This is a genomic window from Granulicella aggregans, from assembly GCF_014203275.1.
Classification (GTDB): Bacteria; Acidobacteriota; Terriglobia; order Terriglobales; family Acidobacteriaceae; genus Edaphobacter.
In genome coordinates this window covers 918,852-1,034,194 of sequence record NZ_JACHIP010000002.1, presented here as the reverse complement: position 1 = coordinate 1,034,194, position 115,343 = coordinate 918,852, and the positions used below count along the sequence as shown (strand labels likewise).

At 60.5% G+C, this 115,343-nt stretch carries 88 protein-coding genes, 1 other RNA gene and 1 riboswitch (2 of these 90 cut by a window edge); of the genes, 45 read left to right on the top strand and 44 right to left on the bottom strand.

Annotation, left to right across the window (positions count from 1 at the left end):
• Positions 1-1,503: the 3' portion of an Ig-like domain repeat protein gene (locus HDF16_RS09600; RefSeq protein ID WP_184215874.1), read on the top strand. It extends 2,901 nt beyond the left edge of the window; 1,503 of the gene's 4,404 nt are visible here — the last part of the coding sequence; its start codon lies off the left edge, out of view; its stop codon occupies positions 1,501-1,503.
• Positions 1,504-1,563: 60 nt separating this feature from the next.
• Here the strand turns inward: HDF16_RS09600 and HDF16_RS09595 are convergent, their stop codons facing one another.
• The gene (locus tag HDF16_RS09595; protein ID WP_184215872.1) at positions 1,564-4,032 is read right to left on the bottom strand and encodes a beta-galactosidase; all 2,469 of its coding nucleotides are present in this window, start codon (positions 4,030-4,032) and stop codon (positions 1,564-1,566) included.
• Positions 4,033-4,151: 119 nt separating this feature from the next.
• Complete coding sequence (locus HDF16_RS09590; RefSeq protein WP_184215870.1) at positions 4,152-7,670, bottom strand: carboxypeptidase regulatory-like domain-containing protein; 3,519 nt, start codon at positions 7,668-7,670, stop codon at positions 4,152-4,154.
• 319 nt (positions 7,671-7,989) lie between these two features.
• On the opposite strand from HDF16_RS09590, the gene HDF16_RS09585 reads away from it, so the two are divergent.
• The 3 genes from HDF16_RS09585 to HDF16_RS09575 are packed head-to-tail and all read left to right on the top strand — an operon-like array spanning position 7,990 to position 12,762.
• Positions 7,990-11,022 carry a two-component regulator propeller domain-containing protein gene (locus tag HDF16_RS09585; RefSeq protein ID WP_184215868.1) on the top strand — a complete coding sequence of 1,011 codons (3,033 nt, stop codon included), beginning with the start codon at positions 7,990-7,992 and terminating at the stop codon, positions 11,020-11,022.
• Complete coding sequence (locus HDF16_RS09580) at positions 11,019-11,657, top strand: response regulator (protein WP_184215866.1); 639 nt, start codon at positions 11,019-11,021, stop codon at positions 11,655-11,657. The genes HDF16_RS09585 and HDF16_RS09580 overlap by 4 nt, the downstream gene beginning before the upstream one ends.
• A gap of 28 nt (positions 11,658-11,685) precedes the next feature.
• On the top strand, positions 11,686-12,762 hold the full coding sequence (locus tag HDF16_RS09575; protein ID WP_184215864.1) for a glycoside hydrolase family 53 protein: 1,077 nt from the start codon (positions 11,686-11,688) through the stop codon (positions 12,760-12,762).
• Positions 12,763-12,785: 23 nt separating this feature from the next.
• Here the strand turns inward: HDF16_RS09575 and HDF16_RS09570 are convergent, their stop codons facing one another.
• Complete coding sequence (locus tag HDF16_RS09570; RefSeq protein WP_184215862.1) at positions 12,786-13,181, bottom strand: hypothetical protein; 396 nt, start codon at positions 13,179-13,181, stop codon at positions 12,786-12,788.
• A gap of 119 nt (positions 13,182-13,300) precedes the next feature.
• Between HDF16_RS09570 and lpdA the strand changes: the two genes are divergently transcribed.
• The 3 genes from lpdA to HDF16_RS09555 all read left to right on the top strand — a co-directional run bounded on the left by lpdA (position 13,301) and on the right by HDF16_RS09555 (position 16,841).
• Positions 13,301-14,722: a dihydrolipoyl dehydrogenase gene (gene lpdA / locus HDF16_RS09565; protein WP_184215860.1), complete on the top strand. Its 1,422-nt coding sequence runs from the start codon at positions 13,301-13,303 to the stop codon at positions 14,720-14,722.
• A 66-nt stretch (positions 14,723-14,788) separates the two neighbouring features.
• Positions 14,789-15,511: a lipoyl(octanoyl) transferase LipB gene (gene lipB / locus HDF16_RS09560; protein WP_184215858.1), complete on the top strand. Its 723-nt coding sequence runs from the start codon at positions 14,789-14,791 to the stop codon at positions 15,509-15,511.
• A 658-nt stretch (positions 15,512-16,169) separates the two neighbouring features.
• A complete protein-coding gene (locus HDF16_RS09555; RefSeq protein ID WP_184215856.1) occupies positions 16,170-16,841 on the top strand; it encodes a hypothetical protein in 672 nt (223 codons plus the stop codon).
• A 270-nt stretch (positions 16,842-17,111) separates the two neighbouring features.
• On the opposite strand, the gene HDF16_RS09550 is transcribed toward HDF16_RS09555, so the two are convergent.
• Positions 17,112-17,624: a DUF1003 domain-containing protein gene (locus HDF16_RS09550; RefSeq protein WP_184215854.1), complete on the bottom strand. Its 513-nt coding sequence runs from the start codon at positions 17,622-17,624 to the stop codon at positions 17,112-17,114.
• Between the two features lie 161 nt (positions 17,625-17,785).
• Between HDF16_RS09550 and HDF16_RS09545 the strand changes: the two genes are divergently transcribed.
• The 3 genes from HDF16_RS09545 to HDF16_RS09535 all read left to right on the top strand — a co-directional run bounded on the left by HDF16_RS09545 (position 17,786) and on the right by HDF16_RS09535 (position 20,231).
• A complete protein-coding gene (locus HDF16_RS09545) occupies positions 17,786-18,358 on the top strand; it encodes a DNA-3-methyladenine glycosylase I (protein ID WP_184215852.1) in 573 nt (190 codons plus the stop codon).
• Positions 18,359-18,639: 281 nt separating this feature from the next.
• On the top strand, positions 18,640-19,092 hold the full coding sequence (locus tag HDF16_RS09540) for a hypothetical protein (protein ID WP_184215850.1): 453 nt from the start codon (positions 18,640-18,642) through the stop codon (positions 19,090-19,092).
• Positions 19,092-20,231 carry a methyl-accepting chemotaxis protein gene (locus HDF16_RS09535; protein WP_184215848.1) on the top strand — a complete coding sequence of 380 codons (1,140 nt, stop codon included), beginning with the start codon at positions 19,092-19,094 and terminating at the stop codon, positions 20,229-20,231. Before HDF16_RS09540 ends, HDF16_RS09535 begins: the two co-directional genes overlap by 1 nt.
• 103 nt (positions 20,232-20,334) lie before the next feature.
• On the opposite strand, the gene HDF16_RS09530 is transcribed toward HDF16_RS09535, so the two are convergent.
• Entirely contained in the window at positions 20,335-21,351 is a 1,017-nt protein-coding gene (locus HDF16_RS09530) for a YncE family protein (protein WP_184215846.1), read from the bottom strand.
• Between the two features lie 160 nt (positions 21,352-21,511).
• Between HDF16_RS09530 and HDF16_RS09525 the strand changes: the two genes are divergently transcribed.
• From HDF16_RS09525 to HDF16_RS09510, 4 genes are all read left to right on the top strand, one after another.
• The gene (locus tag HDF16_RS09525; protein WP_184215844.1) at positions 21,512-21,964 is read left to right on the top strand and encodes a hypothetical protein; all 453 of its coding nucleotides are present in this window, start codon (positions 21,512-21,514) and stop codon (positions 21,962-21,964) included.
• A gap of 60 nt (positions 21,965-22,024) precedes the next feature.
• Positions 22,025-22,372 (top strand): STAS domain-containing protein, encoded by a 348-nt coding sequence (locus HDF16_RS09520; protein WP_184215842.1) that lies wholly within the window; start codon positions 22,025-22,027, stop codon positions 22,370-22,372.
• 267 nt (positions 22,373-22,639) lie between these two features.
• Complete coding sequence (gene sucB / locus HDF16_RS09515) at positions 22,640-24,289, top strand: 2-oxoglutarate dehydrogenase, E2 component, dihydrolipoamide succinyltransferase (protein WP_184215840.1); 1,650 nt, start codon at positions 22,640-22,642, stop codon at positions 24,287-24,289.
• A 234-nt stretch (positions 24,290-24,523) separates the two neighbouring features.
• Positions 24,524-24,808, top strand: a complete 285-nt coding sequence (locus HDF16_RS09510; protein ID WP_184215838.1) for a KH domain-containing protein — start codon at positions 24,524-24,526, stop codon at positions 24,806-24,808.
• 178 nt (positions 24,809-24,986) lie between these two features.
• Here the strand turns inward: HDF16_RS09510 and purK are convergent, their stop codons facing one another.
• The 20 genes from purK to HDF16_RS09410 all read right to left on the bottom strand — a co-directional run bounded on the left by purK (position 24,987) and on the right by HDF16_RS09410 (position 47,664).
• On the bottom strand, positions 24,987-26,174 hold the full coding sequence (gene purK / locus HDF16_RS09505) for a 5-(carboxyamino)imidazole ribonucleotide synthase (protein WP_184215836.1): 1,188 nt from the start codon (positions 26,172-26,174) through the stop codon (positions 24,987-24,989).
• A 229-nt stretch (positions 26,175-26,403) separates the two neighbouring features.
• Positions 26,404-26,922: a 5-(carboxyamino)imidazole ribonucleotide mutase gene (purE, locus tag HDF16_RS09500; protein ID WP_184215834.1), complete on the bottom strand. Its 519-nt coding sequence runs from the start codon at positions 26,920-26,922 to the stop codon at positions 26,404-26,406.
• 151 nt (positions 26,923-27,073) lie between these two features.
• On the bottom strand, positions 27,074-27,295 hold the full coding sequence (locus tag HDF16_RS09495) for a hypothetical protein (RefSeq protein ID WP_184215832.1): 222 nt from the start codon (positions 27,293-27,295) through the stop codon (positions 27,074-27,076).
• Between the two features lie 339 nt (positions 27,296-27,634).
• Positions 27,635-30,022, bottom strand: a complete 2,388-nt coding sequence (locus HDF16_RS09490) for a hypothetical protein (protein WP_184215830.1) — start codon at positions 30,020-30,022, stop codon at positions 27,635-27,637.
• A gap of 224 nt (positions 30,023-30,246) precedes the next feature.
• Positions 30,247-31,467, bottom strand: coding sequence for a phage portal protein (locus HDF16_RS09485; protein WP_184215828.1), 1,221 nt, complete (start codon positions 31,465-31,467; stop codon positions 30,247-30,249).
• Positions 31,468-31,571: 104 nt separating this feature from the next.
• Positions 31,572-32,543 (bottom strand): DUF3037 domain-containing protein, encoded by a 972-nt coding sequence (locus HDF16_RS09480; RefSeq protein ID WP_184215826.1) that lies wholly within the window; start codon positions 32,541-32,543, stop codon positions 31,572-31,574.
• Between the two features lie 81 nt (positions 32,544-32,624).
• Positions 32,625-33,491, bottom strand: a complete 867-nt coding sequence (locus tag HDF16_RS09475) for a HipA family kinase (protein WP_184215824.1) — start codon at positions 33,489-33,491, stop codon at positions 32,625-32,627.
• Between the two features lie 218 nt (positions 33,492-33,709).
• Complete coding sequence (locus HDF16_RS09470; RefSeq protein ID WP_246408920.1) at positions 33,710-35,197, bottom strand: terminase; 1,488 nt, start codon at positions 35,195-35,197, stop codon at positions 33,710-33,712.
• A 284-nt stretch (positions 35,198-35,481) separates the two neighbouring features.
• Positions 35,482-39,030 carry an SGNH/GDSL hydrolase family protein gene (locus HDF16_RS09465; protein ID WP_184215820.1) on the bottom strand — a complete coding sequence of 1,183 codons (3,549 nt, stop codon included), beginning with the start codon at positions 39,028-39,030 and terminating at the stop codon, positions 35,482-35,484.
• Positions 39,027-40,472, bottom strand: a complete 1,446-nt coding sequence (locus tag HDF16_RS09460; RefSeq protein ID WP_184215819.1) for a hypothetical protein — start codon at positions 40,470-40,472, stop codon at positions 39,027-39,029. The genes HDF16_RS09465 and HDF16_RS09460 overlap by 4 nt, the downstream gene beginning before the upstream one ends.
• 293 nt (positions 40,473-40,765) lie before the next feature.
• Positions 40,766-41,758, bottom strand: coding sequence for a hypothetical protein (locus HDF16_RS09455; protein WP_221312622.1), 993 nt, complete (start codon positions 41,756-41,758; stop codon positions 40,766-40,768).
• Complete coding sequence (locus HDF16_RS09450; protein WP_184215817.1) at positions 41,755-42,264, bottom strand: hypothetical protein; 510 nt, start codon at positions 42,262-42,264, stop codon at positions 41,755-41,757. The genes HDF16_RS09455 and HDF16_RS09450 overlap by 4 nt, the downstream gene beginning before the upstream one ends.
• A gap of 171 nt (positions 42,265-42,435) precedes the next feature.
• Positions 42,436-42,876, bottom strand: coding sequence for a hypothetical protein (locus tag HDF16_RS09445; protein ID WP_184215815.1), 441 nt, complete (start codon positions 42,874-42,876; stop codon positions 42,436-42,438).
• Between the two features lie 4 nt (positions 42,877-42,880).
• Entirely contained in the window at positions 42,881-43,504 is a 624-nt protein-coding gene (locus tag HDF16_RS09440; protein ID WP_184215813.1) for a hypothetical protein, read from the bottom strand.
• Positions 43,505-43,728: 224 nt separating this feature from the next.
• A complete protein-coding gene (locus tag HDF16_RS09435) occupies positions 43,729-44,700 on the bottom strand; it encodes a hypothetical protein (RefSeq protein WP_184215811.1) in 972 nt (323 codons plus the stop codon).
• A gap of 170 nt (positions 44,701-44,870) precedes the next feature.
• Positions 44,871-45,242, bottom strand: a complete 372-nt coding sequence (locus HDF16_RS09430) for a hypothetical protein (RefSeq protein WP_184215809.1) — start codon at positions 45,240-45,242, stop codon at positions 44,871-44,873.
• Positions 45,243-45,283: 41 nt separating this feature from the next.
• A complete protein-coding gene (locus HDF16_RS09425) occupies positions 45,284-45,661 on the bottom strand; it encodes a hypothetical protein (RefSeq protein ID WP_184215807.1) in 378 nt (125 codons plus the stop codon).
• Between the two features lie 143 nt (positions 45,662-45,804).
• Positions 45,805-46,494 carry a hypothetical protein gene (locus HDF16_RS09420; RefSeq protein ID WP_246408918.1) on the bottom strand — a complete coding sequence of 230 codons (690 nt, stop codon included), beginning with the start codon at positions 46,492-46,494 and terminating at the stop codon, positions 45,805-45,807.
• A gap of 44 nt (positions 46,495-46,538) precedes the next feature.
• Entirely contained in the window at positions 46,539-46,919 is a 381-nt protein-coding gene (locus HDF16_RS09415; protein WP_184215805.1) for a hypothetical protein, read from the bottom strand.
• 238 nt (positions 46,920-47,157) lie between these two features.
• On the bottom strand, positions 47,158-47,664 hold the full coding sequence (locus tag HDF16_RS09410) for a hypothetical protein (protein WP_184215803.1): 507 nt from the start codon (positions 47,662-47,664) through the stop codon (positions 47,158-47,160).
• Positions 47,665-48,017: 353 nt separating this feature from the next.
• Between HDF16_RS09410 and HDF16_RS09405 the strand changes: the two genes are divergently transcribed.
• The 3 genes from HDF16_RS09405 to HDF16_RS09395 all read left to right on the top strand — a co-directional run bounded on the left by HDF16_RS09405 (position 48,018) and on the right by HDF16_RS09395 (position 50,312).
• A complete protein-coding gene (locus tag HDF16_RS09405) occupies positions 48,018-48,218 on the top strand; it encodes a hypothetical protein (RefSeq protein ID WP_184215801.1) in 201 nt (66 codons plus the stop codon).
• A gap of 155 nt (positions 48,219-48,373) precedes the next feature.
• Entirely contained in the window at positions 48,374-49,114 is a 741-nt protein-coding gene (locus HDF16_RS09400) for a hypothetical protein (protein ID WP_184215799.1), read from the top strand.
• 28 nt (positions 49,115-49,142) lie between these two features.
• Positions 49,143-50,312 carry an alpha/beta hydrolase family protein gene (locus HDF16_RS09395; protein ID WP_184215797.1) on the top strand — a complete coding sequence of 390 codons (1,170 nt, stop codon included), beginning with the start codon at positions 49,143-49,145 and terminating at the stop codon, positions 50,310-50,312.
• Here HDF16_RS09395 and HDF16_RS09390 read toward each other — a convergent pair.
• A complete protein-coding gene (locus tag HDF16_RS09390; RefSeq protein ID WP_184215795.1) occupies positions 50,297-50,440 on the bottom strand; it encodes a hypothetical protein in 144 nt (47 codons plus the stop codon). The genes HDF16_RS09395 and HDF16_RS09390 overlap by 16 nt on opposite strands.
• Positions 50,441-50,597: 157 nt before the next feature.
• Here HDF16_RS09390 and glyA point away from each other — a divergent pair, with 157 nt between their 5' ends.
• From glyA to HDF16_RS09345, 9 genes are all read left to right on the top strand, one after another.
• Positions 50,598-51,860, top strand: a complete 1,263-nt coding sequence (gene glyA, locus HDF16_RS09385) for a serine hydroxymethyltransferase (RefSeq protein WP_184215793.1) — start codon at positions 50,598-50,600, stop codon at positions 51,858-51,860.
• A gap of 248 nt (positions 51,861-52,108) precedes the next feature.
• Positions 52,109-53,866 (top strand): M20/M25/M40 family metallo-hydrolase, encoded by a 1,758-nt coding sequence (locus tag HDF16_RS09380; protein ID WP_246408917.1) that lies wholly within the window; start codon positions 52,109-52,111, stop codon positions 53,864-53,866.
• A 19-nt stretch (positions 53,867-53,885) separates the two neighbouring features.
• Positions 53,886-54,398: a DUF4126 family protein gene (locus HDF16_RS09375; RefSeq protein ID WP_184215792.1), complete on the top strand. Its 513-nt coding sequence runs from the start codon at positions 53,886-53,888 to the stop codon at positions 54,396-54,398.
• 168 nt (positions 54,399-54,566) lie between these two features.
• A complete protein-coding gene (locus HDF16_RS09370) occupies positions 54,567-54,752 on the top strand; it encodes a hypothetical protein (RefSeq protein ID WP_221312621.1) in 186 nt (61 codons plus the stop codon).
• Entirely contained in the window at positions 54,749-55,735 is a 987-nt protein-coding gene (locus HDF16_RS09365; RefSeq protein WP_184215788.1) for an SPFH domain-containing protein, read from the top strand. Before HDF16_RS09370 ends, HDF16_RS09365 begins: the two co-directional genes overlap by 4 nt.
• Before the next feature lie 339 nt (positions 55,736-56,074).
• A complete protein-coding gene (locus tag HDF16_RS09360; RefSeq protein WP_348641283.1) occupies positions 56,075-58,570 on the top strand; it encodes a TonB-dependent receptor in 2,496 nt (831 codons plus the stop codon).
• Between the two features lie 126 nt (positions 58,571-58,696).
• Complete coding sequence (locus tag HDF16_RS09355; protein WP_184215786.1) at positions 58,697-59,692, top strand: aldo/keto reductase; 996 nt, start codon at positions 58,697-58,699, stop codon at positions 59,690-59,692.
• 64 nt (positions 59,693-59,756) lie between these two features.
• Entirely contained in the window at positions 59,757-60,971 is a 1,215-nt protein-coding gene (locus HDF16_RS09350; RefSeq protein WP_221312620.1) for a glycosyltransferase family 2 protein, read from the top strand.
• Positions 60,972-61,000: 29 nt separating this feature from the next.
• Entirely contained in the window at positions 61,001-62,467 is a 1,467-nt protein-coding gene (locus tag HDF16_RS09345) for a hypothetical protein (RefSeq protein WP_184215784.1), read from the top strand.
• A gap of 14 nt (positions 62,468-62,481) precedes the next feature.
• Here the strand turns inward: HDF16_RS09345 and HDF16_RS09340 are convergent, their stop codons facing one another.
• From HDF16_RS09340 to rnpB, 3 genes are all read right to left on the bottom strand, one after another.
• Positions 62,482-62,805, bottom strand: a complete 324-nt coding sequence (locus HDF16_RS09340) for a hypothetical protein (protein ID WP_184215782.1) — start codon at positions 62,803-62,805, stop codon at positions 62,482-62,484.
• A gap of 122 nt (positions 62,806-62,927) precedes the next feature.
• Positions 62,928-63,872 carry a TlpA disulfide reductase family protein gene (locus tag HDF16_RS09335; protein WP_184215780.1) on the bottom strand — a complete coding sequence of 315 codons (945 nt, stop codon included), beginning with the start codon at positions 63,870-63,872 and terminating at the stop codon, positions 62,928-62,930.
• Positions 63,873-63,941: 69 nt separating this feature from the next.
• Positions 63,942-64,414: RNase P RNA component class A (gene rnpB / locus HDF16_RS09330), an RNA gene on the bottom strand.
• 90 nt (positions 64,415-64,504) lie between these two features.
• Here rnpB and HDF16_RS09325 point away from each other — a divergent pair.
• The 5 genes from HDF16_RS09325 (at position 64,505) to HDF16_RS09305 (ending at position 70,050) form a co-directional block, all read left to right on the top strand.
• Positions 64,505-65,728: an ABC transporter permease gene (locus tag HDF16_RS09325; RefSeq protein WP_184215778.1), complete on the top strand. Its 1,224-nt coding sequence runs from the start codon at positions 64,505-64,507 to the stop codon at positions 65,726-65,728.
• 84 nt (positions 65,729-65,812) lie between these two features.
• Positions 65,813-67,066, top strand: coding sequence for an ABC transporter permease (locus tag HDF16_RS09320; RefSeq protein ID WP_184215776.1), 1,254 nt, complete (start codon positions 65,813-65,815; stop codon positions 67,064-67,066).
• 23 nt (positions 67,067-67,089) lie between these two features.
• Positions 67,090-68,277 (top strand): bacteriohopanetetrol glucosamine biosynthesis glycosyltransferase HpnI, encoded by a 1,188-nt coding sequence (hpnI, locus tag HDF16_RS09315; protein WP_184215774.1) that lies wholly within the window; start codon positions 67,090-67,092, stop codon positions 68,275-68,277.
• A 128-nt stretch (positions 68,278-68,405) separates the two neighbouring features.
• Positions 68,406-69,482 (top strand): Rieske 2Fe-2S domain-containing protein, encoded by a 1,077-nt coding sequence (locus tag HDF16_RS09310; protein WP_184215771.1) that lies wholly within the window; start codon positions 68,406-68,408, stop codon positions 69,480-69,482.
• Between the two features lie 67 nt (positions 69,483-69,549).
• Positions 69,550-70,050, top strand: a complete 501-nt coding sequence (locus HDF16_RS09305; protein ID WP_184216276.1) for a L,D-transpeptidase family protein — start codon at positions 69,550-69,552, stop codon at positions 70,048-70,050.
• 19 nt (positions 70,051-70,069) lie between these two features.
• On the opposite strand, the gene HDF16_RS09300 is transcribed toward HDF16_RS09305, so the two are convergent.
• On the bottom strand, positions 70,070-70,981 hold the full coding sequence (locus tag HDF16_RS09300; RefSeq protein ID WP_184215769.1) for an EamA family transporter: 912 nt from the start codon (positions 70,979-70,981) through the stop codon (positions 70,070-70,072).
• A gap of 202 nt (positions 70,982-71,183) precedes the next feature.
• Here HDF16_RS09300 and HDF16_RS09295 point away from each other — a divergent pair, with 202 nt between their 5' ends.
• Complete coding sequence (locus tag HDF16_RS09295; RefSeq protein WP_184215767.1) at positions 71,184-73,844, top strand: M1 family metallopeptidase; 2,661 nt, start codon at positions 71,184-71,186, stop codon at positions 73,842-73,844.
• Between the two features lie 98 nt (positions 73,845-73,942).
• On the opposite strand, the gene HDF16_RS09290 is transcribed toward HDF16_RS09295, so the two are convergent.
• Positions 73,943-75,301, bottom strand: a complete 1,359-nt coding sequence (locus HDF16_RS09290; RefSeq protein WP_184215765.1) for a voltage-gated chloride channel family protein — start codon at positions 75,299-75,301, stop codon at positions 73,943-73,945.
• 21 nt (positions 75,302-75,322) lie between these two features.
• A riboswitch (Fluoride riboswitch) is annotated at positions 75,323-75,393 on the bottom strand.
• A gap of 338 nt (positions 75,394-75,731) precedes the next feature.
• On the opposite strand from HDF16_RS09290, the gene HDF16_RS09285 reads away from it, so the two are divergent.
• On the top strand, positions 75,732-79,619 hold the full coding sequence (locus HDF16_RS09285) for a carboxypeptidase-like regulatory domain-containing protein (RefSeq protein WP_184215763.1): 3,888 nt from the start codon (positions 75,732-75,734) through the stop codon (positions 79,617-79,619).
• A 103-nt stretch (positions 79,620-79,722) separates the two neighbouring features.
• On the top strand, positions 79,723-80,319 hold the full coding sequence (gene ruvA / locus HDF16_RS09280) for a Holliday junction branch migration protein RuvA (RefSeq protein ID WP_184215761.1): 597 nt from the start codon (positions 79,723-79,725) through the stop codon (positions 80,317-80,319).
• A 4-nt stretch (positions 80,320-80,323) separates the two neighbouring features.
• On the opposite strand, the gene HDF16_RS09275 is transcribed toward ruvA, so the two are convergent.
• Positions 80,324-81,160: a hypothetical protein gene (locus tag HDF16_RS09275; protein WP_184215759.1), complete on the bottom strand. Its 837-nt coding sequence runs from the start codon at positions 81,158-81,160 to the stop codon at positions 80,324-80,326.
• Positions 81,161-81,180: 20 nt separating this feature from the next.
• Between HDF16_RS09275 and HDF16_RS09270 the strand changes: the two genes are divergently transcribed.
• The 3 genes from HDF16_RS09270 to HDF16_RS09260 all read left to right on the top strand — a co-directional run bounded on the left by HDF16_RS09270 (position 81,181) and on the right by HDF16_RS09260 (position 83,877).
• A complete protein-coding gene (locus tag HDF16_RS09270; RefSeq protein ID WP_246408915.1) occupies positions 81,181-81,510 on the top strand; it encodes a hypothetical protein in 330 nt (109 codons plus the stop codon).
• A gap of 34 nt (positions 81,511-81,544) precedes the next feature.
• Positions 81,545-82,036, top strand: coding sequence for a DUF427 domain-containing protein (locus tag HDF16_RS09265; protein WP_184215757.1), 492 nt, complete (start codon positions 81,545-81,547; stop codon positions 82,034-82,036).
• An 89-nt stretch (positions 82,037-82,125) separates the two neighbouring features.
• Positions 82,126-83,877, top strand: coding sequence for a M20/M25/M40 family metallo-hydrolase (locus HDF16_RS09260; RefSeq protein WP_348641282.1), 1,752 nt, complete (start codon positions 82,126-82,128; stop codon positions 83,875-83,877).
• 53 nt (positions 83,878-83,930) lie between these two features.
• Here the strand turns inward: HDF16_RS09260 and HDF16_RS09255 are convergent, their stop codons facing one another.
• From HDF16_RS09255 to accD, 3 genes are all read right to left on the bottom strand, one after another.
• On the bottom strand, positions 83,931-84,785 hold the full coding sequence (locus HDF16_RS09255; protein ID WP_184215755.1) for a class I SAM-dependent methyltransferase: 855 nt from the start codon (positions 84,783-84,785) through the stop codon (positions 83,931-83,933).
• Positions 84,786-84,830: 45 nt separating this feature from the next.
• The gene (locus tag HDF16_RS09250) at positions 84,831-87,668 is read right to left on the bottom strand and encodes a putative bifunctional diguanylate cyclase/phosphodiesterase (RefSeq protein ID WP_184215753.1); all 2,838 of its coding nucleotides are present in this window, start codon (positions 87,666-87,668) and stop codon (positions 84,831-84,833) included.
• 345 nt (positions 87,669-88,013) lie between these two features.
• Entirely contained in the window at positions 88,014-88,898 is an 885-nt protein-coding gene (gene accD, locus HDF16_RS09245) for an acetyl-CoA carboxylase, carboxyltransferase subunit beta (protein WP_184215751.1), read from the bottom strand.
• Positions 88,899-89,156: 258 nt separating this feature from the next.
• On the opposite strand from accD, the gene HDF16_RS09240 reads away from it, so the two are divergent.
• Positions 89,157-90,776 carry a tetratricopeptide repeat protein gene (locus tag HDF16_RS09240; protein ID WP_184215749.1) on the top strand — a complete coding sequence of 540 codons (1,620 nt, stop codon included), beginning with the start codon at positions 89,157-89,159 and terminating at the stop codon, positions 90,774-90,776.
• Between the two features lie 28 nt (positions 90,777-90,804).
• Here the strand turns inward: HDF16_RS09240 and HDF16_RS09235 are convergent, their stop codons facing one another.
• Positions 90,805-92,166, bottom strand: coding sequence for a DUF3863 domain-containing protein (locus HDF16_RS09235; RefSeq protein WP_184215747.1), 1,362 nt, complete (start codon positions 92,164-92,166; stop codon positions 90,805-90,807).
• Positions 92,167-92,380: 214 nt separating this feature from the next.
• Between HDF16_RS09235 and HDF16_RS09230 the strand changes: the two genes are divergently transcribed.
• Positions 92,381-93,073 carry a dienelactone hydrolase family protein gene (locus HDF16_RS09230; RefSeq protein ID WP_184215746.1) on the top strand — a complete coding sequence of 231 codons (693 nt, stop codon included), beginning with the start codon at positions 92,381-92,383 and terminating at the stop codon, positions 93,071-93,073.
• Between the two features lie 60 nt (positions 93,074-93,133).
• Here HDF16_RS09230 and HDF16_RS09225 read toward each other — a convergent pair whose 3' ends face one another.
• The 3 genes from HDF16_RS09225 to rsfS form a co-directional block, all read right to left on the bottom strand.
• Complete coding sequence (locus HDF16_RS09225) at positions 93,134-94,810, bottom strand: alpha-L-arabinofuranosidase C-terminal domain-containing protein (protein ID WP_184215744.1); 1,677 nt, start codon at positions 94,808-94,810, stop codon at positions 93,134-93,136.
• A gap of 99 nt (positions 94,811-94,909) precedes the next feature.
• On the bottom strand, positions 94,910-95,365 hold the full coding sequence (locus tag HDF16_RS09220; protein ID WP_184215742.1) for a 23S rRNA (pseudouridine(1915)-N(3))-methyltransferase RlmH: 456 nt from the start codon (positions 95,363-95,365) through the stop codon (positions 94,910-94,912).
• 23 nt (positions 95,366-95,388) lie between these two features.
• The gene (rsfS, locus tag HDF16_RS09215) at positions 95,389-96,018 is read right to left on the bottom strand and encodes a ribosome silencing factor (RefSeq protein WP_184215740.1); all 630 of its coding nucleotides are present in this window, start codon (positions 96,016-96,018) and stop codon (positions 95,389-95,391) included.
• Between the two features lie 359 nt (positions 96,019-96,377).
• Between rsfS and HDF16_RS09210 the strand changes: the two genes are divergently transcribed.
• Complete coding sequence (locus HDF16_RS09210; protein WP_184215738.1) at positions 96,378-99,725, top strand: TonB-dependent receptor; 3,348 nt, start codon at positions 96,378-96,380, stop codon at positions 99,723-99,725.
• 63 nt (positions 99,726-99,788) lie between these two features.
• Here the strand turns inward: HDF16_RS09210 and nadD are convergent, their stop codons facing one another.
• Positions 99,789-100,406, bottom strand: coding sequence for a nicotinate-nucleotide adenylyltransferase (gene nadD, locus HDF16_RS09205; RefSeq protein ID WP_184215736.1), 618 nt, complete (start codon positions 100,404-100,406; stop codon positions 99,789-99,791).
• 45 nt (positions 100,407-100,451) lie between these two features.
• A complete protein-coding gene (gene obgE / locus HDF16_RS09200) occupies positions 100,452-101,549 on the bottom strand; it encodes a GTPase ObgE (protein WP_184215733.1) in 1,098 nt (365 codons plus the stop codon).
• A gap of 216 nt (positions 101,550-101,765) precedes the next feature.
• Between obgE and HDF16_RS09195 the strand changes: the two genes are divergently transcribed.
• The 3 genes from HDF16_RS09195 to HDF16_RS09185 all read left to right on the top strand — a co-directional run bounded on the left by HDF16_RS09195 (position 101,766) and on the right by HDF16_RS09185 (position 109,784).
• Positions 101,766-104,984 (top strand): TonB-dependent receptor, encoded by a 3,219-nt coding sequence (locus tag HDF16_RS09195; RefSeq protein ID WP_184215731.1) that lies wholly within the window; start codon positions 101,766-101,768, stop codon positions 104,982-104,984.
• 212 nt (positions 104,985-105,196) lie between these two features.
• Positions 105,197-108,637, top strand: coding sequence for a carboxypeptidase-like regulatory domain-containing protein (locus tag HDF16_RS09190; protein ID WP_184215730.1), 3,441 nt, complete (start codon positions 105,197-105,199; stop codon positions 108,635-108,637).
• 163 nt (positions 108,638-108,800) lie between these two features.
• Positions 108,801-109,784 (top strand): VTT domain-containing protein, encoded by a 984-nt coding sequence (locus HDF16_RS09185; RefSeq protein WP_184215728.1) that lies wholly within the window; start codon positions 108,801-108,803, stop codon positions 109,782-109,784.
• A 24-nt stretch (positions 109,785-109,808) separates the two neighbouring features.
• Here the strand turns inward: HDF16_RS09185 and HDF16_RS09180 are convergent, their stop codons facing one another.
• Positions 109,809-110,195, bottom strand: coding sequence for a VOC family protein (locus tag HDF16_RS09180; RefSeq protein WP_184215726.1), 387 nt, complete (start codon positions 110,193-110,195; stop codon positions 109,809-109,811).
• Between the two features lie 106 nt (positions 110,196-110,301).
• On the opposite strand from HDF16_RS09180, the gene HDF16_RS09175 reads away from it, so the two are divergent.
• Positions 110,302-111,657, top strand: a complete 1,356-nt coding sequence (locus HDF16_RS09175) for an MFS transporter (RefSeq protein WP_184215724.1) — start codon at positions 110,302-110,304, stop codon at positions 111,655-111,657.
• Positions 111,658-111,661: 4 nt separating this feature from the next.
• Here the strand turns inward: HDF16_RS09175 and HDF16_RS09170 are convergent, their stop codons facing one another.
• Together HDF16_RS09170 and HDF16_RS09165 are read right to left on the bottom strand one after the other, a co-directional pair.
• Positions 111,662-112,801: a mechanosensitive ion channel family protein gene (locus tag HDF16_RS09170; RefSeq protein ID WP_348641281.1), complete on the bottom strand. Its 1,140-nt coding sequence runs from the start codon at positions 112,799-112,801 to the stop codon at positions 111,662-111,664.
• A gap of 47 nt (positions 112,802-112,848) precedes the next feature.
• Positions 112,849-113,754: an alpha/beta hydrolase family protein gene (locus HDF16_RS09165; RefSeq protein WP_184215722.1), complete on the bottom strand. Its 906-nt coding sequence runs from the start codon at positions 113,752-113,754 to the stop codon at positions 112,849-112,851.
• Positions 113,755-113,824: 70 nt separating this feature from the next.
• Between HDF16_RS09165 and mnmG the strand changes: the two genes are divergently transcribed.
• A protein-coding gene (gene mnmG, locus HDF16_RS09160; protein WP_184215720.1) for a tRNA uridine-5-carboxymethylaminomethyl(34) synthesis enzyme MnmG crosses the window boundary here: on the top strand, positions 113,825-115,343 show its 5' portion. The gene runs 494 nt beyond the window's last position; 1,519 of the gene's 2,013 nt are visible here — the first part of the coding sequence; its start codon is at positions 113,825-113,827; the stop codon falls past the right edge of the window.

Below are 115,343 nucleotides of genomic sequence, written 5' to 3'. Positions count from 1 at the left end.
TATACACCTGGCCAGCATACGATTCAGGCGACCTATAGCGGCGACAGCAACTATGATCCGGTCGCGTTCGGCTCTGATTTTGCATATCAGCGGACGCTCAACTTCGGGCCTTCGAACGGCACAGCGGCGACCATCGTCAGCTTTACGATGACCAATCCGCCGACGCTATCGCAGGGCAGTATCGCTACCTTCAATGTCTCTGTCGTAGCGAAGACACCGAACGGAACTATGCCCACCGGCCAGATCAGCGTCTATGACGGCAACAATGAGATCGCCAGTGTCTTCGTCGTGAACGGCAAGGGATCGGCGATTTCGTACATGGACGGAGCAGGGGACTTCAACCTTCGCGCGGAGTATGAAGGAGACACCAACTTCGCGTCGAGCCTGAGCGCGAACACGATCAAGCTGAGTGTTCCCAAGCTCACGCCTGCGATCACGTTTACTACCAGCGATAGCGTTGCGCTTCCGAACAGCCAGGTGAGCCTGAACTTCACCGCCAGCGGGCAGAAGATCAACCCCTTTGTAGAGCAGGATCCGACCGGGACCATTACTTATTCCGACTCGGTGAATGGAGGGGCTGCGCAGGTGCTTGGAAGCTTCCAGGTAGGCTTCGTCAACGGGCTTGTAGGTGGCTACAGCGGACGCTTTACGCTGCCTGCCGGGACCAACGTCATTACCGCAGCCTATGGCGGAAATGCCAACTTCTTCCCCGCGTCTGCCACGAGCACGGTTGTCGTCGGCGACCCCGGCTTCACCATCAGCTCCACACAGAGTTCGCTGGTGGTGAATGCCGGTGCACCTTCTACTGTTGATCTGGCGCTGTCTCCGACGCTGGGCTTTACCGGGACGGCGGCATTGACTTGTGCCGGTGGTGTGCCTGCTGGGTCAACCTGCGCGTTCTCTTCATCGTCGTTGACATTCGGCGGGGCGCAGACGTCAACGCTCACTGTGACTGTACCCGCAGCTTCGCCTACTACTGTCGGCCGCGTTGCCGAACCTAAGAGCTTGACCGCTATGGCAGGTGCGGCCTTCGCCGGGGTTCTTCTGCTGTGTGTTCCGCGCCGCCGCAAGATGGCATCGCTGCTCGCGCTGTTGCTGGCAGTGGCTGTTCCCTTTATTGGTTGCGGAGGTTCGGATCAGCCGAAGGCGACTCTGTTGTCGGTGAGTTCGAGCAGCATCAAGGCGGGATCGGGATCGGCGGTTACGTTGACTGCAAATCTCAATGCTCTCGAAGGCAGTCCGACGGGAACGATCACCTTCTACGACGGCAAGACTGCGATTGGATCGGCGGTTACGTTGAGTGGAAATACGGCTACGATGCAGACCACGACGCTGGCAATTGGGGCACACGCTATCACTGCGGTTTACAGCGGAGATAACAAGGACCAGACGAGCACTTCGACCGCGATTACCGAGGTGGTTACCGGGACGACGACGCTGCAGGTCAGTGCAACGGCTGGGTCGATTGTGCAGACGCTTTCCATCCCGCTGACGCTGCAGTAGGGCAAACGGGCTTTCCTGACGGCGCAGCCACTTCGGCTGCGCCGCTTTTTTTGCACGTCGTTACGGCAGGAGGATAGAGGATTCGTACTCGGGGATGAGCGAGGCGCGGATCAGCTTTGGGATGGCGCGGCTGGTGTTGAGCTTCTTCCAGGCGCTGTCGTCGAGGTAGATGGGAGCGGTGGCGGCCATGGGTAAAACTTCGAGCTTCAGCGTTGCGGGCTTGCCGGGAGGGATGAAGCGGTCGATGCCGATCTCGAACGGCTGGCCGTTGAAGAAGTTGTCGTCGAGAAGGGTAGAGGAGGAGTAGAGCCTTGCGATGTCGCCTGTGTAGTCGAGCTTCAGGAAGAGGTTGCTGAGGCCGCCTGCGGGTGGATTGGGGAAGGTCAGTTGCCAGGTGCTGGCGTTGGCGAAGGCGCTGTCCGGTGGGACGATGGGGACTTTGGTTTGGCGCCAGTCGAAGTAGGGACCCATTTGCATTGCGGCGACGGGCTCGGCGGTGTGGGTTGGAGTGATGGACAGGTTGAGGTGCTGTTCCGGCTGGTGGGTGGTGTAGATCGACCATGCGCCTTCGTGGGTCTTCGAATTGCTGAGGGATGGGAAGATGGCGATGCGTTGATCAGGCGAGAGGGTTGAACGGAGGCGGAGATTTTTGCCGTCAAAGAGGATATCGGAGTGGGTCATTGCGAGGTGATCGTGTTGGTCGATCTGCGGGAGGGCAGTTTGCTCGGCTTCATCCTGGGTGAGAAGGAGAAGGCGAGTTACCTTTCCTGTGTTGTCGGTGAGTTGGAGGAAGCTGTTGAGGCCGGGGGTGAGGTTGGAGATGCGAATGGTGCTGCTGGTGCGATCGACTTTGGCTCCGGGAGCGTGGAGGTCGCGGACGCTGGAGGCGTCGAAGTAGAGCTCTGGTGTGATGCCGGGCAGAGCGAATAAGACGATTGTCTTGCCGTTCGGTGTGTCGAGTTGGGTCAGAAGCTGGGCCGTGCTGTAGCGGAGGGTGGCGTTGCCGATGGGGAGATTGATCGGCCAGGCGAAGTAGGTGTTTGCGGGGATGTCGATGGGCTTGCTGGGGATGAGGATGTCTTCTTTGGCGAGCTTGATGTTTACCTGAAATGCTTTGCGCGCGGGCATATCGAGCTGGCGGACGTAGTTGTTGACGAAGAGGAAGCCTGCTGTGCCGTCGGAGCGCACGGCTACGCGGGGTGAGGATGAATCGGCGGGGTTACGGGTGTGATGCTCGGGGGCGATGGCGACCATGGGAGCGAGGGTTGAGCCGTAGGCGTTGAGGAAGAGATGGATCATGCGGGTCTTGCGGTAGGAGTTGCGGGTCTGGCCGAACTCGCCGATGGGAGCGCCGAAGTCGTAGGTAAGTTCGGGGAGGTCGTTGGGGAAGCCGGAGGCTACGGACTCCTGGAGCGTGGTGAGCTTGCCTTTGGGATTGGTGCCGCCGTGGAACATGTAGTAGCCGTAGAGGTTCACGCCGGAGCCGATGCCGGTGAGGGTGAGGGCGGCGATGTCGTCGGAGGAGAGGACAGGGCGGCGGTGATAGGCGGTCGCCATGCCTCCGCCTTGTTCGGCTGCGAAGTAGGGGTCGTGCTTGAGGTCGACTTTGCCGGTGGGATCTTCAGAGGGAACGGTGGCGCCCATGTCGCCGAGCTCGCGATTGAAGTTGAAGAGGTAGTTCATGCTGGGCGGCAGGTTGGTCTGCGAGCCGAACCAGAAGCCGTCGGGGTAGCCGCCGGAGACAGGGACGACTTCGCGTGGGGGGAAGTCGAGTGAGGGCCATCCGGTGACGGAGAAGAGTGGCGGGTCGATTCCGGCTGCGATGGCGAGTTGCTTCAACTTGAGGATGTGTTCTGCGCCGCGACGGGGGCCGTGGAGGCCGTACTCGTTTTCGAGTTGGGTGCCGATGATGGGGCCGCCCTGCTGGAACATGAGGCCGTGGACTTGAGTGCCGATCTGGTCGAAGAAGTTCTGGACGTGGTGGAGGTAGACGGGGTCGTTGGTGCGGTTGTCGGGGAGCTTGTTGAGCCAGTCGGGGAAGCCACCGTTGCGGGCTTCTCCGTGGGCCCATGGGCCGGGGCGGAGCCAGACGTACATGCCGTGTTTGGCGCATAGCTCGACGAAGTGGCGGAGGTCGCGCTGGCCGGTCCAATCGAATTGGCCTTCGATCTCTTCGTGATGGATCCAGAAGACGTAGGTCGAGATGACGTCGATGCCTGCTGACTTCATCTTGAGGATCTCGTCTTCCCATTCGCTCTCGGGGAGGCGGGAGTAGTGGAGTTCTCCCATGACCGGAAGCCAGGGCTTGCCATCGAGGACGAGGTAGCGGCTATTGACCTGGAGAGAGTGGCCGTTGGGTGAGGTGCCGCCCATGTGGAGGAAGCCGGTCTCGGGCGGGGGGATTGGAGTGGAGGCATCGACTGTGATCGTGACTGGTGATGCTGGTGCTTGCGCGCAGATGAAGGGAGAGGGGATGCAGGCGGTCCAGAGGGTCATGGCCGTCATAGTGGCGATTCCAAGTTTTTTCATAGGTGTCTCGTCGAAGCGCTTCGCGCGGTGTTGGGGGGCGAGGTGTCGTCGGCCTGATAAAGAAAAGAGCGGTGCCGGCAGGTTCGCCGGCACCGCTTTGGGAGACCCCGCGAGCAGGCCTAAAAGTAATATTTGGCGGCGAACTGGAAGGAGCGATGGCCGGTTCGGGTGCTGGTGACTCCGGCAGATGAGGCGTTGTCGGGAGCGATGCCGATGTTCGAGAAACCCATGTAGAGGTTGGTGTCGAAGGGCTGGTAGTTGTCGAAGCCGCGGTTGAGGAAGTTGAAGGACTGGGCGCGGATCTCGAGCCGGCTGGACTCGCGCATCTTGAACTCCTTGAAGATGCCTAGTTCGTCGTTGAAGTAGGCAGGGCCGTGGATGTAGGGGAGGCGGAAGGTGCCGTTGTGGCCTTCGTAGGGAGCGGTGAAGCAGCTCGGGTTGAAGTACTGGTGAGCCTTGAGTCCCTTGGCCGGATTGCAGGTGACGATGGGGACAGCGGCTTCGTCGGGCGTGCCGGCTACGGAGTCGCCGGAGATGGTAACGGTAGCGGTGGACCCGGCGGCGGCGGGGATGACGTTTGCGGGATAGGTGCCGTAGATTCCGATGACCTGGTTGCCGCCGTACTCGTTGTGGAGGACGCCGTTCTGGGCGATGTCGGTGAAGGGGCTGCCGGAGCCGTACTGTTCGATGCCTGAGATCTTCCAGCCATCGAGAGCGGCGTTGCCGAGCTTGCTGTTGCCGAGATACTTCTGGCTGACGTGTGGCAGCAGTAGGTAGTACGACACGTTGACAGCTTGCGAGCGATCGAAGGGCGCTGGGTTGTAGCAGTTGTGCTCGTCGAAGGTGTCTTCGCAGTTGTAGGCGAGAGCCTTGCCGTAGGTGTAGGTGAGCCAGGCGTTGAACCATCCCTTGGAACGAGATGCGGTGAACTGAAGCGAGTTGTAGTTGGAGCTGAGGTTGTGGAGATTGACGCCGATGTCTCCGAAGCTCTTGTAGGTGCGGTTCAACTGCTGGTAGTAGTTGCCACCGAAGTAGGGGCCGCCGTCGTTTACGGTCGTCTCGGAGCCTAGAGGCACTGTGTTGAGGGTGCTGTACCCGTTGAGGTGGCGGGTGGTGTTGCCGACGTAGCTGGCTTCGACGTGGATTGCCTGGGGCAGGTTGCGCGCGACGGCCAGGTTCCAGGAGTAGGTCACGGCGGGGTGGTGGTCGGTGGGCGAAGCGCTGCCGTAGACGACGCCGGGGTTGGATGCGGGGTCGATCGCGGATGCGGAGGCGAGAGTGAGGGGGGTGCCTGAGCCGGTGTAGTAGCTGAAGACTTTCAGGTTCGGAGGCGCTCCGACAGCGGAGAAGGCGTTGGTGCCGGGGTCTACGTAGTAATTGGTGCCGAAGCCGCCGCGGACGATGGTCTTGCCGGTGCCGTTGAGGTCATAGGCGAAGCCAGCGGATGGGGCGAACTGGAAGCTGAGAGGCTTCGCGCCGGAGATGGGAATTGCGGAGTTGGTCGCGTGGGTCTGCATGCCGGAGTATGCGGTGATGGGAGCGGTGGCATCGTAGGCAGCGGGATTGAAGACGGCGATCTTGCCGTCCTTGTCGAACCACCAGGCGATGTGGTCGAGGCGTGCTCCATAGTTGACGGTGAGGCGGCTGCCGATCTTCCAGGTGTCCTGGCCGTAGAAGTCGAAGCGCTTGTTGATCATGTGCGCCATGATGTTCTGGCTGCTCTGGGCGTAGCCTGCGATGCGGCCTACGTAGAGATCGGCGAACTCATTGCCGGTGCTCCCAGCAACGTAGGTTCCGGCGCTGACGGTTCCGTTATCGTTTCCGGTGGTCTGGTTGTTGTAGGCGGCGTAGACGTCGTAGAAGCCGAAGCGGAGGATGTGACGGCCGAGGACCTTGGTGACGCCATCGGTGATGGTGGTGGTGTTCTGCACGGTGTTGAAGGGCGGGGCTTCGCCGCCAGGAATGTAGAGACCGGGCGTTGAGCTGAAGCTTACATTCGGCAGGATGTCGGAGCCGGGGTAGAGGTTCGCGTAGGGATAGGCGAGGCCGGTGCGGGAGACGGCGGCGGGGTCGTCGATGTTGATGCGGAGGTTGAAGCGGGTGTAGGCGACGGAGAGCTCGTTGGTGAGCGACTGCGTGATGGTGTTGACGAGGTTGAAGTTGAGCGAGTTGGAGGCGTTGCGGCCGATCTGATCTGCCGGGTAGGGGATCTTGGCGAAGTTGACGGTGTTGTAGGGGCCGTAAGGGGCGGGTACGTTCTCGTTCTCGTGGTTGAAGCGGCCGGACAGGTGGATGCGCTCGGAGATGCTGTAGTCCAGCTTCAAGTTCTCCTGGTTGCGGGGATCGGAGGTGACGAGGTCGGTGATGAGGTTATTGCCAGCGGTGTTCTTCGAGGGGTCGGCGTTGGGCAGAGGGAAGGCGTTGAGGAGGATGAGGCCACCGGGATCGACTGCGGCAGCATTGAGGGTGCCGTTCTGACAGGAGGGGCTGTTGTAGTAGTTGCCGGTGCAGGGCTGGTTGGACTGATAGAAGTGGCGATAGGTGCTTCCGGCGATCGCGCCGAGCTCCGCGGGGGTGAAGAGGCCCTGGCGCATGGCGGCGGTGGGGACGAGAGCGGCCTGTGCGCCGAGGTCGACGTGCTGCTGGGTGAACTCGGCAGCGGCGAAGAAGAAGAGCTTGTCGCGATTCTTGTTGAAGCTCGAGTGCGGGAACATGACCGGGCCGCCGATGTTGACGCCGGGATAGTAGAAGCTGGAGTTGGCGCGAGGCAGGCCAAGCTGCTTGTTGTAGGCGTCGTTGGAGTTGAAGACGCTGTTGCGGGCGGTCATGTAGGCCTCGCCGTGGTACTGGCTGCCGCCGGACTTGGTCTGGGTCTCGAAGACGATGGGGCCGTTGGGTTGGACGGAGGAGAAAGCGCTGGTCTCGACCTTGGCTTCGGAGATCATGTCGACGTTGGGGGTGACGGCGGCTGCGCCGGCGGTGTTGAGGTCTGTCACGGGTGCGCCATCGGAGACGATCTGTACCTGGTCGAAGCGGTTGCCGTTCACGGTGTAGGTGCTGGAGTTCTGGCCGAAGCCGGCCTGTTCGCGGTTGTAGGAGCCGGTGAAGTTGCCGGTGTTCGAGGCTCCGGGGATGAGGTCGAGGAGCTCGATGGCGCTGCGGCTTTCAATGTTGAGGTTCTGGATCTGCTTGGCGGTGAGGGTGTAGGACTGCTCGCCGGAGGTGGTCGGGGTGACGTTGTCGGTGTCTGTGGTGACGGTGACGGTGATGTCGCTGCTGGCGATGGAGAGGGGAATCTTTGGGAGATCGAGCTGGTCGTTGATGTGGACGGCGATGCCGTTCTGGCGGGCGGGACGGAAGCCCGCTGCCGAGACCATGATGTCGTAGGTGTCAGGCGGGATGGCGACGAAGTTGAAGGCTCCGCTGTTGTTCGAGGTGGCGGTGCGCTGGACCTTGCTGGACTCTTGGATGAGGGTGATCTTTGCGCCGGGGACGATTGCGCCGGAGGGGTCGGTGATGGAGCCGGAGAGGGTTGCCTGGCCTGCCTGGGCATGGACGCGGGTTGCGGGTGCCCCGATGAGAGCGAGCGTGACGAGTGCGAATACTGCTGGCCTCAAAGTGAAGATGCTTCTGAACATCGTGGTGTGTCTCCGATTTCTAAGCCTGTTGCCCCTCCCGATGGCTTGGGAAAGATCCAGGACTGTTGTTTTGCGCGAAGACGACAGTACGCGTATGGCAACACGATCGGGAACATACGAAAGTATGCGTGGGATGATTTGGTTTGAGGTATTTTGTGGCGAAGTAGGCGACGGCTGGGGAAGGGTTTACGTTGCCACCCATCGCGTAAAACAAAGGCGCGATGGATGGGGCACCCAAACTCTAGGTTCCCGCCCATCGCGTGGCAGGTAACACCGTCGTGGCTTGTGTATTGCGTGGACGCGAGAGCAGAATCGGAGCGTGTTTACGAAAACAATGCGGGTTGCCGGGTCGATTGCGTTGCTGCTATGCCTATGCCGGGGTGTAAGCGCTGCCGCATCGGGCGCTGCGCCACATGCGGAGACTGCTTCGCAGTCGCTGGCGAACTATGCGGCGCGGGTGTGGCAGACCAAGGATGGGCTTCCGCAGCAGACGGTGCAGGCGGTGGCGCAGACGCCGGATGGCTTTCTGTGGATCGGAACTACCGGCGGCCTGCTGCGGTTTGATGGCTCGCGATTTGTGCTGTTTGATCGGAGCACGACGCCGGCGTTTCAGGAGAACAGCGTCTTCAGCCTGATGACGGCGCGTGATGGCACGCTGTGGATCGGTAGCGAAGGTGGAGGGCTGCTTCACCTTGAGAATGGCGAGTTTCATCGCTTTGGGGTGACTGAGGGATTGGCTGACGGATTTGTGAGGACGGTGCTCGAGGATCGGGAGGGAACGATCTGGATCGGGACGGATAACGGCTTGTTCAAGTTGCCGCGTAGAGCGGCGCGGGCTGTGCGCGTGGATGGTGTGGGGGCGATTCCGCTGCTGACTGTGCACTCGATTACGCAGGCGGCGGATGGGGCGATCTGGGTTGGGGGCTCGCAGTTGCTTGAGATTCGCGACGGGGTCGCGACGAACTGGCCGCTGGCGGGGGAGTACAGCGAGACCACGGTGAAGTCGATCCTGCAGACGCGGGACGGCACGATGTGGGTGGGGACTGTGTCTGGATTGCAGAGGCTGTCTAAAGGTACAACGCGGTTTGGACGATTCGCGGGCGTTCAGGGTACGGTGCGTGTGCTGCGCGAGACGAGCGATGGCACGCTGTGGATTGGGACGATTGGGCAGGGTGTGTTTACGTTGCGGGGCGGGCGTTTGGAGTCGATTGAAAGCAGCCAGCCTGGGGTTCTGAACCTGCCGAGTAAGACGGTGCTTAGCTTGTTTGAGGACTCGGAACATAACCTGTGGCTGGGGACGCAGGCGGGTGTGGCACGGTTCAGCCGGTCTTCGGTGAAGCTGGTGCCGCTGCCGAATGCGTCGGACTCGGACTTTGGGACGATCTCTCTGGATAGTGATGGAACGCTGTGGGCGGCGAGCACGGGGCTTTCGCATTTGGTCAATGGTGTGGCCACGCCTAAGGTGTTTCCAGAGTTGAACGGCGCGCGGGTGCGGAATGTATTTCGGGCGTTCGATGGAGCGCTGTGGATTGGGACGGATGGGCGTGGGTTGTTCCGGCTGGGCAACGGGTCGGCGGTGCATTACACGATGGCAGATGGACTGGTGAATGACTTCGTGCGCGGGATTCTGGAGACGCGGAGTGGCGATCTGTGGATTGCGACTGATGGTGGGGTGAGTCGGTTGTCGCATGGCGTCTTCAGCAGCTACAAGGTGAAAGAGGGGCTGGTGTATTCGAGTGTGCGGTCGATGCTCGAGGACCGGGCGGGCGATGTGTGGTTTGGGACGGACCGCGGGGTTAGCCACTTTGCGGATGGGCGGTTTGTGCAGGATGCGGTGACTGCGGCTCTTGCACAGGAGAAGGTGTGGGCTCTGCATCAGAGTGCGAGTGGGGCGCTTTGGTTTGGGACTCCTGACAATGGGCTTTATCGCTATGTCGCGGGCGAGGCCAAGCTGACTCACTACACGACCGAGCAGGGACTTGCCAGCGACAGCATCTACTCGATTCTTGAGGATGCGAGGCAGAGGTTCTGGATGAGCGGAGCGGGCGGGGTTGCGGTGGTCTCCGTCGCGGATTTAGAAGAGATGGCGAGACATGCGCGGACCAATTTGTCGCAGAGGTTTATTGCTGTGGCTGAAGGCGGGCGGCTGTCGCCGCTTTATGGTGGGACGCAGCCTTCAGGCGTGATTACTGCCGATGGCGATGCGTGGTTTCCGACCAGCCGAGGGCCGGTGCAGTTCTTTGGTGATGAGAGTGACGCTTCGCCGCCGCCGAAGGTCTTTCTCGACCAGGTGGTTGCGGATGGGCGTACGTTCTCCGCGCAGGGCGGACCGATCGAGTTGAGTGCGAACAATCGGAACCTTGAGATCTCTTATGGGTCGATTTTGTTGGCTCCGCAGGATGCTGTGCAGTTTCTGTATAAGCTCGATGGCTTTGAAGATGCCTGGCGGTATGGGACGAATCGCCGGGTCGCGGACTATACGAATCTCCCGGCGGGGCACTACACGTTTCGCGTGCGGGCGCTGGATGGATCGGGGCGTATGACGGAGCGGACGGTTGCGCTTTATAAGCAGCAATACTTCTTTCTGACGTGGTGGTTTCTGAGTTGTTGCGCGGCTGCGGTGGTGGTGCTGATCTGGTGGGTGCATCGGCAGAAGCTTCGGCGGGTGGAGGCGGCGTTTCAGGCGGTGCTGCAGGAGCGTGCGCGGCTGGCGCGGGAGATGCATGACACGTTGATCCAGGGATGCGCTGGGGTCTCGCTGCTGCTTGAGGCATGCAGCATTGAGACGGGTGGGAACTCCGCGCAGGCGGAGCTGCTGGACTATGCGAGGACGCAACTCGCGTCTTCGATGGATGAAGCGCGGCAGGCGGTTTGGAATCTGCGCGGGGAAGAGTCGCTGGACTTTGGTGAGACGCTGATGAAGCTTGCGGAGAGGGTGAATCGGTCTTCGAATATCGAGGTGGAGTGCGTGATTGAAGGCAGCGCTTATGACTTTCACGCGTCGGCGATCCATGAGGTGTCGATGGCTAGCCGCGAGGCGATCTACAACGCGCTGCTGCACGCGAACCCGACGCGGGTGGATGTTCGGGCGTGTTTCCGCGAGGAGGAGTTTACGTTGTCTGTGGTCGACGATGGATCGGGGTTCGAGTCTTCGGATCGGATTCCGCAGGGGCATTACGGATTGATGGGGATCAAGGAACGGATCAGCCGGTTGGGTGGGAACGTGAAGGTAGAGAGTGCGAGGTCGCGCGGGACAAGTGTGTCCATCCGGCTTCCGCGTGCGGCAGTGTGCTCGCTTGTGCCGCGGGAGGCTGCGCTGGAGAAGCATCCGATGGGTGAGGTGACGCGATGACGCATACGGTGCAGGCGCCGCCTATTCGGTTGATGTTTGTGGACGATCATCCGATCGTGCGGATTGGGCTTGCGGCTTTGATTGGAACGCTGCCCGGTATGGAGACGGTCGCGCAGGCGGGGAGCGGACGCGAGGCCATCGCGCTGCATCGCGAGCATACGCCGGATGTGACGTTGATGGACTTGCGGCTTCCGGACATCAGTGGCGTCGAGACGATTCGGACGATCCGTGCGACTTCGCCGGAGTCGCGGTTCATCGTGGTGACGACCTATGAAGGGGATGAGGACATTCACCAGGCGCTGCAGGCTGGTGCGAGTGGATACATCATCAAGGGGCTGCCGCATAACCTGCTGGCGGAGGCGATCAAGCGGGTCCATGCGGGCGGGCGTTATCTGCCGCCGGTGGTGAAACGGGCGCTGGCGAGCAGGACGCCGAACTCCGACCTGAGCGCGCGGGAGCGGGAGATACTGGCGAAGATTGCGCAGGGGAAGAGCAACCGCGAGATCGCGGCGGAGCTTGAGTTGGCGGAGATTACGGTGAAGTGCAGGGTCTCGGCGATCCTTGAGCGGCTTGATGTGAATGATCGCACTGAGGCGGTTGTTGCCGCCTTGCAGCGTGGATTGCTGCATTTGTAAGGGGAGGTTGGTTGAAGTGAGGGTGTTGATGCGTCTCAGTTCCGTGCTGTTGCTGTTTGGATTGCCGTTGACGCCTTTGGCTGCGCAGTCTGGTGGTGCTCCGGTGTCAGCTCCGAAGGACCACGCAGCAGCGCGAGCGCCTTATTTTATTGCTGGAGCTGACGTTTCCTTTCTGCGCGATCTGGAATCGAAGGGCGTTGTCTTCAAGGACGGAGGACAGGCGAAGCCGGGGCTCGAGATTCTGCGGAGTCATGGGTATAACTGGATTCGGCTGCGGATCATGAACGAGCCCTCGCCGCTGCCGAACACGCTTGCTTACACGCTTGCCGAGGCGAAGGCCGCGAAGGCGCTGGGGTTCCGGCTGCTGCTGGACTTTCACTACTCAGATGACTGGGCCGATCCTGAGCATGAGAGGACACCGAAGGCGTGGGCGAAGCTCTCGCATGACGAGTTGGTGAAGGCGGTTTTTAATTTCAGTCGCGATACTGTGACTGCGTTTCGGCTGCAGGGCACGATGCCGGATATGGTGCAGGTGGGCAACGAGGTGACCGCAGGGATGCTGTGGCCGGATGGGCGGCTGCCGGATCGGTGGGAGCAGTTTGCGGAGCTGGTGACTGCGGGGGTCCGCGGTGTGGAGGCGGGCAAAGGAGATCTGCCGCGGCCGGCGATCATGATCCACATCGACAGAGGCGGGGACATCGAGAGGACGCAGTGGTTCTATGACCACCTGATCGTGAACCATGTGCCGTTCGATGTGATTGGGCAGTCGTACTATCCATGGTGGCAGGGGAGCCTTGAGGACCTGCGGAAGAATCTTGCGTTCATGGCGACGCGGTATAAGAAGCCGATCGTTCTTGCTGAGACGGCCTATGACTGGCACTATGGCGAAGATTTTTCGGGGAAGAAGCGTGAGTTTCCGGAGACTCCCGAGGGGCAGCGCGAGTACCTGGCTGCGGTCGTAGAGGTGGTGAAGCAGACGCCGAATGGGTTAGGTAGAGGCGTGTTCTGGTGGGAGCCGATGGCGGATGGGGCTATCGCAAAGAGGGGGATCTTTGATGATGAGCACAATGCTCTCCCTGTGATTCAGGTGTTCGATCGACCGTAGTCCTTTGCGGAGAAGCGGAAGCGCTAATTCTCTTTTTCCAGTTCGACGACCATGACTTCGATGGGCTGGCCGGAGGCGTTGACGTCCTGATGGAGCGCGCCGGCGGGCATGGCGGGGAGCCAGTAGGCCTCGCCGACTTTGAGATTGATGGTCTTGGTATCGCCGGACTCTTCGACGATCTTCAGCGTGCCTGGGGCGAGGGCGATGAGGACGCGGGGATGGTCGTGGTGGTGTAGCGGTAGCGGGGTGCCGGGCTGGATGGTGGTGCGCCAGACTTTGACGGCGTCGTTCTCGAACTGGGTGATGCGATGGGTGCTTGCCGGTGGTGCCGGTGAAGAGGCTGCCTGTGCATGGGCGACGAAGGGTGTGGCGGAGAGTATCAAGCAAAGAGCGAAGGCGGCAGGCATTGAAGTGGGCAACGGTTTTCTCCTCGTGGCGGATAAGGAGGGATTATCGTCCTGGGGTGGGGGAGATGCCAATTAAATCGAAGGGCGTAAAATTGAAATTGTCGCGAATTCGGTAGGAATGGAGCAATTTCTTGGCAGATCAGATCTTCGATTTAGTGGTGGTTGGTGGTGGGCCTGCGGGGTATACGTGTGCGATCCGAGCGTCGCAGTTTGGTTTGAAGACGGCGCTGATCGATGCGAATGAGCGGCTGGGCGGGACATGCCTGCTGTGGGGTTGCATTCCGACGAAGGCGATGCTGTTCTCGGCGGAGCTTTGGGACCACCTGAAGCATGCGGAGAAGTACGGGATTGACGGCGTGAGTGATCCGAAGCTGAACTGGAAGAACCTGATTGCGCGCAAGGATGACGTGATCTCGCGGCATACCAAGGGTCTCGACTTTCTGATGAAGAAGAACAAGATCACAGCGATCAAGGGCTATGGTCGGCTAACGGGTGCGGCGAAGGATGGCGTGCACTCGGTTGAGGTGAAGTCGGCTGACGGCAAGACGCAGATCGTGCAGGGGAAGAAGGTGGTACTGGCGATGGGGTCGGATGCGCGGATGCTGCCGGGGTATACGGCGGACGAAACAATTCTGACGAACATCGAGATTCTGAAGGCGCCGGAGTTTCCGAAGTCGCTGGTGGTGATTGGCGCGGGCGCGGTGGGTGTTGAGTTCGCTTCGGTGTTCAAGAGCTTTGGGGCCGAGGTGACGATCATCGAGGCGCTGCCGCGGCTGGTGAATGTCGAAGATGAAGACATCAGCAAGGAGCTGCTGCGGCTGTATAAGAAGCGCGGGTTCGAGATGCATCTTTCGGCGAAGGTGGACAAGCTGGAGAAGAACGACGGCGGAGTGCTCGTTCACTTCACGACTTCGGATGGCAAGGGCGCGACGAAGCAGGCGGAGAAGGTGCTGGTGGCGATTGGACGTGCTCCGAGGACGTATGACGCGGGGCTGGACAAGACGAACATCAAGCTGGATCGCGGGTTTGTTCCGGTGACGGAGTGGATGGAGACGACGGAGCCGGGCGTTTATGCGATCGGCGACATCGTTGCCGGGCTGCCGCAGTTGGCGCATGTGGGCGGGATGGCTGGGCTGGTGGTTGCGGCGAAGCTGGCGGGCAAGTATGCGAAGCCGGTGCGGCGTGACCGGATTCCGGGATGCACATACTGCGATCCGCAGATTGCTTCGGTGGGGCTGACGGAGGCGCAGGCAAAGGAGAAGGGCTTCCAGGTGAAGGTCGGGAAGTTCCCGTTTGTGGGGAACTCGAAGGCGACGATTCTGGATGCGCATGATGGGTTTGTGAAGGTGGTGGCGGACGCGAAGTATGGAGAGATCCTGGGCGTACACATCATCGGGCCATATGCGACGGAGATCATCGCCGAGGCGGTGACAGCGATCGAGCTTGAGGCTACCGTCGAGGAGATGATGTTCACGGTTCATGCTCATCCGACTGTGGCTGAGGCGTTGCTGGATGGGTTCTCGAGTGTTGAGGGGCTGGCGGTGAACGTTTAGGTCTTCGTAAATGCAGTGCGTGGAAACAGCCGGAGATGATTCCGGCTGTTTCCATTTTTGAGGGTCATGTATATCCATTTAGTCCATCTCGGGAGGATCTCGTATGCAGAAGGGCTGCGTGCGCAGGAGCGTGTAGTGGCTGCGCGGAAGACCGGGGCGATTGGGGATGCGCTGCTGCTGATGGAGCATCCGCCGGTGCTGACGTTGGGGCGGAACTCGGGGAGGGGAAATGTGCTGGCTTCGGATGGGGAGTTGGCGCAGCGCGGCGTGGAGTTGTACGACACGAATCGCGGCGGGGATGTGACGTATCACGGACCGGGGCAACTGGTGGGGTACCCGATCTTCGATCTACGCGGCGATCTGCCGGGAAAGAAGGGGCCACACCTGGGACCTGTCGATTTTGTACGGTTGCTTGAGGAAGTGCTGATCCGGGCTTGCGGGGAGTTCGGGGTGATGGCGCAACGGGTGGCCAAGCGGACCGGGGTGTGGACTGTGGCTGGCGGCTCAGTTTTAGAGAAGAAGATCGCGGCGATTGGGGTCCATGTGTCGCAGGGGGTGACATCGCATGGTTTCGCGCTGAATGTGACGACGGACCTCCGGGACTTTCAGTGGATTGTGCCTTGCGGGATCAGCGACCGAGAGGTGACAAGCCTGGAGCTGGAGGCGGATCGGGTGCCTTCGATGGAAGAGGCGGGGAACGCGGTGGCGAAGAGTTTTGGAAGGGTGTTCGGGCGGCAGGTGGTGGCTTGCGCGTCGGTGGAGGAGTTGGTGGGCAGCGAAGCAGGTTGAGCTAGGGTTTCGGTTGGAGAGGCCGCCGGAATGGAGTAAGGGTAGAGAAGATCGCTGAAAATCCGGCTCTTCGGGAGCTGGATAGCGAGAACGCCATTGCAGACGAAGTCATTGATGATCTGCTTTGACGGAATCATTCGTTCATGCGTTCCCAGAAGTTGAGCGGCCTAACGAATATTGTCAGTTCGCCTGACTCTGGTTTGGCTACGGCTTTACCGCAGGTATTCGCGGTGACAATGCCGGTACGGGCCCAATCTCCGGTCGGATGAGGCGTGATCTGGAGCCAAGAGAACTTCTTTTGTGCGGCGTTGCAAAGGACGAAGCCAATTTGAACCCTTATCTCAGGACCGTAGAGAAACTTCGGGGGGCGCTCGGTCCGGCCTCGAGATTTACTTGTTTCGCATTGGTTGTGAGGCTCAGTTTGGCAAAGCCATTTCGATCTCCGGGAATTGGCATAGCTGCTTTTCAAAAGGCAGACACTTCCGGAGAACCGGGCGTTAAGGGAAACTCCTGACGGCCTCGGCACTCGCTTACGACGCTGTTTCCGATAAGACAGTCGATTGAAACCTCCACGGCTTAGGAACTGCAATAACTTTTGAGCCGAATCGCTGGTCATTTGGTGCTCAGAAGTCTTAGTGCTAATTTCACTGGAAGACTAATGACTCCTTCGACGATTGCGAACAGTAGCTACGCAGTGTCCCGGTCAACCCCGTGGTTGGCGATCACGAGCGGCATTCTTGGGATTTGCTCGTTTGTAAGCCTGGTCGCCTACATCACGACGCCGGCTCTTCAGATGCAGGAGTCGGGCACGGTAGTGCCCACGGGCAAACTGCTCTTGACAATCCAGTTTCTGGCATCCGCAGCTCAAGTTCTGATGATGATTCCTGTGGCGATTTGGATCTACCGCATGGGACGCCAGCGGTCGCCGGGAGTCGGGCGAGAGTCGATGATCTTAGGGATTGTGGCTTTGGGTGGCGTGGGACTTCTTCGATTGGTGCCTATGGTCGATACTGCCGTATCGGACATTCTCTTCATGCTTCCAATGGGGCTGGTTGGCGTGTGGCTCGTAGCTGTCAATTGGGAGAACGTCGTCGCGCTGCCTTCGTGGATGAGGATGCTGGGTGGAATCGCGGGAATCGGCATGGTTGGGGTTGGACTAAACTTCCTCTTCAATGGAGGGATGGCTGTGTTTTCCAAAGGCCCTATGGCCTACGGTAACGATGTGAATTTTCACATTGGATTAGGGTTGTTCGGATTTCCTGGATTCACTCTGTTTGCGATTTGGTCTGTCCTGCTTGGTCTTCGATTTCTAAGACGATCAATCGGTTGATGCATTTCAAGTTTCACCATGCTTCACCGTGATGAATGAAAAGGCGAGGCGGTTCACGCGACCGGCCATCGTTCCGCGACAGGTTTTTGTGGCTGAAAGCGTCGGGACGTCTGCGTGATCCGGGCAGCGTCGGGGTCCTTCGACTCCGTTCGTCGCAAGAGAGCGACGAACTCCGCTCAGGATGACAGGGTTGAGGGAAGTACAACGACATCTGCTGAAGATGACGAGAGTCAGGGGAGTGGAGCGTTGTTTGTGCGTCACGGCGGTGGGTTATTGATCAGTTTCGGGCAGGCTTTCGCGGAGGGTCTGGGCGACGTCTTCGATGGAGGTGTGCTGGCTGAGCTCTTTTAGTTCGGTGGCGTTGGCTACGGATTCCAGGCCCATCTTGCGGGCTATCTGACGGTCGACGCCGAGTACGGCGGTGATCTCCTTTTCGGTGAGCAGGAGGATCTGCAGCATAAGGTGGTCGCGCTCGTCGGCGCGTTTGCCCATGCGGGATTGGCGCATGAGGATGAAGCTGGCGAGGAGGATGGCCTCGACCGCGACAAGGGTGCCGAGGAGAGAGTAAGGCGGCGGATCGAATTGGCGGATGCCGAAGATGTGCCAAGTGTTGACGACGAACCAGAAGATGAAGGCAAGAAGGTGCAGGATGACGAAAGGGAAGCTGCCTGCGAAGGCGCCGATGTTGTCGCCGAGGCGCTCGGACCAGGTTCGGTTGGCGAGGAACTCCTGCTCGTGGCGGGCGATGACGTCGATGTGTTCCTGAATGTGCGTTTGCGGCATAGAGTTCTCATTCCTGGATTGTGTGGCGGTGTCAGCGGCGTTTCTTCGTAAAGAAGCTATGTACAAGGATGAGATAGAGAAAGCCTGGGCTGCCGGATGGGATGAAGAAACCGTTGCGCCGCGAAACTGTGAATTAGGCTAAGGTCTGCGAGAAAGAGGCTATGGTGACGGCAAAGGGTGGAAGCGAGATCAAGCGGTGTGCGTGGGCGCAGAACGATCCGTTGATGCGGGAGTATCACGATAAGGAATGGGGAGTGCCGGAGCATGACAGCCGGGCGCTGTGGGAACTTCTGATGCTGGAGGGGTTTCAGGCGGGGCTCTCATGGATTACGGTGCTGAGGAAACGGGAGGCGTTTCGGCGGGCGTTTGCCGAGTTCGATCCAGAGGTGGTGGCTCGGTTTAGAGAGAAGGACGTGGCGCGTCTGATGGGGGACGCGGGGATCATCCGGGCGAAGGCGAAGATCGATGCGACGATTCGCGGGGCGCAGATCTTTCTCGAGATGCGGGAGAGCGGTACGGAATTTGGGGCGTGGGCCTGGGGGCAGGTGGGTGGGAAGCCGGTCCGGAATAAGGGAGCGGTGCCGGCGCAGACGCCGCTGTCGGAGAAGGTATCGAAGGAGTTGAAGTTGAAGGGGTTCAAGTTTGTGGGGCCGGTGATTGTGTACTCGTGGATGCAGGCGTCGGGGATGGTGGACGACCATGCGGGGGATTGTTTTCGAAGAACCCGAGCTTGAGGGATGGTCTCGCGCTGGATGATGCTCAAATCTCAAGGTGGCTGATCTAAACGTGATAGGACCCACCCACGGCACTTGGATAGATGCTGACCTAGTTCACGTCGGCATCTATTCTGCGTTTGCTGGTCGGACTTTTTAGACAACGGGCCTGTGTGTATGTGATCTGCATCACAGCTTAAAACAACATAAGTTGCACGGAATAAATGGGCTTTTATCGTAATAAGATGCGGTTTTCGTCGATAGTTGTTGCGGCCCGGTTCTCTAGGCAGTGAAGGGACATTATGACTATCAGTAGAAAGCTTTACACATCGTTCTGCGCGGCACTCGCCTTCACCCTCATCCTGGGGATTACGGCTTGGAGCTCTCTCACTCACATCGGCAACGAGATATCTATCAGTTCCAAGAGCACGCGCAAGCTTGAGCTAGCCGGCGAGATGGGAAACTTGACGGGTAACATGCTGTCTCTCGAACGTGGCATGGTCGTGCGCTCGTTCCTGAAAGACGCTCTGGTGATTGAGGAATATAACTTGCAGTTCCACGATGACGCCGCCAAGCGGCAGGAGCTGCTCAAAGAGGACAAGGCACTCTCTACAAGCCCGAAGGCCCTACAGGTCCTGCAGGATATGTTAGACAGCAATGGCAAACGGGTGCAGACCCATGATGAGTTCTACCAGCTTGCTAGTCAGGAGACGGAGCCGGAGCCGCGGCGCTACAGAAGGGCACGCTTTCAGTGATGGCAAAAGAGTCTCAAGTGCAGATCGATTCGCTGAAGAAAATTGCCTCCGAACAAGTTGCTGAGATCGCTGCGAGCAATGAGTCCACAGTGGCTTCGAGTGTATGGCTTATTGGGATCATGGTTCTGTTCTCGCTCGGAATCGGAGCCACCGTCATTTACATCGTGCGAGGCATCAACTTGGCTCTGAGTCAGGCGGTCGTCGAACTCTCAGAAGGTGCGGAACAGATCGCAGCGGCGTCGTCCCAGGTGTCTTCTTCGAGCCAGTCGCTCGCCCAGGGAGCGTCGGAACAGGCAGCATCGCTCGAAGAGACCTCTGCCTCGTCGGAAGAGATCAATTCGATGGCGCACAAGAACACGGAAAACGCGACCTCGATGGCGAAGCTGGTCGGCGATTCGAAGGCGGAGTTCGTCAATACGAACCGCCAACTCGGCGAGATGATGGCGGCGATGGACGGCATCAATGATTCGAGCGGAAGGATTGCGAAGATTATCAAGATCATCGACGAGATCGCATTCCAGACAAACATTCTGGCGCTGAATGCTGCGGTGGAAGCGGCCCGCGCTGGTGAAGCGGGCATGGGCTTCGCCGTCGTGGCCGACGAAGTCCGTAGCCTGGCGCAAAGAAGCGCACAGGCGGCCAAGGACACTGCCAGCTTGATTGAGGACTCAGTGGCCAAATCCGAAGCGGGCAAGACGAAGCTTGTCGGCGTAGTCGACTCCATCCAGCGCATATCGGGCGAGTTCACGAGCATCGGCATTCTCGTTGACGAAGTGAGTCATGGAAGCACAGAGCAGTCGACTGGCATCGGCCAGATTGGCCGTGCTCTCTCTCAGATGGAACAGGTGACGCAGACGACGGCTGCCAGTGCGGAAGAGAGCGCGGCTGCGGCTGAGGAGCTGAGTGCCCAGTCAGAGTCGATGAAAGAACTCACCGAGCGACTGAACAGCATGGTGGGCGCCAGGATTGATTCCAACGTCTCTCTGAGGGGCCGAGGCACGGCAACGCGTCCCAAGCCGAGCGCACCCGCTCTACGGGTGCCTGCGGTCAAGGTGAAGGTCGCAAGCAAACTGTCTTTCAAGCCGCAGCCGCAGATGGAGAACAGCTTCCCGATGGACGATAGCTTTACCAGCTTCTAGTACGGTGGCGAACCCCGGTGCTGCGAGCGATCGGTGGGCACCAGAGACGGAACGCGCAAAAGGGCACCCGAGACGTCGGGTGCCCTCTTGGATTGGTGTGGTGTTAGCGAGAGACGACGAGGATTTTGAAGGAGTCGGGTTTGGCCTTGGGGCGGCCGGTGGTGCCGGGCTTGAGCTCTTCGAAGTCGGCGGTGGGAAGGTAGATCTTTCCGGTTAAGGTATCGACGCCGAGGGTCTTGGCTCCGCGTGCGGTCTGAACGGTCTGGACGACGGTGGAGTTGGCGCGATCGATGACGGTAAGAGTGCCGTCGCCGCTGCTGGCGAAGGCCTGTCCGCCGACGATGCCGGTCGCGTCAACGCCGGTGCCGATGGGCTGGTTGGCTACGACTTTGCCGGTCGCGGTGCTGATGACGATCATCTTCGCGGGTTTGCGGCAGCCGATGAAGAGGTTGTGATGCTCGGGGTCGATGGCCATGCCGACGGGAGCTCCGCCGGGAGTGACGGGCCAGCGGGCGACGACGCTGCGGGATTTCAGGTCGACGACGGCGACGGTGTCCTTGTCTTCGAGGTTGACGTAGACCTTTCCGGCTCCGTCGGCGGCGAGGAACTCAGGAGCTCCGCCGAGCTGAATGGGAGCGTCAATCTTGCCGGACTTCGGATCGATCTCGGGCTTGAAGGTGATGAGTGCGTTGCTGTCGCCGGCGCTGATGAGGATGTGGTCGGAGCCGGGATCGTAGAGGATGCCGTCGGTGTCGGGCGCTGAAGCGAGGACGCCGAGGACGGCGTTGGTCTTGAGGTCGAAGATGGTGACGGAGCCTTCGCCGTCCGAGATGAAGCCGCGGTTGAGCTTGGGAACAAGGGCGACGCCGTGGGCCTTCTTCTGGCCGGGGATGTCGCCGACGGTCTTGCCTGAGGCGGAGTCGATGACGAGGGTGTGGGTGGTGCGGGGGACGTAGAGGAAGTGGGTGGCGGGGTCGACGGTGAGGTAGTCCATGCCGCCAATGCCGCCGATCTGGAGGGTGCGTTCGACGTGCCAGCTTGATTGAGCGTGGGCGGAGGTGATTGCCAGGGTGGCAAAGAGCAAAACTTGGGGGATTGCGGCGAGTTTCGTGATTCGCATGGGCAGAGTGGCTCCGAGAAGTTAGTGACACTGTGACGGTAGAAGGTAAGCCTTAAGCCCAGCTTAAGCGGAGCCGTGCGGAAGCGAGAATTGACCGAGCATTTATGCGGGAGGAGTGATTGCCTTGCGGATGAGGATGGGCGGGTGTCATGCTCGATAGATGAGATTGTGGGTTGGGTTGGGTTTGGCGATGAGTCTGGCGGTCCCGCTGGTGGCGCAGGAGCGGGGTAGCTGGCGGCCGGCGAGCAAGACGGCGCAGTCGATTACCGGGGATGTGACGTTCAACGGCGAGCGGATGACGATCAACTTCTTCAGCCTGACCGTGGCTGAGATTCGTCCACTGAAGACGGATGAGGTTTTGGCGGCTTTCGATGGGGCTGATGTGACCGCCGGGGCTGGACATCTGTTCCGGTTGAGTATTCCCGGGGACAAGCGGTTTCTGCATAAGAACACGCTTTGCGGGTCGGATGAGACGCAGTGGATGGCGACGTTTGTCGCGGGCAAGGAGCTGAAGATCGCGTTCTTCTCGAACGCGATTCCTCCGGTGTTCACAATTGAGGCGCTGGGGAAGAGTGAGAATCTGTGCGGGGTTTATACGTACGCGCGATATTGATGGCGTTGCAATTCTCGTTCGGCGTGCTGAGAATGAGGTGACCCAGATGAGGAGATGTTGATGACGATACCTGCCGCTGCGCCACAACTTACCCTTGAGATTGAGCATCAAGGGACTACGACGATCGTCAAGTGTCACGGGAAGCTGGTCTCCGGTGTGACAGATGTTCTTTACCTGGGCGTCAAGGAGCATATTGCAGGCTCCAAGCGGATCATTCTCGATCTCACCGACCTTGCTTACATGGACAGCATGGGGCTGGGGACGCTCATGCGGCTGTATGTGTCGTGCCGGGCTTCGGGATGCACGCTGGAGCTGATCCATATCGGTAAACGGATTCGTGAACTGCTGGAGCTAACGAATATCTGGTCGGTGTTTGCGACGGTGGGGGAACACGGGATCAAGTTTTAGGGATGCGTCTGCGTGGCTGGCGGTGTACGTCCCACCCATGGCCAAGTGCGAGCCATGGGTGGGGCACCCGAACTGTTGGAGTTGGAAGGTTCGGGCGGATGGTGATGGTTCGGGCGGATGACGCGGTCAGCCTGGCTGAGTTGCGGCGTTTGTGCGCTAATAGAACGGTTTAGGCCGGGTATCGGGCTGCGGTTCTATAATTTGTGGGTTGCGCCTTGTGGACGCGGGCGGGCGAAAGATTAGTAAGGTTTTGTGGAAGGAACACCAATGTCGACTGAAGTAGTCATGCCGCAGATGGGCGAATCGATCACCGAGGGAACGCTTACCAAGTGGTTGAAGAAGCCGGGAGATACGGTCCAGAGGGACGAGCCGTTGTTTGAGATCTCGACGGACAAGGTGGACGCGGAGATTCCTTCGCCGGCGGCGGGTGTGCTGGAGTCGATCAAGATTGAAGAGGGAGCGACGGTACAGATCAACACCGTGGTGTGTTTGATCGCCGAAGCCGGGTCGACTTCGAATGGTGCGGGACCGAAGGCGGCTGCTCCTGCTCCTTCTTCTGTGGCAGAGACTGCTGCTGCTCCTGCAGCGGATACGGCTACGCCGGCTGCGGTCGATACTCCGGCGGTGGCTGAGGCGACTGCGCCCGCTGCTGCGGGCCCGGGCACTGAGGTGCCGATGCCGCAGATGGGCGAGTCGATCACCGAAGGAACGATTACGAAGTGGCTGAAGAAGGTTGGGGATTCGGTACAGCGGGATGAGCCGCTGTTTGAGATCTCGACCGATAAGGTGGATGCGGAGATTCCTTCGCCGGTGGCGGGTGTGCTGACGGAGATCAAGGTCGCCGAGGGCGCTACGGTCACGATCAATACGATTGTGGCTGTGATTGGCGGGGCCGCTGGTACTCCGGCTGCTTCTGCTCCTGCACCGGTTGCGGCCCCTGCTGTTGCTGCTTCGGCAGCGAGTGCGCCGGTGGCTGCGGTCTCGGCTAGCGAAGGTGATCGGTTGCGGTCGAGCCCGTTGGTACGGAAGATTGCGAAGGACAACAACGTCGACCTGGCGCAGGTTCCGGGGACCGGCGCTTCGGGGAGGATTACGAAGTCGGATATTGTTGGGCATCTTGAGGGTGGGGCGAAGGCTGCTCCTGTTGCAGCGCCTGCCCCTGCGGCTCCGGCTGCTGCGGCACCGGTCAAGCCGAGTGCGCCACCGCCGACTCCGGGCGAGCTGGTGCCGATGACCAAGATGCGCAGCATCATCGCAACGCGCATGGTCGAGTCGAAGCGGACGAGCCCGCATGTCCACACGGTCTTCAAGGTGGACATGACAAAGATCGTGAAGCTCCGTGAGAAAGAGAAGAACAAGTACGAGCAGCGGAATGGTGTGAAGCTGACGTATATGCCATTTATCACGCGGGCGGCGATCGTGGCCTTGAAGAAGCACCCGATCGTGAATGGAGCGATCGAGGGCGATGCGATCCGGTACAACAAGAACATCAATATCGGGATCGCGGTCGCGCTCGACTGGGGGCTGATTGTGCCGGTGTTGAAGCAGACGGAGGAGAAGTCGTTCCTCGGGATTGCGCGATCGATCGTCGACGTTGCGGAGCGGGCGCGGGGCAAGAAGCTGGCCCCGGATGAGATCTCGGGCGGCACGTTTACGCTGACTAACGCGGGCATCTTCGGTGAGCAGTTTGGGACACCGATCATCAACCAGCCGCAGGCGGCGATCCTGGGCATAGGAGGCCTGAACAAAGAGGCCGAGGTGATCACCGACAAGGATGGCAACGACTCAATCGCGATCCGCTGGATTCAGCGGTTCACGCTGGGCTTCGACCACCGGATTGTGGATGGCGCGGATGCGGGCAAGTTTATGTCCGACTTCAAGACTTATCTGCAGGAGTGGGCGGAAGACATCGGGTAGGTCTTTGCGAGTGGATTGTGGAGAGGCGGGCCTTCGGGTTCGCCTCTTCTGTTTTGGATTTGTGGTGGTGTGGCAAGGGCTGCGGCGAGGATACGGACCTCTTAGAATCACACGGCGCATCACAAGGCTGATGCATAAGAGCTTCTATGTCGGATACCAGACAGACTTTACCGCGTGTTCTCACGTCATCTTAAGGATCGATCAGTTAGGGTCGGGGTTGCGGCGGGCGATTCCATGACCGAAGCGCAGATCCAATCCGGAAGTAGGGGCGTCGACGGCACTCGTCAGTTGCTCGAACGGGTCCTGCTGACCCTCGTGAGCATTCCCGACGAGGTTAGAATTCAGGTTTTGACCGTGGACGATACGACGACCTTCGCAGTTCGCGTCGCGCCGCTGGATGTCAGCAGGGTTCTGGGCGACGATGGACGTACAGTGCGGGCGATGCGCATGATCCTGGGGGCGGTAGGTCTGCGGCAGAAACATCGGTTCATTCTTGAGGTTGAAGAGAATTCAGAATGATTTGCTAAAGGCGACGCGAGCCTTGGCGGGGATTTCGACGTTTCTTGAAAACTCCAATCGCGGCTGCGGACGAACAATCCCATGGCTAAAGCCCAGCACTCACCGTTGATTTCATCCGTGGGGCTGAATCCCACTCTACTCCCAGACGCCGAATGAAATAGGACTTTTCGTTGCTCCTCTACAGGAGTTGCAGGGCGCGTTGGACGCGAGCAACGGCTTCTCCGGCGGTTGATGCGACGGCGGAGAGGTGGCCCATCTTGCGGGCTTTTCTCGGTCGTAACTTTTCATAGAGATGAAGGCGGACTCCGGGGACGGAGAGGGCGGCGGCGAAGTTGGGCTCTTTGTCGAACTTGGCGGTTTCGGGGTTGTGCCAGAGGTCGCCGAGGAGGTTGGCGATGGCTCCGGGTTGAACGACTTCGGTGTCGCCGAGGGGGAGATCACAGACGGCGCGCACGTGCTGCTCGAACTGGCCAGTGACGCAGGCACGCTCGCTGGCGTGGTAGCTGTTGTGGGGGCGCGGGGCGAGTTCGTTGACGAGGAGCTTCTCGCCGTGGCCCTCATCCTTCGTTACGAAGAATTCTATGGCGAGGATGCCTTCTAGGGCGAAGGTGTCGGCGATGTCGGTAGCAATCTTGCGGGCCTGCGCTTCGAGAGCGGGAGCGATGGGGGCGGGGATGACGCTCCAGGCCAGGATCTGGTGCTCGTGGTGGTTCCAGGCGGCGGGGTAGACTTTGACCTCACCGGAGGGGGATCGGGCGACCAGGACGGAGATCTCTTTGTCGAGAGAGATGGCTTGTTCGACTACGCCTGCGGCTTGGCCGAGTGCCTCCCATGCGCCTAGGGCTTCTTCGTCGACGGAGGCATCGGGGTTGAAGCCTACTTTGCCCTGGCCACGGCCATCGTAGCCGCCGGTCGCGGACTTGCAGAAACAGCGGCCGCCGAGGGCGAGGATGGCGGCGCGGGTGTCGTCGAGGGAGTGGACGGCGCGGTAGGGGCCGATGGGGAAGCTGTTGCGGGCGAGCCAGGATTTCTGCTCGATGCGGTTCTGGATGATCTCGAGCATGGCGCGGCCGGGGCGGACGGGAGTGAGGGCGGCGGCGGCGTCCATGCTTCGGGGGGCGATCTGCTCGATTTCCAAAGTGACTACGTCGCAGCCGCGGGCTAGGTTGGCGGCGCCACGGGCGTCGTCCCAACCGGCTTCGATGCAGCCGTCGACGACGAAGCGGGCAGGGCAGCCGGGGTCGGGATCGAGGACGAGGATGCGGTAGCCCATGGCGCGCGCCGCCATGGCGGTCATGCGGCCAAGCTGACCGCCGCCGAAGATGCCGATGGTTGCGCCGGGGAGGATGGGGGTCGAGTGGCTCACTAGGGAAGGATACAGCGGATGGGGCGTCCGGATATGTGGTTGTGGGGCGGAAAGGTTAGAGCGTTCGTGGTGATGCGGGCGGTGTGGAGGGTCCTTCGCTGCGCTCAGGATGACGGCAGGCACAGACAACGGAGAGGGCAGAAGCAGATCCTCCGCTTCTCGGAGGATGACAAGGGTTGGGAGCGAAGGATGACAAGGGCGTAGGCGAGGGATGGCAGGAGTCTGTGCGTCAGGAGCCGTGTTCGTCGGGGGTGATCTCGAGGGATTGGGCTAGGACTTCGTCGCGGCGGGAGTTGCGCCAGGTTGTGAGGCGTTCGGACAGGGCGGGGTCCGTCGTGGCTAATGTGGCGATGGCGAACAGGGCTGCGTTGGCGGCTCCGGCTGCGCCAATGGCGAAGGTGGCGACGGGGACGCCTTTGGGCATCTGGACGATGGAGAGCAGGGCGTCCATGCCCTGGAGGGCGGTGGCGGGGATGGGTACGCCGAGGACGGGGACGATGGTCTTGGCGGCGATCATGCCGGGTAGATGGGCAGCTCCGCCGGCTCCGGCGATGATGAGGCGGAGGCCGCGGGACTGGGCCTCTTCGGCGTAGGTGTAGAGGAGGTCGGGAGTGCGGTGGGCGGAGACGACACGGGCCTCGTGGGGGATGTCGAAGGCGCGGAGGATCTCGACGGCGGAACGCATGACGGAGAAGTCGCTTTTGCTGCCCATGACTACGCCGATCTGGATTTTTGGGGTGGTGCTCATCGGGAGATTATACGGTTCCAGGGGTGAGTTGGAAGCTCGTTGCGACGGCCGGGGCTGAAGCCCGCTGCTACTCCGACAATGCCTTCAGGTCGATTTCGCTGCGGCTACGGGTTTAACGCAAAGGTTGTCGGCGTCCCGGGCTTGGGCCGGGTTAGTGTTTGGCGGCGACGAAGTCGATGGCGACGTGCAGGAGGGTGAGGAAGCCGCCGAAGGCCGCAGCCGATCCCTTCATGCGCTGGAGGGCCTGGTCGTGGCAGAGGACTCGGTCTTCGATCTGACCGATGCGGCCTGTGGTCCCGTCGCCTATGGCGAGCTTCATCTGGTTTTTTAGTACGGAAAGATCTGCTAAAACGGTTGCTTCGAATGAGGTCATGTTGTGTCCTTGGGAGGCTTGGATTTCGTGGTTGGAAGGGGTGGACGGTCGTGGTGATTCCAGCGGTGTGGCGGGTCCTTCGCTGCGCTCAGGATGACGGCAAGAACGAACGACAGCAAGAACGAACAACAGCACGGACAAATAACAGCGCGGACAAACAACAGCAAGAACAAAAGCAACGGCAGAAGCAGGTCCCTCGACTGCGTCCCCCGCAAGTGCGCGAGGGACTTCGCTCAGGATGACAATTTGTTATTTGCAGAATAGGAGTGCGGTTCGTGCTTCGCACGAAGGTCCCACCATGCGATACGACCGCATGGATGGGGCACCCGATCCTGGTGGCTAGCTAATTGGGAGGTTGATGAAGATGGCGCTGGAAAATCGGGAGTAGAGGGGTGGGGTGGAGGCGTCATACATTCTCACGTAGTACTTCTCGAGCTGGGCGGCGCGGGGGATGGAGAAGCTACGTACAGGGGAGCGGAGAACTAAATCCTGGGCGATGCTGGGGCCGAAGGCGTTGTCGCGGCGACGTACTTCGAAGCCGCCTCCGGAGGGTGGGGTGAGGCCGGCGTCGATCTGAAGGGCAGTAGAAGTTGCGCTGGTGAGTTGCAGCTGGGGGAGGTTGGGCAAGACGGTTCCGGCGGTTAGTTGGGCGATGGTGGTGGGAGCGGTGGAGAGGATGGCGTCGGCGGCGATGGACTCCGAGAGGGTGAGGCCGAGGGCTTCGGCCCAGTCGTTGGCGAAAGCGATTTTGTAGGTGAGAAGCTCGGGGAAGGCGGGGGAGCGGTCGATTTCGACCTTGCGGACGATGACGGAGGTGGTGGTGCCGTTCTGGGTGAGTGCGAGGACGTCACCGGGCCAGATGTCGCCATTCCCAGCGCCGGTTTGCTGGGGATTGATCGAGGTGTAGGTTCCGGCGAGGGCGGCGGAGTGGCTGGTGGCGAAGGCGAGCAGGGCCTGGGCGGCGGCTTCGAGGTCGGCTGTGCTGCGGGCGGCTGGCTTGAGGACCTTGCCGATCCAGCGGGCTATTCCGGAAACGGGACCGGAGGCTGTACCGCTGGTTGCAGCGGCTTCGGAGGCTACGCTGGTGGCGTTCTGGATGCGGGTGACGGAGCGCTGGCGGTTGCGGTAGGTGACCGTGAAGGTCTCTCCGGCTACGGGGATTTGTCCCGCGAAGAAGGTGATCTTGCCGGCGGCGTCGAGGGTGCAGTCGGTGCCTTCGCCGGCGACGCCGATGAGGCGCGACTGCTTCGTTCCCGAGGGGAGGGTGCTGACGATAAAGGCGGAGCTGGGGCGGGTGACGCGGATGTAGGCGATGGAGCCGAAGAGCTGGGCGCAGTCGACGGCGGCGAAGATGCAGGAGGCGGGGGTGCTGGTGATCGGCGCGGCGGTGCTGCCGTCGTAAAGGATGGTGGCCGGGGTGTTGGAGGCGGTGCCGGTATCAAGGATGTCGAAGACGAGGGAGGCAGGGGATGGTGTGGCCCCGGCGCCGAAGGATTCGACGATGCCGTCGACCATGCAGTAGTAGGTCTGGAGGAGGCGCTGCTGTTCCGGGCAGTTGAGCCGGACACGCAGTGTGTAAGTGTGCCCGGCGGCGATGGTGAAGGTGGTGCCCACCTCGACTCCGTTGATGAGCGGCGTGAGCAGGGTGGTGCCAGAGGAGTTGCGGATGTTGTATCCGGCGAAGCAGTTGACGACGGAGACGGGGCCGTTGAAGAGGCCGCACAGAACGCCCTGGTTCGCGCCGGAGAGGGTAAGGCCACCGGCCTCGAGCAGGAGCGAGCCGGCGATCTCGACGGGGTCGAGGGCGGAGAGGGTGGTCTGGCCGTCGATGCCGTTGCCGCCGTTTAGAGTGAGGCCGCCTGCGCCGAGAGTTAAGTGCGAACCCGGATCAGCTACCGACCAGATCTGCGGGTTGATGACGGACTCGTCGAAGGTGTCAGCGACGGGGGTACGGGCGGCGGCCGCAGTGGCGCGGAACGGGGCTTCGGAGAGCTGGAAGATGGTGGTGACGCCGTCTCCGGCGAAGGTTTCGGAGATGTAGGCGGCGGGTTCGATGTCACCGGAGAGAGTGACGTCATTGGCGAGCTCTTTGACTTGTCCGAGGTTCAGGGCGGCGAAGGAGGCGGTGCCTCCGCCGTCGAACGAGCTGTCGAAGTTCAGGGCGTGGGTGGAGTTGCCGGCTGGCTGGAAGGAGAGGGCTCCGGCGACGACGCGGTAGGCGGAGTAGGCGGCGTTCGCCAGGGTGCCGGCATTCTCGGACCAGGTGGCGGAACTGCTGGGCGAGAAGACTCCGATCGCGCGGCCAGCGGCGACGCCGGAGGTGGTGAAGAGGCCGGGTTCTACGCGGGCGGTAAGAGCGCGGAGGGCTGTGCCGGCGGGGGCTGCGAGGGTGGTGCCGAGATAGGGGAGCGGCTGCTTGTCGAGGAGCCACTCGTCGCTGACGGCGGAGATCTTGTAGCGGAAGACGGGGCCGGTGGTGGTGTCGCCCGCGTAGATGGCGGCGGGCTCAGTGGCGATGTAACCGGTGAAAAGAGTAGTGCCGTTGTCGGAGGTGAGGGTGAGGCGGGCGCGGCGGGATGGGGTGGGCATTGCGTTGAGGTGAAGGATGCCGGTCAGGATGGACGGTGCGTTGAGGGTTCGGGTGAGAGCGAAAGGGGTGTCGGCGGCGATGGCGGCGGTGTAGTCGAGCGGGCCGAGGCCGGTGAGGTTGTCGATTGTGAGGGTCATTTCGTTCCCCTGGTATGCGAGTTTCGTGGCTGAAAGGTTCGGGCGGTATGGGTGATGCGAGCGGTCTCGGGGGCTTTCGACTGCGTCCCTTGTGATGAAGCTGCAAGGGACTTCGCTCAGGATGACGGAGTTGCGGGGTGGTGATGAAAACGGTTCGTGCTTCGCACGAATGTCCCACCCATGGCCAGAAGCGAGCCATGGATGGGGCACCCAATTTGTGGTGATCAGGCCTGAAGTGGGGGGAGCCCGCGCATCTCGCGGACTTCCGCGATGGTGAGGACTTTGTTCTGGAGGAGCTGGATCTGGATATTGAGCTCCTCGGTCTCGTCGCGGCTTTCGAGGTCGTTGAAGACGAACTCGAACTCGCGCCAACCGAGGCGTTTGGCGAAGAGGTCGCGGGTGATGTGTTCGGCGAAGAGCTTGGCGACGGGGACGATGGCGCTGGCGAAGGCCTCGTCGGCCATCTCGCCGGCGGTGGAGCGGTTCACGTCGCCGGTGAGGCCGAGCAGCATGGGGGGCAGGTCAAAGGCGTTGGCGATGATGCGCAGGAGGAACTCCTGCCAGGCGATGTGAAGGTCGGCGTCGGTGCCTCCGGCGAAGCGTAGGACTTCGGGCTTGTTCTCGCTGCTGAGGATGGGGACGCGCCCGGTGCCTTCGATCTCATCCTGCCACCAGCGGATGAGGCGGTCATGCTGCTCGGGGGTGGCTTCGTTGAGCCAGAGGGCGTACTGGACGACGGTGTTCGAGGCGAGGCGGCCGGCGTAGCGGTTGGCACTCAGAAACTGATTTACCGTCTCGAAGGCCACCTCAAGGCGGCCAAGGCCGAAGGGGGTGTGGCTGCGGGGGTTGAGGCGGATGTACATCAGTTCGTCGTCCAGTAAAGGGATTAAAGCGTCCGTGCCGATCCGTCCGGTCTGCTGGGCGTAGCGCGGCTGGGTGGGGTCGCCCTTCCAGGCGGGGTCGACTTGGATTGTGGCTCCGTCTACGGGGTAAAGGTGGAAGGGTGCCTCGGGATCGCCGGTGGTCTCCATCTCGATGGCTCCGAAGCCGCCGACGAGCGTGTCCTCGATGACCTGTTCGAAGAGGGTGCGGAAGCTGTCGGAGGAGTTGGGCTCTTCGAGGGCGCGGCGGAGGGCTTTGAGCTTCGAGTCGGCGTCGGGGATCTCGGCGGTTGTATGGCCGCGACGGACGCGGATCTGCCAATCCATGCTGGCGATCTTGTCCTTGACGAGGTTGATGGCGCGGCGGGCTACCGGGGTCTCGGCGAAGCGGCGGAGGTTGGCGGGAGTGGGCTTGATGAGGGCGGGTTGGCCGTTTGCGCCGGGGCGGAGAGGGCTAAGAATCGAGGGTAGAAGGGCGGTCTTGCGTGCGCCTTCGGTCGTGGCTGCGGCATGGAGTCCGGTGAGACGGCACCAGGTGGATTTGAGTGCGGAACGGAGGTTCATAACAGGCTCCTGTGGAATGGAAGTCGGATTTGCAGCAAAGAAAGAGGCACAGCCTTGTGAGCTGTGCCGATAGAATCTCGAAGCGTTAGGTAGGGCCCTTGGCCCTATAAGCGAAGTTCGCTACGGGCTCGTTCGGCGGCTGCGACGAGGTTGTTCATCGTGAGGACTCGTATCCCTGCCGACTCCATCGTGAAGACACCGAAGAGGTAAAGTTCTGCTGCCTCGTCGCCGAAGTCGTCGGCGTTCGTCTTTTCCCCACTCTCCGCAGAAAGAGAGCGAAGAGGTTCAACGACGGCGGCAAGATCGAATTCCAGGCCGGTCGGATTACGACCCGTATCGACGCATCGCTTTTTATGCAATCGAACTGCGCCTTCGCGTAGTTGCGGCGCAGAAAACGCCAGGCCCTTGGCGCTCTCGACATCTCTTTCCAGAGACACGGCATGAAAGATGCGAATGGCATCTTCGCGGTCGGTTGCGGCTTGTCTTTCTCTATTGGGGACCTCGATACTATAACCGCAATCGAGCTTCATAGGGTCTCCGGGACGAGTGTACTGCGCAGCAGGGATGCGTTTCTGCATCTGATTCCATGCCCCGGTCTTCTCGAACGCAGTACGCATAGCCGCGACGATGGCGGATCGCCCGGTGCGTTCGCGGGTGACCTGGCGTTCCTTGAGGGACTCGACGTGGAGACGCATCAGCTGATCCAGTGTGACCTGAAGGTTTTCCACCAGACATGCCTGAGGCACTGAGATCTGAATCGAGTTTGAGCACGAGTCGAGGAGAGTAGCGAGTATCCGCCTCGGGTATAGGACTTCAACAGGTTGCAGTGCCTCGTCTTTCAAGCGGACAAGTATCTCGGCTTCAAGCGACTCGAGCATGGCAATATTCGCATCGGGATATAGACCTCGTACGCGGGACCAGTTCCGAGTGAAGAGGAGGCGCGATGCGGCGGCTCTGCCAGGCTCAGTCCCGACTTCACGGAGCAGGACGCCGATGTTGACGAACTCTCCCTTGACCACGTCGGGGACGTAGCGGATGAGGAAGAACTCGCAGGGGATGCGGGGGGTCGCAGGCAAAAATGCTCCTTTCTTCGAAGTTGCCAGATGTTCGTTGCCAGATCTTAGTGTTGAGCTTGCAGTTTTGGGTCCGAATGCGGTTTACATGATGTAGTCCTTACTGGCGGCGGCTTTCATGAAGTTTGGCGGTACGGCGATGCTGGCCGAGGGTGTCCAGAGCGGGAAAGGGACGCGCTCGGTGTCCCGGAATGAGGTGATGAGCTCGCGGATTCGGGAACGGCGGTTGAGGAGCTGCTCCATCAAACGTTCTATGGTGGATGTGTCGCCGCCGTACCACTCGGGCGGGACGGATTCGGAGATGGTCCAGAGGGTCTCGGGGGCCATCTGTTCGAAGCGCTCGAGCCAGGGGGAGAAGCTCTCCCATCCGGTGACCTTCTCGTAGACGGTGTTGCGGGCGTAGACACCACGCAGCGGAGAGTCGGGGAAGGTCCAGTCGCCGGCGTTGAAGCAGAAGCCCTGGTCGATGAAGGTGGCACTGTATTTCTTTCCGCGAGGCTTACGGCTGAAGACCGCCTGCCTTCCGTTGCAGTTGCCCGTCCACTTGTCGAGGGCGAGGATGCCGGCGAACTCTTTCAGGTTGAGGACCTCTTCGAGCTGCGGTTCGGGGAGGTAGTCGACGGTCTCTCCGGGAACGAGACCGCCGATGAATTGTGAGCCGAAGTGCAGCCCGGGAAGGCAGCGCTCGCGGCGGCCGCGGCCAAAGTCAACCTCGAGGTCGATGGAGTTGGCGGCGAGCCAGGGGGTGACCTCGATGACATCGGATTTTGGGACTGTGAGGCCCGCTGCTTCGGCAAGGCGGGAGACGATGATCTCATTGGCCAGGACGCGAAGGTGCTGCGGGTTGTTCTGGAACTTCACGACCCAAAGGTTGCCGTCTGCCCCGAGCATGAGCTGGCTCTGGGCACCGCCGCGCATTCTTCGGATTGCCTGGACGGCGAGGACGGCCAAGGGTTTTCCTTTCGATTGAAGTCCAAGGCTAATGCTCTTGGTTGTTTGGAGCAACGGCAAGAGCAAATGCGGGGATACTTCGCTTAGGATGACGGCGAAGGTCAGACAACGGCAAGATCAACAGTAGATCCTCCGCCTGTGGCGAAGGATGACAAGCTTTTTGTGGGGACTGACAGCTCATAACTGACAACGCCCTCAGCATACGGCATGGCATTCGTTTACTTTCCGGCAAGGAGCTCGCGGCGGACGGACTGGGCTACGGCCATGGCCATGAAGCAGTCGTCGTGGGAGCCACTAGCTGCTCCGGTGCGGCCGTTGGCGAAGGCGACGAAGGTGCGGCACTCGGCGAGCAGGCGGCTGCTGAGGAAGATGCCCGGCGACTCGGCGAGGATCGCGCCCATGCGGCTGACCATCAGCGGCTTCGTGGCGGTATTGGTCGGCCAGCCGGGTTCGCCTGCGTTTGCGTAGAGGTTCGTGTAGCTTTCCACCGATTGCAGGTGGGCTAGAACCCCGGAGCCGTGGTTGTTGCGTTCCACGGCGATGACGGCGTGGTTGTACTCGCGGGCGAGCTCGGCGGCTGCGCGGGCGAGGTCGATCGTCTTGAGGCGTTCCTGGAGCTCGGCGCACTGCAGGCCGGACTCGAGGTCGATCACCTGGACTGCGGCGAAGTCGCCGTCCGTGCCGCCACCGGCGGTGTCTACGCCGACGATGTACTTTCCGCCTGGGAGTGGCGGCAGCCAGAGGTGCAGCGCGCCTCCGCGTCGCGTATTGGGCGGCGGGCCAAGCTCGGCGAGGCGGGTGTCGATGGCGTCAATGTCGAAGCAGCAGTCTCCAGTGGCGCGGAAGCAGGTCTCCGGGTCTTCGGTATACTCCTGCGAGCGGAGCCGTTGGTAGCTGGCCTCGAGGCCGCGGCGAAAGCCGATCTGCTCCGGGGTGAGGCTGTGCCGGGCCATCAGCTCCGTCTCCTCCGGTGTGGGGTCGGCGACCGGAGAGCCGGTGTAGGCCTCCTCCAGCCACCAGGGGAAGAAGTGGCGGACGGATGCGCCAGAGAGCACTCGGCGCTGATCGCTGTCGAGGTTGCCGGGATCGATGGATTTGATCCATTCCTCGTAGAAGCATCCATAGGCGCCGTTGGGTGTTGATTCGAGGACGCACTCGCCGCCGGGGGCGAGCGCGGCGCGGAGGCCGGCGAGAGTGGCGGCGGCGTTGCCGGTCCAGCGTGCCACCTCGCTGCAGTGGAGGTTCTGCATACTGAGACCGCGTCCCGCGTTTGGATCAGAGGCGGACAAGACGCGGAACTCGCTGTCGAGCGCGGGGAAACGCATGCCGCCAACATTGGCGACGCTGCGCTTGAGAGCACCTTCGCGCAGCTCTTCGTCCAGGCCCTCCCAGAACTTCTGGACGATTTTGAAGATGGCTTCTGCGGCGTCACGGGTCTGGGCGACCAGCACGGTGAGGGTGCCGCGCGAAGTGATCGTCTTCAGGAAGAACCGGCCTGCGATCCAGGTGGTGATGCCCATCTGGCGGGCCTTGAGAACGATGTTGCCGGCGGCGCGGTTCTCTTCATAGGCTCGCTGCGCGGCGTTGGCGGTGAGAGGGCGCTTTGCGCCGAATCGGTCGCGGATGTGGAGCAGTTCGTGGGCGAGGAAGATGAATGGGGGCCTGTTGTCGCCCTGGATCGTCGGGTGGTTGAGAAGCTCGCCCATCTGCAGCAGGCAGCCGATGTCGGAGTACTCGACCGGTCTTTGAGTTCGAGTGGGCGGTGAGATGGGGGACCTCCTTTCTAAGTGGGCGGGAGTGGTTCGTGCTTCGCACGAATGTCCCACCCAGGACCAGAGGCATGTCATGGATGGGGCACCCGGCTCTGTTGCTGAAAGGCTCGGGCGGTTGTGGTACTGCGAGCGGTTAAGCAGGTCCTTCGACTGCGGCGTGTGCGATGAAGCTGCACTCGCCTTCGCTCAGGATGACGAGGGTAATTTCTCAGGTCGGTCTAGTTCAATTGCTGCCAGAATTCGCCGGCGGAGGTGTTGGAGGTCAGTGCGCCCTTGAAGTCTTTGCAGCTGTTGTTGGGGACGGTGAGTGTGGTGGTGCCGGTGGTGTTGTTGAAGGGTGAGTCGGAAGGTGCAGCGATGGTCAACGTGTTCGATCCCGAGGACGAGTTGTTGCAGCGGCGAATGACGCGGTTGGTGTATCCGATGGCAGATGGCAGGGTGTCGGTGATGGCGTTGCTTGCGGTGTTGAAGACCTTGCAGCCGTCTGCAGCCACCGATGTGTACGTTGCGGTGGTGACTACGTTGGGGTCGCAGTTCAGCAGGGTCGAGCCGGTGACCTGGTCGATGGCGTGGCTGGCCATGGGAGCGATGACGCTGGACTGACCCGTGGCGGTGAGGTGGGTGGTGTCGCCCTGGTAGTAGGTGGCGTTGCTGTACGCTCCATCCGCCCCGACGAGGGGGTTGCCGGCGAAGTCAGCGAGGGCGTCGCAGGAGTTGAGGGCCTGGGCGCGGAGGATCGGGTTTACGGCGTCCTTGTCGGCGGTGTCGTTCGAGGTGCCACCTGTGGCGCGGGAGATGACGGTTGCGGCGATGGTCTTGAAGCCGAAGGTGTGCATGATGGAGCACTCCTGCAGAATGGCATCGACCGTTTGCTGAGCGGTGCGGCCTTTGGTGACGACGTCGTTGGTGCCGTTCCAGATGAAGGAGACGTTGGACTTCGCGTTCGGAGCGTAGGCCAGCTTCTCGCGGGAGGGAAGAAGGCTCATGTTGACGTTCGAGCCGATGTTCCCGATACCGTAGTTGACGATGTTGTAGCCGATATTCGTGGAGAGGACGCCGGAGGTGCAGAAGGGGGTGACGCCGTTGCCGTTGGTGAGAGAGTCGCCGGTGCAGACGAGTTGCGGGGTGATGGTGGGGGTGTAGAAGGGTTGGAAGTTGACGCCCTTCGATTGGGCTAGGGTCTTGGTCAGGCCGGTTGCTGCTGCTGCGTCTTGCGCGGAGAGCTGCGTCGACCAGGCAGTCCAACGGTAAACATTTCCGGTCATATAGGTGTCGTAGCCGGTGGGCGCGCCGCAGACGTTGTAGACGCCGTTCGACTTGCCGAAGGTTGTGGCGCTGCCGGCGACGGTGGGCTGCTGGATGCCGTCGACGTAGTAGGTGTCCTGGGTGGGGTTGCCGCCAGCGACACCCAGGACGACGATCATGACGTGGGTGCCGACGAAGGAGCCGTCCATGGTGCTCTGTTGGCCACCGTTGACGCTGAGATAGGGCTGGTAGCCGTAGTTCTGCGAGCCGGAGTTGAAGCTTAGACCGGCGATGGAGGAGTTCGCCCAGAGCGTGTAGAAGGTCGGATTGGCGGGGCCGTTGTTTCCGCCCGGAGCGCTGAGGGTGTAGACCATCATGATGGTCTTGGCGTTCTGGGTGCCGGCGGTGGTGAAGTACTGGCCAGTGCTTCCGCCGCCTCCAGCGGTGCCGTTGCAGGCCAGACCCTGGCTGGTCCACGTGGGAGCTGCGGGAGCGCTGGGGAAGCTGCCGGTGTTGCCGTTGGGGCTGGAGTCGGCAGGTGCGGTACCTGAGCCGTCGTTGAGCTGGTAGTCGGCGAGGACGGCGGACTGTTGAGGCAGGGTGGCGAAGCTGAAGGCGTTGCAGCTTCCATCGAGGGCGCAGGCGGTGCCGTTGATGGAGATAGAGGCTCCATGGGTAGCGGCTGCGCCTAGGTTTGTGCCGTTGACCTTGAGGCAGGTGATGGCTCCGCTGGGGGCCATGGTGCAGTCGCCGGAGAGTGTCTGCGGGGCGAAGGCGGTGCCACCTGAGTTGCCAATGAGGAGCTGGCCTGCGGCCGGTGCGACGCTGGAGCCGGTCCCGCCACTGGCTGGGGCGATGGGAGTTGTGCTGGTGAGGGTGGTGAAGGCTCCGGTGGAGGGTGTGGTTGCGCCGATGGTTGCGCCGTCGATGGTGCCGGAGGTGATGGCGGCTACCGAGCTGCTGCCTCCGCCTCCTCCGCTGGTTCCCGCGGGTACGGACCAGCTACCGTCTTCGCGGAGATAGCGGGTAGTGCCGGCTGTTGCGCCCGGATCTGGCACAGCGCCGATAGCGTGTGATGCTCCGCTTGCTCCGAAGAGCGGCAGGCGGGCGGCGGCGAAGGTGCCAGCGGTGATGCTGGAGGCGGCCAGGCCGGAGATGTTGGTTGCGTTGAGATTGGTGGCGTTGATGTTGGTCGCGGTGAAGCCGCTGGGGGCGAAGCTGAAGCCGGTTCCGCGCACGCTCATGGTGAAGGTGCTGGACTGCGGGGCCCACTGCATGGTGTCGGTGCCGACGCTGCTCTGGAGCTCGAAGAGGTTGAACGGGCTGTTCCACTTGGTGCAGCCGTGAGAGTTGCAGTTGACGTCGAAGAGGCTGGTCTCGCCGCCCTGAAGGACCATGGTGCGCTTCCAGACGCCGGTGGCCTCGTAAGCGGCATCAGGCGCGTTGTGGGTGCCACCGTTGCCGATGTAGTTGGAGGCGGGTGTGGTGTTGTTGATCGTCCAGCCCTGCAGTCCGGGGCCGTTGTTGCCCTGGTAGGTGACGCCTGCGCGGGTCAGGGTGGTGGGGCGCGGTGTGGTTTGGGTGATGTAGGAGATGTCGGCGGCGAGCTGCTGCTGGAAGAAGTGGGGCTCTTCTACGGAGTCGCCGGTGGCCCAGGCGGCGTTGTTGGGGGCGAGGGTCATGGCTCCGTCTACCGCCTTGGTAGACGCGTTGTAGACGCTCAGGACCTCGGCCATGGGATAGAGGGCGAAGCCTCCGGTGACGACCACGATGGTGCCGCCGGTGCTGGTGCTGTTGGCTCCGGACTGGTTGTAGGTGAGCGAGTTGGCGGCGATGGAGGTGACGGAGAAGATGCCGTTGTAGCTGGAGTCGCCCACGCCGGAGATGGTGACTGGCAGACCGTTGAGGTCGAGCGGAAGATTGCTCGTCGTGGTGAGGGTGACGAGGTTGCCGAAACGGGTGAGGTTGGCGATGGAGAGGTTGACGTTGAGATAGGCGCTGGTGGTGTTCGATTGGCCGACGACGGCAGAGGTTGTTCCCGCGTAGTACAGTCCGTTCGCCGAGTAAGAACCTACGACGGGGAAGACCTGCCGGATGCCGTTCGCGGTGTCGACCGTCTGCTCGAGGCCATATCCGCAGAGGCCGCCGATGGCGATGGTCGAGAGCGCGGCGTGGGCCTTCTTGAAGGCGATGCGTATGTGGACGGCGTCGGTGACGGTGTAGGTGGCCATCTCGTAGTTCGAAGGGAGGACGCCGCTAACCTGGTCGGCGATGCAGGCGAGGCCGGAGGTCGCAGGAGCAGACGCGGTGTTGGTGGCGTAGCCGGAGGGCGTTCCCGAGGTGGCGATGATGAAAGTGACAGCGCCGGGGGCGATGTCGTTGGTCTGCGAGACGATAGCCTGGCCGGTGGAGAAGAAGGTGCTGAGCGGGAAGGTGGTCCCGCTGAAGGTGGCGGACGCATGGGGTGATCCGACGCTGCCTCCGGTGAGGGTGCCTGAGGAGATGACTTTGGCGGGGTTCATGTTGATGAGGAAGCGGCCGTCGCCCTGGGTGCCGGTGCCTGCGGTGGGCGTGATGTTGATCGCCGTGGACCCTGTGGAGCAGCCGGAGGCGCAGGTGCCATCGAAGACCTGTGGATCTTCGAGGACCTGGATGTCCTGGGGTGGGTGCCTTCGTCTGCTTCATCGCGGAAGCCGCCCGAGGAGACGAGGTACTGGGAGCCGATGAGGCAGTCGCCGACGCCGTAGCAGTCGATGAGGCGAGGCTCGAGGACGTGTTGGCCCTGGGTGTTGTAGTTGCCATTGACGACGAGGGCGCTGTAGCCGCTCTTGAAGTATGGGACGGTGGTGTCGATGGTTTTGGGATATAGGTTGGAGCCGCCGACAGGGGCTTTGTCGGAGACGAAGAGTCCGGCCGATGTGGGACTCTGGGTTCCGTTGAGCTGGAAGAGTGCTGCACCGCTGCGGGTGGAGACGACGTCAATCGACTGGCCGTACTCGAGGCCCGGGGACTGGTAGTTTTCGGGGTTGATGTAGCTGTCCCAGCGACCGCCTTTGCGGGTGTCTTCAACATGGGTCTGGCTGGGCCACTGGATGGGGCGAAGGACTTCGTTGGCGGCGTAGCTGGGGTCGGCTTTGACCTCGCAGCCGCTGGTGCAGTCGGAGCTGGCGGTGGCGTTGGTTACTCCATTGGCAAGACCGGAGGTGGCGTACTGCGAGGCGTATTCGGCCCCGTTGAGGCGATTGACGGAGAGGTTCGTAGCTGTGGGTTGGGTGATGACCTGGCTGGCGGCGGGATGCAGGGCGACGCCACCCGCGCCTCCGCTGACCGAGGCGACGCTGATGTCGACATAGTGTTTGTCGGCGGCCTGGAGGGTCGAGACCGGGTCGGCGGGGAGGAGGAGTGGGCCGGTCATGGTGCCGCCCGCGATGGGGACGTAGGCGGTAGTGCCGGTGGTGGTGCCTCCGGTGACGGCATTGGCGATTGCGGTGTCGACGTAGCTCTTGGTCACGGTCTGCAGGGCCACGCTGGAGGGGAGGACGGTGGACTTGATGGTGGCGATGGTGACCGGCGTGGTGGAGACGGGGACCACCCAGTACTCGCGGCTTACGGTGCCGTCGTCGAGGTGATAGACGGCGGTGTAGTAGCTGCCCATGGGGTTCGAGCCGGCGTTGGGAACGAGGGTGACGGTGAAGACTCCGCTTGTGCTGATGGTGACGGAGGTGTTGCCTGAGGGAACGCTCAAGCCTGTAGAGGTGGTGAAGGCTGGCCAGCTGATGAGGACGGTGCCGGTGGCGGTACTGCCGTCGGCGCGGTAGACGGTGTCGATGAGTTGGGTGGTGGGTAGGGTCGGGGAGCTCTGCGCGGCTGCTACGGTTGCGATCGGAGATGGGTTGCAGCCGGCGAAGAGCGTCGCGAGGAGAAGAAGCTTGATCAGCCAGTGATGTGTGGGCGTGCGTGGCATTTGGTGTCTCCTGAAAGAACTTGGGTGGGGCATGTGTCGATTTAGGCGAAGGCGTACCTCAGCGGCTAAAGCCGCGCCATCAACAAGGCCGGTGGAGTTTTACGTCCCACCCATGCGGTGAAGCTGCATGGATGGGGCACCCGGTCAGCAGTGGCGCGGATAGAGGCGGCTAAAAGGTGCGAGCTGTATGGGTGACGTGAGCGGCGTCGGGGTCCTTCGACTACGTTCGTCGCAAAGAGCGCGACGAACTCCGCTCAGGATGACGGACCTCTTGAGTGGCCCGTGTTCGGTGGCTAGAGGGTGCGCAGGGGGCCGGGTAGGTAGCTGCGGAAGCAAAGGACCGAGGCGCTGTCGTTGGCGTCCGTGACGGGCAGGGCGCGGAAGGCGGCGGCGAGGCGTGTTCGTTCGAGCTGAGTGGCTAGACCGGTTGATGTTGTTGGAAGCGCCGTGGCGATCTCGGAGGCTCCCTGCAGGGGCTGAAGGCGTGGGTAGTGGTAGAGGATGCGGTCGCCCTGCTGGCCGTCGAAGACGAAGAGAGCGGACCACTCCTGGAAGAAGCTGCCGCCCTCGCGGTCGCAGAAGCCGGCGACTCGGCTGATCTGCATACCTGCCGTGGGCGCGCCTGCGAGAAGCGGGCTGCCGAGGGTGAGGATGCCCGAGGCGATGGCCGTGACGCGGCCAACGTTGAGGGTGACGCGGCGGATGAAGCTGACGTCTCCTGCGACTGCGGCGGACGAGGTGACGTAGGCGGCCGCGACGCCACTGCCGACATATCCCGTCTGGCCGGTGTAGTCGAGGTCTACGGCGACGATATCTCCGATGTTGAAGGTCGATGCTGCTGAACCGACGTTGAGGGCGGTGGCGCTCGAGCCGGAGAGTGTGATCGGGACGGCGGTTATAGCGGTGCCTCCCGAGCCGTTTGGATTTGTGCCTATTGCGGTTACAAGTAGATTTAGCTGTTCGGAGGCTGAAGAGACAGCAAGTTGAAGTTTGCCCCAGCTTTCGAAGTCGAGAGACAGGGTGGCTTCGACTTCAGAGCGGACCTGGGTCTGGACGATGGCGGGAGCGCCGGTGCGGAGCTGAGCTATCTTGCTGGCAGACTTGCGAGTGAAGTTGGAGGTCCAGCCTAGATCGATCCATGGGGTTGGTGGAGTGTCGAGGGCGAAGGTGCCTTGCCGGGCGGGATCGAAGAACGTGGGCGTGCCGGTGGCTCGATTGACGGGAGCGAAGTAGGCGCGGAGGCGATTCGACACAGGCGCGGTGGCGGGGACGAGTTGCGAACTCATAGCTCACCCGCTTCCTGATACGCGAAGAGCTGGACGGTGGCGGTGCGTTCGAGGCGTTCGCCGGAGGTCTTAGCGGGCGCGAAGCGTGGGGTGCTCCAGAAGATGTTGGTGGCCATGGCGACGGCGGCCGCTCCGGTGCCCACGACGCCGGAGAAGTTCTTTTTGACGGCGGATTGGGTCTCGGTGAGCAGGGCGGCGGTGAGTTCGCCGTCCATGGCTCCGAGCAGACGGCCGCGGTCCATGCCTCCGCTGCCGGAGGTGCCATCGGTGGCGTAGTTGATCTGGCACTCCATGGCGACGAGCGGCAGGGGGCCGGCGGCGTCGACGGCCATGGCAGTCCAATGGAGGGTGAAGGCGTCGGCGGGCTGGAAGGCGGTGGGGAGTTCGTTCTCCTCGACCAGGATGCCGGGGCGGATCTGGCCGCGAAGGACGATGGTGCGGTCGGGATTGATTGCGGCCAGGCGAGTTCGTAAGGCGACGAAGAAGGAGTCGCGTGCGTCTTGCATGGTGACCTCTTTGGGGGTGGTGCTGAGGTGGATTGGGGCCGGAGATCGTTGGCCGAAAGGTTCGGACGGTATGGGTGATGTGATCTGCGTCGGGGTCCTTCGACTGCGTTTGGCGCAGGTGCGCGCCAAACTCCGCTCAGGATGACGGCTTGTTGAAAGTGCGAACGACGGCTAGGTTCGGAGTGCTTGCGGAGCACGTAACAGCAGGCGATACAAATAGGCCGCGCCGCCAAGTTCGGAATAGTTGGCGGACTCGATGTTGAGCAGGACGCCGTCGATCAGGATTCCGCAGGCTGTGTTGAAGAGCTTGGCTGCGGAGTTGTACTCCTGGCTGCCGATGAGGGCGTTTACCGCGGTTGCGGAGATGAGCAGTTCATACTGCGGGGCGGGGCTCTGGGTGGCGGCAACGGACGATGGGAGCCTGGGCCGGATGCGGCGGTAGATGACTGGGGTGATGGGAAAGTCCTGGAATTGTGGCGTGGAAAGCCCAAGTTGTTCGCCGTCGTCGTTGGGGATGGCGGGGGCGGGGGTGCGTAGGAGAACCTGCCGTCCGCCGACGCCTCGGAGCAGCGTGTCGGCTGCCCGGATTGCTGCTGCATTCACGCTGGCCATGGGGTCACCCGATCCTCTGCGCGAGATAGGGCCGCAGCAATGATTGGATTTGCGGGTCGATGATGCTGGAACTGAAGTACTGCATCTGCATGGTGTCGATTTTGTTGGCGCGGACGTTCATGGCAGGTGTGGCCTGGGCGTTGCGGACGACCTGGGCACAGGCGACCTTTACCGCATCGGGGATGGTGACGAGGCCTGCGGTGTAGGTGAACTCGACCTCGTTGTAGCCGAGGCCGAGGAAGTTGCGAGGGAAGGTGATCTCGCCGGTCTGAGGATTGATGTCGACGGTGGTGGGGTCGAGATCGCTCCAACTGCCAGGGATGCTGAAGGCCCATGCGACCTGCGCGAGGAACGGCTCCTGAAGCTCTCCCCGACGCGGCTGTCCGTAGCGGATGCGTGCGGCAACGAGAGCGGACGTGTTGGGCGCGACGATTGCGAGCGGGTTGTAGCTGGGCACGGCGGTCTGCGAGTTGGCCGTGAGCCGGACGCGTTCTACATATTGCGTCGCGAGCAAGCTGGGTCGGCGGCAGTAGCTCTCCATGAGGGCGGAGGCGGTGGTGATCCAGTCATCAGTGGTATCCGCGGGCAGGCCGAATTGTTCGTACTCTGCGGGCAATAAATAGCCCATGGTGTCCGCCTTTCTGTGCGGTCGAGATGATAGGGGCCGGTGAAGGTACGCCGGCCCCTTGGGGGAAGTCGAGAGCGTTGCTCGTTGTGAGTTGTACGTTGTACGAGGTCGGGGAAGGTATGGGATCCCACCCATGACCAAAAGCGAGTCATGGATGGGGCACCCGAATTGTTCTGGGATCGATGTTCTTCTGCTCCCTATACCCTGTTCCCTACACCCTGCCTTTAGCGGTCTACGAGTATCTGGGCGTGGGCGTAGCTTGCGCCCTTGACGACGAGGCCACCGAACTTCACTACGACGTGCTGCGAGGCCAGCGAGCCCGGCGTTCCGAGCTGGAAGACGCGCGGGTTTGGTTCGCTGAGCCAGTGGTACTCGATGAGGTCCTCGGTGACGATGTAGGCGGGGAGGACGGCAGTGCCGGAGCCGGGCGTGCCGGTGTAGGAGAGCGTCCACTCGGGGATGAGCGGGAGATCGCCTGCCTGGGTGGAGAGCGTCTTGACCGTGAAGCCTCCCTGGACAGTGGTGGTGTTGAGCACCACGTTGAACTCCGTCTTCATCTCGCGATCGATGAGGTCGAGCAGGACGGGGTTCGCATAAATTGCTGTAGGCCGGACGCCAAAGGAGCTGTTCGCCACCATTTGGGCGACCTGCGCCTTGATGCCGTCGACGATGCTGGCCGAGGTGCCGATGGTGGTGGTCTGTCCGCCGGCGACGATCTGGCCTACCGCTCCGTAGTACTGGGTGGTGGTCGGCGAGGTGAGGCTGGTGTCGTTGCCGTTCCAGAGTGCGAGGTCATGGGTGCGGAGGACGCCTTCGACGGTGTCGGTCAGGTCCTTGGCCTGGAGGTAGGCGAACTGGCTCTGCTGCTGGCCGAGTTCGATGTCGAAGAGGTTGTAGTTGATCTGTGCGACGAGGGCCTTCAGGGGGACGCTGCGCTCGACGCGGGTGGGGGTGACGAGCGGAGCGACGATGTTGCGCGGGTCGACAAAGCCGCCTGCGGCGGTAGGCGCTGGGATGGCCGTCTCTTCGAAGTAGCGCGACGGATGGCCGGTTGCGGGGACCTGCTTGATGCGCTGGCCGAAGACGCCGCGGCGGCGGACGATATCGGTGATCTCGGTCTGGTACATGGGGACTTCGATGGCTCCGGGTCCGATGTAGTCGGCGGCGGCGTAGAGGTCGGCAAACTTAGCGTTCATGCGTGGATCCTTTCGGGACAGGGTTGGAGAGGCAAAGGGAAAGGGCCCGGATGTCCGGGCCCTGCGCTTGTTACGGAGTCGAGTGGTAGAGCGGCTGGGTTGACGTTTTACGTTCCCACCCATGGCCAAGTGCGAGCCATGGATGGGGCACCCGATCCTTGGCGGACGATTTAGATGAGGCCGGCGCGGAGGAGCTGCGATTTGACGGCGATGCGCTGCTCGAGACTGAGGCTGGTGAGGGCGGCGTCAATTGCGCCGGGCTCGGCGGGTGCCCCGTCGTGGCGTGCGGCGAGGCTGACGGGCAGCGTGCGGCGGCCATTGCTCGTCGAGGCGGAGGCGCGGAGCTCTGCGATTGCCTTCTCGGCGTCGGCGAGGCGCTGCGCGAGTTCGGACTCGCGCGGGCTTTCGACGGTTGCGACGATGGGGCCGATGGCCTCACCGGCGGCAGCGGCGATGCGCGGTACGGCCTGCTCGATCGCCTCAACGGCGATGGCTAGGCGTGTGGTCAACTGGTCAATCGTAAGTTCTGCGTTTTCTTGCATCGATCCTCCTTGGGATTCGAACTCGGTGATATCGGGTGTTGCTAGGAGCCAGCTGGCAGGCCCTGCACGTTGAGGATTCCGACAACGGCGGAGATGACGCTCTTGATATAGTCGGTGTCGGCGTTGATGCCGGCCTTTTCCAGCAATGACGTGACGGCATCTCCGGCGAGCAGCAAGACCTCGGCGAGCTTCTGAGTCCCCGTTCCCTTGGAGACGCCCGCGGCGGCATACTTCTGCTCGACCATGAGGACCGCGTTCTGGATGAGGGTGGTGGCTGCGGCTGCGGCGGTCATCTCGGGGGCGATTGTCGGGAAGAGCAGAGCGGTTAGCTTCTCGGCGGGAAGGGCGTACTTCATGGCCCAGGAGAAGCCCTTGGTGAAGTCCTTTCCAATGGTTTCCAACACTCCAATGAAGCTCATTGGTTTTCCTTTCGGGTGGTGCGGTTCGTTGGTTGAAAGGGCCGAACGGTCGAGGTGGCGCAAGCCTCTTCGGGGTCCTTCGACCGCGTTTGGCGCAAGTGCGCGCCAAACTCCGCTCAGGATGACGGGTCTAGAGTGGGTGACTAGACGGCGCGGGCCATGCGTGGCGACCGGCAGAGCCGGAAGCTGGTGGCGCGGTAGGCCGCCTTGTCGCGGAGCAGGATAGCCGCGCCGGTGAAGGTCGCCCGGGTGAGCGTCCAGAGCTGGGCGCGCATGTCGGCGACATGGGCGTCGGCCAGCTCGTAGCTCATGCCCATGGACGGTTCGGCCCCTGCTGAGCCTTCGATCTTCCGCTCCATCTCGGGGAAGTCGCGGGCGAAGAGGTAGCCGGAGACGGTGAGGCGGGTGCCATCGACCTGGGCTGCGGTGATGATGCCGCACTTCTGGCGGGCGTCGTGGCCGTCCCATCCGGCCTTGTAGTCGACGGCCATGCCGAGCAGGCTGGGCAGAGCTGCCTCCGCTGCGGCGCGCGTCAGGATGACGCGATGTCCACGGGCTCCGCTGGGGGCGCGGTCGCTGGGGACGTCGACCAGAGTGAGGACGCCTTCGAAGGGCAGCCGGTTGGGATGTCCGTGGACGACGGGGAACTCCACTGCCATGGCGTGGAGTTGCATGGCCTGGCTGGGCAGCGGGCGGGTATCCGGAGATGTATGGCCGGTGCGGCTTCCACAGATTCTTCGATCGGTATTCCTCAGTGTGGTGTTCCTTAGTAAGGCGTTTACTGGTGCGGCGTTCGTTGGTGCGGCGACCCGTTCCGTTGCCATCTGGCTCATCACCCTCTCCTGTCTCGGTTCGGTTTCTATTGGCTTGTTCTTGCTCACTTGCAGGATTCGCGTTCGGCTGCGAGTTTGGCGTCGCGGGAGGCGATCATCTTCGCTTCGTGCTCCTTCATGTTGTTGAGCAGCCTTTGGGCGAAGCTCTTGCCCTTGCGCTTCACGGACGCCGGAATGGGGCGTAGATCGAAGCCGCCGAACTTCGCCAGATGATTGAAGTGCGAGACGCTGCCGCCCTTCGCCTGGGCGACGAAGGTGACGATGATATCCGGCAAGGATTTAGCCACTGCTTTACGCGTGTAGTTACGGCATTGACCCGGGCTCGGGGACTTTTTGTCTGTGGCCTTGCTCGTCTGAGTTGCAGATTCCGGGTCGACAGGTTGATCGTGACCGGCTGGTTTGCGATCACTCTTGCCGCTAGGCATCCTTGTTTCCTCCTTCCGTGGGGATTGAGGGTTGAAAGTGAGGCCGGCAAGCGTCAGCCTGCGGCGTTAAATGCAAACGGGAGAGTGGCCCGAAGGCACTCTCCCGTTCATTTCTCACTTACATCTTTAGAATACCAACTGCAGTGCATCCTTTGGGCAAAAATCTTTTTCTTTCAACTTGTTGAAATGAAGCTAGTTGCGGTCGAGAAAGAAGAGGCCCCCTCTTGACAAGATTTTGTCAGGAGCAGGAAAACGGCTCAAGCAGCCTTACTTCGAGCAGAATCCCGGTCAAACGGTTCATGGCGTCGTTGTACTTCCTCATAATGGTGCGGCGAGTGAACTGGAGCATCTGGGCTGCCTCCTCCTGGGTGAACTGCTGCAAGGCTATACGCCGGATCAGCCATTGCTGATCGGTGTCGAGCCGATTGATGCAGGACTCCATGTCGTGAATAAAGATGCAGTTGTCCTCAAAGCTACGCACCTGGTACGAGGTCACATTGCCCGGGAAGATCTCCTTTCCAAGCAGCGAGGGCACCCTGCCCGCCTCCATCGACATGGAGACGTACCTGCGCAGCATGCCTTCGGTGTATTTGCGATAGAAGGCAAGCTCGGCGGCCGGGCGGGAGTGCGGGCGAGGTGGACCGGCGGCGGCCTCCAGAGCCACCCGAGGAACGAGTATCGGGATGGGGTCGGGCTGATGCGCGCAGGCCTGCAACCTTGGCAAGAACAGCGGGGCGGCGCTCATGCGGCACCTCCCGCAGGACGCGAGGCTGAGGCGACAAAGGGTCGCTTCAGGCTATCGCGTTGAACGCGGCAGCGGATGCGCGTGGCCCTTTCGCTAGCCGTGCGGATGCGATGGTTTCTGCACTTCCCCGGGTTGGGTTTAGGGAACTCCGCCAGCGTTGTGGCGCAGCCGCGACAGTAAACACCGTCGGCTGCGCCGGTCCGGAGCCAAAGTACCCCACATCCTTCACAAATTTTTAAATAAAGGCGCGAATCGTTCATTTTTGTCCTCTCCTACGTTTTTCCGGACCGGTCCCGTGTATTTTTCAATGGTCGGAAGGAACCGCCCGGCTTGCTGTGAAGCGAGCAGAGACCATGCGTCGCGTCGTGGCGGCGCGCTGGCCGGAGCTGCGCTTGTTGATGAGCGACTTCTCCAGTAAACGGATGTTGCTTTCACAGAGGGAAAGGGAACTAGGGCCCAGCAGCAGAGCAAAGGTGCAGAAGGACGGCATCTCCTTCCGGCTGATTGGCCTGGAAGGTGTCGTCATTAGCCAGCAGAAAGTTTTTGAGTTATAGCTATTGGCAAATCAAAAGTCAAGCACTTATTTCAAAATGGGAATATATTAATAAAATCGCAGTCAGAGCAGTCGCGATTTGGTTGCAGAATGCAATGATTTGGGCGATCATGCTTGAATTTACTTCTTGCAGGCATTGTGAGGAACTCCCAAGGAATGAACTTTCAGGATCTTCACGAGTTTCTGCGTCTCGAACTTGTTCGCCGAATCGAGGAAGGCGGCCTCACGGGTACACGGATTGCTCAGCAATCTGGGTTTAAACAGGGCCATCTGTCCAATTTTCTAAATCGCAAGCGGGCGCTCTCGCTCGATGGCCTGGATCGGGTGTTGGCGTCGCAGGGTCTGACCGTCGAGGATATTTTGCCGGTGCACGTCTCAGCGGAAGGCACTTTGGCGGTGATGGACAACGGTTTGGCGTCAGGTCCCGCAGAGGTTGAACAGGTGGCGATGGTACCTCTGGTATCCATGTCGGCGGCAGCGGAGGAGACCCAGATTCGCCCCGCCAGCGTGATCGAGGAGATTCCGGTAACGGCGGCGCGGCTTTCGGATCAGAGGGAGCGAGCATCGCGACGGGTGGCGGGATGGCAGAGGTTTGTGGCGGTGCGGTGCGATAGCCAGCAGGCAGCAGCGATGGAGTCGGTGCTGGCGGCGGCGAGCGTTGCGGTGATCGACCGGCACTATAACTCGCTTGCTCCGTATCACGCGGATGAGCCGACGCTGCTTGCGGTCCGATATGGGGCGGGAATCCTTCTGCGGTATGCGGAGTTCGACGATGGGCGCCTGATTCTGCGGCCGGCGGCGATCTCCTGCCCGGTGCAGTTGCTGTCGGTCTCGGAAGACCGGTTGCCTTCGGATTATGTGGTGGGCCGGGTGTGCATGATCTTTCACGGGCTTTGAACGGTGGCCCGGTTGGTAGACTGGAAACATGCTTGGTCGCCTGTACGAGAAGTGGATGTTTGCCTGGGAGACCGCGCTTACAACGAGAGATACGAACCGGATTGTGAGGCCGTTGGAGTGGGGCTTCGATTGGCTGGGGGAGTTCGCGCCTGAAACTGCTGCGGGAGTGAACGATCTGGAGCGGATGATCGCGGCGAACGAAGATATTGTTGCTCGATCCGACGAGTTCTTCAGCTACAAAACGCCTACGGACTTCCGGCTAGAAGAGCGGCATCCGCTGCTGTTTCCGACGAATGTAAGGCCGGAGACGCTGGCCGAAGAGGCGGAGATGCGGCGGCGAGCGGCGACGGGTGAGACGCCAAAGGTAGAGTTTCTGCGGTTTACGTCGCCAGTGGCTTCGAAGTATCCCGAGAACGATGTGGTGAATGCGCGCTGGTATCCGGCGGCGGCTTCGGCGAAGAAGGGCAGGCCGAAGCAGGCGATGATCGTGATGCCGCAGTGGAACGCGGACGCGTTCAGCCACAATGCGCTGTGTACGCTGTTCAACCGGTCGGGGATCTCGGCGCTGCGGTTGTCGAAGCCGTATCACGATATCCGGCGGCCGGCGGAGCTGGAGCGGTCGGACTATGCGGTGAGTTCGAATATCGGCAGAACGGCAGCGGCGTGCCAGCAGGCGGTCGTGGATATTCGGAGTTGCCTGGATTGGCTGGAGTCGCAGGGATATGAAGACTTTGGCGTGCTGGGGACGAGCCTGGGCTCCTGCTACGCGTTTATCGCAGCGGCGCACGATCCGAGGCTGAAAGTTTGTGCCTTCAACCACGCTTCAACGAACTTTGGCGATGTGGTGTGGACAGGGCAGAGCACGCGGCACATTCGGGCGGCGTTCGAGCAGGCAGGGTTATCGCGGGAGGACGTGAGCCAGGTCTTCAAGGCGGTCAGTCCATCGTTTTACATGGAGAAGTTCGCGGCGCATCCGAAGCGGGTGCTGGTGGTGCATGCCACGTACGATCTAACGTTCTTGCGGGAGTTTTCGCTGGAGGTGCTGGCGAGCTTCAAGAAGCACAGCGTGGATTTCGTCTCAAAGGTGCTGCCTTGCGGGCACTACACGACAGGCGAGACGCCGTACAAGTTTCTGGACGGCTGGTACCTGGGCACGTTCGTGCACCGGGCATTTCGTAAACTTCACTCCGTCGGCTGAGTTCCGATCTGGGTTCCAAGCAGGGAGGACTCCATCTGAAGGTCTTCCGGGTCCGAGTAGGTGGGACGCGCTGTGATGAACGAGGGGACGAGAATAACTCCGAGGACAGCGGATGCGATCAAGATCATTTCCTGGCTCATGACAGGCCCTTTCGGTGAAGGCAGTAGAGATTCAGTTCAACCTCAGTGATGATGATTCAGGTTCCTTTCGGCTGCCATAACACTTTCGTCGAATAGCTGTGACCGGTTGGGGTATTCGTCTTGCTGCGGAGCGTAAAATCCTCGTATGCCCTTTGACTTTTCGCAGACACTTTTAGCCTCTGATCCTGAGGTCGCGCAGCAGGTAAAAAACGAGATCTCCCGCCAGCACGAAGGCCTGGAGATGATTGCCTCGGAGAACTTCGTGAGCCGCGCCGTGTTGGAGGCGGTTGGGACAGTCTTCACCAACAAGTACGCCGAGGGGTATCCGGGCAAGCGGTACTACGGCGGATGCGAGTTTGCCGACGTGGTGGAGAACCTGGCGCGCGACCGGGCGAAGGAGATCTTCGGCGCGGACCACGCGAATGTGCAGCCGCACTCGGGTTCGCAGGCGAATGCGGCGGTGTGTATGTCGCTGCTGACGCCGGGGGATACGATCCTTGGGTTGGATCTGGCGCATGGCGGGCACCTGACCCATGGGCACAAGCTGAATTTTTCGGGCAAGTTGTATCGCATCGTTGGATATAAGGTTCGGCAGGATACGGAGACGGTCGACTATGACGAGCTTGAAGCGCTCGCGGTGGCCGAGAAGCCGAAGCTGATTATCGGTGGTGGCAGCGCGTATCCGCGGATCTTCGACTTTGCGCGGATGCGCGAGATCGCGGACAAGGTGGGCGCGTACTTCATGGTCGACATGGCGCACTTCGCCGGTCTGGTGGCGGGCGGGGTACATCCTTCGCCGGTACCGCATGCGCACGTGGTGACCACGACGACGCATAAGACTCTGCGGGGGCCGCGCGGCGGCATGATTCTGTGCAAGCAGGAGTTTGCGGCGGGGATCGACCGGAGCGTCTTTCCGGGGCAGCAGGGTGGGCCGCTGGTGCATGTGATCGCAGGTAAGGCTGTCGCGTTCAAAGAAGCGCTACAGCCGGAGTTCGCCGCATATGCCAAGCAGGTTGTGGCGAACGCGAAGGTGCTGGCGGAGGCGGTTGCGGGTGAAGGCTACCGCGTGATCTCGGGCGGCACGGACACGCACGTGATGCTGATCGATGTCTTCCAGAAGGGCATTCTGGGTAGCGAGGCGGAGAATGCTCTTCACGCTGCGGGCATCACCGTGAACAAGAACGCGATTCCTTACGACACGAATCCGCCGATGAAGCCGAGCGGAATTCGCATTGGAACTCCTGCGCTGACCACGCGCGGGATGAAGGAGACGGAGATGAAGGTGGTCGCGGGATGGATTGCTAGGGCGCTTGAAAACCGGTCGTACGAGGGTGCGCTGGCGACGATTCGTGGTGAGGTGCTGGAGATGGCGGAGAAGTTTCCGCTTTACGGCTGGCTAAGGCAATAACCGCTAAGAGCGCCCTGCGCGGGCGGCGGTCACTTCGTGACTTGTATACCGCTTCGCGTGGTGCCACGTTGCTCGCTAAATATATATTGCCGATCAACGGTCGGGCGCCGCGAAGCCCAATACGCGTCACGAAGTGACCGCCCCGCGCGTAGCGGGCCCGTCCGGCAGGAAACATGCTTCAAGTTGCTAAACAGTTTCTGAGAAATGGGAGCATCTCCCAACCGTGCCTGTGATGTAACGTGAAACCCATGACTTCTGAGGCATTCAGATTGCAGCGAGGCACGGTTCGGCGTTTCAAGACGGTGACGGTCGGGGTGATGGCCGGGCTCTGCCTGGTATGCAGCGGGCAGAACATTCCTGCAGACAGCGGCATCCCGGCGAAAGAACTGAAGGGCTTTAGCGCGATCAGCGAGGCGGATCTTCACAAAAATCTGAGCTATATCGCGTCGGACAAGCTGGCGGGGCGGTTGAGCCTTCGGCCTGGGGACGACGCTGCGATCGAGTGGGTGGCCGATCAGTTTGAGAAGGCGGGACTGACGCCGGCGACGGTTGCGCCTGACGGTAAGGCGAGCTATCTGCAGGCGGTGCCGCTGGTCGAGTACAAGCCGGACAGGGCGACGATAAAGGTGACGCTGACACGGGGTGGAGAGGCTACCGTCTTTCAGGCACCGCAGGTAGTTGGCGCATACAAAGATGACGTCGAGCTAAGTGCGCCCGTGGTCTTTGCGGGTTATGGGATCACCGCGCCTGAGCTCGGGTACGACGACTACAAGAGCATCGACGTAAAGGGGAAGATCGTGCTGATCTTCGACCACGAGCCGCAGGAGGATGACCCGAAGTCGATCTTCAACGGCACGGGCAACACTCGGTATGCGACGACGCGAGTGAAGCTGCTGACGGCGCAGGCGCATGGCGCTATTGCGGCGCTGATCGTAGCGGAGCCGAACCGGAAGCACCTGACGAACGCGGAGCGATCAGCGAAGATCTACGTGGGCGGGACGGTGCGGACGACTCCACTGCCGCTGCAGGCTTTGAGAGAAGACGAACTACATATTCCCGGGCTGACGGTTGTCGATGCAGTCGCAGCAAAGCTGTTAGCGACAGCGGGAGCAAGTCCCTCGGAACTGCAGGCGGGGATCGACAGAGACCTGAAGCCGCAGTCGCGACTCCTACCGGATACCTCGGTGTCGCTCCATATGAAGAACCTTTCGCGGGCGTTGGGAACATCATGGAACGTAGCCGGTTTGCTCGAGGGCAGTGATCCGGAGCTTGCAACCGAGACGATTCTGATCTCCGCGCACCACGACCACGACGGAGAGAGCCCGAGGGCAGGTACGGAGCCGGACCTCTATGGCCGGCAGCCGATGGACATCTGGCACGGCGCTGACGATAACGGATCGGGCACGGTAGGCGTGGTCGAGCTGGCACGCGCGTTTGCGATGAATAAGCCGAAGCCGAAGCGGTCGATCCTGTTCGTGGTCTTTGCGAGCGAAGAGCGTGGCCTGCTGGGATCGTACTGGATGGCAGCGCATCCGCTTCGACCGTTGGCGACTACGAAGGCAATGATCAACTTCGACATGATCGGCCGCAATGAGACGGCAAGCCCACAGACCGATGGGCTGATTACTATCCCGCCGGACACGACGAACAGGTTGAACCTGATCGGGGCGCTCTACAGCCCGGACTACGACCAGGTCGTAAAAGAGGAAAACAAAAATATCGGACTGGTGTTAGACGATAGGTTCGACCATGAGAGTGCTCTGAACGTCTTCTTCCGTAGCGACCAGTTTCCATTTGTGCTGAAGGATATTCCGGCGTTCTGGTGGTTTACGGGATTTCATCCGGACTATCACCACACGACGGATACAGCGGACAAGATCAACTATGTAAAGATGGCGAAGATTCTCCGGCTGGCGTATCTGACCGCTTGGCACTTTGGAGATGCAGACGTCGAGCCAACCTTCGTGGCGAACCCCGGGACCACGCAGAACGTGGCAACGCAATAGGCAGTATTGGAGACTCGAAATGACGATGGCTGTGCTGTCCTGGGTGCTGGCTATCCCGCTGCTTGGAGTAATGACGGGCCTCCGCACCATGACTCCGATCGCGGTGATGTGCTGGTTTGCGTACCTGGGCCAAGCGGGCAGCCAGGACCAGGGCGACCTGCCCGTGGCTGGAACCTGGGCGTTCTGGACGGCGAAGCTGGCAACGGTTGTCATCTTTACGCTCTTCGCATTAGGAGAGTATGTAGGCGATAAGCTTCCAAAGACGCCCAATCGCATCGCGCCAGGACCTCTCGGAGCGCGGATCATCTTTGGCGGGCTCGTAGGGGCGATCGCGGCAACGGCGATGGAGGGTTCCGTGATCGAAGGCGTCATTCTTGGCTCTCTTGGCGCCCTTGTAGGGGCGTTCGTGGGGTATCACGTGCGCAAGCATGTAGTGGAGCAGTCGGGCCGGCCGGACTGGAACGTTGCTCTGCTCGAAGATGTGTCGGCGCTGCTGCTGTCCATTCTTGCGCTGGGGATTATCACGGGGTAGCTTGCTTGGACTGCTTCAAGAAGCTTCACTTCTGAGTCCGGTTGCCTCAGCCTGCGTAACGACGGCTGCAGGCCCATACCGTAAACCGTTACGACCTCTTTATAAATTCCGTACTAGGATCGCTTTCGTAGCAAGGTTGTTGGGCCTGCAAGCATGGCCGAGGGACCTTTGAAGCTGTTCTGGAAGTCGATTCTTTCTGCTGTCGTCGCGATGCTGTTGTTTGAAGGCATGGTGACCGCATTCCACCTCCTCAATCTGCCAAGTACCCTGGCTGTCGTTGCGGGTTTGTGCCTGCTGCTGATTCTTGCAGCGGGTGGCGTCTTAGCGTTTCGGTTTATCTGGAGGAGGTTATGAGTATCTTTGGCGAAGTGATGAACCCTGGTTCGAGTGGCGGCGGTGGCCGCAACTTTGAGGACCAGGAGAGGAACGTGGCCCGGCTGATCAAGCTGGCTGGGGTGGGCGTGGTTCTGCTGATTGTGGCGTTTATCTTTTTCAACTACGTTGCGGCGATCACACGGATCGGCGCGGGTTATGTTGGCGTGGAGGTGGTGTTGAGCGGCTCGCAGCGCGGGCCTGCGGAGATTCCGATTCGCACCGGATGGGTCTTCTACAGTCCGTTGAGGTCACAGATCATCGAGTTCCCGACATTTGTGCAGACGGTGAAGTGGACGCGCGATCTGAACGAGGGACGGGCGACGAATGAGCAGATGAGCTTCAACTCGAAGGAAGGGATGGAGATCTACTCGGATGTCTCGCTTAGCTATGCTATTGAGCCAAGGCGTGTGCCGGACTTCTATGTGAAGTACCGGGTGAGCGATCTCGATACCTTCACGCATGGAATTCTGCGCGACGTTGTGCGGAACAGCCTGAACGAGGTGGCTTCGACCTATAGCGTGGAGCAGATCTACGGCGAGCAGAAGGCGGAGTTCCTGGCGAAGGTGCAGGCGCAGATCCAGGCGAAGATGGAGCCGGTCGGCGTGGGCATTCAGCAGTTCGGTTTCATCGGAGCACCGCGTGTGCCGGAGGTGATTGCGGCTGCGATCACGGGCAAGGCACAGGCGATCCAGGATGCTGAGCGTGCTCGTAACGAGCTTGCCAAGACGCAGGCGGAGGCGGCGAAGACAGTCGCCGAAGCTGAAGGCGAGGCCAAGGCTGCCGTGACCCGGGCGAACGGCGAGGCGGAGGCGAACAAGATCCGCCAGACGTCGTTGACGCCGCAGCTTCTGGAACTCAGGAAGATCGAGAACCAGAAGGCCCTGATCGAGCGGTGGAACGGACAGTTGCCGACGGTGCAGACGGGGAATGGCGGTCTGTTGATGGAGCTACCAAAGCAGTAAGCGCAGGTGTCTCCGTAATAGTGGACATTCCGGCGGAGGCTGCGGGGCGATTCGATCGCCTCGCGGCCTTTTTTGCTCTATGAAAAGACGGCGGCACGATGCACTGTTCACAGAGATTTCACATGGATTGGCAGTGCTCTTAACACGGCCAACCTAGTCTCAGCAGAACCACACCTTTTGTGATCTAGCGGCAGCGAAATTCTAAGCCGGGGCGGCAGTTACCGACTCGGCGAGTTAGTGGAACATGCAGGTAATTATGAGTCGTTGACGGGCAGAGTCCTGCCCCAGATTCGACCAAGGTGCGCGACGACCGTAGGCAGTTTTTTTGGGAGGAATACAGTGAAACAGATAGCAATCGCAGCAGCCCTTATTGTGGGAATCTCCGCAGGTATCTGCACTTTCGCCGAGGCACAGAGTGCGCAGACATCGCCGGCGGCCGCAGGGGCGCCAGCGGGGCAGGGTCCAGGTGGTCAGGATCCAGGTGGAGCAGCGGGCCAGCCCGCGTCAGGCACAACGCCTGCGCCCCAGCAGAAGGTTTCGGCCACGGACGAAGTTACGGTAACGGCTGAAGGCGAGACGCGCGATGTCCAGTCGATCGGTTCGAAGCTGCTGCTGGAGACGACGCCTGGCACCAGCCCGATCGCAGTTCTGGCGCACCTGCCGAGTGTGAGCATGACCTCGTCCGATCCGTATGGAGCCTATGAGTGGGCCGTGCGTATCTCGGTGCGCGGGTTCAGCCAGAACCAGCTTGGGTTCACGCTGGACGATGTGCCGTTGGGCGATATGTCGTACGGCAACCTAAACGGCCTGCACATCAGCCGTGCGTTGATCGACGAGAACCTGGGCCGCGCAGTCCTGTCGCAGGGAACGGGCGCGCTTGATACGGCTTCGACCTCCAACCTCGGCGGAGCCATTCAGTTCTATTCGACCGATCCTTCCGAGAAGCGCGGCTTTCACGCGCAGCAATCGTTCGGAAGCTTCTCGGGGTCACGGACCTTCGCTCGCTACGACTCGGGCATGTTGTCTACGCACACTAAGTTGTTTGTGGATGGCGTGTATCAGACATCTGACAAGTGGCGCGGCGACGGGCCGATCCGGCAGAGCTACTTCCAGTTCAACACGAAGGTACAGCAGATGATCGGCAGCAAGGGCGTCCTGACGTTCTATGCCGACTACAGCAACCGGCAGGAAGTCGACTACCAGGACGAGAACAAGCTCTGGGTACACCAGTTCGGCTACAAGACGGACAACTTCGGCGACTGGAACGTCGCGCTGCAGGCGGCCAACGCTTACAATGCGCAGGGCAACACCGGCTTCACCGTTTTCAGCTCGATTCCGACGGTGTTTCCGGGATCTATCCCTTCGATTCAAAGCAAGTACGGCGACCTTTCGAACGACCCGGAAGATGTTGGATACTACGCTGCCGGCGGCTTGCGTAAGGACTTTCTCGGCTACGTAAAATATGAGACAGCGATCACCAGCCATCTAACCTCAAAGACGACGATCTATGGACATCACAACAATGGCGTGGGTCTGTGGTGGACGCCCTATTTGCCGACGTTCGATCCTTCGGGCGTACAGATCTCCCCGATCTCTGAGCGGACTTCGGAGTATCGGATTGCGCGGGGCGGAGTGATGAGCACGCTGGCGTACGAGACGGGCAAGAACAAGCTGGAAGGCGGGTTCTGGTTCGAGAAGGAGAGCTTCGACCTAGCACGGCGCTTCTACGGTACGACGCTGCAGTCACCGGGGCAATCGGTGTACGACGTGCCAAAGAATCCGTTCTGGACGCAGTGGGCGTATAACTTCCCGACCAACTTATTTCAGGTTCATCTGCAGGACGAGTACCACATCACGCCTTCGGTCGCGGTTGCCGCAGGGTTCAAGACGAGCGAGACCTATACGACGGGCACGCTGGTCGGATTCAACCAGGGCATCGACCTCGCACCGACGGATACCACGTCGAACTACGCGCAGGGCAAGCTGACCTCCGGCAAGCCGTTCCTGCCCCAGGTCGGTGTGAACTGGAAGATCGCTAAGGGTAACGAAGTCTTCGCGGACGTGGCTGAGAACACGCGTGCATTTCAGGCGGGCGGCAAGGGCTTCGGAACCTCTCCGTGGGGAACGACGCAGGCCGGGTTCAACGCGCTGACGAGCAACCTGAAGGCCGAAAGCTCATGGAGCGAAGAGGGCGGCTTCCGTCACACAGACAAGTTCGTGCAGGCGCAGGCAAGCTACTTCCATGTGAACTTCCACGACCGCCTGCTGGCGATTCAGCAGGGTCCGGGCATCGCGGGTAACGCATCGATCCTTTCGAACGTGGGTGGCGTGACCACGAACGGTGTGGACGGCGCGGTTACAGCGCGGCTGCACGAGGGCTGGACGTTCTACAACAGCCTCACGTGCTCGAAGTCGACGTACGACTCGAACTACACGCCGGGCGGCGCTGGCGGTACGCCGGTGTTGACGGGCGGCAAGGTGGTTGTGGACGCTCCGGAGTTTCTATACAAGAACGAACTCTCCTACACGAAGAAGGGCTTTGACGCTCACATCGGGTCGGACTTTATGGGCAAGCGCTACTTCACCTATACGGATGACAACAGCGTGGACGGGCGGTTCCTGGCGGATCTTGGAACGAGCTACCACGTGGATGAGATCGGGCCGTTCGAACAGTTGAAGCTCCAATTCAACCTGTATAACCTGGCCAATGCGAAGTACTACTCAACGATTGGAACGAACGGATTCGTTGCGAGCGACCCAACGTCGATTGGGAACAACACGCTTCAACAGGGCTCGCCCAGGGCAGTTACCGGAACGTTCACGGTGAAGTTCTAAAGCAGCCACTTCAAATGCAGGACAGCAAGCGATGCCACCTCGTAAGATCGGGGTGGCATCGCTCTTTGTATCGTGCAACGCACGAGCGGCATCGAAGAGTGAAGGTACTATCAGGGAGATTAGCCGATGGAGTATGTAAATCTGGGCAAGACCGGGCTGAAGGTTTCGCGGATCTCGCTGGGCTGCATGAGCTACGGAGCGCCGGTTGACGTGCCGACACCGGGGAGCCATGCGTGGACGCTGAATGAAGAGCAGAGCCAGCCGTTTCTGAAGCAGGCGCTTGATCTGGGGATCAACTTCTTCGATACTGCGAATGTGTATTCGCGAGGCAAGAGCGAAGAGGTGCTGGGCCGCTTTCTGAAGGGGAATGTCCGGCGCGAGGCGGTGGTGATCGCGACCAAGGTGCATAGCCCAATGCGCGAAGAGCCGAATGGGAAAGGGCTATCGCGGCAGGCGATTCTGCACGAGCTGGACGCAAGCTTGCAGAGGTTGCAAACGGACTATGTCGATCTCTACCAGATCCATCGCTGGGACTATGAGACGCCCATCGAGGAGACGCTGGAGGCGCTGCACGATGTGGTGAAGGCGGGGAAGGTGCGGTATATCGGGGCGTCGTCGATGTTTGCGTGGCAGTTTACGAAGGCACTGTATCTGGCGGACTTGCATGGATGGACGCGGTTTGTGACCATGCAGAATCACTACAACCTGCTCTACCGCGAGGAAGAGCGCGAGATGATGGGAGTTTGCGCGGATCAAGGGATCGGCGTCCTGCCGTGGAGCCCGCTGGCTCGCGGAAGACTGGCGCGACCGTGGAAGTCGGAGTCCACGAAGCGGCTGGAGACGGACAAGTTCGGCAGCACCATGTATGGCACTACGGAGAAGTCCGATGAGGCGGTTGTGAACGAGCTGGAGAAGATAGCCTCGGCACGCGGCATCTCGATGGCCACAGCGGGCATGGCGTGGCTTTTGGCAAAGCCCGGAGTTACGGCACCGATCGTTGGAGCCACCAAGCTGCATCATCTGGACGAGGCGGTGGCCGCTCTCGGTGTAAAACTTACGGGAGACGAGATTGCGAAGCTGGAAGCGCCGTACGTTCCGCATCCGACGCTGGGTTTCAGCTAGGCGGCTGGGCGGGCTTTCTGTTCTGGCTGGCGGATCGTCTAAAGAGTCGAGGGATTTTCTGTAGATGATGAATCGCGCGATCGAGTCCGAACCGCCTGCTTGTACGGCAGGACTCCACGCTGAGGCTTCAGAGCGACGCCTCGATCTGGCGGTGGTGGTTCCGACCTTCAACGAACGTGAGAATATCCCTCTGCTGATCTCGGCGCTGCGAGAGGCGCTGGACGGTCTACGTTGGGAGGTTGTGTTCGTCGATGATGATTCGCCCGACGGAACGGCGGAGATCATCGACGAGTTTGCGAGGCGGGACGGGTCGGTTCGCCTTTTACAGCGCGTGGGCCGGCGGGGACTTTCGTCGGCGTGCATTGAGGGGGCGCTCGCAACCTCCGCCAGCGTGATTGCGGTGATGGACGCGGATATGCAGCACGATGAGAGCATAATTCCACTGATGCTGGCGCGGCTGCGCGAAGAGGGCCTCGACGTTGTGGTGGGCACACGCAACGCGCAGGGTGGCAGCATGGGCGAGTTGTCCGCCGGGAGACGGCTGCTGAGCGGCGTCGGGCAGAGGATCAGCGCGGCGGCGTGCCGGTGCGAACTGAGTGATCCGATGAGCGGATTCTTTCTGTTTCGCAGAAGCTTCTTTCTTGAGGTGGTACACCGGTTGCATGGCGGTGGGTTCAAGATCCTGGTGGACATTCTGGCGTCGAGCGAACGGCCAGTGCGGCTAGCGGAGGTTGGCTACCAGTTTCGCGGGCGGCTGCATGGCGAGAGTAAGCTGGATCTGAACAACGGGATCGAGCTGCTGTTCCTGGTGGCGAGCAAGCTGACGGGTGACGTGATTCCATCGCGTTTCGCAGTGTTTGCGCTGGTGGGCGCTGTGGGCCTGTTCACGCATATGCTCTGCCTCGGGTTGCTGCTGCGTGGGCTGCACTGGAGCTTCAATGAGGCGCAAAGTGTGGCGGCGTTCGTGGCGATGACGGAGAATTTTTTCGTCAATAACCTGATCACCTATCGCGATCGGAGCCTGCGTGGAGCGCGGCTGGTGACGGGATTGATGTCGTTCTGGCTGGCGTGTTCGTTCGGGGCGTGGGCAAACGTGAGTTTTGCTCGCTCGTTGCTGCAGTCGGGGATGCCGTGGATTGCGGCAGGAGCTGCGGGAGTCGTGCTGGGATCGGTGTGGAACTACACGGTGAGCAGCCTGTTTACATGGCAGACGTCCCGAGCCCCGGCGGCCATTGCTGTGCGTGAACGACCGCAACCCGATACTGAGACGTATCGTTGACGAGCGGCAGCGAGGGATCTGAATTGGAGATGACTGAGTCGCGGTCGTGGAGCGGCGTGGTCGCGTGGGTTGCGTGTCTCGCCATGACGCTGCTGGCGGCAGGAGTGCCCTTCCTGCGAGCGTTCTATCGCGTTGAGATTGATTACAACGAGGGCTGGAACATCTACAACGCAGCGACGGTGGCGGCGCATGGATGGCTCTATCCGGCGAAGTATGGCTGGACCTCGGTGAACTATCCGATGCTGTCGTTCGTGATCATGGCGCTGCTACACCGGGTCACCCACGAGTACCTATTTACGGCGAGGGTGGTGTCGTTGCTGAGCCTACTGGCGAGCGGAACTCTCGTTGCTGTGATTGTTCATAGCCTTTCGGGCAAGGGCTGGCGCGCGCCGGTGATGGCGGGGATGTTCGTGGTTGCGGTGTTTTGCGCGAATGCGGACTATTACGTGGGCATGGATGACCCGCAGATGTTCGCGCAGGTGTTCTTCCTTGCAGGGCTGTATGTCTATGTCTGCTGGCGAGACCGACTGCCGGCAATCGCCTTGGTGGCGCTGCTCTTCGTGGTGGGTGGTTTTATCAAGCACAACCCGATCGACTTTCCGCTGGCTGTACTACTCGATCTGCTGCTGGTCTCTCGATGGCGCGCGGCGTGGTTCAGCGTGTGTGGATTTGTGCTGGTGGCTGCTGGTTTGGCGCTGAACGTTCACTACGGCGGCCCGCACTTCATCGACCAACTACTTGCTCCGAGGAGCTATTCGTGGACCAAGGCGGCGCTGCAGTTGCGCAATGTGCTGGGGCCGATCCTGCTGCCGGTTGGCATCGCCATTTACATGGCGTGGCGGCTGCGTGGGGATCGGGTGCGGAGAGTTGCAGCGATCTTTCTCGCCGCAAGCATGCTTCTGGGAGGGTATTTTGGCGGGGGCAACGGCGTTTCGGTGAACTCGCTGTTTAGCGCTACGCTGGCGGTGGCGATTCTGCTAGGGCTGCTTCTGGAGGAGGTCGACAGCTGGAGTTTGCGACGGATTAGACCTAACTCGCGGCCGATTCTGGAGGCGGCGCTGTTCCTGTGGCTGCTCATCCCGCTGGTGATCTCGGGCAACTGGAATGTGCGGGGAGTAATAAGGGAGACGCGGGCTGCGGACGGGCGTTTTGATGACGAGGTGGAGGCGATGGCTGCCCAGCCGGGGCTGGCTCTATGCGAAAGTCTGTTGCGCTGCTATGCCGCTGGTAAACCCTACATCTACGATCCGTTCAACGCGACGCGGTTGGTGGAACTCGGGGAGCAGGATCAGGCGGAGATGCTGCGATCGATTGAAGAGCGCAAGTTCGGAGTGATTCAGCTAGGCGTTCCTCTGGGCAATGACGAGAGGATCGGCCAGGTTGATCCGGCGCTGCGCGAACGCTTTACGCCCGAGATGCTGCGGGCGATACAACAGAACTACATGCTGGCGATGCAGGATGCCGACGCGGCACTCTATGTTCCAGCCAGCAAGTAGCGCGGGCGCTGAGGCTAGGCGGAAAGTCCGTTGTGCAGAATGCTTACGGCTTTGTGCGCCGCGTAGAGCACGCCGAGGATGGCGGCAGAGGGAAGCGTCGAGATCGCAAATTTAGCGAGGTTGTCGTCGTAGGACCAGAGCTTAAGGTCGTACTTCTCGAAGAGTTCGTCGCGCTTGATGCCTCTCGCGATCATCACTGAGGAGACGAAGGACGATACGGCGAGGAGAACACTCTCGGCTGTGCCGCTGCGGGCGCGGCCGATGTGATAGTACTCGTGGGCAGTTTGGGCGGATTCGCCTGCAAAAGTAGTTCCGTGAGACACAGATTCAAGGTGCATATAGCCCTCCGCGGTGGGCTTTGGGGTGTCTTTACTGTGCACCCTTTCACCGCAATAACATAATTACCGAATCGGTAAAGATTGCCTATAACCTTCTGCGTTACCTAAGTACAACGTTTGGGTTATGGCTTGATCCCTGCCTGTTGAAGCATGGCGAGGAATTGGCCCTGAGTTCTCATATCGATAGACTGAGCGGCCACCTTTCCACTTCGATCAAAGATGAAGGTCTTGGGGATGCCCTCGACGTGAAATTTCTTCGCGGTAGTACCGTCCGGGTCGAGCAGGATTGGGTAATTGATGTTGTGAGACGAGATGTAGCTCGCTACTTTAGCGTGGTCGTCTTCATCCGAGAGCGACAGGACGACTAGACCTTGTTTAGCGAATCGGTGAGCGAGGGTGTCCAGGTCCGGCATCTCCTTGCGACAGGGCGGGCACCAGGTTGCCCAAAAGTTCACCATGACGACCTTGCCGCGAAGCTTCGACAGGGTCCAGGACTTGCCGGTAAGGTCGGTGAGGGTGAAGTCAGCCTTCTCTACTTCGACTTCGTCGGCGACGAGAATGGACTTCGCGCGCTCGAACTCTGGATCGTTGAGTGTGGAGGTCACATGCTCGTAGCGGACGAGCTTTGCGAGTTCGAGATAGGGTGATGCGGGACGCTCGGCTTTGTCCGCCGTTGGGACAATGGGACTCTGTGTGAGTGCGAGGGTCAATGTGTTGGCGACGTCCTGCAGAGACTGATGGCCGAAGTCGCCTTCCGTGGAGAGATTTGATAAGCCGGAGGCAAGGCGCAGCTTATTCTTGCTGCCCGGAAGAGCAGCGATTTCGGCGGCTATGGCGCTGGTTTTGGCCCCGCGTTCGGAGTCGGGTGTGGACCGGAGAGTCTTCATCTCGGCGATGATGGCCGATTCCGCCGCAGTGTAAACCGGCTTGGCCGCCGCCTGGGCGGCCGACTGGTTCTGCGCCTTTTCCTGTGTTTGAGGCGAGGCCTGGGCCCCGGCGGATACGCCGGTCGCAGAGAGGCTAACGAGAAGTCCGGCTGACAGGATGGCTCTTCGTGTGGATAGCATGTATTCGCAAATGATAACCGGCGAATGAAAAGACGCCCCGGAGGTCGATTAGGACCCACCGGGGCGACGGTTTGCAGACGGCCCGTAAGCCGAATTCTGTTTTAGACGATCATTCCTCTACGCGACGCATTACTGCGGCGCTTTAGCAACCTACCCGCAGGTTCCGGCTGCCGGTTTCGCTTTCGCTCGACCAGCTCTCTCGGCCTGGGCGCATCGGGCCAATGCGCTTGCTGCCCGCTCGAGAGTGCGGGGCAACATCCCTGCCTATTTGGTCTTGCTCCGTGTGGGGTTTACCAAGCGTTCCTGCTTACGCAGGAACCGGTGCGCTCTTACCGCACCTTTTCACCCTTACCCTGCTGTCGTCTTTCGACTCCAGCCGGGCGGTTCGTTCTCTGTTGCACTGGCCGTCCAGAGGTCTTGAAACCTCCGTCCCGGACGTTATCCGGCACACTGCCCTGCGGAGTTCGGACTTTCCTCCCCCGCCAAACGGTCTGCATCAAGAGACACGGTCCGAAGGCGGCAGCGATCATCCAGCCGTCTGCCTTTCAAGTGTATCGCGGCTGGAATCAATTCCTGAGCACTTTTTGAACCAGACTGATAGGCTTCTCGTACAGAAATACAGGGAATCCCGGATGGAATTCAAAGAGGCGGTAAAGATCGCGCTGCAGTCGCTTTGGGCGAACAAGCTGCGCTCCGTGCTGACGCTGCTTGGCGTGGTGATCGGCGTGGCCAGCGTGATCGCGGTGGTGACGCTGGTGAACGGCGCGAATACCTACGTCGCGACGAAGTTTTCAAGCTATGGGGCGGACGTCTTCACTGTCTCGAAGATGCCGCAGTTCATCACTTCTGCCGAGGATTACGAACGCTTCCAAAGGCGTAAGGACATACTCTTTCCCGACTATCAATACATCGTCGACAACTGCCATCGCTGTCGGGGGATTGGCGCGCAGCAGGCGACCGTGGGCAAGATCGTTCGCGGGACGGAGTCGGTGACGGACTCGAGCATTCGCGGCTATACCTGGCAGATGCCTTCGCTGCAGAACCTGAACATCATGCAGGGACGTGGATTTACCGAGGCCGATGAAGAGCACGCGTCGCATGTAGCGATCATCGGGACGGACATCCAGGACCACCTCTTTCAAGGGATCGATCCGATCGGCCAGGATTTGCGGGTGGACGGTGGTGTCTACACCGTGATTGGCATCAGCGAGAAGCAGGGAAGCACCTTCGGGGCTAGCCAGGACAACTGGGTCGCTGTGCCGCTGACGACCTACCAGAAGAGCTATGGGACTTCGAAGACGCTGACGATCTACATTAAGGCGGGCGAGGCGGGCCCGAGGCTTGAGGCCGCCGCCGACGAGGTGCGCGTTCTGGTGCGGTCGCGCCGGCATGACGCTCCGAATGCGCCGGACTCCTTTGAGTTGGACACAAACAGTACGCTGGTGGGCTTCTTCGGAACGATCACGGCGATCTTTGGAAGTGTAGCCGGAGGTCTTGCCCTGATCGCGCTGGTGGTCGGTGGCATCGTCATTATGAACATCATGCTGGTCAGCGTGACCGAGCGGACGCGCGAGATCGGCATCCGCAAGGCGTTGGGAGCGAAGCCAAACGATATCCTGATGCAGTTTCTGATTGAGTCGGCGACTATGGCGCTGGTCGGCGGTGCCATCGGGGTAATGGGTGGGATTATCGTGGCGCAGATCATCACTCTGGTTGCGGGATTTCCCTCAACGGTCGAGGTATGGAGCGTATTTTTAGGATTGGTGATGGCGACTTGTACCGGGATCTTCTTCGGCGTGTATCCGGCGCGGAAGGCGGCGATGCTGGACCCGATTGTGGCTTTGAGAGCGGATTAGAGATGTAGGGAGAAGGGCAAAGGGAGAAGCGAAAGCGGACTGTGTCTTTCTTCCTTTTCACTTCTTCCTGCACTTGAGGTTTTTATGCGGATAGCGGACGCGAACGAGACGGTAAAGATGGCCCTGGATACGCTGCGCACGAACAAGCTGCGCAGTGGGTTGACGATCCTTGGCATCGTGATCGGGGTGATGACGGTGATCGTGATCTCGTCGGTCGTGACGGGGTTGAACAACAGCGTCTCAGACCTGGTGCAGTCGCTGGGGTCGAACGTGTTGTTCGTTTTCCGCTTTCCCGTCTTCGGTCAACGTCCGACGACGGAGATGCTGACGCGGAAGCAGTTGACCTACGACGATGCCATGGCGATGCGCGACCTGCCGCACGTGGTCGCCGTCTCTCCGGCGTTGCAGCACACGGACAATCAGGCCCCCGGGCGCGGCGGTACCACCGCGATTAAAGCCGGTGGAAAGAAGATGCAGAACACGATCCTCGAAGGCGACACGCCCGCGGCGACCGAGGTGAGCGAGCTGGATATGCGCGAGGGTCGATTCTTCACGGAGAACGACCAGGAGCGCGCCGCGAACGTGGTGGTCCTGGGAGCGGACACGGCGGATGGACTCTTCGAGGGCCAGAGTTCCATCGGTAAAGAGGTTGAGGTCGCCGGTGACATCTTCACTGTCGTGGGCGTGCTGGAGCGACAGAAGCAGGCGTTCGGCGGAGGCAAGAACCCGCAAGACAACAAGGCGTTTTTCCCTATCTCAACCTTCCATCGCATTCATCCCGAGCAGTTGGACTACTGGATCTCTCTGAAGTACGACGACCCGAAGAACCGGCCGCTGGTGGAGGATGAGCTGACCGAGTTGCTGCGGCGGCGGCGCAAGGTTGCGAATGAGGCTGCGGACAACTTCGCAATCTTCGGGACGGATTCGCTTACGCGGCTGTGGACGCAGATCACGGGCGGACTCTTCCTGCTGCTGGCCTCGCTTTCGAGCGTGGCTCTGCTGGTCGGCGGCGTAGGCGTGATGAACATCATGCTGGTCAGCGTGACGGAACGAACGCGCGAGATCGGGATTCGGAAAGCCATTGGCGCGACCAAGCAGACGATCCTTGGCCAGTTCACGCTGGAGGCGGTGGTGCTGTGCGCTGTCGGCGGCGTGATCGGCGTGATGCTGGGTGCTGCGATCGCATTGGGGCTCAAGTTTCTGCTGCCGTCGGCTCTGTCGACGATTTGGGTCTCGGTGGCGTTCTTGAGTGCCTGCGGTATTGGATTGGTCTTCGGAATCTACCCGGCGTGGAAGGCGGCGAATCTGAATCCGATTGAGGCGCTGCGGTACGAGTGACCGCGCTTCGATAAACTTACTGGATGCCAACCGGAGCACCTCTATTTGCACTCGCCGTCCAGGTGTCTCTAGCATTGCTGACGCTGGCGGGGCTCGCGTATTCGCTCATCGCGCTTTGGGGTGCCAGGGACTTTGTGCATTCGTGGCTACGGCAGATGGCCGCTCCCGCCGCAACTCCTGATGTGACGATCCTGAAGCCCATGAAGGGTATCGATCCGCGGATGGATGCGGGATTGCGCAGCCATTGTCTGCAGGAGTACGCCGGACAATTTGAGATTCTGTTTGGAGTGACTTCGCTCGATGATCCGGCGGTGGTGGAGATCGAACGTCTCCGCGCGGAGTTTCCTGGCGTGGATATCCGCCTGGTTCAGTGCCCTGAACGCTTAGGCGCATCCGGCAAGGTGAGCAACCTGGTGCAGATGCTGCGTGAGGCGAAGTACGAGCATGTCGTGATCAACGACAGCGACATCGAAGTCTCGCCCAGCTACCTGACCAACGTGATGCGCGGCTTTGCTGATCCGCAGGTAGGACTGGTGACTGCGCCTTACATCGGAAGCGCGGCGCTGAGTGGGGCGGGACTGACGATGTGGGCGAAGCTGGAAGCATTGGGGATTGCTACGGATTTCTTGCCGGGGGTGTTGACGGCGAAGAAGCTTGAGGGCGGCATCAGCTTTGGGCTGGGGTCAACGCTGGCGACGACAAAGACAGCCATCGGGAAGATCGGCGGTCTGGAGATGCTTGCCGACGACCTTGCGGACGACTACATGCTCGGCTACCGGGTCAGCCTGGCGGGCTACAAGGTGCAGCTGTGCGGAGAGGTCGTGAAGACGACCGTCCCGGCGTATGACTTCAAGGGATTCTGGGACCACCAGTTGCGGTGGGCGCGGACGACGCGGGACTCGCGCAAGCTGGGCTATATTGGCCTTGGCGTCACGTACTGCCTGCCGTGGGCGATTTTGACGATGATCGCGAGTGGCTTCGCGATATGGAGCTTCGCGCTTTTGAGCCTGGTGCTGCTGGCGCGGGTCTCGGTGGCTCTTGCTGTTGGAGTAGGCGTATTGGGCGATCGGCAGGTACTGCGCGACCTGTGGCTGCTCCCGTTGCGGGACTTCTTCGGGCTGCTCTTCTGGGCTTGGAGCTTCGCGGGCGATACGGTGGTGTGGCGCGGCGAGAGCTTCCGGCTGAAGGATGGGCGGCTGTCGCGGCTATGATGGTGCTCTAGGCTGGAGGCGGAAAGGTTCGAGCGGTAGTGTCGGCGTGAGGCGAGATGCAGGTCCTTCGACTCCGCGAATCGCGATAAGACTGCGATTCGCTCCGCTCAGGATGACGGAACTTTTAGATGGATGTGAGAGAGCGAAATTGCGATGGTCCGGCGACGGAGTTGATCTTCGGCGACTGGTATCCGGCAGCGCGCACGGATACATTGCGTGTCGGCAAAATCACGACGTCGCTGCTGCTGGGCGTGCCCCTGCTGCTGGGTCGCAAGAACGATGGCAAGATCTTCGCGATGAAGGACCTCTGTCCGCATCGTGGGATTCCGCTTTCGGCGGGCTGGTTCGATGGCGAGACCGTAATGTGCAAATATCACGGCTGGCGCTTTGAGCCGTGCGGCGGACAGTGCCGGGAGATCCCTTCGCTGACGCAGATCGACACGCTCGACGCGTCGAAGATCTATGCCACCTCATACCCGTGCGAAGAGCGCGACGGGTATGCCTGGGTGTATCTCCCCGCGGCAGGCTCGGGACGCGTAAGTGGAGAATTGCCTGATGTTCCGGAGCTTCCGAAGTTCTCGGAGAAGTTTCGAAGTGCGCATCTGGTTGCGGAGCTGCCATGCAATGTCGACCACGGGATTATCGGGCTGATGGACCCGGCGCATGGGCCGTTCGTGCACCAGGCGTGGTGGTGGCGTTCGCGCGCCAGCATCCATGAGAAGGTGAAGAACTTCGAGCCGATTCCTGAAGGATTCCGCATGTCGGCACATGCGCCTTCAGGCAACAGCGCCCCCTACAAACTGCTCGGGGTATACGGTGAGCCGATTACGACGACGATCGACTTTGTGCTGCCGAATCGGCGGTACGAGACGATCCGCTGCGGCGCGAAGTGGTTCTCCAGCTTGACCACTGTGACCCCGATTACTCCGTCGACCTGCCGGATTGATGTGATCGCTGCGTGGAACGTCTTCTACCATGTCCCATTTGTAACTTCGATCGCTACATTTTTCGGGGCGCGGTTTGTGGGGCAGGACCAGCAGACGATGATTGAACAGGCACAGGGCCTGCGGTACAACCCTGGCCTGATGCTGATCGACGACGCGGACAAGCCTGCGAAGTGGTACTTCGCGCTGAAGCAGGCGAAGCTGAAGGGCACGGGCGAGCACCCGTTGAGCGGGCCGGTCACGCTTCATTGGCGGAGTTAAAGCACGGTTCCAGAGGAGCATTCGGCAGGTGAGAAGGAACGGCACCAAGATCCAAGTCTTGCTTCTCATGGTGTTCCTTGGCGCGACCGTGATCGTATTTGTTCTATTGCTTCAAGGTGGACAAGCGCCACTTCCAGCAGATGCCCGTTCGGACTACGTTCTTGTTGAGAAGGCCTCTCACACGATGACCCTGTTTGAGCAGGGTCAGCCAATCAAGACCTACCGCGTTGCGCTTGGGCGCGGCGGTCCGGGACAGAAGCTTCAGGCTGGAGACAATAAGGTTCCTGAAGGTATCTATACGATCGCCGGAAGAAATCCCAAGAGCGCCTTTCATCGTGCCCTCCGCATGAGCTATCCGTTGCCCGAGCAGGAAATCCAGGCTCGCCAGCGCGGAGTGCCTGTCGGGGGCGACATCATGATCCACGGTATTCGCAACGGCTTTGGTTGGATAGGTTCGATGCAGCGGCGGGTCGACTGGACGAAAGGCTGCATTGCTGTGGACGACGAGGAGATTGAAGAGATCTGGCGCGTGGTTCCGGACGGTACGCCGGTTGAGATCCGTCCGTGATCTCCTGGCTCCTATCTAGCTATGCAGCCTTGGCGCGTGTGGTTGTGATCACGATGATGCTGACCAGGATGCAGAGCGTGCCGATGATGGTTCTGACCCCGAGAGCTTCGCCGCCCGCGAAGTAGCCCAATAGAACAGCCACTACCGGGTTCACGTACGCATAGGTGCCGACCTTGGTGGGCGACTCATGGTGGATAAGCCAGACGTAGGCTGTGAAGCCGATGATGGAGCCGAAGACGATCAGGTAGAGCAGAGCGAACCATGCCTCCGGGGAGATCGAAGCCGGGTGGAAGTTGTGGAACTCCCCCAGCGACGCCGAGGTGATCGTCAGCAGGGCTCCTCCGAGGAGCATCTGCAGCCCTGAGCTCTGCACTTTGGAAGGAGGGAGCGGCAGCTTCTTCGACAGGACCGAGGCAATTGACCAGCTAATGGCACCCGCTATGAGAGCGATCGCTCCGCTGAACTCGATCGCCGCGCCTCCAAGATTCAAGGAGCGGCTCAAGAGAACGCCCACTCCGCAGATGCCCACGATCAGAGCAAGAGCGAGGCGCGCGGTAAGCTTCTGAGTTCGCAGGAAGACGATCTCGGCGAGGGCGATGAATGCGGGGATGGTGGCCATCATAACGGCGGCTATGCCGGAGGGAACGCGTTGTTCTGCCCAGAAGAGAAGGCCGTAATCGACCAGAAAGATGAGGAAGGCAAGCAGGAGCACGGAGATCCACTGACGCTTGTTTGGCAGTGGCTCTCCGCGCGCCGCCATCCATCCGGTTAAAGCAAGACCAGCGGCGAGAAAGCGGAGCGCCGCGAAGAGCAGCGGCGGCATCTCGTGGACGCCGACACGGATCGCGAAGAACGTCGATCCCCAAACAAAGTAGATGATTGCGAAGGCCAGCAAAGTTTTCCACGCGAGATTCCCACTCTTGTCGGCCATGCTTCTCTTGTATCAGCAGAAGATGCTGGGCGGTAGCGTCAGACCCTCTGTTAGGCTCCATCGCGTGGAGCCGGGGAGTGTCGGCGGAAGGCTGCATCTGGCGGAACTACTATCGAACGGATATCGTTGAAGTATGCGTCTCTAACGCAGCCCTTGGCAGCGCCTAGCAGATTGGCAGATGAATCCCGTGTTGAGGCTGTTGATGACCTTTGTATTTACCCGCAGAGTATCTCGTGTCGCCCTTCTCGCAACTCTTCCCGCATTGGCTCTGGGCGGTTTCTCGGTTGCGGCTCACGCCCAGCGACTACCGAAGACGGTCCGGCCGGAGCACTACACGTTGGCGCTCACGCCTAACCTGAAGGCGGCGACGTTTGCGGGTGATGAGACGATCGACTTGACGCTGGCAGCAGCGTCGAAGACGATCACGCTGAACTCAGCCGAGATCAGCTTCAAGAGCGTGACCGCAACCTCCGCGCAGGGCGCGGCGGAGACGGCCACGGTTTCGCTCGATCCGGATAAGGAGCAGGCGACCTTCACGTTTCCCGCTGAGCTTCCCGCTGGGAAGCTGAAGCTCTCGATCGCTTACACGGGCATCCTGAATAACGAGCTTCGTGGATTCTATCTTTCGAAGACCGAGAAGCGAAACTACGCGGTGACACAGTTTGAATCGACCGATGCACGACGGGCGTTTCCTTCGTTCGACGAACCGGCGTTCAAGGCGACCTTCGATATCTCGCTCACAGTCGACGCCGGTGACACGGTGATCTCCAACACAAATGTGATCGCGGACAAGTCTGCGGGCGCAGGACTTCACACGATGACCTTCGCGACGACGCCGAAGATGTCGACCTATCTGGTCGCGTTCCTCGTTGGAGACTTCAAGTGTGTCTCTGGAGAGAGCGACGGCACGCCGATCCGCGCCTGTGCCACACCGGGACAGGAAGAGAAGGGTAAGTTCGCGGTCGAGGCCGCGGAGTACATCCTGCACTATTACAACAACTACTTCGGGATCAAATATCCCATGCCCAAGCTCGACATGATCGCTATCCCGGACTTCGAGGCTGGAGCAATGGAGAACTTCGGTGCGATCACCTATCGCGAGACGGACTTCCTGATCGACGAGAAGACGGCTTCGCTGAACCAGAAGAAGAACGTTGCGGTGGTGGTAGCGCATGAGATGGCGCACCAGTGGTTCGGCGACATGGTGACGATGCAGTGGTGGGACAACATCTGGCTGAACGAAGGCTTTGCGACCTGGATGGAGACGAAGTCGGTGGCGAGCTGGCACCCGGAGTGGCGCTACTCGCAGGATGAGGCGGCGGTGCTTGACGGCACGCTGAACCTCGACTCGCAACCGACGACACATGCCATTCGCGCGACGGCGGACACCCCCTCCGAGATCAACGAGATGTTCGACGGCATCAGCTACGGCAAGGGTGGCGCGGTGTTGGCAATGGTGGAGAACTACCTGGGACCGGAGACCTTCCGCCAGGGCGTGCACAACTACCTTGCTGCTCACCTCTACGGGAACGCTACGGCGGAAGACTTCTGGGGTGCGCAGACGGCGACGAGCAAAAAGCCGGTGGACAAGATCATGGAGTCCTTCGTGGCGCAGCCCGGGGTTCCGCTGGTCACGATCACCAGCGATGGGAAGAACACGGTACGTGCCGCGCAGAGCCGCTTCTATCTGACTCCCGGAGTCAAGACAGCCGCAGCCGATTCGGAAGCTGCGAAGGCGCAAAGCTGGACGATCCCAATCTGCTTCAAAGCCGGTGCGCAAAATTCTTGCGAGATGCTTGCGCGCGATAGTCCGGCGCAGCCACTGAAGGTTCCGGCAGTGCCGTTCCTCTTCGCAGATGGCGGTGCGAAGGGCTACTACCGCACGCTCTATCCAAAGCCGACCTATGAAGCGATTCTCTCGCATGCCGAGACTTCGCTGACGCCGGAGGAACGCATCAGCCTGATAGGCAATGAGTGGGCGATGATGCGTTCGGGGCGCAGTGGAGTCGGCGACTACCTCAATCTCGTCGCGGCACTCCGTGCTGAGCCCGACTCCATCGTTTTGGAGCAGGCACTGGGTAAGATCGGGACGATCAATGATCGCGTGGCGACGGAAGGCGAGCGTGAACAACTCGCCGGGTGGATTCGCAGCGAATTCTCCCCGGCCTACGAGGCGCTCCATCCAGGCTCTGCGGAAGAGTCCCCGGACAAGAAGCAGATGCGGGCTCTGCTCTTCGGAGTGCTCGGGAACGCGGGTGATCCTGTTGTCCTGGCGGAGGCGAAGCTTCTCGCAGAGAAGTATGTGAAAGATCCCTCCTCGGTTGATCCGAACCTGGCACAAGCTGCTCTCGGCGTTGCGGCCGCCCACGGCGATCTCGTGCTCTACGACAAACTTCTGGCGCTCAGCGAAAGCACCAGCGACACCGCAGTTAAAACGACCGCGCTCTTTCTCACGGCTTCGTTCAAGGATCCGGTGCTGGTCAAGCGCACACTCGACTTTGTGGCGGAGGGCAAAGTGCGGAATCAGGATAGCTGGATCCTGCTCGCGGCCCTGCTCAACCATCGCGAGACGCGCGAACAGGCGTGGACCTATATTCAACAGAATTGGACGAAGGTGTCGGCGCAGTTTACGACCAGTTCCGGGACAAGGGTTGTGGCTGCCGCGGGCAGTTTCTGTTCCGCGGAGAAGCGAGACGAGGTGGCGAGCTTCTTTGCAACGCACAAGGTGATCGCTGCGGAGCGAACGCTGAAGCAGTCGGCGGACAGCATCAACGCTTGTGTCCAGCTGCATCAGGCGCAGGAGCCGAATTTGAAGCAGTGGCTTGCGGCGAAGAGTGCGAGTTCGGGCGTTGCGAGCCGCTAGGCTAAACGGACGCACCGCGCGGTTCGAAGCGCCGGGTCGTGAGAATGAAGCAGAAAAGGCCACCGCGCTCGATCTCGGGTTTGAGATAGAGCGCGGTTTTACTTGGTGGCTTTCTCCCGTTCCTTTGCGATCTGGGCAAGGGAGAAACCCTCATCCCCGGTATTGAGGAGATCCTTCGCTCGGCCTATCCGCTGTGCGGTGTAGATTCCTGAGTGACCGGAAAAGAGATAGCTAAGGATGCAGGCGATGCCGGCGTAGGCACCGGCTTCCGCTCCAAAGAGTTCGATTGCCATCAGAGTCGAAGCGATGGGAGTATTCGCCGCCCCGGCAAAGACTGCAACGAAGCCCATCCCAGCGAGGAGGCTTGGTGGCAGCGGAAGAAGGTGCGAGAGCGCGTTGCCCATGGTTGCACCGATGAAGAAGAGCGGCGTGACTTCACCGCCTTTGAAGCCCATGCCCAGTGTGGCCGAGGTGAAGAGCGTCTTGGCGGCGAAGTCATACGGTGGCAGGATCTTGTGGAAGGCGTCCACAATCTCCGGAACACCGAGACCCAGGAATCTGCGCGTGTGGTCTGTTCCGATCGCGAAGACGGCAGCCGCAACGATCACTCCGCCAGCGAAGGGTCGCAGGGGCGGCCATGGAATGTGTCTCGCGGCCATGCGCTTGATGGCGTGGGTGAGTTTTGTAAAGGTCATCGCCATTAGGCCGAATAGCACTCCGGCGGCGATCGCAGAGAGTAAGCCGCGAAGGCTCATATTGGGAACCCTTTCGACGATATACACCGTGTGCGTGACGCCCCATGCGCGCGTGACCATCTCGCCTATGAAGGCTGCGATGACGCAGGGTGCGATCGCTTCGTACGAAAGAGCCCCGAGCGCGAGTACCTCCAGGCCAAACACAGTCCCCGCCAGCGGCGTTCCAAAGACTGACGCGAAGCCTGCGCTGATGCCCATCATCAACACGATGCGGCGCTGCGCGCGGTCCATACGCAGCGGGCGACAGAGTTGGTCGGCCAGCGAAGCTCCGGTCTGAATGGCCGTGCCCTCGCGCCCTGCCGAGCCTCCAAAGAGATGCGTGAGGAAGGTGCCGATCAGAATTAGGGGTGTCATGCGGAAGGGGATGACAGCGTCGGGGTTCTCGACCTCAGCATGCACTTCTTCGAGGATCAGGTTGTTACCCGCCTCAACCGACCTGCCCGTGTACCAATAGAGAACCCCGACGGCCAACCCGGCCAGCGGAAGCAGAGCGACGATCCAGATGTGGCCCTCGCGAATCTCCGTCGCTTTCGCCAGCGAGACAAGCAGGAGCGCCGAGGCCGAACCTGCGAAGATGCCGACTACCGCAGCAATTGGAAGCCATTGCAGAAGGTAGAAGAGCAGAGGAAGAGGTCCGAAGGTGGTGCCCGAGGCCTTAGAAGGCTCAGGAGTCTCTGGCGTATGGGGTGGAGTCTTCAACATTTGTGGGCGCGCATCTCCTACAGAATTGTAGGAGTCATCAGCGCTGCGGCAGGTGCAGGCGGTTTTGGCGGAACCCCATCGCCAAATCTATGGCTGAAAGGTATCAGCTAGGGCGCTGTGGGTCAATGTGTCCAAAGGTTTAAGGCGTTTGAAGGAGAGGTCCCATTGTCGAAGTCCGTAATGCGACCTTTGATTGCGCGGCAAGATTAAATTCTCGCAAAGCGATTTGGAATCAGTTATTGTCTGAAGTGAGCCAGTCATTCAAGAGATCTTTATCCGCCGCCATGCCGCTGCGGAGGGTTTCCTATTCTGCATAGTCGCTGAACATGATTCTGCGTTCCGAACTTCCAGATTTGTAGCTGAGTGGTCCCACCGATAACGACACGTATTGATAGTCACCCTTGCACCTAAACCTCAGGAGACACGCCGAATGTCCACGCGTAGCCGCATCTTTCTTTCCCAGTCCTTGCTCATCCTGCTTCTACTGGCGGGTTCAGCGATCGGCTTCGCTCAGCAGACGCTTGGAGGCATTACGGGTGTTGTGACCGACTCCGCCGGGGCGATTCTGCCCGGAACGACGGTCACAGCTGTGGGCGAGCAGACTGGCCTGAAGCGCGTGCAGGCGGCGGGCGGGAATGGCGTCTACGATCTCTCCAACCTGCCTGTCGGCACCTATACGCTGACTTTCACGCATGATGGCTTTCAAACGGCGAAGTTTCCTGGCGTGCAGGTGCAGGGAGACCGTACTGCAACCTTGCCGGCCAGCCTTGCTGTAGGTTCGACGAGCGAGTCGGTGACGGTTGAGGCAACGCCCTTGCTGAACGCGGTCGATACGACGAACGGCTATGTTCTCGACGCACAGCAGATTCAGTCGATTCCTCTGCCTACGGGCAGCGTTCTGGGAGCGGCAATCCTTTCTCCCGGCGTCAATGCGGAACTCCCCACTGGAACGGGAGCGAACGATGGTCTCGGCAATCCTCCCATCTGGGCGAACGGTCAGCGCGATACATCCAATAGCTTCTCGATCAACGGTGTCGACGGCAGCACGCTTTTCAACGGCAAGAGCACCAGCAGCGTAGGCTCAGCCCGCGTCGTGAACAGCACCGGCGTCGGGAACAGCGGCGGCGGCGGCATCATCCAGTCGAGCGCCTCGGTCTATCTATCAATAGGCAATGCAATTCCAACGCCTGCCCCTGAGACGATTCAGGAGCTTCGTGTCAATGCGTCGATGTACGACGCGCAGCAGGGCGCGACCTCTGGTGCGCACATCGACATCAGCACAGCATCGGGAACGAATACGTTTCATGGCACCGTGTACGGTCATCGCGGAACCAATGCGTTGAACGCCGCACCCTTCTTCTTCAAGAACGATGACGACATCCCAGCGAATCTGAAGAATCCCGAACTTCACAGGTATATCGTTGGTGGTACATTCGGCGGCCCGATCATCAAAGACAAGCTATTCGGGTTTATCGCTTACCAGCACCTGCATGTGTCTGACTCGGCCCTTGGTTATTCGTTCCTCGATGTGCCGGCTGGGTTGAGCGACGATCGCAGTGCGTCTGCACTGGCAGCGATTACGGCGACAAACTTTCCAGACTCGAACGTCACGGCTGATTCAGCCAATCTGATCGATCCCACGGCACTGGCGCTCTTCAACTCTCCGTCTCTTCCTGGGGAGCCCGGCAAGTGGCTGATACCGAATGCGACCACGACTAACCTGACGTCAACCCACCCGAACAACGCCTTCCTTCCGGGAACTGGCCGTTTCAAGGCGGATATGGCTGTTGCCGACCTCGACTACAACGCAACCTCGAAAGATACCATCGCGTTGAAGTACTACTACCAGCACGATCCGACGATTGCGCCTTATGCGTACTCGAACGTACCTGGATTCACGCAGCATCTTGATGCCGGCGCGCATGTCTTTGCGATCAACAATACCTATATTGTCCGTTCGAACCTGAGCACGCAGGAGACTCTGGGCTACGTACGCGAAAAGATCTACAGCACCAACGAACAGCCCTTCGGCCCGCAGAGCATCCCAAGCGGTACCGGCACGGCTTCCATCAACGCCTTCGGTTCGACTTACTTCCCGGGCGTCTCGATTGTGAACGTTCTGGGCGAGGCAGGTTATGCAGCTAACGTGTCGACTGGCATTCTGAGTGTCGGGCCGAATGCCGAGGCGCAGGGGTCGAACACCGGTGTCTTCCAGAACCGTCTGCAGCCCTCAGCCAATGCCATCCTAACGCTAGGCCGCCACAGCATCACCTTTGGAACCAGCTATAGCTATACGCAGCTGAACACCATCGACAAGCGCACAGGTACAGGAACGATCGCGACCGACGACTTCAGCGCCTTCGCTCAGGGTTATGTCACACCGGGTGGGTCAAGCACCGGCTTCTATGTAACCTCGTTCCTTCAGGGCAATGCGAGCCGCTACTACCGCGCGAACCAGCTTGGCATGTTCGTGCAGGACAAGTTCCAGGTGACACCGCACCTCTCACTGTCCGCTGGTCTTCGCTATGACTGGGATGGCGGCCTGACCGAGAAGGAAGGACGCATCTTCAACTTCGATCCGAAGCTCTACAGCTACAACGTTGCTGCGGACTCGATCGATAACCCAGGCTTCATCATTGCGGGCAATAACGTAAACGGAACCAAGGGCGTCAGCGATACGACGCTCACCGGTCGCCAGTGGGGCATCGGGCCGCGTCTCGGAGCAGCGTGGCAGCCCTCGTGGTTTCATGACAAGGTCGTCGTCCGTGCCGGTACCGGAATGTATTACGACCGTGGCGAACTCTTTAGCTACTTCTCGCCGGGCTATGCGATCGGCACTGTCACCGGCGGCCCGTTCGGCGTCAACCAGCAGCTTCCCTTCGTGACGGCTTCGACCTGCCCATCGACATCGCTCTATAGCTACTACATTCCCACCTGCGCGACGAACGCTGCGGGCGATCCTTTCTCTCCGCCGGACCAGAAGCCGACAGCGGAAGGCGGTAATCTGGCGAATCCGTACAGCACCACGTTGCGCAATCCCGTATCGAGCAGCCCCAAGTCGTCGGACTTGAGCAAGTACCTGCCGAACGCGGATACCATCGCGAACGCCGGTGGTCAGCCGATTTCGCTCGGTGTCTATGACCGTGCGAACAAACTCCCCTACACGATCAACTACACGTTGAACATCCAGTGGCAGCCGCGCAACGATCTCGCGATTGAGCTTGGCTATGTCGGGAATCTTGGCCGCCACCAGGTGATCCCCGTGCCCTTCAACCAGGCACAGATTGCCAGCCCTTCCAACCCGACACTTAAGGGCGGCGCGCTCCAGCAGACGGCTTCCTATGGATACACAGTAGGAGGGGCGACACTGAATGATGGGTCGCCGTACATGGCCAACTATGAGGGCGGCAATCTTGACCTCCGCGTTCCCTATATCGGTTACGCTGCGGAGTCGATCGACTACAAGGCTGCTGGCGTAAGCCAGTACAACGCGCTTCAGGCTCATATTGAAAAACGCATGAGCCACGGCTTCCAGGTCGGTCTCTCCTACACCTACTCCCACGCTCTCGATGAGCAGAGCGGTCTCGGCCTCTTTTACAACGGCAACAACGCGCTCAACCTGCGCGATGCTTATGCTTCGGCAGACTTCGACCGCACCCACGTCATCAACTTCAACTACGTCTACCGTCTGCCGGACTTCGCTCCGAAGTACACGGTCAAAGGTGATTTGGCGAACGGTTGGTCTGTAGTTGGGCTCACCGTGCTTCAGAGCGGCCAGCCTTACAGCGTTATCGACTTCACGGGCGCAGTCGGCGGCATCTACTACAGCACCAACAACGGCATCACGAATCCGATTGTTCCGCTGGCACCTGGATGCACGGCGAAGTCCGCGCTCACTGGTCACTCAGGAGCCTTCGCTGGTGCTCCCGCGCTGAAGTCGGACTGCTTTACTGTGCCACTGATCGCCCCGGGTGGACTGAATGGCGCAGTGCCACTTTCGGATACGTTTGAGACGGACTTCACCTCCGGGCAGAGAAACATCTTCCGCCAGCCATTCCAGAAACGGGCCGATGCATCGATCGTGAAGCTAACTAACTTCACGGAGCGTTACGCCCTGAAGTACACCTTCGACATCTACAACCTGACGAACACTTCCAGCTTCGACGTTCCAGGAAACGAGGTCTCGCAGAACGAGAACTACAACAACTTCCCGACGGCCGGGCAGCCTCTTTATAACGCTCCGTTCGGTATCGGCGTAGTCACACACACCATCGGCAGCCCGCGGCAGATTCAGATGTCGCTTGGTCTGACCTTCTAACTCGCAGTCACGCAAATTGAATGATTGAAGAGGCTCCGGGAGACCGGAGCCTCTTTTCTTGAGCCGCTTCGGATACCGGCAAGGCGTTTAGAATCGGGTCACGATGATTGCTCACCTGCGCGGCCTCCTCCTTACCAAGTCACCGAACCTTATCGTCGTCGAGTGCGCAGGCGTGGGCTACGAGGTTGCGATCTCGGTTGCAACATTCTCCTCGTTGCCGGCTGAAGGTGCGAGCGCGGCACTGCATATCTACACAAATGTTCGCGAGGACCAAATCGCACTCTTCGGCTTTGCGGAGATGACGGAGAAGCGCCTCTTCGAGAAGCTGCTGACTATCTCCGGCATCGGGCCCAAGCTGGCGATTACGGTGCTCAGCGGCATCTCTGCAGAGCGGCTCGTAGCTGCAATCCGCTCCGGCGATCACGCGACGCTCACGCGCATTCCTGGGATCGGCAAGAAGACCGCCGAGCGAGTAGTGCTGGAGTTGAAGGACAAACTGGAGGCGCTGGCCGTGCAGTCTTCAGACGATGAGATAGCGCATCATGGCGCGGCAGGCGACGACGCGATCTCCGCGCTGGTCAACCTCGGCTATCAGCGGCCCGTGGCAGAGAAGGCCGTAGAGGCTGCATTGAAGCGCGAGCCTGATCTGTCGGGAGATTTTGAGGCGCTCTTCCGGGCGGCGATGTCGGCCATCCGTTAGCAGGTTAGCTGCGTCGCTTGTAGCGAATGGCGAACTCGTATCCCTCGTTGGGCGGGAAGAGCTTTGCCACGGCGCGTAGACGGTCAGCGAGAGCTTTTGGCGCAAGCAGCGGGTAGTCGCGCTCGCGAAGCTCGGCGTACTCAAAGTCGATCGCCAACGAAAGCTGATAAATGGCTACAGCATCGGAGAAGGCAGCCTCTATGTACTCGTTCCGGGCCTTCTCATCGATTAGCGTCCGTGCATCCGTCTTGACGTTCTTGGCCTTCGAGAGCTCGCGGCTCTCAAAGGCGTCCCGGCTGGTCTCGCCACGGACATCGGCGACGGCCTGCTCCCACACCAGGTCGGAGAAAGTCTTCGGGATACCCGCGATGTCAACGAAAGCGTGACTGACGTTGATGAAAAATTCGAATGCAAGTGCAAAACGGTCGCCCAGCAGACGAGTCGAGATGAAGACGCCATCGATGCCGGCCTCATGGGCTGTGCCGGCAGTGCCAGCCAAGCGGACGTCGCGGTGGCAGATGGCGCGGTCGCTCAACTCCGCTGTATAGGTGGTGGCGATCATCGGGTCGTCGCTGTCATCGCTCTTCGAAGAGAGCGGCAAGGAAGCCTCAAGGTCCAGAGGCTTGTCCATCAACGTAAGCGGCACAAAGTAATAGGCTTTACGGCCCAATGAGGAAGCGATGGTCGCCGGAACCGCCTGGACGATGCGAGCAAGATCGGCATTCTCAAGGTTGTTTTCGCCAAAGGCAGTGTAATGTACGCCATTGGAGGATTGGCGCAGATCGCTCTGACGTGCGATCTCTGTTGCCTGCATCAATCCACTTTTTACCGGTTCCGCCATAAGGCAGTATTCTATCTTGTATGGGCATGCAGACGAACGGCGCAGCGCAAACATCTCACGGTACGGTTGGGGCGAACGCGGGTTCGACGACGTTGTTTGGAGTTCCAATCGGCGATCTCGGCTGGTTTGCCAGCCTGCTGATGGGGACCGCGACGGCCTTCGCTGCCTTCTTTGCGGCAACCTTTGCGGGCATCGTGTTCATTATGGTGTGGAACTCGACCGGCCATGGGACGCTCGACTACTCGTTCAGCTACATGAGGCTTGGCGTTCCGGTCGGCGTGCTGGTACTGGTTGTCTCCTTGGGGTATCTGGGATCATTGTGGGTTCGCAGGATGACCCGGAGCGCTTAGACTGCTGAAGGGGCTGGATCGGACGTGGCGAAGCGTGAATAACGTGGATCAGGATCAGCCTGAGTCGGTCTGGGACTATCCTCGTCCACCGAGGCTGGACGCAAGCGCCCGGCAGCTAAGGATCGTTCATAGTGGTATCTCCGTTGCTGAGACATCGAAGTCACTGCGAATCCTCGAAACAAGTCATCCTCCGGTCTATTACATTCCGCAACAGGACATCGCAATGGAGTTCATGCGACTGTCGTCACGTCGCGGGACGTTTTGCGAGTATAAGGGCGTAGCAACTTATTGGGACTTGCAGGTGCCGGGAGCGAAGCTGGTTCAGGATGTCGCATGGAGCTACCCGCATACGTCGAATAGCTATGCAGCGTTGAAGGACTATCTGGCTTTTTATGCCAGCCGGGTGGATGAGTGCTGTGTTGATGACGAGCGGGTTGAACCGCAGCCCGGCGACTTCTATGGAGGTTGGATCACCTCTCATGTGAAGGGGCCGTTCAAAGGCGCGCCCGGGACTAAAGGGTGGTAGTGGCGCAGTCCACATCGACTCCCCTGCTATTCTTCCCTCATTCATCTTTTCTATAGTTCGACCCATTCCAGTACGGAGATCCATTCGTTATGACCCTTGCAGCAAAGATGTTTTCCTTTGGCCTTGGCGCAGCTGCGCTCGCATCGCTCACAGGCGTGGCAATCGCCGCAGATAAGACGCCTTCGTACTACGGGCCGCAGCCAGCGGTTGAGTCGATCGACCTGACGATGTACGCGCGGATTCGCGAAGAAGGACTGAAGCACTCGCACGTGATGCAGTTCGCGGGCTCGCTCACCGAGGGAATTGGGCCTCGACTTACCGGGTCGCCGAACATGGCGAAGGCGAATGCCTGGACGCGCGATACGCTGACGACGATTGGGCTTTCGAACGCGCACCTCGAAGATTGGGGTGAGTTCGGCATGGGCTGGCAACAGATCAACACCTGGGCTCGGATGGTCGGCCCTGATCCAGAGCCGCTGTGGGCCGAGGCGTCTCCGTGGTCGCCTTCGACTAAGGGGCCAGTGACCGGCGAGGTGGTCTACGTCAATTTGACGGACGAGAAAGAGCTCGACGCTTTCAAGGGCAAGCTAGGCGGCAAGATTGTTCTGCTGGGAGCGATGCGCCCGACGCCTGATATTACCGAGCCACTGTTCAAGCGCTACACGGACGCAGAGCTGAAAGAGATGGAGAGTTTTGAGGCTAGCGGTGGCCGCTACGCTCCGGGGTCGCCCGAGCTGATGAAGGCACTCGCGGATCGGGCACGGATTGCAGCGCTACGGAAGTCCGCCCTCAAACTGATGTCCGAGGAAGGCGTGCTTGCGATTCTGACGCCGAGCCGCGATGGCGGCAGCGGCGGTGGAACCGGAATCATCTTCGATGACAACGGCGCGGCCCTGGCTCGCGACGCGCAGAAGAAGGAGAATGCGGTCACGATTCCCAACGCAGTGATGATGATTGAGCACTATAACCGGCTCGCGCGGATGTGTGAGGCGCATGTGCCTGTGACAGTGGAAGTGAACATCGAAGCGAAGTTTACCGGGGACCATGAGCACGGCTTCAACACTGTGGCGGAGATTCCCGGTACCGATCCAAAGTTGAAGAACGAAGTTGTAATGGTGGGTGGACATCTCGACAGCTGGATCTCAGGGACTGGCGCGACAGACAACGGCGCGGGCTCGATTGTGGCGATGGAGGCGGTGCGGATTCTGAAGGTGCTGGACATCAAGCCGAAACGGACGATCCGGATTGCGCTGTGGTCGGGCGAGGAAGAGGGGCTGTACGGGTCGTCTGGCTATGTGAAGCAGCACTTCGGCACCTTCGCGGAGCCGAAGGAGAAGGAGCCGGAGAGCGTGCCGAGCTTTTTGCGGCAGAAGGGCGCATTGGCGACGACCAAGGAGTGGGAGACGCTCGACGCGTACTACAACCTGGACAACGGCACGGGCAAGGTTCGCGGTGTCTATACACAAGAGAACTACGCGATCGGACCGATCTTCAAGCAGTGGATCGCTCCTCTGGCGGACCTGGGGGTGACCACGATCAGCTATCGCAATACGGGCGGAACAGACCATCTCTCCTATGACGCTGTGGGGTTGCCGGGCTTCCAGTTCATCCAGGACGAGATGGACTACGAGACGCGGACTCACCACTCCGACATGGACACCTACGACCGGCTGCACCCGCTCGATCTCGAGCAGGCGGCGGTGGTTGAGGCGATCTTCCTCTACAACACGAGCGAGCGTGAGGCGATGATGCCGCGGAAGCCGTTCCCGCATCCGGAGCTGGAGAAGGGCGCGAAGGCACCGATTCCGGGGATCTATCCGAACGCTGTCGAGCCGAAGTAATTCTTCCTCGCTGCAGAAGACGGCGAGGCCTTCGGGTCTCGCCGTTTTGCTTTTTAGAGCCAGGCGGTGAGGAAGCGTCCGCCGGAGCCACGAAGCTGCAGTTGATCTCGACGGTTCTGGAAGTAGCGCTCGTTGATCTCGACGGCACCCATGTCTTCGATGGCGCGGAACTCTTCGAGCTCATAGGCCACTTCAGGCGGCGTGAACCAGAGCCGGAAGGGCTCGCCCGCAAGCGCGACGCGGGAGGCGAGGGAGTCGAACGCGAGCTGTTCGTGTGGAGGCAGGACGCGCCGAGGCTGGCCGTAATCGAAGACCACGCCTGAGCCAGCGGGGCTCTTGGCGATAAAGCCGATGGTGGCGCGAAAGGCATCGAGGGTCAGATAGGGGACGACGCCTAGCCAGGCAAAAAAGGTCTTTTGGCTGGGGTCGAAGCCAGCGGACTGAAGCTTCTCGAGCGCCGTCTCGCGCTCGAAGTCGACGGGGGTGAAACTCAGGCGCGGTGGGGCCGACATGCCGGATTCGGCGAGTAGATCCTTCTTCCATGCCTGCGTCGCCGGGTGGTCGACCTCAAAGACGTGGAGATGCGGGTAGGGATTGCGATAGGCGAAGGTATCAAGCCCCGCGCCGAGCAGCACATACTGCGTCGCTCCTGAAGCCACGGCATGGGCAAGCTGATCTTCGGCGTAGCGACTGCGAGCGACGAGATGGGCCCGCAGAGCGATAGAAAAGGGTCGCTGCTTCTGATCAGGGGCTGGGTCCGGTGTGCGGCGAAGCTCGGCCCTGCCCTCGGACCCGAGGATGGGAATTGCGAAGGGGTCGTCGAAGACGATAGGCGTGTCGTAGATCTGGTGTGCGGCCCGACGCAACGCGACACGCATGGCAGTGCGGGATGGGGCTGCTTCCTGCATGAGACAAGAGTAATTCAGGATGATTTGCTAGACACGCGAGCGCGGTTAGACCGCCTTGGCAGTCAAAGTCTGGGTCCCCGCCCAATCGTCCAGCCTATGAACGAGAGGGATCAGCTCGGCAGCTGGCACCGGGCGGCTCAAGTAGTAGCCTTGTGCGGTATCGCAGCCCTCAAAGCCGAGGAAGTGAAACTCTTCCGCGGTCTCTACACCTTCGGCGACCACGGTCATGGAGAGGCCGTGCGCCATCGCGACCATGGCTCGGATGACGGCGAGGCTGGTGTCTTCTGTCATGCACTTCATCACGAAGGAGCGGTCGATCTTGATGCGGTCGATGGAGAAGCGGGTGATGTAGGAGAGGCTGGAGAAGCCGACCCCAAAGTCGTCGATGGCGAGCCGAACGCCCATCCCACGCATCTCGATAAGAGAGTTCTGGGTCGATGAGGAGTCGTTCATGAGGATGCTCTCGGTGATCTCAAGCTCGATCGATTCGGGATCGCGGCGGGACTCCTCGAGGCAGCGGCTCACCATCTCGGGCAGGCCGAACTGCTGAATCTGGCGCGGCGACAGATTGACAGCCAGAAGGAAGCGACGGCCCAGCTGAGTTTCGAGCAGACCGATCTCATGGCAGGCCTGGCGCAGCACCCACTCGCCGATAGAGACGATGAGGCCGGACTCCTCGGCGACTGGGATGAATTCCGTGGGCATTACGAGGCCAAGCTCCTGGCTGCGCCAGCGGAGGAGTGCCTCGAAGCCGGTAAGTTCGCGGGTCTTGAAGTCGACGAGCGGTTGATAGTGGATCTCGAACTCGTTTGCGGCGAGCGCGCGCTCCAGGCCGCTGCGCAGTCGCTGATAGGTCTTTGTCGCCTGGTCCATGTCGGCGCTGTAGATCTGGAAGCAGTTTCGGCCGCGCGCCTTCGCGTGGTACATGGCGGTGTCGGCCATCTTCATCAGGGAGTCGGCTTCAAGGGCGTCACCGAATGCCATGCAGACACCAACGCTCGCGGAGAGCGGGACCTCGCGATTGCCGACGCGAAAAGGCGCGGAGAGCGTGGAGACGATCTTGGCGGCGACCAGCTCGACTTCTTTTGGATCGTTGAGGTCGGTGATCAGCACGATGAACTCGTCGCCGCTGATGCGGGCGACGGTATCGCTGGCCCGGACAGACTGGCAGATTCGGCGCGCAGAGACCTTGAGCGCCTGGTCGCCAGCATGATGGCCCAGCGAGTCGTTGATCTGCTTGAAGCGGTCGAGGTCCAGCATGAGTAGTCCAATGCCGGTCTGGGATCGCCTTGCCCGCTCGATGGCGATGGTGAGGCGATCACGGAGGAGAGCGCGTGTAGGAAGGCCGGTGAGCGAGTCGTGCTGGGCCAGGTGGCGAAACTGCTCCTCACTATCCTGGATAAGGCCCTTCTGACGTCTCAGCTTGCCGGTAAGTACGATGACCCATCCGAGGACAAGCAAGGTCGCGGTCAGGATCGCAGTCAGTACGATTAGGGTGTGCGATGGTGTCCACCATGAGGGGGCACTCAACAGCAGCACGTCCCCGGGCGATCGCATAAGGATGCGGAATGATTTCCGGGCGGCGGGGCCTCCTTGGCGAGCGCTGCGCTGATCGTCGATCTGAATGGAACAGATACCGGTTACGCGGAGCCGGCTGCCAATTCGCAGCGCCTTCGATGCGTCCCCGTCGAGGCTTCGCGGAAGGATCGCTTCAAAGACGAAGCCGCCCGACGATAGGATCAGGGTCGTGTCGGCCGCAGCAGGATTGCGACCGATCAGCTCCGCGTCGACTTCGATCAGCTCCGATCCGAACGAGCTTTGCAGCGCAGTCTCGGCGTCTACCCTGGACGGGGTGGCCAGCTTCGGCGCTTCTCCGTGCGCTCGTTGGGCCGCCTTGAAAACCGCGTCGGTCAGCGAGGGCACGCTTCCGACAGTCTCGACGAAACCCACAACGTCAGCGACTGTTCCCAACGCGATCGGCGTTGTCAGTGTGGTCTGAGCGCAGATTCCGTGTGTGGCGTCCTGCACACAGAGCAAGCTTCTCGGCCACATCAGGGTGACGCGCCCCTGCACGTGGACCCGTCGAGGAAGCGACGACATTGGATTAAAGCGAGAGAGCATTCCGACCTGCCGCGCGGGGACCTCGAAGGGATTAGCCGGGCCAGGCTCAATGATCTCTATCTGCGGGGTGTCGGGAGTGAAGAGCCGGGCTCCGATCATCTGGCGATCGCCATTGAACATCGGGGCGGCATTTCCGTGAATCTTGACTCGCGAATCGACCAGTCCTTTGTAGTTGCTGGAAAGCTTGCGCGGCAGAGTGACGGAGAGCACGCCGTCCCTCATCGCGAGTTGGATGAGGACATTGAAATCATCCTCGTAGACGGAGCGAACGACCCCCTCTACTTCAACCCACTGGCCGTCTTCTTCGCCGGTGAGCAGCCGGGTCAGGCTGACCGAAGGAGCGAGGGCCGGAAGCGGGGCGTGTCCGATCTCCTCGACCTGTGGGTGGGAGATGATGGGCGCGTAGTCGCCCAAGGCGCTTTGCCCCTTGACGCTCACCAAGGTGCCCGGCGGTATAGGAACAGATTCACTCGGAAGGGTCACGAAGATGCTTCCGCTGGCGTCATGCAGAAAGAAGAACGCGCGGCGGCGGTCCTGGTGAACGTCGGAGTAGGTGACAACTCCGCGCAGTTTGATCTCCCGGCCCCTTGCAGCTTCAGTGGCCAATAAATTGTGGGCTTCGAGCGCAGTAGTAATGGAGTTCAGATCTGGTCCGGGCCGTCCACGGCTTGATCTCTCTTCTCCCTGCACGGTCTGAGGAAGGAATGCGATGCACAGGGATGCGAGGCCGAGCGTTAGCGTTCGGTTCAATGGCCAGATCATCTGCTCATCCGCTCCATTCCATCTCTCTCTGAACGCAAACTGCCCGGGCGTCAGCGAAGCAGCCGTTCTCGCGACATGGGTTCAAAACCCAACGAGGCTAGAACGTCCTATCGGCAAAAAGCAGGCTTTGTTCAGCCCGAAGCCAACTTGTACGCCACGCGGTCAAGGACCCGATGAAGGATGGGAGATAAGGAGACTGGATATCAGGCAGGGACAACGTTTTAAGGCTGGCGCTCGGCCGCTCGCAAACAACTGCCGGGCGACCACCGCTCTCACTTGCCGGAAAGGTACACCCCGTACCTTGGTTCAGCAACAAATAAGTAGTGCGAATCCGCCTTTTTATTTCTAACGCGCACCGGGTGTCGCCGAATTGGCGGGAACGGCGGTCGCCGCCTGTGTCATCCAGCCCAACGTTTGTGCCAGATAGGCCTTCATCTCTTTGCGGGGGACGATGGCATCGAGGAAGCCGTGCTCGAGGAGGAACTCCGAGCGCTGGAAGCCTTCAGGCAGCTTCTGGCGAATCGTCTGCTCAATCACGCGGGGACCAGCGAACCCAATCAGCGCGCCCGGCTCCGCGATGTTGAGGTCGCCGAGCATGGCAAAGCTGGCGGTGACGCCACCGGTGGTCGGGTCGGTCATCACCGAGACGTAGGGAATCTTCGCGTCGTCGAGCCGACCCAGGGCGGAAGAGATCTTCGCAAGCTGCATCAGGCTGGCGATGCCCTCCATCATGCGCGCGCCGCCGGATGCGGCAACGATGATTAGGGGATGCCGCGTAGCCAGTGACCTATCGATTGCCCGGGTAATGGTCTCGCCAACGACAGCTCCCATGCTGCCTCCGATGAAGGCGTACTCCATCACGCTGAGGACGACGGGATGCGGGCCAATCTCGCCGATGGCGTTGACGATCGCATCGTTCAGACCGGTTTTTTTCTGCGCTTCAAGCAGGCGCTTTTTATAAGGCTTCAGATCGGTGAACTGGAGAGGATCGGTGGATTTGAGTTCGAGGTCGACAAGTTGGTAGCCGGGCTCAAGAAGATTCGCAATGCGGCGCCGCGCGTCGAGACGAAAGTGATAGCCGCACTTTGTACAGACCTGGAGATTGTCCTCGAGCTCCTGCTTGAAGAGAATTGCGCCGCAATTGCCGCACTTGGTCCAGAGACCCTCGGTGCGGACGGTCTTCTCGGCGTCGTTGACTATCTGGTGATCTTCGCGCTTGAACCAACTCATCGGATCAATTTGCCCCTTCTGCGTGCCTTGGTCATTGTACTAAGAAGCGCCTTTGTAGATGGTCTGAGCTTTGGCGAAGGGTGCGACATGCTGGATTTAAGACGTTTCACATCCGTGTCTATGAGTCCCCGCCGATCTCGACGATCGTTGTAGCCATCCCTGCCGGTCACTATGCAGTTACCATCCGAAAGTCCTGCCTTATGATGTTGATCTACAGCAATGTGCAAGCAGAAACGATTGAGAGGAGAGGTTCAGGAGATGAGAATCTTTGTCCTGGCCATGCTTTGTCTAGGTGCAGTTGCTGCGTCAACCCTCCACTCCCAGACTCACGATCACGTTTCGACCGAGACGCTGGGTAGCGTCACCTTCAGCACTTCCTGCAATCCTGCGGTGCAGCCTCAATTTAATCGCGCCGTTGCACTGATGCACTCTTTTCAATTTGGCTCCGCGATTCAGGGATTTAACGCTGTTCTTGCGGCCGATCCGAAGTGCGCGATCGCCGACTGGGGGATTGCACTTAGTAGTTGGCAGAACCCGTTTGCCGGTTTCAAATCGCCGGTTCAGTTGGAGCAAGGCTTGCGCGCTTTTGAACAGGGACGCGCTATCGGCGCTGGCACAGCACGGGAGCGTGCGTATCTCGACGCTGTCTCCCATCTCTACGTCGATAGCTCCCATATCAATCAGTCAGCCCGTGTTCTGGCTTACGAGCAATCGATGGCCGCGGTCAGCGCCGCGTATCCGGAAGACACCGAAGCGACCATCTTCTACGCTTTGGCGCTGGCCTCCGACGCCGATCCTTCCGATAAGACGTATGCGAAGCAACTCAAGGCTGGAGCGTTGCTTGAGGCTCTCTTCGCCAGATATCCCGATCATCCGGGATTGGCACACTACATTATTCATGCATACGATGAGCCGGCGTTAGCGCCTCGGGCGGCTGAGGCCGCCAAACGCTACGGAATGATCGCGCCTTCGACGCCGCATGCTCTGCATATGCCGTCGCATACGTTTACTCGTATCGGCGATTGGCAAGCTTCGATCGACACCAACGCCGCCTCTGCAGCGGCGGCGCGAGCCGCGCACCAGCCAGCCGACTTGCTGCATGCGAGCGATTACATGGTCTATGCCTATCTGCAGACGGCGCAGGACGAATCAGCAAAACGGCTGGTGGAGTCGTCGGCCCAGGTTTTCGGCGACTTCGATCCGGCTCATGCAACCGGAGCAGCTCCTGCCTCTGCCGCCTATTACGCGCATGCAGCGATTCCCGCCCGCTATTTTCTGGAGCGTCAATCCTGGGCAGATGCGGCCAAACTGGAACCGCTGGCCAGCCCGTTTCCGTACGCGAATGCGATCACTTACTTCGCCCGGGGACTTGGAGCGGCTCATGCGAAAGATAAGCCCGCAGTGCAGGAGGCTATCTCCTCTCTGACGCATATTAGAGACAAGCTTGCCCAGATGAAGGAGGACTACTGGGCGGATCAAATCGAAATCGACCTCCAGGAACTGATAGCCATGTTGGCGCTTGTTGAAGGTCACGAGACCGATGCTCTTGCTGGAATGAGGCACGCGGTCGACATGGAAGATAAGACCGAAAAAGCCGCTGTGAGTCCAGGGCCTTTGAAGCCGGCACGAGAGATGCTCGGAGAACTGCTGCTGCAACTGAATCGCCCGTCTGAAGCGCTGAGCGAATTTCAAACCACTCTCAACAAAGAACCGAATCGCTTTTTGTCGTTGTATGGCGCGGCGGAAGCAGCAAAACGGGCTGGCGATCGCGAAAAGTCCAATGCTTATTTTCAGAAGCTCCTGGCCATTGCGAGCCTTGCAGATCAGCCTGGAAGGCCTGAACTGGCGGAGGCTCGTGCGGCGATCCGGCGTGACTAGATCTCGCATCGGCCGGCCTGGGCTTCGATCAACTCAAGAGAGTGGCTGAAGCGCGAGCTTTGAGCTCCGGATAACGCGCGTAGATGCGGAGCTGATCATCTGAGTTGAGCTGCGAGAGCGGAATCGGCTTGTCCTGCGGACGTGTTCCCTTCTGGTTGAGGACGTTCATCAAGCTCCACTCGCGCTGCGGCCCGGCGGGCTCTGCAGCTAGGAGATCGTAGCGAGTAAAGTCTATGGCCATGGGCTCACTGTTCGTTGTCCAGTAGTGCAGTAACCCGAGCCGGAAGTCGCGGTTCATGAACCACTCAATCTCGAGGTTCTTCTCGGATCCGGGAGCGCCGGTGCCTTTCATGTCAAAGCGATAGTTGAGCCCTGCGTTGCTGGCGTTGTGCTTCCGCCACTCCAGCCCGAATGCTCCTTCGGTAGTGACCTGTGTGTCTGGCCAGCGGTCGTGGATCGCCTGCAGCCACCAAGTGAGGTCTTCATCGTGTCCGATCGAGACCTCCCATATTCCCGTGACCCAGCCAAAGCCGTTGAGGGCATGGCCGCGATCGAAGTGTGCGGCAGTCGTCTCTATCATCTCTCTGCGGCCAACTTCCTTGCCGAGGTTGCCCACGGCCTCGATGGGCCCAACGCCGAGACGGCTGTTGAAACGCCCTTCGAACCCCTCTCGCCGCGCAGTGAGGAAGTCGCAAGTCCATCCGTCTAGGCATACGCAGTCGATAAAATCCGCCGTGCCCTGAGCGGGCTTCAGGTAGTGTTCGCGGCTCGGATAGTAGGGATAGCAGATGCCGCCGTCGCCATCGCCGTTATCAATGCCGTGCTGGCTCCATATCTGTCCCTGACAGACGTGGATGCCTTCGTCCTCGGCCAGGTGCCGCTGGTTCTCGGAATCCATGAAGCCCGCGATGAGGCACTCCGGGCGGTACTTGCCGCCGACCATCTCGGAGACCATATTGAGGGCCTTGTGGATGCTTTGACGGTTGTTCTCGCGAGTGTCGTACATCGGCGCAAAGTAGCCGCCGGGTATGAACGTGATCTCGTCGCCGTATCGATCATGATAGGAGGCAAGAAGATGCCGGGCTTCCTGGTACTCCTTTCGCGTGTCGATCAGGGCCAGCCAGCTGATGGCCCAGGTCATGCGGCCGTTAGGGCAGCCGCGGGCGAAGGCTTCGCGGCGGGAACGGATGTGGGCAGGGCTGTTGTTGGGCGATTCATCCTGCCCAATAGAGCGGGTTGGAGTCACCTCAATCTGGTTTACACGGACGACGGAGACATGGGTGAGGAAGCGTCCGCGCAGAGCCGTGGGGGCTGTGGCGAAGAGCGGAGGCGCGAGGGCAACGGATGTTGCGGCGCCGAGGAAGTGGCGGCGGGTCCATGAGGGAGTCATTTATGCGCCTCATGCTAGCAGGCGTGTGGCAGGGGCGTCACCGAACGGTAATCAGCGATCGAGAGGATGCAAGGGCATCCTCCGTCGAGCGCACACGTAGCGCACCCACAAGAGCAGGCGTTCGTTCCCTGCGTCAAGACTTGAGATCATCCGAGTGCAAGGAGTAGTTTTATGACGCACGTCGATGTCTTCCGGGGAGGCGGAGAGACCGGATATGCACCGCATTTCTTTCTTAGTAGTTCTGTGGTTTCTGGGAGCACTCTTGGTAAGTGGGCAGCTTCCTGGTGAGACTTCGAAGCGTCTTCGCTCTGGGGCGGGGGCGGAGACTGCTTATGACGAGTTCGGCGATCCGCAGTCGGCGAAGTGTCTCGTTCTTCTGCATGGCGCTAGCGGCCCAGTGCCGTTTTACCGGGATCAAGCAAGGTTCTTCGGGGACGAAGGCTTTCGCGTGCTTATGCCGCATTACTTCGACTCGACGCGAGGGCAGTCGCCGAGTCCTGAGAACTACCGGAAGTGGGCGAGCGTTACGGCTGACTTTGTGGCTGAGTGCCGCAAACAGGCCTCTACGAAGGCCGTGTTCCTCATTGGATTTTCACTGGGCTCGTCGGTTGCCTTGGCGGCCGGATCGCAGAACGTTTCAGTGAATGCTATCGCGGACTGGTATGGGAGCCTGCCGGACGAGTTCTTCTATCAGATGAAGGGCATGCCGCCGCTTCTGATTCTTCATGGCGAGCGGGACTCGAATATCCCAATTATGAACGCACAGCAGTTAGTAAAGCTGTGCGAGATGAAGCACCTAGACTGCGAGCATCACTTTTATGCGGACCAGGAACATGGCTTTCAAGGCGCTGCGCTGGAGGATGCGCGCCAAAGGACGCTTACCTTCTTTGCGGAACATGCCAAGTAAGGATAGTTAGTCCCACATCTCAGAAGCGAGATGTGGGGCACCCGGAGTTGTGGCGTTCGGTTAGGCCAGAGTGATGGTGAGCGTCGTTACGCTTGCCGCAGGGAAGGTATGCATCAGCCTGCCGGATTGAATCGCCCCAATGGTGGCTGGTGCCGGTTTCACGGCGTCCGGGTGGGCGAAGTCATTGTGATTATGGATATCGGGCGACGCGAGAACGATGCCAGTGACCGACGCGATGCTGAGGCCGCGCACAGCGACTTCGGTGGTGAGCGCCTGATCGAGGTGAGGGTTGACGACAGAAAGCGTCAGAACCTTGCCGTTGCCTTCGGTAGAGATGGATGCGGAACCACTGAGCCCGGCAAGCGTGGGGCTGACCTTGATTGCACCGACAGTGCTTGCTCCGCCGACGGGGCTCGAATCGATTGCGAGCGGGTTCTTGATGGAGCCAGCAGAGAAGACCGCGCGAACCGCCTTCGCGCCGCGATGTGGCATGTACATCTTGAAGACGTGGAAGGTAGGCGTGACGCAGAACTTGTCTTCCTGCGCCAGCATCAGCGAGTGGATGCAGTTAATGGATTGCGCGACGTTGGCCATAGCGACTTTCTCCGCATGGCGATGGAAGATATCCAGTGTGATCCCGCTGAGCAGCGCGTCGCGCATGGTCGATTGCTGCGAGAGGTTATAGTGCGGGGTCAGCTCAGTGCCCTTGCCGTACCAAGCTCCCCATTCGTCGAGGATGAGGCGCGTCTTGTGCTCGGGGTCAGTCTCGCTGAGCACCGACCAATGGTCTGTGATGACGTTCTCCATGAAGCTTCCGCGGGTGAGCAGGTCGTAGTGCTCATCAGCGCTGAAGGCGAGAGCATCACCGGCCGCGAACTTCTTCGCGTCGCCTGAGGTGTAGTAGTGGGTCGAAAGGCCGTAGGGGTGCTGGCCCTTGAGGGACTTCATCAGGCCGCGAGTCCAGGAGGTGTCGTCTCCATTGGGGCCGCAGATGACGAGGCGGAGTTCGTCGCGCGGGTGGTCGCTGAACTTGGGAATCCAGGTGGAGTAGCGGCGGAACTCTCCGGCGTATTCTTCGGGGGTCTGTTCGCCGCCGCATCCCCAGCTCTCGTTACCGACGCCCCAGTACTGGACGTTGAAGGGATCCTTGTCTCCGTTCGTGGCGCGGAGATCGGCCAGCGCATTTCCTTCTCCGGCAGGTGCATTGCAGTACTCGACCCACTGGTAGAAGTCTCGGGCAGGGAGGCTCCGGACGTCGGCGGCGAGATACGGCTTGCATCCGATGGCGGAGCAGGTCTCCATAAACTCGTGAGTGCCGAAGGCGTTGGTGTCCTGCTGCGACCAGAAGGCGGCGCGCTTAGGCCGCTTGCTCCTCGGACCGATGCCGTCGCGCCAGTCGTAGGAGTCGGCGAAGCATCCGCCGGGCCAGCGCAGGACGGGGGCTTTAACTTCGCGCATGGCGTCGATGAAGGCCTTGCGGATGCCGTTCTTGTTGGGGATCTTCGAGCCCTCTCCGACCCAGACGCCGTCGTAGATGACGCCGCCGAGGTGCTCGATGAAGTGCGAATACAGCTCCGGAGCGATGGTGCCGATGGCCTCGTCCGGCATGATCTCGATGTGGGCATCGGCTAGGGTGGCGGCGTGGGCGACGCTCGAGCGACCCAGGGCGACGGCAGCGGCGGTCAGGGTGCTGGCCTTCAGGAAGTGGCGGCGAGAGGGCGTCGAAACTTGGGACATCGGTAGAGCCTCCGAAATGGACCAGACCAATGTACCAGCGAGAAAGCGTTTTCTGGAAGACCGGAGCGAGGTGGAGGCAAGACAAGGACATCCAAAAACCTAGTGGCCTGAGTGGTAGGGATGCCCCGCGAGAATGCTCAATCCGCGATACACCTGTTCGGCCAGCACGACGCGCGCAAGCTGATGCGGTAGAGTGATCCGCCCCAGCGAAAGAAGCATCCCCGCCTGCCCGCGGCGCTCGGCCGACCAGCCGTCGGCAGGCCCGATCGCCAGAACCACCCGCTGCGTCCCCTGGTCACGATGGCCTCCCAGCAGCGTCGCAAGCTCTTCTGACGAAAGTTGTTTGCCGCGACTATCCAGCAGAATGGCATACGGAGCAACACGTCCTGCCTGACCGCCAAGCCACATCACAAACTCGCTCTCAGACTCAAAGAGTTGCGTCTCTGTCGAGACATATCGGGCGGCCCGTTTGGTGTAATCCGCAATCAGAGTCTCGAACGCGTCTGCCTTCGACCGGTTGCGGCGCGGAACGATAGCGGCGAGCGTGATTTTCATCGTATGGAGCGGCCCGCTCTAAGCTACTTCGCTTTCTTAGCGGCCTTCTTTGCCGAGGTTTTGGCAGAGGTCTTTGAAGCAGCCTTCTTCACCGTCGCAACTTTAGTTGGCTTCTTTGCGGCAGTCTTCGCCGGAGCCGCCGTCTTCTTTGTTGCCGCTACCTTGACTCGAGAGGTCGCTTTCTTCGCTACTACCTTCTTCGCGGCGGATTTCTTTGCCACAGGAGCAGCGACTGTCTTTACCGCCGCCTTCTTGCTGCGTGAGCTTGTAATGAGCGCCTTCAGTTCTGCATTTAGCTCTTCGACGCTGATTGTCTTCGCCGACTTGCGGAGCCGCTCGAGGCCGTAAAACGCGCGCTTCTCCGGAGAGAAGACATGAACGATGAAGTCGGTGTAATCCATCAGGATCCACTCGGCCTGGCGGCGGCCTTCGACCGAAGTGGGGTAGACGCCGAACTCGCGCTTCAGGCGGATCTCGATCTCATCGGTGATGGCGACGTTCTGCCGCTCGTTCGTGCCGTTGCAGATGAGGAAGTAGTCCGAGAGGCCGCTCTCCGCCGGGTCGAGGGCGAGGATGCGGATGTCTTCGGCCTTTTTGTCTTCGCAGGCTGCGGCTGCGGCGAGGACGAGTTGATAGCTTTCAATTGATGCCATCCCTTCAGTGTAGCGGATGCACAGCCAGTCGAAACTTGAGAGTTGAAAAGGCCGGGAGATGCCGGCTGGGTAGAAGGATAACCGAATCGTGGGATAGCTCGGGGCGTGAATTCCATTTATGGAAGATTCTTCCAATTTTCATCAGCGAACGGGTGTCATGTGCCGAGGGACCGTGTTCCTTCCTGAATCGAGCCGTGCCAGCTGCCCTCTCGAGGAGGCTGGCAACAGCTGCGAAAAGGACCATCCTTCGCTGGCAGATTGTCTCAGCCTAAGCCGAAATCAGTTTGGCCGCCGAATTGCAACCCCTCTTTTGAACACAAAATTCAGTCAGAATTTATAAGAGTGAGGACTTCCCCGCTATGAATCGACGTCTTTTTTCCGGACTCCGGATATTTAGCCACTCCACGGTCGCAATTGCTCTTCTCTTTGCGGTGGCTCTCATTCCCAAGGCGTTCTTTGGGCAGAGCCCGAACGGAACGATCGTCGGCGTGGTCGTCGACCCTTCCGGCGGAGTGATCGTCGGGGCTACCGTGACTGCAGTCTCAGCTGAGACGGGCACGACACGCACCGAGCTTACCGGTTCAAACGGTGTCTACCGCATCGAGTCGGTTCTGCCGGGAACTTATAAGGTGACCGTGGCGGCGCCCAACTTCTCCTCGACCGATCTCCAGGGTTTGACTGTTGCGGCCTCGGTGGTTACCCCCGCAAACATTACCTTGAAGCCGGGGAGCGCTAGCGAGCAGGTGCTGGTTGAGGCGAGCAATACCGGTCTCAATACGGATAACGGACAGCTAAGCGGAACAATCAGCACAAAAGAAATCTCTGATCTCCCCATCAGCGGACTCAACCCCTACTCCCTTGCGCTCACCCTTCCAGGTGTCACCTCAGTTACGCAGGGAGGATTCAGCAATGGCACGACCTTCACCGTAGGCGGTGGTCGCCCGCGTGCCAACAACTTCCTTATCGAAGGCCAGGACAATAATGATGCCGGCATCCTCGGGCAGGGCCTCCAGCCTGGCAATACCGAGGCGGTCAACGAAGTTACGATCATCCAGAATGACTACACCGCTGAGTATGGACACGGTGCGGGATCGGTTTCAAACCTCACCTACAAGAGCGGAACCAATAACCTTCACGGGTCAGTCTTCGAGCGTCTGAACAACTCTTCGCTGGATGCAAACGATCACTACTACAACAAGAACCTGATCGATAAGACCAAGTATCGCGAAAACTTATTTGGCTTCACCGTCGGCGGGCCTGTCGTCAAGGACAAGCTCTTCTTCTTTGCTGCCTATCAATGGGACAAGTACCGCTCGTCGACCGCTGGTAGTGTGCTCACGGTTCCATCGGCTGCTGGTATTGCAACTCTCCAGCAGTACGCCTCAAATCCTCGCGTCGCGAATCTGCTCGAGGCTTATGGATCGCTAGTAGGAGACCCCGCTGTGCTGATTGCCGCTGGCGGCCAGACGACCATTGCGCTGGGCGCAGATCCGGTAACTGGAATTGACCGCGGTAACGTACAGATTGGTGGGGTAAGCCGCAGCCTTCCCGTGACCTCGGAGTCGCCGGAACTGGATACGAAGGGCGATTGGGTCATCAACGCAAAGAATACGGTCAACTTTCGTTACATCCGCACCAGCTACACGACCCCAATTGACGCGGGCAATTTCCCCGGCCAGTTGCCTGGATTCGACAGTGATCAAACGGGTACTTCCCACAACGCCGGCATCGTTTTCACCCATATTTTCTCTCCAACCCTTATCAACGATTTCCGCGCCTCGTATGGACGGATCGGCTTCACCTTCGGTCTTCCTGGAACCACCACTTCGAATCCCCTCTTTGGCCTTCCCGGAGTTTCCATCACTGGCCTGACAGGGTACGGCATCAACACAGCTCTTCCGCAGGGGCGATTCCACAACACATATCAACTGCAGGACAGCGTCAGCTGGACGCACGGAAAGCATTTCGTGAAAGCCGGGCTTGACCTCGCGAACATCCGAGTTCTCGATCAGATTCCGTTCAACTTCTACGGGACTATTAGCTACGGTTCGGTTGCAGGCGGCTATACCGCGCTCGCCAACTACATTGATGACTTCGGCGGAAACGGTGGCAGCATAAGCCAGAACTTCGGTAGCCCCACCACTCGGCCGAGCATTTATTCGCAGAACTACTTCGTCGAAGACACCTACAAGCCCACGCCGAACGCCAGCATCGACATCGGTTTCCGCTACGAGTACAACGGAGCTCCCTTCAATTCCCCCGGAACTCCGTATGCAGGCATCGACTATTCCAATCCCGCTTGCTTTCCGACTGCCGCTACCAGCACCACCCCAGCAGTGGTCTGCAACACGAAGCAGCAGGCTGACGGTTCAGGATGGGGCCCGCGAGTAGGCTTCTCCTACAGCCCGAAGATCTCAGACCAGCACAAGACTGTAATCCGCAGCGGCTTCGGCGTTTTCTATGACGTTCTTTTCACCAACATCATCGACAATATCCAGGCGACTGCTCCGAACTCTTCGGCACCTCTCGTCAACAGCACGACATCTGCGGGACCTCGTGGAGTTGGAACGTGGTCGACGAAGTTTTCCGCACTCAATCCTAACCCGCTGCCTACAAATACCGCCGAGCCTATCTCGGATCACCTCTTGACGCCGCGCACTATGCACTGGAACCTCACGGTGGAGCAGGAGTTGCCGGGCAAGTTCTCCGCGAAGATCAACTACGTCGGCGAGCGCGGCAACCACCTCTACTCCACGACAGAGTTCAACCCCTATATCAATAACTTCGACAGCTTGGCACGCCTTATCCCGACTCGTGGTCGCATCGTAGTTCGCGACAATAGTGGCGACTCCAACTATCACGGTCTTTGGGCTGAGCTGGATCGTAAGTTCAGCAAGGGCTTCCTCTTCCGTGCTGCTTACACTTACGGGAAGGCTATCGACGACACGTCCGAAATCTTCACCACAAACAATCAATCAACGTACGCAAGTGCGTCTTACCCGGCCGCGAAGAAGGATATTGACACGGGTCTTTCCGCATACGACCATCGTCAACGCCTTGTGCTGACGTACATCTATCAGCCGCCTGTCTGGCATACAGAGGGAGGTATGAAGATTGTCGGAAACCTCGTCAACCGCTGGTCAATTGCCGGAATCACGCAATTCCAGACCGGAACCCCCGAGAACGTTGAAGTTGGATACGACGTCAATGGCGACGGTATCGGAAATGACCGCCCAATTCTAGGAAACCCCAAAGCCCCCCTGCAGACCTATGGGTGGGATTCTTCCTGGAACGGTGACGCTCCTGGCGCTTACGCCTGTGAAGGCGGAGAGTTCTGGGATACATCCGATCCATGCAATCCCGTTGCTGTCTCTTCCGTGCACTGGATCGTTCCTGGACCCGGAACACGTCCGGCAGCTACGATCGGAAGGAACAGCCTCATCAGCAAGGGCATTCAGCAGTGGGACATGAACCTTCAGCGCAGCTTCAAAGTCTGGCGTGAGACGACCTTCGACTTCCGCGGCGAATTATTCAATGTGTTCAATCATGGTAACGAGACAACCGGAGCAGGAGGCGTGGAGAACACGACCCTGACCTCGGGTATTCCCTTCACGGCGGGCGGCTATGGTGATGCCACATTTGCCGAGCCGGGCCCGGCGCTGGGTGGTAATCGCCACGTTCGTTTCTTTGTCCGCTATGTGTTCTAAACCCAAAACCACACTGCAATGCAAAAGAGCGCCCATCATGGGCGCTCTTTTGCATTGTTCAACCTAATCGACTACGTTTCGATATAAGTTGCTTCGTTTGACGTAAGCGGCAACGGCATTTGGTAAAAGATCGCGGCACGGATCTCCTTCGCGTAGACGTTTGCGCAGATCCGTTGCTGAGGTATCTTCGGCAATGCCATTGAGGACGTGAACCCGGCTGCGTTGTCCCTGGCTCAGCCTGAGCGGAACAAGATCCTCTTCCATCAGGGCATAGCCGGGACGGGAGACAGCGATCCATTCGGCAAGTTCGAGGAGGCGGTCGGGCTCACGCCACTTGCGCAGGTTGAGGAAAGAATCGGCCCCGACGAGGTTGAAGAGAGTATCTGCGGAGTAGAGTCTGGCCAGTTCGGTAAGCGTGTCGACGGTGTAATTAGCCGACCCGTCCGGGTGCGGCGCGTCGATGCCGGTCGCCTCGAAGCGGGGATCTTCCTCGCACGCGGCTTTAGCCAGCGTCAGACGTGTTTCAAACGGCGATGGAGCCCTGCCCAGCTTGAGCGGCTGCAGCCCGGTGGGCGCGAAGAGTACTCGATCAAGCGCAAAGGCATTGGCTGCTGCCTTCGCGATCGCGATGTGTCCGCGATGAGGTGGATCGAAGGTGCCGCCGAAGAGAGCTATGCGCATGGGCAATTGACCGCAGATTCCACTCGGGATGACAAACAGTTTGGCCTAAGCGCGGCCCTTGGCAGAGTTCGGTGGCGGTGGGTAGCTTGGCCTGAGCTTGATGTCCGGGAGCGGCTCGACGTCGACGGGGATGGGGCGGTGGATCGCGACCATGTCGGCGAGGGCGAACTTCAGCTTGTCGATGCCTTCTCCGCTGACAGCAGAGATCAGGAAGAAGGGCAGCTTGCGACGCTTGGCCATGGCGGTCAGCTTCTTGAGCTTGTCGGGATTGGCGACGTCGGCCTTGGCGGCGACGAGAATCGTAGGCTTGGAGGCGAGTGCCGGGTCGAAGGACTTCAGCTCCGCCGTAATCACCTTGAAGTCCTCTACAGGATCAGGCCTGCCGCTGCCGTCGGAGACATCGACGAGGTGCACGATGACTGAGGTGCGCTCGATGTGCTTCAGAAACTGGATGCCGAGGCCGTGGCCGAGGTGAGCGCCTTCGATAAGGCCTGGAAGATCGGCAACGGTGAAGGAGAGCTCGTGAGGCCAGTCTCCGACCGAGACCACGCCTAGGTTCGGCTCGAGCGTAGTGAAGGCGTAGTTGGCGACCTTGGGCTTGGCGGCGGAGATGCGCGAGATCAGCGTCGACTTACCGACGTTAGGGTAGCCGACCAAGCCAGCGTCGGCGAGCAGTCGAAGCTCAAGGCGGTAGTTGCGGGCCTCGCCGGAACGGCCGAGTTCGTGTTCGCGCGGAGCCTGGTGGGTGCTGGTGGCGAAGTGCTGGTTGCCGCGTCCGCCACGTCCGCCTCTCGCGATGACGATGGTCTCGTTTGCACGGGCGAAGTCGTGGATCAGCTCTCCGGTCTCGTCGTCGTAGAGCAACGTGCCGATCGGAACTTTGAGCGTAGTGGAATCGCCCTGCGAGCCGGAGCAGTTGGAGCCGAGGCCGTGGCCGCCACGCTGTGCCTTGTGCTCGGGGTTGAAACGAAAGTGGACAAGGGTGTTGTGACTCAGCGAGGACGACATGAGGATGTCGCCGCCGTGGCCGCCATCACCGCCGGACGGGCCGCCCTTGGGGACGAATTTTTCACGGCGGAAGGCCATGCAGCCGTTGCCGCCGTCGCCGGCCTTGATACGAATTCTTGCTTCATCGATAAACATTGCAATCTTCAGTGTAAATGGAGCCGATCCCAGGGCATAACAGCTACGGGATTTACGCAGGGAAATGGCTTACGTCAGCAATCCTTCATTTCTCTGTAACTTCAGGCGGGTTATGGTTAAGCCACACTCAAAGCAAGTCAGGAAGCACAGACTTTTACGGCTGGCGGCTCTTTTCCCCCAGAGACCGTCGCGCCACTTTTTCAGGAGACATACGCTATGAGATCCAAAGTTTTCAAGCAAGCCCGCGTGACGCTGGCGTTTGCCACCCTGCTCGCTGCGTCTACCGCTGCTCTCGCCCAGACCGCGGTAGACGGTGCGGTCGAAGGCACGGTTGCGGACGCTACCGGAGCGGTGATCGCGGCAGTCCAGGTGACTGCGCACAATCTTGGCACGAACGCTGATCAGACTGCCTTGACCGACGGCAGCGGAAACTACCGCCTCACGAGGCTCCAGCCGGGCGAGTACACGGTGACAATGAGCATTGCGGGCTTCTCGCCGTTTACGGCACAACATGTTGTCGTCGAAGTCGGGCGCGCAACGGATGTCGATGCGAAGCTCGTGGCGGGAGGCGCAGCGCAAGATGTGACCGTCTCCTCGGACGCTTCGATCATCAACACGGATTCGGCAGACTTCTCGACAAACTTCAATCACACCGCGCTTGATAGTCTTCCGATCAACGGGCGGCACTGGACGAGCTTCGCGCTGCTGTCGCCAGGTGTGACGCTGGGCAACAGCGCCTTTGGCCAAGTCACCTTTCGGGGAACGTCAAACCTGCAGAACAACTTCCTGGTGGATGGATCGGACGATAACCAAGCGTTTCAGTCGGTCGAGCGTGGCTACACGCGCGTCGGCTATTCGACGACACAGGAAGCCATCCAGGAGTTCCAGGTGCTGACCTCGAACTATTCGGCGCAGTATGGTCGCGCGGTGGGCGGCGGAGTGAACGCCGTGACGCGTACCGGAACCAACCAGTTTCACGGCGATGCCTTCTGGTACTACCGCGATAACGACTTCGGCGCGATCAATCCCTTCTCGACGCTTGCGGTCGTCTCGCCGACGACCGGTCTGCCGGTGACGACCTACATCAAGCCCAAAGACAAGCGCCACCAGTACGGCGGCAGCTTCGCCGGACCGCTGATCCACGACCGTCTCTTCTTCCTTTATGCTTTCGACCAGCAGAAGAGAAACTTCCCCATCGTCGCGGTTCCGACTCCGCAATTCCTGGATGCGAACAACTCCGCGGTGAACAACTGTTCGGTTGCCGGCAGCACAGCCAAAGTAAGCGCAACGCAATGCGCTCTGAATCGCGGAGTAACCCAGGACCAGATCAACTCTGCTCTGGCCTACATCAACGGCCAGAGCGGTGTCGCTCCTCGCCAGGGCGACCAGATTCTGAACTTCGCCAAGCTCGACTACAAGCTGAACGAGAAGAACAATCTATCGGCGATCTACGACCGCATGCGGTGGGACTCGGTCAACGGTACGCAGACCAACCCGATCATCCGTCGCGGTCTCACCAGCATCGGCAGCGACTTCGTGAAAGTGGACTCGTACATCGGAAAGATCAACACCTTTGTGACCCCGACGATCAACAACGAGCTGCGGGTGGAGTACGCCAAGGACGATGAAGACGAGACTGGCAACACGCCGCTGGCGAATGAGCCGACCACGACTGCCGGCGGCTTGCCTCCGGGTGTGAGCATCACGTCGAACTCCGGCTTCAACATGGGCACACCCTACTATGTGCCGCGCGCGCATTATCCGAACGAGACCGAGGCAGAGATCGGCGACACGGTCGTCTGGGTGAAGGCGAACCACACTGTGACTGCAGGCTTCAATTACCGCTGGGTGCAGGATGATGTGCTAGCGGTGAACTACCTGCACGGTCTCTTTACTTATGCCCGCCTCGCAGACTGGTTCACCGACTACGCGCGGACGCTGGGCAGCACTGCCGGATGCGACGCGGGGAAGGACAGCGGTACGGGCACATTGCCCTGCTACACCAACCTGCAACAGGCCTTCGGGCGTCCGCAGTTTGTGTACCACACGCATGAGTATGCAGGCTTTGCCCAAGATGACTGGAAGCTGACCCAAACGCTGACGCTGAACCTGGGCCTTCGCTACGACTACGAGCAGATGCCCGCCGCGAAGATTCCCAACCCGAATCAGCCCGTGACGGCGCAGCTTCCGAGCGACAAGAACAACTTCGCGCCTCGGATCGGTTTCGCGTGGGATGTCTTCCACACTGGAAAGTCTGTGCTCCATGGCGGCTATGGTCTCTATTACGGTCGCATCCTGAATGGAACGATCTACAGCGCGCTTTCGACGACGGGCTCACCGTTGGCGCAGTTCCAGCTTAATACCTCGGCCTCATCGGCCTCGGCGGTGATCTATCCAAACATCGTCTCGACTGCAACGGCCCCGGCGGTCTCGAACATCGTTGCCTTCCAGCCGCACTTCCAGGCTCCAGTCGGCCAGCAGCTTGACCTGAGTGTGCAGCAGGACCTGGGCTGGAACACGGTGCTGGGCATTGCGTACCTCGGAACGATGGGCAGGCAATTGCCGAACTTCATCGACCAGAACGTCGCTCCGGCGACGGGAACGAAGACCTATACCTTCAACGGCGGACCGCTGGCGGGGGACTCGTGGACGGTGCCGGTGTACGGAGCGCGTATCGCTACGACTTCTGCGAACGCCCTGACTTACGTGACGAGCAATGTCAACACCAGTTACAACGCGCTCTCGGTTGTTGTAGATCACAGGCTTTCGAGGGGCGTGCAGTTCCAGGCGAGTTACACCTGGTCGAAGGCGCTGGACTACGACATGAACCAGACGTCGTCGAACGACACGAACGATCCGGCAGATCCGTTCAGCGTGAAGGGCGACTACGGCCTCTCGGCGAACGATATCCCGCATCGATTCGTGGGCAATATCGTCTTGCAGCCGCATGCCGACATCTCGAACCGATACGTTTCGATGCTGGCAAACGGCTGGTCGATCGACCCGGTGTTCACGGTTCAGTCGGGCGTGCCCTACAACTACTCGCTCAGCGGAGGCACGGCTCTGGCTGGCGGTGCGACCTCGTTCAATGGGTCGGGTGGAGGAAACTACATCAACTTCTGGGCCTACCGAAACCTCGCGGGCAACCAGGGACTTCCCGGCATCCGCCGCAACAGCAAGCGCCAGACGACGATTGAAGATGTCGACCTGCGCCTGAGCCGGAGCTTCTCTGTGAAAGAGAAGTATCACCTGAAGCTGCTTGCCGAGTCCTTCAACCTGATGAATCGGCAGAACTTCACCGCGTTCAATACAACCGCCTACACGATCAGCGGAACGACGGCGACCTACCAGTCGACCTTCGGTACGCCGAGCGCGGCAGGCAACACGATCTATCGTGAACGGCAGATACAGTTCTCGGCACGGTTCGAGTTCTAGCCTCGGAGGCAGTTCATCTTGAGGGCGGTGGCTTCGGCTGCCGCCCACTTTTTTGCTCTTTTCTATTCTGGGAAAAGGGATTACGCTTCCGATACTCCCGCGAAGTTGTGTGATGGGAAGCGATGCTTTGCCCGGATTGCGATGGCGCAGGCAGCTCCCACCAGTTCTCTCTTAAATCACAGAGAAGTCGCCCCTTGAGGCGAGGAGAACGCATGGGAAATTGGGGACGTGAGCTGTTGTGGGTAGTGCTCGTGATTCTGGGGTGTTTTGCGGCCACGGCGCAGAGCTCAGTCGATGGAGCGATCGGCGGGAGGGTCACGGACCCGCGGGGCGACTCTGTGGTTGCGGCTCGGGTGTCGGTCGTCAGCCACGCGACGGGCTTCGAACAGGCACTCAAAACAGGAGCCGAGGGAAGCTTTTTGCTGACGCACGCCGCGCCCGGGGCGTATCGCGTGACAATCTCAGCAGCTGGATTTGCATCCGCAGCGAAAGAGGTGACGGTCGGATTGGGGTCGATTGCTTCCGCTGACGTTACGCTCGGCCTGGCGACGGTGGAGACGCTGGTCTCAGTCGATTCCGCGCCCGTCCCAATCGTCAGCCGGCCGGATGAAGACTCTGTGCAGCCGGCGGAGACTTCTGGGCTGTTGACGACCGAGTCGCACCTTGACCTGTTGCCGATGGATGGCCGGCGATGGCAGAGCTTCGCGCTGCTTCTGCCGGAGGCCAATGGGGGATCAACGACGGATGGAGAAGCCGCGGTAAGCTTTCGCGGACTGGCGACGACGCAGAACTCCAGCGAGATCGATGGCGCTTCGAACGATCAATCCTTCGGTGGGGTCGCGCAAGGCACGGGCGTTGGAGCGGGGCGTGAAGTAGAGGAGGAAGGTGACAGCGGAACAGTGACCGGAGTCGGCGGCGATGGGTCGCGCTCTCTACACGGACGCCATGCCGGCGCGGCTTACACATTTTCGCAGGGAGCGGTGCAGGAGTTTCGGGTGAACTCGGGGAGCTATTCGGCGCTGGACGGCCACGCGGTTGGCGGCGTAGTCACTACGGTCTCGAAGAGTGGGACCAATGCTCTGCACGGGAGCGGATTCTACCTGGCGCGGAACAGCGCCTGGGGCGCGACGAATCCGTTCTCGGTAGCGAGCAGCTATGCGGGCGGCGTGGTTACAAGCACCTTGGTGAAACCGCGCGATCTCCGGCAGCAGTTTGGCGGAAGCGTAGGGGGGCCGATTGCATGGCCAGTCCCATGGACGGTAAGAGCCACGCGCGACGGAGCGGTGTCGCAGCCCAGGGTCTTCTACTTTGCGGCGGTCGATGTACAGCGCCGGGCCAATGACGCGGTCTCGTCGCCCGGATACGGCAGCTTTTTTGAGTTGACGGCGACCCAGCACGCCCTGCTGGGAAATCGTGGCGTCTCTGCCAAGGCGACGGATACGGCGTTGACGTATCTCGAGAGCCTGACAGGAACGGTACCGCGACGAGAGGACCAGCAGATTGCCTTTGGCAAGGTGGACTGGCAAATCTCGGCGAGCAATAAACTGAGCGTGCAGGGGAATCGCGTCCGGTGGAGTTCTCCGGGAGGCGTGCGCTCCGAGCCGGTGGTCGACCGCGGGCGAGCGAGCATCGGCAGTGCATATGGCAAATTGGACGCCGGCGTGGCGCGGCTGGTCAGTCTGTGGACGAGCCACTTGAGCAACGAGGTGCGCGTCGCCTATGGCCGCGACTTCGAGTACGAGACGGCGCAGCAGCCGCTGCCGCAGGAGCCGGCGATCGGACCGGGCGGACTTGCGCCGGAGATCTCGATTGGGCCGAATGGCTTCATGTTTGGAACTCCCGCGTCGCTTGGGCGTAAGGCGTACCCGGATGAGAGACGGCTACAGGTGGCGGAGTTGGTTGAGTGGTCGCACCGGAGGCAGCTAGTGCAAGCTGGTTTTGACTTCAGCCAGATTCACGACCGCATCGACGCGCTGAGCAATCAGGAGGGAGCCTTTCGCTACGACAGCGGCATAGCGGCGGGCAAGGCTGGCGGGCTGGTGGACTGGATCACCGACTACACCTTCAGCGCAGACGCTTATCCCAACGGCGCGTGCCCATCGATTGTGGCGTCGATTCACCGATTCTGCTTTCGAACGTTTACTCAGAGCTTCGGCGAACAGAGCGTAAGCTTCCCCATGCAGGAGTGGGCTGGGTTTGCGCAGGACCAGTGGAAGGCGACGCCGATGCTCCAAGTGACGCTCGGGGTCCGCTACGAATATGAGCGTGAGCCCTCTCCCAAGGCGCGGAACCCAGCAATCGATGCCCTGTTCGGGGCACATAGCACGACCAGTGCGTTCCCCGAAGACAGGAACAACGTTGGGCCGAGGGTGGGGATTGCGTGGCAGCCGCTGGGAGTGGGCAAAGGGACGGTCCGCGCTGGTTATGGTGTGTATTACGGCAGGTTGCCGGGAGGGACGATCCGGTCCGCGCTTCTCGATACAGCGCTGCCGGGGACGGCTACGCATGTGAGGATCACGCCGACGACGGTGACGAACTGCCCACAAGTGGCAAACCAGGGCTTCGGATACGGGTGTACGTATCTGGCTGAGCCCGGAGCGGCGGTGAGTACGACGACCTCCGCGATGCTCTTCGATAAGCGATTCCGGTTGCCGATGGTGCAGCAGGGAACCTTCGCGATCGAGCGTGGAGTGGGCTTCGGCATCACGGCAGGGGCATCGTATGTCGTCAACCTTGACCGGCAGTTGCCGGACTCGGTCGACATCAATATCGCTCACTCGACCGCGACGCGGATGTTTCAGTTGCAGGGCGGCCCGGTCGGTGGAAGTGGGCCGCGGGGGGCGACGAACGGCGAAATCTTCGTGCTGCCGTACTATACGGCGCGGGTCAGCCCGCTCTACGGGCCGGTCACGGACATCGTCTCGAACACGAACGCGACGTACAACGCGATGGTGCTCTCGGCGGAGCGACGAAGCCGCAAAGGGTTGGAGTTTCGCGCGACATGGACGTGGGCCAAGGCGATCGACTACGGCCAGAACAACAGCGCTACCCCCAGGACGAACGGCCAGCTTGACCCGTTTGTGCTGGGATACGACCGTGGTCTCTCGACGCTGAACTGCCCGCATAAGATTACGGCAAGCGCTATCTGGGAGCCCTCTCTGGCGACGCCGAAACAGTGGCTGAAGCTGGCTGCGAATGGATGGCAAGTCAGCCCTCTGTTTGTCGAGACGAGCGGCCGGCCCTACAGCTATGAGATCTTTGGCGGCACGCGGCTAAGTGGCGGGCATACCAGCATCAATGGCTCGGGCGGCGCGGTCTATCTGCCAACCGTAGGCAGAAATACTTTGCGGCTGCCAGAGACGATCCACATGGATCTGCGCGTAAACCGGAGCATCCGGGTCACGGAGCGGCTGAGGCTACGGGCATCGGCGGAAGTCTTCAACCTACCCAACCATGTGAACTACACCAGCACGACGACGCGGGCTTATCAGGAGGGTACGACTGTAGGTGCGGTGACGCCACTGATCTTCCAGGATGCGACGACAGTTGCTGCGGAGGGGTTAAACGAGCAGCCGTTTGGCGCATTCACAGCTTCGAGCACCGCTAATTCAAGAGAGCGGCAGCTTCAATTCGGGCTGCGGCTCCAGTTTTGAAATCTCCCGAATCCCTCTTTGTCATTCCCGACGGCAATCTGCGGTTATCCACTGCGCACTAACACTTACGGGTGATTTAAAGGCCCGCCGCACTGGCCGCCGCCTGCTTCATGGATTGCATCTATCCTCATGTCAAGTGATTTGAGGGGCAGGGACGCGCGGGATGGCCGTAGTGAGTTTCATCATGCACCACGGATACGCCGTCACCGGCCTGGTGCTATTTCTGGCGGCGATGGGTCTGCCGCTGCCGGCCTCGACCGTGTTGCTGGCGGCGGGTGCGGCTTCACACGCAGGGGCGCTGAATCCCTGGGCAGTCCTCGCAATAGCGTGGGCCGGAGCTGTGGCCGCCGATACGCTGCTCTTTTACGGCGGGCGATACACGGGTTGGTGGTTGCTGGGGATCCTTTGCCGCGCGTCCGTCAATCCCGAGGCCTGCATCTTTTCTTCGGCGGGCTACTTCTACCGGCGTGGGCCAAGGACACTTCTCTTCGCGAAGTTCATCCCCGGGCTGGGCGCGATGGCTGCACCCATTGCGGGCAGCCTGAACATGCGAATCAGCCAGTTTCTCCGGATGGATGCTCTGGGTGTGCTGGGATACTGTTCGGCGTGGCTCGCCATGGGATATATCTTCAGCAAATTCATCGTGCAAATCATCCAACGAATCGAGAGTGCCGGACACGCCGTTCTCCTGATCGTTCTTCTGGCGGTATTTGCCTATGGCGGGGTTCTGCTGGCATTTACCTTGCGTGCACGGCGATCCGGGGCAATCGAGAAGATCTCGGCCGCGAATCTCTACGAGCGACTGCAGGCACTGACGCCGGATAAGCTGGTGGTGATCGCCGATGTTCGCAGCCATGGCTACTACGATCCCGGAATGCAGCGCATCAAGAACTCGATCCGCGTGGAACCGCACCGGCTGCAGGAAGAGTTGGTCGCTCTACGGGAGTTCATGGCTCCCGAGTGCGAGATCTACATCTATTGCAGTTGTATCCGCGACGTGACCAGCATCCGCGTCGCACGCAAGCTGGCCGAGGAGAACTGCAGGACACAGGTGATCGAGGGCGGGATCAAGGCGTGGATCAAGGCCGGTGGGCCGATGGAGATGGTGCCGGAGGCGGATATGCAGAAGTTGCCGCGCTTCGAGTAGCGCCGCCGCGGTTCCCAAATCAGACTATCCGTGGTGCTGCGAGAGCGAAAGAGTGTTGCCGTCGGGGTCTTGGAACCAAGCGACCCTGTCGGCGGTTGGCGAGGACCATATACCGAGCGCATCGACCTGATCCGGCGGTAGGAACGCATAGCGAGCGAAGAGGACACCTTTGGCGTTGAGCGCGGTAACTTCGGCTACGATGTCCGCGACCTCCCAGCCCAGAATCGTGTGCGGCGCGGGCGTGAAGTCGCCGGAACGGGCAATCCGGATCATATTGCTCCCGGAGCGGAAGACGAGCGCGAAGCCGTCGTCGGTGACGAAGGTCAGGCCAAGCGTCTCGACGTAAAAGGCGCGGGCGCGTTCTCCATCACGCGTGGGGACGAAACCGATGATGGGGCTGGTAGAGAGCATTCTAGCTAGCCTTTCCGTGGCCGGGCGATTTTGCTACGCGGAAAGAATAGCTCACGGGTAGGATGAGCGCATCACCATTTCCAAAATCTATTTCTAGAGGCTCTGCGTGGTCTTACCCGGCGTTACGGATTCGGCGGAGCTGCATCTTGCCAGCGATAGTTCGCTGGGCCAACGCACTTTGCGGAAAGCCGGATGGCGGCTGATTCCACTGCTGTCGGTCTGCTACATGGTCGCGTTTATGGATCGGGCAAATATCAGCTTCGCGGCGCTGCAGATGAATCGCGATCTGCACTTCAACGCGGGTATCTACGGATTCGGAGCGGGCGTCTTCTTCCTGAGTTATGCGATGTGCGAGCTGCCGTCGAATCTCCTCCTGCTGAAGTTCGGCGCGAGACGGTGGATCGCGCGCATCATGCTGACGTGGGGCGTGCTCGCTGCGGCGATGATGTTTGTACGGTCGCCCCTCAGCTTCTACGCGCTGCGGTTTCTGCTGGGCATGGCAGAGGCGGGTTTCTTTCCCGGAGTGCTCTACTACCTGTCGCTGTGGTTTCCACAGGAGATGCGGTCGCGGGCGATTGGCAGGTTCTACATCGCGTTTCCGCTAAGCAATGTCTTGATGGGGCTGATCGCTGGGTCGCTGCTGAGCCTGAACGGCAGGCTGGGACTGAAGGGATGGCAGTGGCTCTTCCTGGTGGAGGCGTTACCGGCGATCGTGCTCAGTGTCGTGGTCTGGAACATGCTGCCGGACGGCCCCGCCGACGCGAAGTGGATGGAGCCAGAGGAGCGTGCCTGGCTGCTCGCTCGTCTACGCGAAGATGCGGCCGCCATTGAGCGCTCCGGCGGCAAGTCCGGTCATCATGCGGGCGTGTTGTCTGTCCTTCTATCCGTGCTTAAGGAGCCGAGGGTCGCTCTGATCGGTGTGTATATGTTCCTGTCGCTGGGCTCGTACTACGCGTTTTCGTTTTCGGCACCGGCAATCTACCAGGCGGCGACGGGGTGGAGCACTAACCGCGTAGGCGCTCTGATCGCCGGGATCGCGCTGGCGGGCGCCGCGGGAATGTTGATCGTCAGTTGGCACTCGGATCGGATACGGGCGAAGGTGCCGTACATCGTGGGGCTGTCGCTGCTGACGGCGATGTCGTTCGCGGTAAGCGGGATGGTGCGGCAGCCGTGGGTGATGATCGTCGCCTTGGGGCTGGCGTCGGTGAGCTACTACGCAAGCCAGGGGCCGGCGCTCAGCCTGAGCACCACGTTTCTCGATGGCCCGGCTGCCGCGGTAGGGATCGCTGCGATCAATATGCTGTCCATCATCGGCGGCTTTGTGGGGCCGAACTGGATGGGGTGGGCGATCCAGCATGGCGGTGGGACGCGTGTGGGTACAGGGATGCTGTCGATCGCGTATTTGATGGCGGCTTTAGTGATCCTGATAGTGAGCAGGAAGGGCGCAGCCGCAAGGTGCTAAGTCCCTATGGCTTCTTTCCTTCCGTAATCGTCTCAGGCAGAGCGGAGAAGCGCGTCTTCGGAAAGGCATCGGGATAGTTGTCGCGGATGAAGGCGATCATCTTCTCGCGCACGTCGCAGCGGAGGTCGAAGTTGCGGCTGGAGTTGTGGCTACTCATCAAACAGCGCAGTTCCATGGAATTCTCTGTGAGATTTGTGACCTGCAGCCCGCAGACCTTGCCATCCCATAACGGGTGCGGATGGACGATGGTATCAAGCTGGGCGCGGAGAATCTCGACCGGGACGGAGTAGTCCACATGCAGGAAGGCAGTGCCCATGATGTCGGTCGACTCACGCGACCAGTTCTGGAAGCTGTTTTCGATGAAGTAACTGAGCGGGACGATCAAGCGGCGCAGGTCCCAGATCTTGATGACGACGTAAGCAGAGTTGATCTCTTCGATGCGTCCCCACTCGCCCTGCACGACGACAACATCATCAATTCTGATCGGTTCGGTGAAAGCGATCTGCAGTCCTGCGAGGATATTTGCTGCCGTTGACTTCGCGGCAGTTGCGAGGATGAGCGATGCGACTCCAGCTGATGCGAGCAGGCCAGATCCATAGTGCCAGATGCGTGGGTCGTCGAAGCTCCAGAGCAAAGCACCCGCAGTCAGAATGACGATGAAGCCAATCACCAGCCGGCGGATGAGTTGGAGTTGGGTATGGACGCGGCGGGCCTGGATGTTGTCTTCGGCGGTGATGTCGTACCGGCGAAGGGTCACCTGCTGCAGGACATAAACGAAGCCGACCGCGAACCATCCCAGGGCGACGACGATGGCCATGATGAAGCCCTGGCGCAGAATCGGGTTCAGATTGAAAGGGAGATCAGGCAACGTGGGCAGCACCGCCATCAGGCAGGTCAGCAGGAAGATGACGCGCGCTGGACGTCCAAGATACTGCTGCAGTCCCCAGCCGAGGGTCGCGGTCTGCGCTTCTTTGCGACGGATGAGGCGAAAGACGACGTAGTGGACAACGCTAGAGAGGACGATGGCCGCGCAGACGAGGAAGATGGCGAGAAACCAACGGTGGCGGATCTGCAGTGCCGCTGCCGCTTCGGTAGCCGGTGAAGCAAAATGAAACGCGAGAGAGGGAAGAATCTTCAGTGGCACGGGAGTCTCCTGCGAGCGTGGTGGAGGCTTTTCGGGTCGCTGACGAGTTAGAGGGCGGCGAGCCAGTTCAAGATGGCTATCTGCATCGCGATGCGCTGATCGGAGTAGGAGTGGTCGGTTGCAAAGTGTTGGGTAAAGACGTGGGTCGATCCGGACTTTTTGAGTGCGGAGACGAATGCGTCGTTCGACGGAGCCAGACCGTCGTCGGAGGTAAGGTCGAGAACGGGGCGGCTGGCCAGCTTTGGCGCGAGATTTGGAATGTTCCAGGCATCGGAGTTGGCAACGGCCTCTTCGGCAAGACTCTTCGGCGTGCATCCGGCGAGAGGAGCAAGGCCTTCTTCGGCGAAGCTCTTGGCGATGGGATCGACAGCGCGATTCCGATATGCGGTGGGAATGGTCTCGATCTTGTCGACGGCCATGTCGGCGGCGGAGATGAGGCCGACGGCCTTGATGCCGGGGTCCTGCGCGCCCGCGTAGCGGGCCATGAAGCCGCCCATGCTGTGACCGATGAGGATGATCTGTTTCGAATCGACGCGAAGGCGGGTGGCGTTTATAGGATCGCGCAGATAAGCGATGGCAGACTGAACGTCTTCGATGGAATGAGTGAAGGAGAAGTCGCCGGGGGAGCCCCAGCTTCCGCGGTAGTTGAAGAAGAGGATGTCGTAGCCCGCGCGGCGGAGCGTCTGGGCGAGATCGAGATTCTTTTCGTTGCCGGGGAAGCCATGCAGCAGGATGACGGTAGGGTGCGGGCCTGCTCCAGCGGCGATGTAGACGAAGGCGTTGAGCTGCGCGCCGTGGCTGGGGAGTTGGAAGGTGTCGAAGGCGGCGGGATGTGCCTTGTCAGGGGCGGGGTCGGTGGTGATGGCGGCGGGAGTCTGAGCTTGCGGAGAGGCAGGGATGCCAGAGCAGGCGAGAAAGCTGGCTGAAAGCAGGGCAGTCGTGAACAGGCGCATGGGGTGATTATGCCATTCAGGTTCACTGGGGCATGGAGATTTCTGCGCGTCTCATAGAATAGAGCTGGGTATGGCTTTTACGGAACAATTCGATGTTGTAATCGTCGGCGCGGGCCATGCTGGCTGCGAGGCTGCGATGGCTTCCGCGCGCATGGGCCTGCGGACCGCCATCTTTACGCTGAATCTCGACCTCATCGCCCAGATGTCCTGCAACCCGGCCATCGGTGGAGTTGCCAAGGGGCATATCGTGCGTGAGGTCGACGCTCTCGGTGGGGTGATGGGCGAGGTCGCCGATGCGACCGGCATTCAATTTCGCCTCTTGAATACCTCTCGAGGTCCGGCGGTATGGTCCCCACGCGCGCAGTGCGACAAGCAGCTTTATCGCGTGAAGATGCGTGAGGTGCTCGAGGGCCAGCCGAACTTGTTCATCAAGCAGGCTGAAGTCGTTGATTTCATCATCGAGGGTGCGGCAGGCGACCCGATCGACAAGTCCGCGAGTCAGCGGATCGCAGGGTTGAAGCTTCGTGACGGGCGCACCATCTTCGCGAAAGCAACCATAGTCACGACTGGCACGTTTCTCAACGGCCTCATCCACTGCGGCGAGCAGCAATACACCGCCGGCCGCAGTGGCGAGCCCGCCAGCGTCCTCCTCGGCGAAGCCCTCAAGCGCCTCGGCCTCCGCGAGTGCCGGTTGAAGACCGGAACGCCGCCACGCCTCGATGGACGTACGATTCGCTGGGAGACATTTCAGGAGCAGCCGGGTGACGATGACCCCACGCCGTTCAGCTTTCGCAGCAGTTTTACAAAGACCGGCGTACCCCCGCTGCGGCAGATCAAATGCCACATCGCTCGCACGACAGAAGAAACTCTGCGGCTTATCCGCGAAAATGTCCACCGGTCCCCGATGTACTCCGGCCAGATTGAGGCCATCGGGCCGCGCTATTGCCCTTCTATCGAGGACAAGGTTGTGCGCTTTCCGGAGAAGTCGAGTCATCAGTTCTTTCTCGAGCCTGAGGGTCTCAACACGCATGAGGTCTACATCAATGGAATGAGCACCAGCCTGCCGATGGACGTTCAGGCGGCGATGGTGCGGTCCATCCGGGGCCTTGAAGACGCTGAGATGCTGCGGCCCGGCTATGCCATCGAGTACGATGCGATTGATCCGACGGAGCTCGATCGGACGCTGAAGGTTAAGAAGTTCGAAGGCCTCTACCTCGCCGGTCAGATCAACGGGACCAGCGGCTACGAAGAGGCCGCCTGCCAGGGGTTGATGGCGGGAATCAACGCGGCGCTGGCGGTGAAGGGTGAGCCTGCATTCACGCTCGACCGAACCGAGGCGTATACCGGGATTCTGATCGACGATCTCATCTCGAAGGGGACTGACGAGCCCTATCGCATGTTTACTTCGCGGGCGGAGTTTCGGCTGCACCTCCGTATCGACAACGCCGATCGCAGGTTGACGCCGCATGGTCGTCGCCTCGGTCTGATTGGTGACGCGGACTGGGCGGAGTTTGAGTCGAAACAGACTCGCGCGTCGGCGTTTCAGCGGCTGCTGGAATCGGCGCAGGTGCAGATTGCAGAGCTTCCCG

Excerpts from the sequence above, each read along its gene's own strand:
- HDF16_RS09400 (WP_184215799.1), top strand. The coding sequence starts at position 48,374 with ATGAACTTTCAGGATCTTCACGAGTTTCTGCGTCTCGAACTTGTTCGC.
- HDF16_RS09435 (WP_184215811.1), bottom strand. The coding sequence starts at position 44,700 with ATGAACGCTAAGTTTGCCGACCTCTACGCCGCCGCCGACTACATCGGA.
- glyA (WP_184215793.1), top strand. The coding sequence starts at position 50,598 with ATGCCCTTTGACTTTTCGCAGACACTTTTAGCCTCTGATCCTGAGGTC.
- HDF16_RS09260 (WP_348641282.1), top strand. The coding sequence starts at position 82,126 with ATGACCCTTGCAGCAAAGATGTTTTCCTTTGGCCTTGGCGCAGCTGCG.
- HDF16_RS09425 (WP_184215807.1), bottom strand. The coding sequence starts at position 45,661 with ATGAGCTTCATTGGAGTGTTGGAAACCATTGGAAAGGACTTCACCAAG.
- HDF16_RS09590 (WP_184215870.1), bottom strand. The coding sequence starts at position 7,670 with ATGTTCAGAAGCATCTTCACTTTGAGGCCAGCAGTATTCGCACTCGTC.
- HDF16_RS09520 (WP_184215842.1), top strand. The coding sequence starts at position 22,025 with ATGACGATACCTGCCGCTGCGCCACAACTTACCCTTGAGATTGAGCAT.
- HDF16_RS09350 (WP_221312620.1), top strand. The coding sequence starts at position 59,757 with ATGATGAATCGCGCGATCGAGTCCGAACCGCCTGCTTGTACGGCAGGA.
- HDF16_RS09290 (WP_184215765.1), bottom strand. The coding sequence starts at position 75,301 with ATGTTGAAGACTCCACCCCATACGCCAGAGACTCCTGAGCCTTCTAAG.
- HDF16_RS09525 (WP_184215844.1), top strand. The coding sequence starts at position 21,512 with ATGAGATTGTGGGTTGGGTTGGGTTTGGCGATGAGTCTGGCGGTCCCG.
- HDF16_RS09320 (WP_184215776.1), top strand. The coding sequence starts at position 65,813 with ATGCGGATAGCGGACGCGAACGAGACGGTAAAGATGGCCCTGGATACG.
- HDF16_RS09355 (WP_184215786.1), top strand. The coding sequence starts at position 58,697 with ATGGAGTATGTAAATCTGGGCAAGACCGGGCTGAAGGTTTCGCGGATC.
- HDF16_RS09235 (WP_184215747.1), bottom strand. The coding sequence starts at position 92,166 with ATGACTCCCTCATGGACCCGCCGCCACTTCCTCGGCGCCGCAACATCC.
- HDF16_RS09460 (WP_184215819.1), bottom strand. The coding sequence starts at position 40,472 with ATGCCACGCACGCCCACACATCACTGGCTGATCAAGCTTCTTCTCCTC.
- accD (WP_184215751.1), bottom strand. The coding sequence starts at position 88,898 with ATGAGTTGGTTCAAGCGCGAAGATCACCAGATAGTCAACGACGCCGAG.
- HDF16_RS09395 (WP_184215797.1), top strand. The coding sequence starts at position 49,143 with ATGCTTGGTCGCCTGTACGAGAAGTGGATGTTTGCCTGGGAGACCGCG.
- purE (WP_184215834.1), bottom strand. The coding sequence starts at position 26,922 with ATGAGCACCACCCCAAAAATCCAGATCGGCGTAGTCATGGGCAGCAAA.
- HDF16_RS09185 (WP_184215728.1), top strand. The coding sequence starts at position 108,801 with ATGGCCGTAGTGAGTTTCATCATGCACCACGGATACGCCGTCACCGGC.
- HDF16_RS09340 (WP_184215782.1), bottom strand. The coding sequence starts at position 62,805 with ATGCACCTTGAATCTGTGTCTCACGGAACTACTTTTGCAGGCGAATCC.
- HDF16_RS09255 (WP_184215755.1), bottom strand. The coding sequence starts at position 84,785 with ATGCAGGAAGCAGCCCCATCCCGCACTGCCATGCGTGTCGCGTTGCGT.
- HDF16_RS09495 (WP_184215832.1), bottom strand. The coding sequence starts at position 27,295 with ATGACCTCATTCGAAGCAACCGTTTTAGCAGATCTTTCCGTACTAAAA.
- HDF16_RS09390 (WP_184215795.1), bottom strand. The coding sequence starts at position 50,440 with ATGATCTTGATCGCATCCGCTGTCCTCGGAGTTATTCTCGTCCCCTCG.
- HDF16_RS09555 (WP_184215856.1), top strand. The coding sequence starts at position 16,170 with ATGACTCCTTCGACGATTGCGAACAGTAGCTACGCAGTGTCCCGGTCA.
- HDF16_RS09180 (WP_184215726.1), bottom strand. The coding sequence starts at position 110,195 with ATGCTCTCTACCAGCCCCATCATCGGTTTCGTCCCCACGCGTGATGGA.
- HDF16_RS09510 (WP_184215838.1), top strand. The coding sequence starts at position 24,524 with ATGACCGAAGCGCAGATCCAATCCGGAAGTAGGGGCGTCGACGGCACT.
- obgE (WP_184215733.1), bottom strand. The coding sequence starts at position 101,549 with ATGTTTATCGATGAAGCAAGAATTCGTATCAAGGCCGGCGACGGCGGC.
- ruvA (WP_184215761.1), top strand. The coding sequence starts at position 79,723 with ATGATTGCTCACCTGCGCGGCCTCCTCCTTACCAAGTCACCGAACCTT.
- HDF16_RS09285 (WP_184215763.1), top strand. The coding sequence starts at position 75,732 with ATGTCCACGCGTAGCCGCATCTTTCTTTCCCAGTCCTTGCTCATCCTG.
- HDF16_RS09295 (WP_184215767.1), top strand. The coding sequence starts at position 71,184 with ATGACCTTTGTATTTACCCGCAGAGTATCTCGTGTCGCCCTTCTCGCA.
- HDF16_RS09275 (WP_184215759.1), bottom strand. The coding sequence starts at position 81,160 with ATGGCGGAACCGGTAAAAAGTGGATTGATGCAGGCAACAGAGATCGCA.
- HDF16_RS09490 (WP_184215830.1), bottom strand. The coding sequence starts at position 30,022 with ATGACCCTCACAATCGACAACCTCACCGGCCTCGGCCCGCTCGACTAC.
- HDF16_RS09415 (WP_184215805.1), bottom strand. The coding sequence starts at position 46,919 with ATGCCTAGCGGCAAGAGTGATCGCAAACCAGCCGGTCACGATCAACCT.
- HDF16_RS09165 (WP_184215722.1), bottom strand. The coding sequence starts at position 113,754 with ATGCGCCTGTTCACGACTGCCCTGCTTTCAGCCAGCTTTCTCGCCTGC.
- HDF16_RS09455 (WP_221312622.1), bottom strand. The coding sequence starts at position 41,758 with ATGAGTTCGCAACTCGTCCCCGCCACCGCGCCTGTGTCGAATCGCCTC.
- HDF16_RS09220 (WP_184215742.1), bottom strand. The coding sequence starts at position 95,365 with ATGAAAATCACGCTCGCCGCTATCGTTCCGCGCCGCAACCGGTCGAAG.
- HDF16_RS09595 (WP_184215872.1), bottom strand. The coding sequence starts at position 4,032 with ATGAAAAAACTTGGAATCGCCACTATGACGGCCATGACCCTCTGGACC.
- HDF16_RS09310 (WP_184215771.1), top strand. The coding sequence starts at position 68,406 with ATGGATGTGAGAGAGCGAAATTGCGATGGTCCGGCGACGGAGTTGATC.
- rsfS (WP_184215740.1), bottom strand. The coding sequence starts at position 96,018 with ATGGCATCAATTGAAAGCTATCAACTCGTCCTCGCCGCAGCCGCAGCC.
- HDF16_RS09465 (WP_184215820.1), bottom strand. The coding sequence starts at position 39,030 with ATGAACCCCGCCAAAGTCATCTCCTCAGGCACCCTCACCGGAGGCAGC.
- HDF16_RS09445 (WP_184215815.1), bottom strand. The coding sequence starts at position 42,876 with ATGGCCAGCGTGAATGCAGCAGCAATCCGGGCAGCCGACACGCTGCTC.
- HDF16_RS09530 (WP_184215846.1), bottom strand. The coding sequence starts at position 21,351 with ATGCGAATCACGAAACTCGCCGCAATCCCCCAAGTTTTGCTCTTTGCC.
- HDF16_RS09440 (WP_184215813.1), bottom strand. The coding sequence starts at position 43,504 with ATGGGCTATTTATTGCCCGCAGAGTACGAACAATTCGGCCTGCCCGCG.
- HDF16_RS09195 (WP_184215731.1), top strand. The coding sequence starts at position 101,766 with ATGAGATCCAAAGTTTTCAAGCAAGCCCGCGTGACGCTGGCGTTTGCC.
- HDF16_RS09335 (WP_184215780.1), bottom strand. The coding sequence starts at position 63,872 with ATGCTATCCACACGAAGAGCCATCCTGTCAGCCGGACTTCTCGTTAGC.
- HDF16_RS09420 (WP_246408918.1), bottom strand. The coding sequence starts at position 46,494 with ATGAGCCAGATGGCAACGGAACGGGTCGCCGCACCAACGAACGCCGCA.
- hpnI (WP_184215774.1), top strand. The coding sequence starts at position 67,090 with ATGCCAACCGGAGCACCTCTATTTGCACTCGCCGTCCAGGTGTCTCTA.
- HDF16_RS09305 (WP_184216276.1), top strand. The coding sequence starts at position 69,550 with ATGGTGTTCCTTGGCGCGACCGTGATCGTATTTGTTCTATTGCTTCAA.
- HDF16_RS09375 (WP_184215792.1), top strand. The coding sequence starts at position 53,886 with ATGACGATGGCTGTGCTGTCCTGGGTGCTGGCTATCCCGCTGCTTGGA.
- HDF16_RS09380 (WP_246408917.1), top strand. The coding sequence starts at position 52,109 with ATGACTTCTGAGGCATTCAGATTGCAGCGAGGCACGGTTCGGCGTTTC.
- nadD (WP_184215736.1), bottom strand. The coding sequence starts at position 100,406 with ATGCGCATAGCTCTCTTCGGCGGCACCTTCGATCCACCTCATCGCGGA.
- HDF16_RS09535 (WP_184215848.1), top strand. The coding sequence starts at position 19,092 with ATGGCAAAAGAGTCTCAAGTGCAGATCGATTCGCTGAAGAAAATTGCC.
- HDF16_RS09325 (WP_184215778.1), top strand. The coding sequence starts at position 64,505 with ATGGAATTCAAAGAGGCGGTAAAGATCGCGCTGCAGTCGCTTTGGGCG.
- HDF16_RS09430 (WP_184215809.1), bottom strand. The coding sequence starts at position 45,242 with ATGCAAGAAAACGCAGAACTTACGATTGACCAGTTGACCACACGCCTA.
- HDF16_RS09365 (WP_184215788.1), top strand. The coding sequence starts at position 54,749 with ATGAGTATCTTTGGCGAAGTGATGAACCCTGGTTCGAGTGGCGGCGGT.
- HDF16_RS09550 (WP_184215854.1), bottom strand. The coding sequence starts at position 17,624 with ATGCCGCAAACGCACATTCAGGAACACATCGACGTCATCGCCCGCCAC.
- HDF16_RS09540 (WP_184215850.1), top strand. The coding sequence starts at position 18,640 with ATGACTATCAGTAGAAAGCTTTACACATCGTTCTGCGCGGCACTCGCC.
- HDF16_RS09210 (WP_184215738.1), top strand. The coding sequence starts at position 96,378 with ATGAATCGACGTCTTTTTTCCGGACTCCGGATATTTAGCCACTCCACG.
- HDF16_RS09405 (WP_184215801.1), top strand. The coding sequence starts at position 48,018 with ATGCGTCGCGTCGTGGCGGCGCGCTGGCCGGAGCTGCGCTTGTTGATG.
- HDF16_RS09545 (WP_184215852.1), top strand. The coding sequence starts at position 17,786 with ATGGTGACGGCAAAGGGTGGAAGCGAGATCAAGCGGTGTGCGTGGGCG.
- HDF16_RS09240 (WP_184215749.1), top strand. The coding sequence starts at position 89,157 with ATGAGAATCTTTGTCCTGGCCATGCTTTGTCTAGGTGCAGTTGCTGCG.
- sucB (WP_184215840.1), top strand. The coding sequence starts at position 22,640 with ATGTCGACTGAAGTAGTCATGCCGCAGATGGGCGAATCGATCACCGAG.
- HDF16_RS09300 (WP_184215769.1), bottom strand. The coding sequence starts at position 70,981 with ATGGCCGACAAGAGTGGGAATCTCGCGTGGAAAACTTTGCTGGCCTTC.
- HDF16_RS09580 (WP_184215866.1), top strand. The coding sequence starts at position 11,019 with ATGACGCATACGGTGCAGGCGCCGCCTATTCGGTTGATGTTTGTGGAC.
- HDF16_RS09270 (WP_246408915.1), top strand. The coding sequence starts at position 81,181 with ATGGGCATGCAGACGAACGGCGCAGCGCAAACATCTCACGGTACGGTT.
- HDF16_RS09345 (WP_184215784.1), top strand. The coding sequence starts at position 61,001 with ATGACTGAGTCGCGGTCGTGGAGCGGCGTGGTCGCGTGGGTTGCGTGT.
- HDF16_RS09575 (WP_184215864.1), top strand. The coding sequence starts at position 11,686 with ATGCGTCTCAGTTCCGTGCTGTTGCTGTTTGGATTGCCGTTGACGCCT.
- HDF16_RS09230 (WP_184215746.1), top strand. The coding sequence starts at position 92,381 with ATGCACCGCATTTCTTTCTTAGTAGTTCTGTGGTTTCTGGGAGCACTC.
- lipB (WP_184215858.1), top strand. The coding sequence starts at position 14,789 with ATGTATATCCATTTAGTCCATCTCGGGAGGATCTCGTATGCAGAAGGG.
- HDF16_RS09225 (WP_184215744.1), bottom strand. The coding sequence starts at position 94,810 with ATGTCCCAAGTTTCGACGCCCTCTCGCCGCCACTTCCTGAAGGCCAGC.
- HDF16_RS09485 (WP_184215828.1), bottom strand. The coding sequence starts at position 31,467 with ATGAACCTCCGTTCCGCACTCAAATCCACCTGGTGCCGTCTCACCGGA.
- HDF16_RS09250 (WP_184215753.1), bottom strand. The coding sequence starts at position 87,668 with ATGATCTGGCCATTGAACCGAACGCTAACGCTCGGCCTCGCATCCCTG.
- HDF16_RS09450 (WP_184215817.1), bottom strand. The coding sequence starts at position 42,264 with ATGCAAGACGCACGCGACTCCTTCTTCGTCGCCTTACGAACTCGCCTG.
- HDF16_RS09190 (WP_184215730.1), top strand. The coding sequence starts at position 105,197 with ATGGGAAATTGGGGACGTGAGCTGTTGTGGGTAGTGCTCGTGATTCTG.
- HDF16_RS09410 (WP_184215803.1), bottom strand. The coding sequence starts at position 47,664 with ATGAGCGCCGCCCCGCTGTTCTTGCCAAGGTTGCAGGCCTGCGCGCAT.
- HDF16_RS09470 (WP_246408920.1), bottom strand. The coding sequence starts at position 35,197 with ATGGGCGAGCTTCTCAACCACCCGACGATCCAGGGCGACAACAGGCCC.